General features: G+C 69.3%; 109 protein-coding genes, 2 tRNA genes and 1 other RNA gene (2 of these 112 cut by a window edge). 47 read left to right on the top strand and 65 right to left on the bottom strand.

What is annotated here, in order from left to right; translation table 11 throughout:
- Positions 1-230, bottom strand: partial view of an ArnT family glycosyltransferase gene (locus ISP17_RS11085; protein WP_404633086.1) — the 5' end (the start) only. The gene continues 1396 nt to the left of window position 1, outside the view; 230 of the gene's 1626 nt are visible here — the first part of the coding sequence; its start codon is at positions 228-230; its stop codon lies beyond the left edge, outside the window.
- Between the two features lie 41 nt (positions 231-271).
- Here ISP17_RS11085 and ISP17_RS11080 point away from each other — a divergent pair, with 41 nt between their 5' ends.
- From ISP17_RS11080 to ISP17_RS11065, 4 genes are read left to right on the top strand one after another with little or no spacing between them, the layout of a single operon-like run.
- Positions 272-1210, top strand: coding sequence for an AAA family ATPase (locus ISP17_RS11080; RefSeq protein WP_404633084.1), 939 nt, complete (start codon positions 272-274; stop codon positions 1208-1210).
- Entirely contained in the window at positions 1210-2163 is a 954-nt protein-coding gene (locus ISP17_RS11075) for a DUF58 domain-containing protein (RefSeq protein WP_404633082.1), read from the top strand. Before ISP17_RS11080 ends, ISP17_RS11075 begins: the two co-directional genes overlap by 1 nt.
- The gene (locus tag ISP17_RS11070; protein WP_404633080.1) at positions 2160-4142 is read left to right on the top strand and encodes a transglutaminase TgpA family protein; all 1983 of its coding nucleotides are present in this window, start codon (positions 2160-2162) and stop codon (positions 4140-4142) included. The genes ISP17_RS11075 and ISP17_RS11070 overlap by 4 nt, the downstream gene beginning before the upstream one ends.
- Positions 4143-4186: 44 nt before the next feature.
- On the top strand, positions 4187-4780 hold the full coding sequence (locus tag ISP17_RS11065) for a Slp family lipoprotein (RefSeq protein WP_404633078.1): 594 nt from the start codon (positions 4187-4189) through the stop codon (positions 4778-4780).
- 65 nt (positions 4781-4845) lie between these two features.
- Here ISP17_RS11065 and ISP17_RS11060 read toward each other — a convergent pair whose 3' ends face one another.
- The 9 genes from ISP17_RS11060 to ISP17_RS11020 all read right to left on the bottom strand — a co-directional run bounded on the left by ISP17_RS11060 (position 4846) and on the right by ISP17_RS11020 (position 10535).
- On the bottom strand, positions 4846-5190 hold the full coding sequence (locus ISP17_RS11060; protein WP_404633076.1) for a histidine triad nucleotide-binding protein: 345 nt from the start codon (positions 5188-5190) through the stop codon (positions 4846-4848).
- Between the two features lie 18 nt (positions 5191-5208).
- Entirely contained in the window at positions 5209-5619 is a 411-nt protein-coding gene (locus ISP17_RS11055) for a GNAT family N-acetyltransferase (protein ID WP_404633074.1), read from the bottom strand.
- Between the two features lie 4 nt (positions 5620-5623).
- Complete coding sequence (gene recR, locus ISP17_RS11050) at positions 5624-6226, bottom strand: recombination mediator RecR (protein WP_404633072.1); 603 nt, start codon at positions 6224-6226, stop codon at positions 5624-5626.
- A 105-nt stretch (positions 6227-6331) separates the two neighbouring features.
- Positions 6332-6655 (bottom strand): YbaB/EbfC family nucleoid-associated protein, encoded by a 324-nt coding sequence (locus ISP17_RS11045; RefSeq protein ID WP_404633070.1) that lies wholly within the window; start codon positions 6653-6655, stop codon positions 6332-6334.
- Between the two features lie 20 nt (positions 6656-6675).
- Complete coding sequence (gene dnaX, locus ISP17_RS11040; RefSeq protein WP_404633068.1) at positions 6676-8388, bottom strand: DNA polymerase III subunit gamma/tau; 1713 nt, start codon at positions 8386-8388, stop codon at positions 6676-6678.
- A 241-nt stretch (positions 8389-8629) separates the two neighbouring features.
- An RNA gene (gene ffs / locus ISP17_RS11035) (signal recognition particle sRNA small type) lies at positions 8630-8726 on the bottom strand.
- A 57-nt stretch (positions 8727-8783) separates the two neighbouring features.
- Positions 8784-8876 (bottom strand) — tRNA-Ser (locus ISP17_RS11030).
- 139 nt (positions 8877-9015) lie between these two features.
- Positions 9016-9774, bottom strand: a complete 759-nt coding sequence (locus tag ISP17_RS11025; protein ID WP_404633066.1) for an MBL fold metallo-hydrolase — start codon at positions 9772-9774, stop codon at positions 9016-9018.
- Positions 9771-10535: a 3-deoxy-D-manno-octulosonic acid kinase gene (locus ISP17_RS11020; RefSeq protein WP_404633064.1), complete on the bottom strand. Its 765-nt coding sequence runs from the start codon at positions 10533-10535 to the stop codon at positions 9771-9773. The genes ISP17_RS11025 and ISP17_RS11020 overlap by 4 nt, the downstream gene beginning before the upstream one ends.
- 26 nt (positions 10536-10561) lie before the next feature.
- Between ISP17_RS11020 and ISP17_RS11015 the strand changes: the two genes are divergently transcribed.
- Positions 10562-11605 (top strand): glycosyltransferase family 9 protein, encoded by a 1044-nt coding sequence (locus ISP17_RS11015; protein ID WP_404634294.1) that lies wholly within the window; start codon positions 10562-10564, stop codon positions 11603-11605.
- Positions 11606-11703: 98 nt separating this feature from the next.
- On the opposite strand, the gene ISP17_RS11010 is transcribed toward ISP17_RS11015, so the two are convergent.
- The 3 genes from ISP17_RS11010 to hisS all read right to left on the bottom strand — a co-directional run bounded on the left by ISP17_RS11010 (position 11704) and on the right by hisS (position 15650).
- On the bottom strand, positions 11704-12102 hold the full coding sequence (locus ISP17_RS11010) for a DUF6165 family protein (protein ID WP_404633062.1): 399 nt from the start codon (positions 12100-12102) through the stop codon (positions 11704-11706).
- 76 nt (positions 12103-12178) lie between these two features.
- Complete coding sequence (locus ISP17_RS11005; protein ID WP_404633060.1) at positions 12179-14083, bottom strand: HAL/PAL/TAL family ammonia-lyase; 1905 nt, start codon at positions 14081-14083, stop codon at positions 12179-12181.
- 181 nt (positions 14084-14264) lie between these two features.
- Positions 14265-15650 carry a histidine--tRNA ligase gene (gene hisS / locus ISP17_RS11000; RefSeq protein WP_404633058.1) on the bottom strand — a complete coding sequence of 462 codons (1386 nt, stop codon included), beginning with the start codon at positions 15648-15650 and terminating at the stop codon, positions 14265-14267.
- A 152-nt stretch (positions 15651-15802) separates the two neighbouring features.
- On the opposite strand from hisS, the gene ISP17_RS10995 reads away from it, so the two are divergent.
- Positions 15803-15879 (top strand) — tRNA-Pro (locus ISP17_RS10995).
- Positions 15880-16000: 121 nt separating this feature from the next.
- Here ISP17_RS10995 and ISP17_RS10990 read toward each other — a convergent pair.
- The gene (locus tag ISP17_RS10990) at positions 16001-16825 is read right to left on the bottom strand and encodes an alpha/beta fold hydrolase (RefSeq protein ID WP_404633056.1); all 825 of its coding nucleotides are present in this window, start codon (positions 16823-16825) and stop codon (positions 16001-16003) included.
- Between the two features lie 45 nt (positions 16826-16870).
- On the opposite strand from ISP17_RS10990, the gene ISP17_RS10985 reads away from it, so the two are divergent.
- Positions 16871-17146, top strand: a complete 276-nt coding sequence (locus ISP17_RS10985) for a hypothetical protein (RefSeq protein ID WP_404633054.1) — start codon at positions 16871-16873, stop codon at positions 17144-17146.
- Positions 17147-17189: 43 nt separating this feature from the next.
- Here ISP17_RS10985 and ISP17_RS10980 read toward each other — a convergent pair whose 3' ends face one another.
- The gene (locus ISP17_RS10980; RefSeq protein WP_404633052.1) at positions 17190-17822 is read right to left on the bottom strand and encodes a response regulator transcription factor; all 633 of its coding nucleotides are present in this window, start codon (positions 17820-17822) and stop codon (positions 17190-17192) included.
- Complete coding sequence (locus ISP17_RS10975) at positions 17819-20851, bottom strand: sensor histidine kinase (protein WP_404633050.1); 3033 nt, start codon at positions 20849-20851, stop codon at positions 17819-17821. Before ISP17_RS10975 ends, ISP17_RS10980 begins: the two co-directional genes overlap by 4 nt.
- Before the next feature lie 215 nt (positions 20852-21066).
- Between ISP17_RS10975 and ISP17_RS10970 the strand changes: the two genes are divergently transcribed.
- The 9 genes from ISP17_RS10970 (at position 21067) to ISP17_RS10930 (ending at position 28906) form a co-directional block, all read left to right on the top strand.
- Complete coding sequence (locus ISP17_RS10970; RefSeq protein ID WP_404633048.1) at positions 21067-21426, top strand: hypothetical protein; 360 nt, start codon at positions 21067-21069, stop codon at positions 21424-21426.
- A 249-nt stretch (positions 21427-21675) separates the two neighbouring features.
- Complete coding sequence (locus ISP17_RS10965) at positions 21676-22155, top strand: helix-turn-helix domain-containing protein (RefSeq protein WP_404633046.1); 480 nt, start codon at positions 21676-21678, stop codon at positions 22153-22155.
- A gap of 85 nt (positions 22156-22240) precedes the next feature.
- The gene (locus ISP17_RS10960; protein WP_404633044.1) at positions 22241-24100 is read left to right on the top strand and encodes an amidohydrolase; all 1860 of its coding nucleotides are present in this window, start codon (positions 22241-22243) and stop codon (positions 24098-24100) included.
- 8 nt (positions 24101-24108) lie between these two features.
- Entirely contained in the window at positions 24109-25554 is a 1446-nt protein-coding gene (locus ISP17_RS10955) for an alginate export family protein (RefSeq protein ID WP_404633042.1), read from the top strand.
- Between the two features lie 44 nt (positions 25555-25598).
- A complete protein-coding gene (locus tag ISP17_RS10950; RefSeq protein WP_404633040.1) occupies positions 25599-26342 on the top strand; it encodes a YoaK family protein in 744 nt (247 codons plus the stop codon).
- A gap of 144 nt (positions 26343-26486) precedes the next feature.
- Positions 26487-27188, top strand: a complete 702-nt coding sequence (locus tag ISP17_RS10945) for a hydrolase (protein ID WP_404633038.1) — start codon at positions 26487-26489, stop codon at positions 27186-27188.
- Between the two features lie 72 nt (positions 27189-27260).
- Positions 27261-27560 carry a DUF1427 family protein gene (locus ISP17_RS10940; RefSeq protein ID WP_404633036.1) on the top strand — a complete coding sequence of 100 codons (300 nt, stop codon included), beginning with the start codon at positions 27261-27263 and terminating at the stop codon, positions 27558-27560.
- Positions 27557-27958, top strand: a complete 402-nt coding sequence (locus ISP17_RS10935; RefSeq protein WP_404633034.1) for a DoxX family protein — start codon at positions 27557-27559, stop codon at positions 27956-27958. Before ISP17_RS10940 ends, ISP17_RS10935 begins: the two co-directional genes overlap by 4 nt.
- Positions 27959-27982: 24 nt before the next feature.
- Entirely contained in the window at positions 27983-28906 is a 924-nt protein-coding gene (locus tag ISP17_RS10930; protein ID WP_404633032.1) for a glyoxalase, read from the top strand.
- Between the two features lie 48 nt (positions 28907-28954).
- Here the strand turns inward: ISP17_RS10930 and ISP17_RS10925 are convergent, their stop codons facing one another.
- The 3 genes from ISP17_RS10925 to ISP17_RS10915 all read right to left on the bottom strand — a co-directional run bounded on the left by ISP17_RS10925 (position 28955) and on the right by ISP17_RS10915 (position 30632).
- The gene (locus ISP17_RS10925; protein ID WP_404633030.1) at positions 28955-29227 is read right to left on the bottom strand and encodes a DUF4242 domain-containing protein; all 273 of its coding nucleotides are present in this window, start codon (positions 29225-29227) and stop codon (positions 28955-28957) included.
- Between the two features lie 41 nt (positions 29228-29268).
- Entirely contained in the window at positions 29269-29691 is a 423-nt protein-coding gene (locus ISP17_RS10920; protein ID WP_404633028.1) for an SRPBCC family protein, read from the bottom strand.
- A gap of 131 nt (positions 29692-29822) precedes the next feature.
- Positions 29823-30632 (bottom strand): ferritin-like domain-containing protein, encoded by an 810-nt coding sequence (locus tag ISP17_RS10915; protein WP_404634292.1) that lies wholly within the window; start codon positions 30630-30632, stop codon positions 29823-29825.
- A gap of 90 nt (positions 30633-30722) precedes the next feature.
- Here ISP17_RS10915 and ISP17_RS10910 point away from each other — a divergent pair, with 90 nt between their 5' ends.
- Positions 30723-31112, top strand: a complete 390-nt coding sequence (locus tag ISP17_RS10910) for a VOC family protein (protein ID WP_404633026.1) — start codon at positions 30723-30725, stop codon at positions 31110-31112.
- A gap of 18 nt (positions 31113-31130) precedes the next feature.
- On the opposite strand, the gene purF is transcribed toward ISP17_RS10910, so the two are convergent.
- From purF to nfi, 15 genes are all read right to left on the bottom strand, one after another.
- A complete protein-coding gene (gene purF, locus ISP17_RS10905) occupies positions 31131-32606 on the bottom strand; it encodes an amidophosphoribosyltransferase (RefSeq protein WP_404633024.1) in 1476 nt (491 codons plus the stop codon).
- A gap of 29 nt (positions 32607-32635) precedes the next feature.
- Positions 32636-33352, bottom strand: a complete 717-nt coding sequence (locus ISP17_RS10900) for a CvpA family protein (protein ID WP_404633022.1) — start codon at positions 33350-33352, stop codon at positions 32636-32638.
- Positions 33353-33383: 31 nt separating this feature from the next.
- Positions 33384-34415 carry an SPOR domain-containing protein gene (locus tag ISP17_RS10895; RefSeq protein ID WP_404633020.1) on the bottom strand — a complete coding sequence of 344 codons (1032 nt, stop codon included), beginning with the start codon at positions 34413-34415 and terminating at the stop codon, positions 33384-33386.
- A gap of 89 nt (positions 34416-34504) precedes the next feature.
- Positions 34505-35791 carry a bifunctional tetrahydrofolate synthase/dihydrofolate synthase gene (folC, locus tag ISP17_RS10890; protein ID WP_404633018.1) on the bottom strand — a complete coding sequence of 429 codons (1287 nt, stop codon included), beginning with the start codon at positions 35789-35791 and terminating at the stop codon, positions 34505-34507.
- Positions 35792-35815: 24 nt separating this feature from the next.
- Positions 35816-36412, bottom strand: a complete 597-nt coding sequence (locus tag ISP17_RS10885) for a GNAT family N-acetyltransferase (protein ID WP_404633016.1) — start codon at positions 36410-36412, stop codon at positions 35816-35818.
- Between the two features lie 4 nt (positions 36413-36416).
- A complete protein-coding gene (locus tag ISP17_RS10880; protein ID WP_404633014.1) occupies positions 36417-36824 on the bottom strand; it encodes a ketosteroid isomerase-related protein in 408 nt (135 codons plus the stop codon).
- Between the two features lie 681 nt (positions 36825-37505).
- On the bottom strand, positions 37506-40304 hold the full coding sequence (locus ISP17_RS10875; protein ID WP_404633012.1) for a heavy metal translocating P-type ATPase: 2799 nt from the start codon (positions 40302-40304) through the stop codon (positions 37506-37508).
- Entirely contained in the window at positions 40304-40723 is a 420-nt protein-coding gene (locus ISP17_RS10870) for a heavy metal-responsive transcriptional regulator (RefSeq protein ID WP_404633010.1), read from the bottom strand. Before ISP17_RS10870 ends, ISP17_RS10875 begins: the two co-directional genes overlap by 1 nt.
- 214 nt (positions 40724-40937) lie before the next feature.
- Complete coding sequence (locus ISP17_RS10865) at positions 40938-41450, bottom strand: DUF6496 domain-containing protein (RefSeq protein WP_404633008.1); 513 nt, start codon at positions 41448-41450, stop codon at positions 40938-40940.
- A gap of 288 nt (positions 41451-41738) precedes the next feature.
- Positions 41739-42581 carry a hypothetical protein gene (locus ISP17_RS10860; RefSeq protein WP_404633006.1) on the bottom strand — a complete coding sequence of 281 codons (843 nt, stop codon included), beginning with the start codon at positions 42579-42581 and terminating at the stop codon, positions 41739-41741.
- Positions 42562-43044 carry a hypothetical protein gene (locus tag ISP17_RS10855; protein ID WP_404633004.1) on the bottom strand — a complete coding sequence of 161 codons (483 nt, stop codon included), beginning with the start codon at positions 43042-43044 and terminating at the stop codon, positions 42562-42564. Before ISP17_RS10855 ends, ISP17_RS10860 begins: the two co-directional genes overlap by 20 nt.
- 76 nt (positions 43045-43120) lie before the next feature.
- Positions 43121-43585, bottom strand: a complete 465-nt coding sequence (locus tag ISP17_RS10850; protein ID WP_404633002.1) for a GNAT family N-acetyltransferase — start codon at positions 43583-43585, stop codon at positions 43121-43123.
- A 58-nt stretch (positions 43586-43643) separates the two neighbouring features.
- Positions 43644-43859 (bottom strand): hypothetical protein, encoded by a 216-nt coding sequence (locus ISP17_RS10845; protein ID WP_404633000.1) that lies wholly within the window; start codon positions 43857-43859, stop codon positions 43644-43646.
- Positions 43860-44108: 249 nt separating this feature from the next.
- Positions 44109-45953 (bottom strand): ABC transporter ATP-binding protein, encoded by a 1845-nt coding sequence (locus tag ISP17_RS10840; RefSeq protein WP_404632998.1) that lies wholly within the window; start codon positions 45951-45953, stop codon positions 44109-44111.
- 157 nt (positions 45954-46110) lie between these two features.
- Positions 46111-46806 carry a deoxyribonuclease V gene (gene nfi / locus ISP17_RS10835; protein WP_404632996.1) on the bottom strand — a complete coding sequence of 232 codons (696 nt, stop codon included), beginning with the start codon at positions 46804-46806 and terminating at the stop codon, positions 46111-46113.
- A gap of 88 nt (positions 46807-46894) precedes the next feature.
- Between nfi and ISP17_RS10830 the strand changes: the two genes are divergently transcribed.
- From ISP17_RS10830 to ISP17_RS10820, 3 genes are all read left to right on the top strand, one after another.
- Complete coding sequence (locus ISP17_RS10830; protein WP_404632994.1) at positions 46895-49300, top strand: DUF3772 domain-containing protein; 2406 nt, start codon at positions 46895-46897, stop codon at positions 49298-49300.
- 7 nt (positions 49301-49307) lie between these two features.
- Positions 49308-50123 (top strand): DUF6597 domain-containing transcriptional factor, encoded by an 816-nt coding sequence (locus ISP17_RS10825; protein ID WP_404632992.1) that lies wholly within the window; start codon positions 49308-49310, stop codon positions 50121-50123.
- Between the two features lie 74 nt (positions 50124-50197).
- Positions 50198-50617, top strand: a complete 420-nt coding sequence (locus ISP17_RS10820) for a VOC family protein (protein ID WP_404632990.1) — start codon at positions 50198-50200, stop codon at positions 50615-50617.
- A gap of 149 nt (positions 50618-50766) precedes the next feature.
- Here ISP17_RS10820 and ISP17_RS10815 read toward each other — a convergent pair whose 3' ends face one another.
- A complete protein-coding gene (locus tag ISP17_RS10815) occupies positions 50767-52392 on the bottom strand; it encodes an alpha/beta hydrolase (RefSeq protein WP_404632988.1) in 1626 nt (541 codons plus the stop codon).
- Positions 52393-52447: 55 nt separating this feature from the next.
- A complete protein-coding gene (locus tag ISP17_RS10810) occupies positions 52448-54124 on the bottom strand; it encodes a serine hydrolase (protein WP_404632986.1) in 1677 nt (558 codons plus the stop codon).
- A gap of 133 nt (positions 54125-54257) precedes the next feature.
- Between ISP17_RS10810 and ISP17_RS10805 the strand changes: the two genes are divergently transcribed.
- From ISP17_RS10805 to ISP17_RS10790, 4 genes are all read left to right on the top strand, one after another.
- A complete protein-coding gene (locus ISP17_RS10805; protein WP_404632984.1) occupies positions 54258-55112 on the top strand; it encodes a DUF72 domain-containing protein in 855 nt (284 codons plus the stop codon).
- Positions 55113-55230: 118 nt separating this feature from the next.
- A complete protein-coding gene (locus ISP17_RS10800) occupies positions 55231-55644 on the top strand; it encodes a ribonuclease domain-containing protein (protein ID WP_404632982.1) in 414 nt (137 codons plus the stop codon).
- A complete protein-coding gene (locus ISP17_RS10795) occupies positions 55641-56063 on the top strand; it encodes a barstar family protein (protein ID WP_404632980.1) in 423 nt (140 codons plus the stop codon). Before ISP17_RS10800 ends, ISP17_RS10795 begins: the two co-directional genes overlap by 4 nt.
- A 15-nt stretch (positions 56064-56078) precedes the next feature.
- Positions 56079-56309: an RNA-binding S4 domain-containing protein gene (locus ISP17_RS10790; protein WP_404632978.1), complete on the top strand. Its 231-nt coding sequence runs from the start codon at positions 56079-56081 to the stop codon at positions 56307-56309.
- A gap of 13 nt (positions 56310-56322) precedes the next feature.
- Here the strand turns inward: ISP17_RS10790 and ISP17_RS10785 are convergent, their stop codons facing one another.
- Positions 56323-57138: an arylamine N-acetyltransferase family protein gene (locus tag ISP17_RS10785; protein ID WP_404632976.1), complete on the bottom strand. Its 816-nt coding sequence runs from the start codon at positions 57136-57138 to the stop codon at positions 56323-56325.
- A 188-nt stretch (positions 57139-57326) separates the two neighbouring features.
- On the opposite strand from ISP17_RS10785, the gene msrA (ISP17_RS10780) reads away from it, so the two are divergent.
- On the top strand, positions 57327-58037 hold the full coding sequence (gene msrA / locus ISP17_RS10780; RefSeq protein ID WP_404634290.1) for a peptide-methionine (S)-S-oxide reductase MsrA: 711 nt from the start codon (positions 57327-57329) through the stop codon (positions 58035-58037).
- Positions 58038-58121: 84 nt separating this feature from the next.
- Here msrA (ISP17_RS10780) and ISP17_RS10775 read toward each other — a convergent pair whose 3' ends face one another.
- The 3 genes from ISP17_RS10775 to ISP17_RS10765 all read right to left on the bottom strand — a co-directional run bounded on the left by ISP17_RS10775 (position 58122) and on the right by ISP17_RS10765 (position 63028).
- Positions 58122-60860, bottom strand: a complete 2739-nt coding sequence (locus ISP17_RS10775; RefSeq protein WP_404632974.1) for a putative bifunctional diguanylate cyclase/phosphodiesterase — start codon at positions 60858-60860, stop codon at positions 58122-58124.
- Between the two features lie 123 nt (positions 60861-60983).
- On the bottom strand, positions 60984-61760 hold the full coding sequence (locus tag ISP17_RS10770; RefSeq protein WP_404632972.1) for a TenA family transcriptional regulator: 777 nt from the start codon (positions 61758-61760) through the stop codon (positions 60984-60986).
- Positions 61761-62089: 329 nt separating this feature from the next.
- Positions 62090-63028, bottom strand: coding sequence for a LysR family transcriptional regulator (locus tag ISP17_RS10765; protein WP_404632970.1), 939 nt, complete (start codon positions 63026-63028; stop codon positions 62090-62092).
- A gap of 125 nt (positions 63029-63153) precedes the next feature.
- On the opposite strand from ISP17_RS10765, the gene ISP17_RS10760 reads away from it, so the two are divergent.
- Both ISP17_RS10760 and ISP17_RS10755 read left to right on the top strand, forming a co-directional pair.
- Positions 63154-63570: a DoxX family protein gene (locus ISP17_RS10760; protein ID WP_404632968.1), complete on the top strand. Its 417-nt coding sequence runs from the start codon at positions 63154-63156 to the stop codon at positions 63568-63570.
- Positions 63571-63579: 9 nt separating this feature from the next.
- The gene (locus ISP17_RS10755; RefSeq protein ID WP_404632966.1) at positions 63580-63894 is read left to right on the top strand and encodes an SDR family oxidoreductase; all 315 of its coding nucleotides are present in this window, start codon (positions 63580-63582) and stop codon (positions 63892-63894) included.
- A gap of 51 nt (positions 63895-63945) precedes the next feature.
- On the opposite strand, the gene ISP17_RS10750 is transcribed toward ISP17_RS10755, so the two are convergent.
- On the bottom strand, positions 63946-64335 hold the full coding sequence (locus ISP17_RS10750; protein WP_404632964.1) for an MAPEG family protein: 390 nt from the start codon (positions 64333-64335) through the stop codon (positions 63946-63948).
- Between the two features lie 169 nt (positions 64336-64504).
- Here ISP17_RS10750 and yjjG point away from each other — a divergent pair, with 169 nt between their 5' ends.
- The 7 genes from yjjG to ISP17_RS10715 all read left to right on the top strand — a co-directional run bounded on the left by yjjG (position 64505) and on the right by ISP17_RS10715 (position 73398).
- A complete protein-coding gene (gene yjjG, locus ISP17_RS10745; protein ID WP_404632962.1) occupies positions 64505-65182 on the top strand; it encodes a pyrimidine 5'-nucleotidase in 678 nt (225 codons plus the stop codon).
- Between the two features lie 82 nt (positions 65183-65264).
- The gene (locus tag ISP17_RS10740; protein WP_404632960.1) at positions 65265-66935 is read left to right on the top strand and encodes an FAD-dependent oxidoreductase; all 1671 of its coding nucleotides are present in this window, start codon (positions 65265-65267) and stop codon (positions 66933-66935) included.
- The gene (locus tag ISP17_RS10735) at positions 66932-67237 is read left to right on the top strand and encodes a hypothetical protein (protein WP_404632958.1); all 306 of its coding nucleotides are present in this window, start codon (positions 66932-66934) and stop codon (positions 67235-67237) included. Before ISP17_RS10740 ends, ISP17_RS10735 begins: the two co-directional genes overlap by 4 nt.
- Positions 67238-67324: 87 nt before the next feature.
- On the top strand, positions 67325-68458 hold the full coding sequence (locus tag ISP17_RS10730; RefSeq protein WP_404632956.1) for a carboxylate-amine ligase: 1134 nt from the start codon (positions 67325-67327) through the stop codon (positions 68456-68458).
- Positions 68455-69669, top strand: coding sequence for a hypothetical protein (locus ISP17_RS10725; RefSeq protein ID WP_404632954.1), 1215 nt, complete (start codon positions 68455-68457; stop codon positions 69667-69669). The genes ISP17_RS10730 and ISP17_RS10725 overlap by 4 nt, the downstream gene beginning before the upstream one ends.
- A gap of 116 nt (positions 69670-69785) precedes the next feature.
- Positions 69786-70757, top strand: a complete 972-nt coding sequence (locus ISP17_RS10720) for an NAD-dependent epimerase/dehydratase family protein (protein WP_404632952.1) — start codon at positions 69786-69788, stop codon at positions 70755-70757.
- Positions 70758-70887: 130 nt separating this feature from the next.
- Entirely contained in the window at positions 70888-73398 is a 2511-nt protein-coding gene (locus ISP17_RS10715; RefSeq protein WP_404632950.1) for a membrane-bound PQQ-dependent dehydrogenase, glucose/quinate/shikimate family, read from the top strand.
- Here ISP17_RS10715 and ISP17_RS10710 read toward each other — a convergent pair.
- The 4 genes from ISP17_RS10710 to ISP17_RS10695 form a co-directional block, all read right to left on the bottom strand.
- A complete protein-coding gene (locus tag ISP17_RS10710; RefSeq protein WP_404632948.1) occupies positions 73380-74069 on the bottom strand; it encodes an NAD(P)H-binding protein in 690 nt (229 codons plus the stop codon). The genes ISP17_RS10715 and ISP17_RS10710 overlap by 19 nt on opposite strands.
- 40 nt (positions 74070-74109) lie before the next feature.
- Positions 74110-75147: a hypothetical protein gene (locus tag ISP17_RS10705; RefSeq protein ID WP_404632946.1), complete on the bottom strand. Its 1038-nt coding sequence runs from the start codon at positions 75145-75147 to the stop codon at positions 74110-74112.
- A gap of 98 nt (positions 75148-75245) precedes the next feature.
- Positions 75246-77537 (bottom strand): FdhF/YdeP family oxidoreductase, encoded by a 2292-nt coding sequence (locus ISP17_RS10700; protein WP_404632944.1) that lies wholly within the window; start codon positions 77535-77537, stop codon positions 75246-75248.
- 131 nt (positions 77538-77668) lie between these two features.
- Positions 77669-78088: a nuclear transport factor 2 family protein gene (locus tag ISP17_RS10695; protein ID WP_404632942.1), complete on the bottom strand. Its 420-nt coding sequence runs from the start codon at positions 78086-78088 to the stop codon at positions 77669-77671.
- 70 nt (positions 78089-78158) lie between these two features.
- Between ISP17_RS10695 and ISP17_RS10690 the strand changes: the two genes are divergently transcribed.
- On the top strand, positions 78159-78626 hold the full coding sequence (locus ISP17_RS10690; RefSeq protein WP_404632940.1) for a MarR family winged helix-turn-helix transcriptional regulator: 468 nt from the start codon (positions 78159-78161) through the stop codon (positions 78624-78626).
- Between the two features lie 27 nt (positions 78627-78653).
- On the opposite strand, the gene ISP17_RS10685 is transcribed toward ISP17_RS10690, so the two are convergent.
- Positions 78654-79610 (bottom strand): hypothetical protein, encoded by a 957-nt coding sequence (locus ISP17_RS10685; RefSeq protein ID WP_404632938.1) that lies wholly within the window; start codon positions 79608-79610, stop codon positions 78654-78656.
- A gap of 149 nt (positions 79611-79759) precedes the next feature.
- Between ISP17_RS10685 and ISP17_RS10680 the strand changes: the two genes are divergently transcribed.
- Positions 79760-81982: a penicillin acylase family protein gene (locus tag ISP17_RS10680; protein ID WP_404632936.1), complete on the top strand. Its 2223-nt coding sequence runs from the start codon at positions 79760-79762 to the stop codon at positions 81980-81982.
- Between the two features lie 54 nt (positions 81983-82036).
- Here ISP17_RS10680 and ISP17_RS10675 read toward each other — a convergent pair whose 3' ends face one another.
- The gene (locus ISP17_RS10675) at positions 82037-82858 is read right to left on the bottom strand and encodes a hypothetical protein (protein WP_404632934.1); all 822 of its coding nucleotides are present in this window, start codon (positions 82856-82858) and stop codon (positions 82037-82039) included.
- A 111-nt stretch (positions 82859-82969) separates the two neighbouring features.
- On the opposite strand from ISP17_RS10675, the gene ISP17_RS10670 reads away from it, so the two are divergent.
- Positions 82970-84478, top strand: a complete 1509-nt coding sequence (locus ISP17_RS10670) for an acetyl-CoA hydrolase/transferase family protein (protein WP_404632932.1) — start codon at positions 82970-82972, stop codon at positions 84476-84478.
- 7 nt (positions 84479-84485) lie between these two features.
- Here the strand turns inward: ISP17_RS10670 and ISP17_RS10665 are convergent, their stop codons facing one another.
- From ISP17_RS10665 to ISP17_RS10645, 5 genes are all read right to left on the bottom strand, one after another.
- Positions 84486-85583, bottom strand: a complete 1098-nt coding sequence (locus ISP17_RS10665) for an acyltransferase family protein (RefSeq protein WP_404632930.1) — start codon at positions 85581-85583, stop codon at positions 84486-84488.
- Positions 85584-85879: 296 nt separating this feature from the next.
- Positions 85880-86341, bottom strand: a complete 462-nt coding sequence (locus ISP17_RS10660; protein ID WP_404632928.1) for a c-type cytochrome — start codon at positions 86339-86341, stop codon at positions 85880-85882.
- A 386-nt stretch (positions 86342-86727) separates the two neighbouring features.
- Positions 86728-88200: an amidohydrolase family protein gene (locus ISP17_RS10655; protein ID WP_404632926.1), complete on the bottom strand. Its 1473-nt coding sequence runs from the start codon at positions 88198-88200 to the stop codon at positions 86728-86730.
- A 93-nt stretch (positions 88201-88293) separates the two neighbouring features.
- Complete coding sequence (locus tag ISP17_RS10650; protein ID WP_404632924.1) at positions 88294-89265, bottom strand: AraC family transcriptional regulator; 972 nt, start codon at positions 89263-89265, stop codon at positions 88294-88296.
- Positions 89265-89792: an OsmC family protein gene (locus ISP17_RS10645; protein WP_404632922.1), complete on the bottom strand. Its 528-nt coding sequence runs from the start codon at positions 89790-89792 to the stop codon at positions 89265-89267. Before ISP17_RS10645 ends, ISP17_RS10650 begins: the two co-directional genes overlap by 1 nt.
- 233 nt (positions 89793-90025) lie before the next feature.
- Between ISP17_RS10645 and ISP17_RS10640 the strand changes: the two genes are divergently transcribed.
- Positions 90026-90259, top strand: coding sequence for a tautomerase family protein (locus ISP17_RS10640; protein ID WP_404632920.1), 234 nt, complete (start codon positions 90026-90028; stop codon positions 90257-90259).
- Positions 90260-90286: 27 nt separating this feature from the next.
- On the opposite strand, the gene ISP17_RS10635 is transcribed toward ISP17_RS10640, so the two are convergent.
- From ISP17_RS10635 to ISP17_RS10620, 4 genes are all read right to left on the bottom strand, one after another.
- Positions 90287-90991 carry a glutathione S-transferase N-terminal domain-containing protein gene (locus ISP17_RS10635; protein ID WP_404632918.1) on the bottom strand — a complete coding sequence of 235 codons (705 nt, stop codon included), beginning with the start codon at positions 90989-90991 and terminating at the stop codon, positions 90287-90289.
- A gap of 74 nt (positions 90992-91065) precedes the next feature.
- Positions 91066-91728: a hypothetical protein gene (locus tag ISP17_RS10630; protein WP_404632916.1), complete on the bottom strand. Its 663-nt coding sequence runs from the start codon at positions 91726-91728 to the stop codon at positions 91066-91068.
- 261 nt (positions 91729-91989) lie between these two features.
- Complete coding sequence (locus ISP17_RS10625) at positions 91990-94482, bottom strand: excinuclease ABC subunit UvrA (RefSeq protein WP_404634288.1); 2493 nt, start codon at positions 94480-94482, stop codon at positions 91990-91992.
- Between the two features lie 185 nt (positions 94483-94667).
- Positions 94668-95330, bottom strand: coding sequence for a hypothetical protein (locus ISP17_RS10620; protein ID WP_404632914.1), 663 nt, complete (start codon positions 95328-95330; stop codon positions 94668-94670).
- A gap of 331 nt (positions 95331-95661) precedes the next feature.
- Between ISP17_RS10620 and ISP17_RS10615 the strand changes: the two genes are divergently transcribed.
- From ISP17_RS10615 to ISP17_RS10605, 3 genes are read left to right on the top strand one after another with little or no spacing between them, the layout of a single operon-like run.
- Positions 95662-96795: a Cache 3/Cache 2 fusion domain-containing protein gene (locus ISP17_RS10615; protein ID WP_404632912.1), complete on the top strand. Its 1134-nt coding sequence runs from the start codon at positions 95662-95664 to the stop codon at positions 96793-96795.
- A gap of 46 nt (positions 96796-96841) precedes the next feature.
- On the top strand, positions 96842-97417 hold the full coding sequence (locus ISP17_RS10610) for a hypothetical protein (RefSeq protein ID WP_404632910.1): 576 nt from the start codon (positions 96842-96844) through the stop codon (positions 97415-97417).
- 55 nt (positions 97418-97472) lie between these two features.
- A complete protein-coding gene (locus ISP17_RS10605; protein ID WP_404632908.1) occupies positions 97473-98564 on the top strand; it encodes an NAD(P)H-dependent flavin oxidoreductase in 1092 nt (363 codons plus the stop codon).
- Here ISP17_RS10605 and ISP17_RS10600 read toward each other — a convergent pair.
- Together ISP17_RS10600 and ISP17_RS10595 are read right to left on the bottom strand one after the other, a co-directional pair.
- Entirely contained in the window at positions 98561-98914 is a 354-nt protein-coding gene (locus ISP17_RS10600; protein WP_404632906.1) for a TfoX/Sxy family protein, read from the bottom strand. The genes ISP17_RS10605 and ISP17_RS10600 overlap by 4 nt on opposite strands.
- Positions 98915-98944: 30 nt before the next feature.
- The gene (locus tag ISP17_RS10595; protein ID WP_404632904.1) at positions 98945-99454 is read right to left on the bottom strand and encodes a DUF4440 domain-containing protein; all 510 of its coding nucleotides are present in this window, start codon (positions 99452-99454) and stop codon (positions 98945-98947) included.
- Positions 99455-99625: 171 nt separating this feature from the next.
- On the opposite strand from ISP17_RS10595, the gene ISP17_RS10590 reads away from it, so the two are divergent.
- The 4 genes from ISP17_RS10590 (at position 99626) to ISP17_RS10575 (ending at position 102677) form a co-directional block, all read left to right on the top strand.
- A complete protein-coding gene (locus tag ISP17_RS10590; protein ID WP_404632902.1) occupies positions 99626-100762 on the top strand; it encodes an MBL fold metallo-hydrolase in 1137 nt (378 codons plus the stop codon).
- Positions 100763-101010: 248 nt separating this feature from the next.
- Positions 101011-101394 (top strand): carboxypeptidase-like regulatory domain-containing protein, encoded by a 384-nt coding sequence (locus ISP17_RS10585; protein WP_404632900.1) that lies wholly within the window; start codon positions 101011-101013, stop codon positions 101392-101394.
- Positions 101395-101593: 199 nt separating this feature from the next.
- Positions 101594-102106 carry a peptide-methionine (S)-S-oxide reductase MsrA gene (gene msrA / locus ISP17_RS10580; RefSeq protein WP_404632899.1) on the top strand — a complete coding sequence of 171 codons (513 nt, stop codon included), beginning with the start codon at positions 101594-101596 and terminating at the stop codon, positions 102104-102106.
- Between the two features lie 118 nt (positions 102107-102224).
- Positions 102225-102677 carry a hypothetical protein gene (locus tag ISP17_RS10575; RefSeq protein ID WP_404632898.1) on the top strand — a complete coding sequence of 151 codons (453 nt, stop codon included), beginning with the start codon at positions 102225-102227 and terminating at the stop codon, positions 102675-102677.
- Between the two features lie 20 nt (positions 102678-102697).
- Here ISP17_RS10575 and ISP17_RS10570 read toward each other — a convergent pair whose 3' ends face one another.
- Together ISP17_RS10570 and ISP17_RS10565 are read right to left on the bottom strand one after the other, a co-directional pair.
- Positions 102698-103165: a YybH family protein gene (locus ISP17_RS10570; RefSeq protein WP_404632896.1), complete on the bottom strand. Its 468-nt coding sequence runs from the start codon at positions 103163-103165 to the stop codon at positions 102698-102700.
- Positions 103166-103504: 339 nt separating this feature from the next.
- A complete protein-coding gene (locus tag ISP17_RS10565; RefSeq protein WP_404632894.1) occupies positions 103505-104398 on the bottom strand; it encodes an aldo/keto reductase family oxidoreductase in 894 nt (297 codons plus the stop codon).
- A 111-nt stretch (positions 104399-104509) separates the two neighbouring features.
- On the opposite strand from ISP17_RS10565, the gene ISP17_RS10560 reads away from it, so the two are divergent.
- The gene (locus ISP17_RS10560) at positions 104510-105415 is read left to right on the top strand and encodes a LysR family transcriptional regulator (protein WP_404632892.1); all 906 of its coding nucleotides are present in this window, start codon (positions 104510-104512) and stop codon (positions 105413-105415) included.
- A 9-nt stretch (positions 105416-105424) separates the two neighbouring features.
- On the opposite strand, the gene ISP17_RS10555 is transcribed toward ISP17_RS10560, so the two are convergent.
- Together ISP17_RS10555 and ISP17_RS10550 are read right to left on the bottom strand one after the other, a co-directional pair.
- Positions 105425-106387 (bottom strand): glycoside hydrolase family 16 protein, encoded by a 963-nt coding sequence (locus ISP17_RS10555; RefSeq protein ID WP_404632890.1) that lies wholly within the window; start codon positions 106385-106387, stop codon positions 105425-105427.
- A 29-nt stretch (positions 106388-106416) separates the two neighbouring features.
- Positions 106417-106761, bottom strand: a complete 345-nt coding sequence (locus ISP17_RS10550) for a hypothetical protein (RefSeq protein ID WP_404632888.1) — start codon at positions 106759-106761, stop codon at positions 106417-106419.
- Positions 106762-106898: 137 nt separating this feature from the next.
- Between ISP17_RS10550 and ISP17_RS10545 the strand changes: the two genes are divergently transcribed.
- Positions 106899-108224, top strand: a complete 1326-nt coding sequence (locus ISP17_RS10545) for an MFS transporter (RefSeq protein ID WP_404632886.1) — start codon at positions 106899-106901, stop codon at positions 108222-108224.
- Positions 108225-108362: 138 nt separating this feature from the next.
- Here ISP17_RS10545 and ISP17_RS10540 read toward each other — a convergent pair whose 3' ends face one another.
- The 3 genes from ISP17_RS10540 to ISP17_RS10530 all read right to left on the bottom strand — a co-directional run.
- A complete protein-coding gene (locus ISP17_RS10540) occupies positions 108363-110315 on the bottom strand; it encodes a M61 family metallopeptidase (protein ID WP_449757871.1) in 1953 nt (650 codons plus the stop codon).
- 315 nt (positions 110316-110630) lie between these two features.
- Positions 110631-111110: an iron chaperone gene (locus ISP17_RS10535; protein ID WP_404632884.1), complete on the bottom strand. Its 480-nt coding sequence runs from the start codon at positions 111108-111110 to the stop codon at positions 110631-110633.
- A 32-nt stretch (positions 111111-111142) separates the two neighbouring features.
- Positions 111143-111345, bottom strand: the 3' portion of a protein-coding gene (locus tag ISP17_RS10530) for a VOC family protein (RefSeq protein WP_404632882.1). 241 nt of this gene lie beyond the right edge of the window; only the last 203 of its 444 coding nucleotides appear in the window; its start codon lies beyond the right edge, outside the window — the gene reads right to left on this strand; the stop codon is at positions 111143-111145.

Here is a 111345-nt window from a genome sequence, read left to right as displayed (position 1 = left end):
CCGTGCCCCGCCACGGTTTCGCCGAGGCGGATCAGCCACGCGGTCAGCGGCGGCAGGTCGCTGTAGCCCCAGGCGAGGTGCCGGCTCTCCTGCCAGTAGAACGCCTCGTCGCTGAAAGGCGCGAGCGTCGCGGCGAGCGCGATCTTGACCAGCAGCAGTGCGACAAACGCCCCCAGGAATGCGGCTCGCCAGCGCGCGACGGGCGCGACTACACTGGATCGATCACGCATGCATCACGCTCCGGTGCGCCGCCAGGGAACTGCCTAACCACATGTCCGCCACTCCATTACGCGATGATCCCCTGCTGCGCCGGCTGGATGCGGCGCTGGCGCAGGTCAACCAGGTGCTGCTGGGCAAGCCGCGCCAGGTGAAGCTGGCGTTCGCCTGCCTGATCGCCGGCGGCCACCTGCTGCTGGAAGACGTGCCCGGCGTGGGCAAGACGACGCTGGCGCATGCGCTGGCCGCCACCTTCTCGCTCGACTTCCAGCGCGTGCAGTTCACCAGCGACCTGCTGCCGTCGGACATTATCGGGGTGAGCGTGTACGAGCGCGAGACGGCGCAGTTCCGCTTCCACCCCGGCCCGATCTTCGCCGGCCTGCTGCTCGCCGACGAGATCAACCGCGCCACGCCCAAGACGCAGAGCGCGTTGCTCGAAGCGATGGCCGAAGGCCAGGTGACCGTGGACGGCCAGACCCACGCGTTGCCGGTGCCGTTCTACGTGGTGGCCACGCAGAATCCGCTCGATCTAAACGGCACCTTCGCCCTGCCCGACTCGCAGCTGGACCGCTTCATGCTGCGCATCTCGTTGGGTTACCCCGATGCCGGCGCCGAGCGCGCCCTGCTCACCGGCAGCGATCGCCGCGGCTTGCTGGCCCAGCTGCAGCCGCAACTCGACGGCACCAGCCTGCTTGAACTGCAGCGGCGCGCGCAGGCGATCACCACCAGCCAGGCGCTGCTCGACTACCTGCAGGCGCTGCTCGCGGCCAGCCGCCGGCACACCGAGATCCGCGTGGGGCTGTCGCCGCGGGCCGGCCTCTCGCTGCTCGCCGCTGCGCGCAGCTGGGCGCTGCTCAGCGGTCGCAATCACGTGCTGCCGGAAGACCTGCAGGCCTTGTTCGTGCCGCTGGCCGGCCACCGGCTCGTGCCCAGCCGCGGCAGCAGCGGCGAGGCGCTCGCGCGCGAGCTGCTCGCCGAGGTGGCGGTGGACTGATGCCCGCTCCGCTGCAAGCCCTGCAGCGCTGGGCCGAACGGCGCCTGCCCGCGCTGACCCGTTATCGCCGCCCCGAGCCGCTGCCGATCGAACTGCACCGCCGGCGCATCTACATCGTGCCGACCGGCTTCGGCCTGGGCTTCGGCATGCTGCTGCTGGTGATGCTGGTGGGCTCGCTCAACTACACCAACAACGCCGCCCTGCTGCTCACCTGCCTGCTCGGCGCAGCGAGCATGAGCTCGATGCTGCTGGCCTTTCGCGTGCTCGACGGCGTGACGCTCGTGCACATCCGCGCCGGCCATGCCGTTGCCGGCCAGCCGATCGACCTGCACCTCGGCTTCCGTGCCGCGCGGGCGCGCGAATCGGTGCGGGTGGATCTGGATGACGGCACCCAGGCCTTCGCCATCGGCGCCACCGGCGAGACCGAGGTGGCGTTCTCCATCGCCACCGAATTCCGCGGCTGGCAGCCGCTGCCGCGGCTGCGCGTGTGGAGCACCTGGCCGCTGGGCATGTTCCGCGCGTGGAGCTGGTTGTATCCGGAGCAGTCGGTGCTGGTGTGGCCGCGCCCGGAAGCGCGCGGCCCCGCCCCGCAGGCGCCGGACGAGGATCCCGCCCGCCGCCGCCTGCACCGCGGCGACGACCTCGCCGCCCTGCGCGACTATCGCGTGGGCGATCCGCAGCGGCACGTGGCGTGGAAGGCCAGCGCCCGCCACGAGGGCCTGCTGGTGAAGGACTTCGAGCAACCGCAGTCGCACGAGGAGTGGCGGCTGGACTGGCGCGAGCTCGGCCACCTAGACAGCGAATCGCGCATCGCGCGCCTCGCCCGCTGGGTCGGCGAGGCGCACGCCCAGCGCCGTCGCTACAGCCTGTGGCTGCCCACCCAGGAGATCGCCGCGGGCAGCGGCGCCGACCACTACGCGCGCTGCATGAGCGCATTGGCCCTGCTGCCGTGAGCTGGCTGGCGCGACTGCTGCGACGCCCGCTGGCGCCTGCACCGCTCGACCGGCGCAGCTTCGACTTCCTGGTGCTCACCATGCTCGGCGTGCTGGCGCTGCACGCGCCCCACCTGCCGTGGTGGCTCAGCGGTGGTCTCGGCGGCGTGCTGGCGCTGCGCTGGTGGCAACGTCGGAGGCAACCGGGCAAGGCGCCGGCGTGGCTGAAGCTGCCGCTGATCGCCCTGCTCACGCTGGCGATCTTGACCACCTACGGCACGGTGTTCGGGCGCGCGCCCGGCTCGGCGCTGGCGGTTGGCCTGCTGGTGCTCAAGCTGCTGGAAAGCGAGACGCCACGCGACGCGCGGGTCGGCATCGCCTTCGCCTGCTTCGCGCTGATGGCTGCGCTGCTGTTCGACCAGAGCCTGCTCATCACCATCGGCGTGGCGATCGGCCTGCTACCGGCGTTTGCCGCCCTGCGCGCACTGGAGCCCGCACAGGCATCGACCAGCCTGCCGCGTCAGCTGGTTCCGGGCCTGGTGCTGCTGGTGGCCTCGCTGCCACTGACGCTGTTCACCTTCGCATTGGTGCCGCGGCTGAGCTCGCCCCTGTGGGGTGCACCTCAGCGGGACGAGGCGCGCACCGGCCTGAGCAGCGAGATGTCGCCCGGTGCGATGACCGAACTGCTGATCGACGACAGCCCGGCCATGCGCGTCGCCTTCGATGGCTCTCTGCCGCCACCACGCGCATCGCTGTATTTTCGCGCCTACGTGATGTGGGACTACGACGGCAGCAGCTGGCACGCCGTGGACATCGCCAACCGTCCGGCCGATCCGGTGGAGCCTGCCGACTCGGTCGGCTACACCGTGACCCTGCTGCCGACCGGCCAGCGCGTGCTGCCCGCGCTCGACGTGCCGCTGCAGACCGTCGACGGCGCCGAGCTGCGGCGCGAGCGGATGCTGATGCGCGCGCAGCCGGTCAACGACACGCTCACTTACCATCTCACCTCGGCCCTGCACTATCGGCTGCAGCCCACGCTGGATCGCGGGCGACAGGCGGCGCTGCAGCTGCCGCAGGGCTTCAATCCCCGCACGCTGGAACTGGGCCGCCAATGGCATGCGCGCTACGGCAACGACACTGCCGCGATCGTGCGTGCCGCGCTGGACCTGTTCCACGACGGCGGTTTTAGCTACACGCTGGCGCCTGCACCGCTCGGTCGCGACGCCATGGACGACTTCCTGTTCTCCACGCACGAAGGCTTCTGCGAGTACTACGCCTCGGCCTTCACCGTGCTGATGCGCGCGGCAGGCGTGCCGGCGCGCGTGGTCACCGGTTACCAGGGTGGCTTCTGGAACAAGTTCGGCAACTACCTGCTGGTGCGCCAGTCCGACGCCCATGCCTGGAGCGAGGTGTGGGTGGCCGGGCGCGGCTGGGTGCGCGTCGATCCCACCGCGGCCGTGCGGCCCGAGCGGGTCAACCTCGGCGCCGCGGCGGCGGCCGGCGGGAGCGATCGTCCCTGGTACCAGGACGCCTGGCTGCAGGGGTTGCGCAACCGCTGGGACATCGTCAACCGCTGGTGGGACAAGGGCGTTATCGGCTTCGATGCGCTGCGCCAGCGCGGCCTGCTCACACCGTTCGGCGTGCAGGAGACCGATACGCAGATGCTGACCTTGCTGCTGGTGCTGGGCAGCGTGCTGTTCGCCTCGATCGGCCTGGCCTGGGCACTGGCGCGGCGGGCGCGCATCGACCCGGCACTGGCCGGCCTGCGACGACTGGAACGCCAGCTCGGCAAGGCGGGGGTCGTGCGTCGGCGCGGCGAGGGGCCGCAGCACTACCTGCGGCGTGCAGCACGCGCCCTGCCCGGGCAACGCGACACGCTGCTGCAGCTGATGGAGCAGTACCTGCAGCTGCGATACGGTGAAACCGAACCGGCCCGTGAATCGCTGCGGGCCTTTCAACGCGCGGCGCGGGATTTTCACGTGCCGCGCGTGGTCCAATGATGTCGACGCGATGGCGCGGCCATCGTCCTGAGCTGGAGAAACCCATGTCCGTCTACCGATCGATCACGCTGGCTTCGGCCGTCGCCCTGCTCGCCGCCTGCGCCACGGTACCCAAGCCACTGGAAGGCACCTATACCGACATCTCCACCACCAGCGCCCAGCAGGGTGGTGCCGGCGGCACCCGCGTGCGCTGGGGCGGCGAGATCATCAAGACCGAGCCGGGCGCGCAGGAGACCTGCTTCTACCTGCTGTCGCGCCCGCTCGACTCGCAGGCCCGCCCGCGCTCGGCCCGTAGCGACGACGACAAGGCGCAGGGCCGCTTCGTGGCGTGCCGCGCCGGCTTCTACGATCCGGAAGTATTCACCCGCGGGCGCGAGGTGACGGTCACCGGCACGCTGCACGGCATCGTGTCGCAGAAGGTGGGCGACTTCGACTACGCCTATCCGCGCGTGGAAGCGGACGTGGTGTACCTGTGGCCGCGCCGCCCGGCGGTGGTCAACTATCCGCCGGGCTTCTACGACCCGTTCTGGGGCCCGGGCTTCGGTCCCTGGGGACCGGGCTACTGGGGCAATCCCTACTGGTACCAGCCGCGCGTCATCGTGGTGCCGGCGCCGCCTCCGCCCCCGCCCAAGAAGTAAGCCCTGCAGACAGCAAAACGCCGGCGTCATGCCGGCGTTTTTTCATGCCCTGCCGAGAGTACTGATCAGCCGGGCGGCCAGGTCAGCTTGCGGCCCGCCAGCAGGTGCACGTGCAGGTGGTAAACAGTCTGCCCGCCGTGGGTATTGCAGTTGACGACCGTGCGGTAGCCATCCTCGGCAAAACCCTCCTGTTTGGCGTAGTTCGCGGCGGCCAGCAGCACCTTGCCGAGCAGGACCGCGTCCTCGGGCGTGGCGTCGTTGAGCGTGGCGATCGGCTTTTTCGGGATGAACAGCACGTGCACCGGCGCCTGCGGATTGAGGTCGCGGAAGGCGAGCACCTCATCGTCCTCGTAGACGATGTCGGCGGGAATCTCGCGCCGGATGATCTTGCCGAAAATGGTGTCGCCCATGGTGTGACTCCCGTTCGTTCAAAGCCGCAGCAACATGCCGTGCGCCCCGGGCGCCACCAGCCCGAAGCCGAATTTCTCGTAAAGCCGGTGAGCCGTGCCGTCGGCGATCAGGCCGACCATCGCGCGCGCCGGCGCACGTGCATGCACCTCGTCCATCAGCGCTTGCATGATGCGCCGCCCCAGCCCCTGGCCCTGCCACGCCGGCGCCACCGCGATGTCGACCACGAACAGGAACAGGAACAGGCCGCCGTCGCCCACCACGCGCCCCATGCCGACCAGCTCGCCCGCATGGCGCAGGCAGACCGAGCACCAGCTGGCCGGCAGGCCCAGCCGCGCACCCGCGGACGTCATCGCACTGAGCCCGGCGGCGCTGCGCAAGGCGAGGTATTCGTCCTCGCTGGGAATCGCCAGCGAAAGCTCGGGCGTCATCGGCTCACTCCAGCGTCTGCCGGCTGCCGAAGGCGTGCGCCAGCGTGCCGCGGTCGACGTACTCCAGCTCGCCGCCCAGCGGCACGCCGTGCGCCAGCCGGGTGGCGCGCACGCCGCCGGCGCGGGCGAGCTGGGCGAGATAGTGCGAGGTGGCCTCGCCCTCCACCGTCGGGCTGGTGGCGATGATCAGCTCCTCCACCTCACCCTCGGCCAACCGTTCGGTGAGCAGGTGCAGGCCCAGCTCGCGCGGGCCCAGTCCGTCCAGCGGCGACAACCGACCGAGCAGTACGAAGTACTGCCCGCGATAGCCGGTGGCCTGCTCGACCGCCGCAAGATCCGTGGGCGATTCCACCACGCACAGCACGTGGCGATCGCGGCTGGCGCTGGCACACAGCGGGCACACCGCATCCTCGCTGAAATTGCGGCAGCGGCTGCAGTTGCCGATGCGCTGCATCGCCTGCTCCAGCGCGCCGGCCAGCTTCAGGCCACGCTCGCGTTCGCGCTCGAGCAGGTGAAAGGCCATGCGCTGCGCACTCTTCGCACCCACGCCGGGCAGGCAGCGCAGCGCGTCGATCAACTCGGCAAGCAGGGGGGATGCGGATGACATGGGAGATTCGAGGAGTGAGTGGAGGGGAGTGAGAAGTGAGAGAAAAGCGGAGGATCGCCGATGACCGGACTTTCACTCCTCATTCCTCTTGACTCACTCCAGCCTTCAGAACGGCATCTTGAAGCCAGGCGGCAGGTTCATCCCGGCGGTGACGCCGCCGAGGCGATCCTTGCTGGCCGCCGCGACCTTGTTCACCGCGTCGTTCATCGCCGCGGCCACCAGGTCTTCGGCCATCTCCGGATCGTCGGCGAACAGCTGGCGGTCGATCTGCACGCGGCGCACTTCGTGCGCACCGGTCATCACCACGCTGACCAGGCCGCCGCCGGCGCTGCCGGTGACTTCCATCCGCGCCAGTTCTTCCTGCGCGCGCTTCATGTCTTCCTGCATGCGCTGGGCCTGCTGCATGAGCTGGCCGATCTGTCCTCTCATGGGTCTACTCCGGTGTGTGTTCAGCCCGACACGGGCTTGATGGATTGCGGTACGACGCGGGCGCCGAAGTCGCGCTTCAACGCCTGCACCAGGGGATCTTCCTCGATGGACCGCTCCGCGCGCGCCTGCGCGGCGTCGCGCGCCTCGGCCGCCCGCGCCGCCGGCGTATGGCTGGCCGCGCTGGCGTCGCTGACGAAGCGCAGCCGGATGCGCTCGCCCAGCGCCCGGCCGACCTGCTCTTCCATCTGGCTCACCATCGGCTCCACCGCCAGGTGCATGTGCGATTCCTGCAGCACCAGAGTCAGCGTCTGGCCATCGCGTTCGCGCAGGGCGGCATTCTGTGCCAGCTGGCCGAGCGGTCCGCGCAGGCCGGCCTGGTCGATCAGCGCGGCCCAGTCCGGCAGGCCGCGCGCGTCGAGCGGCACCGCGGCACGCGGCGGCGCTGCTGCTGGCGCGGGTACCGGTGCGATGACCGGGCGTTCGACCGGCGCGACCGGCGCTGCCGGGGACGCCGCCACCATCGCCGGCGGCGCGGCGGGCGGGCGTTCCATCGGCGGCCGCACCGTGCTGGACACCGAAGCCGCGGCCGGCGCCACGCGGGCCGGCACCGAACGCGCTGACGGTGCAGCGCCATCGGACGCGTCGCCGGGTCGGAACGCCAGCATGCGCAGCACGGCCATCTCGAAGCCGGTGCGCGCATCCGGGGCGAGCACGAGGTCGCGCCGGCCGGTGGTGGCGATCTGGTAGTACAGCTGCACGTCTTCCGGCGCGAACTGGGTCGCGAGTGCGGCCAGTTCCTCCGCGGCGCTGTCGTCGCCGGTTTCGGGCTGATAGCCCGGCACCAGTTGCATCAGCTGGATGCGGTGAAGCACGGCGGCGACGTCGTCGAGCACACCGCCGAAGTCGGGCGAGTAGGAGGCGATGCGCGCGCATTCGAGCATCAGCGCCTCGCCCTGCCCTGCCGCCAGCGCCTGCAGCAGGCCCAGCACCTGGCCGCGCGCCACGCTGCCGAGCATGGCGCGCACGTCGTCGGCCTTCAGTGCGCCGCCGCCGTAGGCGATCGCCTGATCGAGCAGCGACAGGCCGTCACGCAGCGAGCCGTCGGCGCCACGCGCGAGCTCGACGATGGCGGCGTCCTCGTAGGCGATGTTCTCGGCAGCGAGGATGTGCCGCATCTGCCCGGAGATCTGCTCCGGCAGCAGGCGTTTGAGATTGAACTTCAGGCAGCGCGACAACACCGTCACCGGCAGCTTCTGAGGGTCGGTGGTGGCGAGCAGGAACTTCACATGCGGCGGCGGTTCTTCCAGCGTCTTCAGCAGCGCGTTGAACGCCGGCTTGGACAGCATGTGCACCTCGTCCACCAGGTACACCTTGAAGCGGCCGCGCGACGGAGCGTACTGCGCGTTCTCGATCACCTCGCGCACGTCGTCCACGCCGGTGTTGCTGGCCGCGTCGATTTCCAGCAGGTCGACGAAGCGCCCCGCATCGACCGCCGTGCATACCGAGCACTCGCCGCACGGATCGGCCGACTCGCCGCGCTCGCAGTTGAGCGACTTGGCGAAGATGCGCGCGATCGTGGTCTTGCCCACGCCGCGCGTGCCGGTGAACAGGTAGGCGTGGTGCATGCGGCCGCTGTCCAGCGCGTTGGTCAGCGCGCGCACCACGTGCTCCTGCCCCACCAGCTCGGCGAACTTGCGGGGGCGCCACTTGCGCGCGAGGACCTGATAGGACATGCGTTAAAGCCTGCTCGTGACGTTCATGCGCCGGCCGCGGATGCGGGCCGCCGCCCGCTGCGGTGTCGATACCCGCTGCCGGCCACGACGGAGAACCGGCGCGACGAGCGATGGGTCGACTGATCTTGGGGCGAGTCCCGATTGTGCCAAGTCGACGCCGGCAAGTCAGCCGCCGTCATGGTCGCGGGATCGAAACCTGAGGAGCGCGCGGGCGCAGCGCGTGGCGCCGAAAAGGCGGCAGCCCCGCCAGCCACACCCCGGCACCCGAATCATCCACTACCGTTGCTTCCTTCCGGACCTGGCGGGGTTTGCGGACTATCGTCGCGGGGGGACCGACGGGGCCACCATAGACGTTCAGCACGATGGCCATGCGGCCAACGCAGACTTTCAAAAACTGGCGGAGAGAGAGGGATTCGAACCCTCGATACGGGGATAAGCCGTATACACACTTTCCAGGCGTGCTCCTTCAACCACTCGGACATCTCTCCGCAAAACACTTCCGACGCGCATCCTGCAGCGTCGTAACGCAGTCCGGACCGATGGCCCATTGTGCGCACCGGTCGGGTCGACCCGGCAAAGAGGCGGAAGGATAGCGGCAGGCCCTGAACGAGACAAGCGCGGCGACGTTCAGCCCGCGTCGGCGCGCACGGGCGGCGGGGTCGCCAGTGCGAGGCGCTCGCCGGCACGTGCCACGGCGTAGCCACGCGCGGCCAGCGCGTCGCCATCGGCGGCGCTGCCATAGTGGTAAAGCACCAGCCGGGCGCGCAGCGCGGCGTCGTATTCACGCTCGATGTCGTCGATGCCGGTGTGCGAGGGATTGCCAAGCACGCCGCAGTCGTGCGCCACGCGCGCGTCGCCGACGGCATGCAGCGCGAGTATCTCCGGGATCGGCCGGGTGTCACCGGTGTAGACGAAGCTGCCGCGCAGGGCCAGGCCGAACGAGGTGCCCGGCCGGTGGTGGCGCGTGCCGAACACGTCGAACCAGCAACCGTCCAGCCAGAAGCCGCGGGTGCACGGCACCAGCTGGAACGCCTCCCAGAAGTTCGCCCCACCCTCGGCCAGCGCGCCGGGATAGTCCGCCACACGCATCTGCAGCCACGGCAGCAGTTCGGCGTGCAGGAACACCCGCACGCGTCCGCGGCGTGCCGGATCGAACCACAGCTTGAAGAACAGTCGCTCCAGCCCCGCCACGTGGTCCATGTGCGTGTGCGTGATGTACAGCGCGGACGGGACCGCACCGTAGGCGGCGTGATAGCGGTCGAGCGTGTCGGGACCGCAGTCGATCAGCAGCAGCGGCTCGCCGTCGCGCTCCACTACCGCCGAGGACGAGCCCAGCTCCACCGCATGCGCCGCCCCCGTGCCGAGGAAATGCAGAGCCCAGCTCATGCGCCAAATGTCCGCTCGTAACCGCGCAGCACCGAGGCCCACACGCCGCTGTCGAACGCCTCCTCGCGACCTTCTGCAGCACCCAGCTTGATCAGCGAGCGGCGCAGGCGCTGCAGGTTGGCCAATCGCCAGCCGTCCGCCGGGGTGCGAAAGCGGCCGCGGTCGAAGTCGATCAGGTACAGGCCGGCCGGGGCAATCAGGATGTTGTGCGCATTGAGATCGGCGTGCCAGACACCTTCACGATGAAAGCGCGCGACCAGAGCGCCCACCTCCTCGGCCAGTTCGGCGCCGATGCCGGCCACGGTCATCCGCTCGGCCAGCGTTTCGGCGCGCGCGATCCGACGGGTGATCAGGTCCGCGCTGTACCACAGGCCGCGCCGGCGATAGCGCACCGCCACCGGCTCGGGTGCCGGCAGCCCGAGCCGGCACAGCGCCTGCAGCAGGCGGAACTCGGCGAAGCAGCGCGTGCGCGAGGCACCGGTCCACAGGTAGCGATCGCCCATCAGCACGGCCACCGCGCCACCGCGCCGGTAGTGACGCAGCACGCATTCGCCGGCGGGCGTGTCGATCACCGCCACGCCGCCGCGGCCACCGGGCTGCGCCTGCAGCACGCCGTGGCGGCGCCAGTGATCGGGGTCGAACCAGTCGTGGTCGACTTGTGGCGACACCCCGGGGTCGAACAGAATCACGCCTTCCGCGTTCCGGCGGAGCTGTTCCCGCACGATCGTGCCCGGCATGTCTGGCGCGCTGTCTGCATTCATGGCCCCGCTGATTCTATCCCATGCCGATGTCCGCTCCCGCCTCGATCTGCCTGTTGCGCACCTCCGCCATTGGCGACGTGACCCACGTCGTGCCGCTGGTGCGCACCCTGCAGCAGGCGCTGCCGGAAACCGCACTCACCTGGATCGTCGGCAAGCTGGAACGCCGCCTGGTGGGGGACCTGCCGGGCGTGCGCTTCGTCACCTTCGACAAGGGCGCAGGCCGCGCCGGCATCCGCGCGGTGCACACCGAGCTCAAGGGCGAGCGCTTCGACGCCCTGCTGCAGATGCAGGTAGCGCTGCGTTCCAACCTGCTCAGCCTCGGCATCCGTGCCGAGCGGCGCATCGGCTACGACCGCGCGCGCTCGAAGGACCTGCACAGCCTGGTGGTCAACGAACGCATCCCCGCACGCACCGGCGAGCACGTGCTCGATGCCATCGGCAGCTTCTGCGAGCCGCTGGGCCTGAAGCAGACCCAGGTGCGCTGGGACATTCCCATCCCCGATGCGGACCGCGAGTGGGCGCAGCAACAGCTGCCCGGCGAACGCCCCACGCTGCTGGTGAGCCCCACCTCCAGCCACGTGCTGCGCAACTGGCGTGCCGAACGTTACGCGGCGGTGATCGACCATGCGATGGCCAGAGGCTGGCGGGTGGCGCTGGTCGGCGGACCGTCCCACCAGGAACGCGCGATGGCCGACGCCGTGCTCGCGGCCGGCACGCATGCACCACTCGACCTCACCGGCAAGGACACGCTCAAGCGGGCGCTCGCGCTGTTCGCTCGCGCGCAGCTGCTGCTGACGCCGGACTCCGGCCCGATGCACATGGCCAATGCGGTGGGAACCAAGGTGCTTGGCCTGCATGCGGCCAGCAACCCGGATCGCTCCGGCCCCTACTCCGACCGCCGCTGGTGCGTGAACCGCTACGACGAGGCCGCGCGCACCTTCCGTGGCAAACCCGCCAGCGAGCTGCCCTGGGGCGCGAAGATCGAGAAACCAGGCGTGATGGACCTGATCACGGTGGACGACGTGATCGAACGCTTCGAGGCGGCCGCCAGCCATCTCGGCCTGTCCTGACCCATGCAGGAGTCCGCTCGCGGCGATGCCTTTCGCTTTGATATGGCATCAGAGCCAGAGCATCGCCCGCGAGCGGGCCCCCGCGTGATTCGAATCGATCAGACGGCGCGGTAATCCTGGTAGGACTTCTCTTCCACCAATTGCGAGCCGAGCTTGAGGTTGATCTCGCGCTTCACCGCGGCGCGCTCGTCGTTGCGGAAGTAGACCGCGCGGGCCAGCTCGATGAACTCGGCGTCGAACGCCTGCGCCTTTTCCTTCAGGCGGATGTAGTCCTCGATGTCCCACAGCGCCTGGTTCACCGCCAGCAGGCGGGCGCGTTCGTCGGCGATGTCGGTGTGCGAGGCCGGATGACCGGCCCAGGTGGCGTTGAGCAGGTCCAGCTCGGTGCGCACGTTGGCGAGCTTGGCCGGGTCGCGGATCTGCTGCGACTTGATCTCCAGGATGGTGATCTTGTCGATCAGCTCGCCGAAGGAAACGGGGGTCTGGATCAGGCTCATCGGAAACTCCGCAATCGTGCGGTGCGCCGGGCGGCGCACCGGGGAAATCAGCGCAACAGGATAGCCGGGCGCCGCGTCAGGCCGCGCCGTCCAGCACCGCGCCGCGGGCAACCAGCTCGCACACCGTGCGCACGTCGCCGTCCATCGCGCGGTCGCGGTGCATGAAGCCGATGTGCTGGCGCAGGCGTTCGTGCGCGCGGCGCACGGCGGCGCCGGCGTGGTAGTCGCCCACCTCGGCCAGCGCGGCGGTGAGCGCCTTCACCTCGTCGACGAACTGGGCGTGGTGCGGGCTGTCCTCGCGCGGCGCATTGGTGATCTTGGCGGCCAGCGCGCGCCAGTCGCCGCGGGCGGCCAAGCGGCGTGCGGCGTTGAGCATTTCCTGGCGGTAGTCCAGCGCCTGCGCCGCGGTGTACAGCTCCAGCGCCAGCACGTGGCCGAGGTCCTCGCACATGTCCAGCACGTGGCGCGCCTCGTTGGCACCCATCGACACGTGATCCTCGGCGTTGGCGCTGGTCGGCACCGAATACACGCTGGCCGGATGGGCGCGCGTGGCCAGGTCGTTCACCAGCGCCGCGGCGGTGTACTGCACGATCATGAAGCCCGAATCGGTGGCGTCCTCGTTGCCGGTGAGGAAGGCCGGCAGACCGTCGTTGGTGGCCGGGTCCACCAGCTTGTTGAGCCGGCGCTCGGAGATCGAGGCCAGTACCGGGATCGCCGCCTTCACGTAGCTCATCGCCAGCGCCAGCGGCATGCCGTGGAAGTGGCCGGCGGAGATCACCTGCTCCTCGATGAACTGCGCGGCGTCGTTGTCGGGGAAGATCAACGGGTTGTCGGTGACCGCGTTCAACTCGATGTCGAACACGCGGCAGGCCTGGGCCCAGGCGTCGCGCACCGCGCCGTGGACCTGTGGCATGCAGCGCAGGCTGTAGGCGTCCTGCGGCTGGTGCTTCTTGCCGCCCTTGAACGGCAGGAAGCGGTTGTAGAACGCCTCGCGGCCGTGGCGCTGGTTGGCCGGCACCCATTCCCAGCCGATGTCGAAGCTGAGCGCCTGGTCCTCCGGCGTGCTCCATGCATCGGAGGCCCACTGCCGGAAGCGCGGCACGAGGTGGTACGGGATGTCGACCAGGGTCGAGCCTTCCAGCAGATCCCGGACACGCGCAGCGGTCTCCACCTGCCCCGGATGCGGGCGCAGCGCGTGCACCTCTTCGCGCAGTGCGCCGCTGCGGCCGGCGAAGGCGTCCAGCGTCATCGCCGCGGCGAGGTCGGCGGTGTCGAGCAGGCGCTCCAGCGTGTCCAGCGCCAGCGCGCCAGTGGCCAGCATCTGCGCAGTGCCGTTGTTCAGCGCCAGGCCTTCCTTGAACGACAGCCGGATCGGCTCCAGCCCCGCGCGCTTGAGCGCCTCGGCGCCCGGCATGCGCTCGCCCTGGTAGAACGCCTCGCCGCCACCGAGCAACACGATCGCCAGGTGCGACAGCGGCGCCAGATCGCCGCTGGCGCCGACCGAGCCCTTCTCCGGCACCACCGGCACAATGCCTGCGTTGAGCATGGCGGTCAGCGCTTGAAGCGTGGAGACGCGGATGCCGGAATGACCGCGCATCAGCGTATTGATGCGGATCACCAGCATCGCCCGCACCACGTCCTCGGCGAACGGCCTGCCCACGCACACCGCGTGGGTGATGATCAGGTTGTGCTGCAGCTCGTCCAGCAGCGTGCCTTCCGGCTGGTGCGGATGGCCGCCCGGCAGCTCGTCGCGCAGGCGATGCGCGCCCAGCAGCTTGTCGGCGTTGGAGCCGAAGCCGGTGGTGACGCCGTAGGTCGGTTCGCCGCAGCTCACCTTTTCGGCGAGGAAATCCGCCGCGCGCTGTACGCGCGCAAGCTGGTTCGGATCCAGCTGCACGGACGCGCCGCCGCGGGCGACTGCGACCAGCTGCTTGCGGGTGAGGCTGTTGCCGTCCAGGGTGATGAAGTCGTGCGAAGTCACTCGATTCTCCGTGCAGGTGACCCGCGCTCGTGTCGCGAGGCCACTGGATATGGGGTGCGGTCGCGACCGGCACCGGACGTGAAAAGCCGCCGCGCGAACCACCTCGGGTGGTCGCAGCGACGGCGCATGCTCGGGGTTGCGATGATGGCGGGCAAGCTGCGCCGCGCCATCGCAAGCTGGTTCAGCCCATCACCGCCGCCTGCTCCAGCTCCACCCGCAGCGTCTTGATCAGCTCGCCGCGCGCCACCTCGAACTGATCCTCGCGGCGCAGATCCTTCACCGTGACCACGCCCTTGGCCAGTTCGTCCTCGCCCAGCACCAGCACGAAGCGGATGCCGGCGCGGTCGGCGTACTTGAACTGCTTGCCGAGCTTGCCGGCCTCCAGCACCACCTCGGTGGCGATGCCGGCGCTGCGCAGCTCGTTGGCCAGCGCCAGGTAGGCGGGCAGCTGGGCTTCGTCCATCTGCGTCACCAGCACGTCCACCGTGCTCTGCGCGGTGTTGACCAGGCCGGCGTCGCGCAGCTGCCAGTACAGCCGGGTCAGGCCGATCGAAATGCCCACGCCGGGCAGCTTCGACTTGGTGTACTGGCTGGCCAGGTTCTCGTAGCGTCCGCCGGAGCAGACCGAGCCGATCTGCGGGTGGTCGTTGAGCGTGGTCTCGTAGACAGTGCCGGTGTAGTAATCGAGGCCACGGGCGATCGAGAGGTTGAGCGCGTAATGCGTCTCCGGCACGCCGAAGGCGTGGATCAGGCCCAGCACTTCCTTCAGTTCGGCGCGGCCCTGCTCCATCGCCTCCGGGCCTTCGCCCAGCGCAGCAAGCTTGTCGAAGGCGTCCTGCAGCGAGGTGGAGCGCACCTGCACGAAGGCGAGAATCTGGTTGGCCACCCCGGAGCTGAGGCCAAACGCCTCGCCGGTAAGCGTATCGCGCACGTAGTCGGCGCCACGCTTGTCCAGCTTGTCCACCTCGCGCAGCACCAGCATCTGCTGCTCGGCGTCGGCGATGCCCAGCTTCTCGAAATAGCCGCGCATAAGCTTGCGGTTGTTCATCTGGATGGTGAACGCGCCCACGTTGAGCTCGCGGAACACGCTGTAGATCACCGCCGGCACCTCGGCGTCGTAGCGCACCGACAGGCTGTCCTTGCCGATCACGTCGATGTCGCACTGATAGAACTCGCGGAAGCGGCCGCGCTGGGCGCGCTCGCCGCGGTACACGCGCTGCATCTGGTAGCGGCGGAACGGGAAGCTGAGGTCGCGCTCGTGCTCGGCCACGTAGCGGGCCAGCGGCACGGTGAGGTCGAAGCGCAGCGCCAGTTCCGGCACGCCGTCGGCGTCCTTCTCGGCGTTCAATGCACCGGTAGACTGCACGAAATACACTTGGCGCTCGGTCTCGCCGCCGGTCTTGGTCAGCAAGACGTCGGAGTATTCGATCACCGGCGTTTCGATCGGCAGGAAGCCGAAGCGCTCGTAGTTGCGGCGGATCACGTCGAGCATGCGCTGGAACGCGATCTGGTCGAGCGGCAGCAGCTCGAGCACGCCGGGCATGGTGCGGGCCGGGGTAAGCGCCATGGAATCCTCTGCTTTGCGGTGACGGGTGGCCGTGAAACGGCAGCCCTCAAGATTAGCAGATGGCCACCTCGCCTCCCCGCCCCGCGGGCGCTTGCGACACCCCGCCCCCTGTTGCCAAGACCGAGGGTCATCGCTAGAATGCGCGGCTCCCACGGGGTGTAGCTCAGCCTGGTAGAGCGCTACGTTCGGGACGTAGAAGTCGCAGGTTCGAATCCTGTCTCCCCGACCAAAAATTCGACAAAAAGGCCACCCTCGCGGGTGGCCTTTTTGTTTTTCCTTCCATGGTCACGGACGCCTCGGCGGCGTGCCGGGAACCGTTCTCGCCGCGAGCGGCGAGAACGGCCATGCGCTCAGCTCTTGAAGAACGCCAGCAGGTCAGGGTTGATCACCTCCGGCTGGGTGGTGCACATGCCGTGCGGGAAGCCCTTGTAGGTCTTCAGGGTGCCGTGCTTGAGCAGCTTGACCGACAACATCGCCGAGTCGGCGATCGGCACGATCTGATCGTCCTCGCCGTGCATCACCAGCACCGGCACGTCGATGGCCTTCAAATCCTCGGTGAAATCGGTTTCCGAGAATGCCTTGATGCAGTCGTAATGCGCCTTGATGCCACCGGACATGCCCTGACGCCACCAGTTGCGGATCGTGCCCTCGGAGATCTTGGCGCCGGGACGGTTGAAGCCGTAGAACGGGCCGGTCGGCACGTCCAGGTAGAACTGCGCGCGGTTGGCCACCAGGGCGCTGCGGAAGCCGTCGAACACTTCCATCGGCAGGCCACCGGGGTTGGCCGGGGTCTTGAGCATGATCGGCGGCACTGCGCCGATCAGCACCGCCTTGGCCACGCGTCCCTTGCCGTGGCGCGCCACGTAGCGGGCCACCTCGCCACCGCCGGTGGAGTGCCCGACGTGGATCGCATCCTTCAGGTCCAGATGCGCGGCCAGCGCGGCGACGTCGGCGGCATAGGTGTCCATGTCGTTGCCGGTGTCGGTCTGGGTGGAGCGCCCGTGGCCGCGGCGATCGTGGGCGATCACGCGGTAACCGTGCAGCAGGAAGTACATGATCTGCGCGTCCCAGTCATCGGAAGACAGCGGCCACCCGTGGTGGAACACGATCGGCTGGCCGTGGCCCAGGTCCTTGTAGAAGATCTCGGTTCCGTCCTTCGTCTTGATGCTTGGCATGGGTGATTCTCCTTGGGTGGATGCGATGGGGGAATGCGTTGAACGATGCGTCGCGAAGCCGCCGGCCGACGCGGCGGCCGGCAGCACGATCCCTGCGGCGGCGGCGGTAGCGCCGGCGATCATCAACTTGCGGCGATTCATGTCGACATCGTCTGCGTCAGGGCGCTCGGCCATGGCTTGACTCCTCAGCTGGAAAAAGACCGGCCCCGGATGGGCGGCACGCGCGACGGCGATACCGTCTCCCTGCCCTGGCCGTCGGCGCGGCGCGCCAGCGGCATGGCCCCCTTGATGAGGCCAGGCATCGGGTGTTTCGAACGGTAGGAGGCGCGCGGGCTGGCGGCTTGGACGCGATTGCGGTGTTCGGTCAGGAATTGAGGATGCCGCGACGCAACGCGATGGTGACCGCATGCGTGCGGTCGTTGGCACCCAGCTTGGCGAGGATGCTCTTCATGTGCGCCTTCACCGTCTCCTCGGAGATGCTCATCAGCGTGGCGACGGCCTTGTTGGAATTGCCCGAGGCAACGCACGAGAGCACGGCCACCTCGCGCGAGGTGAGCGCATCGTCCACCGCGTGACCGGCGATCTCCGCGGCGATTTCCGGGGGAATGCTGCGGTGGCCGGCGTGCAGCTGGCGGATCGTCTCCAGCAGCTCCTTGCGCAGGGCGCTCTTGAGCATGTAACCCTGGGCACCGGCCTTCAGCGCTCGCAGTGCGCGGGCATCGCCCTTGTAGGTGGTCAGCACCAGGATCGTTGCGGCCGGAAACTCGCGGCGGATCGCCACGATCGCCTCGACGCCGGCCATGCGCGGCATCTGCAGGTCCATCAGCACCACATCGGGGCGGTGCGCGCGGAATTGCTGCAGGGCCTCGTAGCCGTCGCTGGCCTCGGCCACCAGCACCATGTCCGGCTGCCCTTCGATCACCGCCGCGATGCCCTCGCGCAGCATCGGATGATCGTCCACCGTCAGGATGCGTATCGGCTTGTCCGAACTCGTCACGTCTCTCTGCCTCCGCTCACCAGACGCCGCATCCAGCTCGTCCACGATGCCTTGGCGCGACCATGCGCCACCGTGGCCGGCACCCGCACCTCCACCTCGGTACCGGACTCGGGGCGGCTCCACACGTTCATCCGCGCGCCCATGGCACTCGCCCGTTCGTGCATGCCCACCATTCCCCAATGACCCGAGCGTCCCCCTGCCGCCACGATCGCCGGATCGATACCGATGCCATTGTCGCGGATGCGCAGGCACAGCTCGTCCATTCCGTAGTCGATCTCCACCTCGATCTCGCTGGCGCGGGCGTGCTGGAACGCGTTGACCAGGGCCTCGCGGCTGATGCCGTGGAGCTCGTCGCGCACCAGCGGATCGATGGCTCGCACAGAACCGTACACCACCACCCGGAACGCTGTGTTACAGGCTCCGGCAAGCTCTTCGCCGAGCTCCAGCAGGGCATGCGGAAGGTCCCGTCCTGCCTCGTCGCTGCTGCGCAGGTCGCGCACCCGGTCGCGGCCCTCCACCAGCACCTCGTCGGCGCGGTCCAGCGCCCGCTCCAGCAGCGCGCGCGTGGTGGAATCGGTCGGTACGCGCTCGGCGGCCGCCTGAAAACACAACACCACCCCCTGCACGCCCTGCAGCAGCGTGTCATGCAGCTCGCGGGCGATCCGCTCGCGCTCGGCGTGCCGCTCTTCCAGTCGTCCGCGCACGCGTCTGGCCACCTGCCGCGAGCGCAGCACGAAGAGCGCGGCCACCAGCAGGACCCCGAGCAGCACGCCGAGCGCGGCAAACCAGCGCGTCTGGTAGAACATCGGCCGGATCGTGAAGTCGAGCCTGGCGCCCGCGTCGCTCCACACGCCGTCGTCGTTGGCGGCCATCACGCGAAACACGTAGCGCCCGGGTCCCAGGTTGGCGTAGTAGGCCTCGCGCCGCCCGCCGGCGTCCTGCCAGCGGTCGTCCACGCCATCGAGGCGGTAGCGGAAGCGCACGCGGTCGGGCATCGACAGGCTGGTGGCGGTGTAGTCCAGCCGCACGTTGGCGACGCGAGGCGGTAGCTCCAGCGCCGCCGCAGCCACTGTATAGACCCGACCGTTCGCCGTGAGCGAACGCAGCAGCACCGGCGGCGGCAGGCGGTTGCGGTACAGGTGCCCCGGATCGAGCCAGGCCACGCCCTGGTTGGTGGCGAACCACACGCGTCCCTGCGCGTCGGCCACGGCGCTGGGCACCGCGATCGCCTGCAGGGCGATGCCCGGCAAGCCGTCGCGATCGTCGAAAACGGTGACCTCGGCGTGCCGCGAGGCCTGCGCGAACCCGCGGTCCAGCGAACTGGCGTCGATGCGCACCACGCCGCGACTGGCGTTCACCCAAATATCACCGTTATTCGCGCGCGCGATGCCGGAGATGCCGGTGAGCACGTCGATGCCCGCCATCGACAACGACTGGAACCCTCCGGCGGTGGATCGCGCCAGCCCCGACTCACCGCCCACCCACACCGCGTCGCCGGCGGCGGTGAGCGTGGTGACGTTGCCCACGCGCAGTCCGTCCACCGACGAAAAGCGCCTTACCGTGTCACCGTCCAGCCGCGCCAGCAGACTGCCTGGATAGCCGAACCAGATCCGGCCGGCGGCGTCCATAGCCATCGCGGTGGGCGTCAGCGTGGCAAGTACCGGATCGCCATCCCAGTGCCGCCAGCGCTCACCGTTCCAGTGGAATGCGCCGCGGTTGAGCACGGCGATCCACAGGCCGTCGGTGGCATCGGCGGTCAGCGCCTGGATGTTGCCGCGCGCCGCGTCGTCGGGCAGCGGAATCGCGCGCAGCACGCCGCGTTCCAGCTTCCACAAGCCGCTCTTGCTGTTGAGCCACAGCGCGTCGTCGGGCGCGGCATGGATATCGAGCGCATCAGGGAAGGCGCCGGGGACGCGCGCGGCGCCGCGACGGTCGATGCGGAACAGCGCGCCGTTGTTCGCCACCCACACCGCGCCGCGGCGGTCGACCGACACCCCGTAGTGCGACGACGGGCTCAGCACGATGTCCGGCAGCACCTTCACGTTGTTGATGCGGAAGCTGTCCAGGCCGAGGTTGGTGCCGACCCACACGTCGCCCTCGACGTCCTGCACCATCGGCACGGCCACATCGGAAGTCAGCCCGTTGCGCCGCTTGAACACCCAGCGCAGGTCCGTTGCACCGAGCGAGCGGCCGTCGCTGATCTCGCGCAGCGAACGCGTGCGGTACACACCGCCGTCGTTGGCGTCGGTACCCCACAGATGACCCGCGCGATCGAACAACAGGCGCTTGACCCGCGCGAAAGCACCGGGCGTGGGCTGGCGCGCCGACGCGGCCACATGCGGGTGGTCGGCCGACAGACCCGGCAGCGCACGCGTGCCGTGCAGCCCGTCAGACAGCCACAGCGTGCCGTCCGGCGCGTAGCCCAGCACGGCCTGGCGATCCACTTTTTCGCCGGTCGACTCGAACCGGCGCGCGCCCCTGCGCAGGAACACCAGCTCCTCGCCCGTCACCACCCACAACGTACCTGCGCGGTCGAACACGAGCCAGTCCGCCCGCGCGGCCGGATAGCCCCAGGCCGCGTCGATATGCTGCCAGCGCCCCTCGGCAAAGCGCATCAGTCCGCCGCCGGTGGCAGCCCACAGATGGCCGTCCGGATCGCGGGCGAAAGTCTGCACCATGCCGCCGGGAAATCCCTCGCGCGGGCCGTAATGCACGAAGTGGCCGCCCTTCAGCACGCTGGCACCGCCGTTGTAGTAACCGATCCACACACTGCCGTCGGGCAGCATCGTCAAGGCGGTGATGTTGCTGGACGGCAGCGACGCGCCAGCGGGCAGCGCCGCACGCTCGAAGCGCACGCCATCAAATTGATACAGCCCGTTGCCGGTGCCCAGCCAGAGGAAGCCGCGTGGTCCCTGCGCCATGGCCCAGATGTCGGCGGGCGCGCCGTCCTTCACGGCCCACGCGGCGTGATGCCACTGCGGCGCGAGCAGCGCATCCGCTGCGGCCGGTGCGGCGGCATTCGCGGCCATCGATGCCAGCCACAGCACGCACGACAGCAGCCCATATCGCCAGGGAAAGGTCCGTATCCACCGCACGTTGTTCGCACCACGCCACGCAAACCCACTAGATAGGTCGATTGCCGCGACAGGGCCTCCCCCAAATGGGGGAGCGGCGGCCTACCCCTTGCGGATTTACCGCTCGCCGCACGCTGGCTAGCCTCGTCAACGTGCAACGCCTCTACACCATGTTTCCTGACGGACGGCCCGGCATCGGCCTGGCCCTGGTGCGCGTGGCGCTGGCGGTCGCCACGCTGGTCGAAGCTGACGCGGCGGGCCGCGCGCTGGCCCTGCCGTGGCTGCTGCCGGCGGTCGCCGCGGTGGCCATCGCGCTGGGATTGGGGCTGCTGGCACCGATCGCCAGCGTACTGGCCTTGCTCGCCAGCGGCGCCGCCTTGCGCCGTGCCGATGGCCTGGACGCGTGGATCTGCGCGCTGGCGATGCTCAACGCACTTGCACTGTTCCTGCTTGGTCCCGGCGCCTACTCGCTCGACGCGCGCATCTACGGGCGCCGGCTCGTGGTCATGCAGGACGACGACGAGCCCTGAGCTCGGCATCAGAGCGGGCTGCGCCGCGGCGCACGCCGACGCATGCACGGCGGGTGCCGGCGCCATGCCACCACGCCGCCCGCCGCCGCTGCCATCACCCGATCGAGTGAGTGCATCGCTACGCGAATAGGGCTGCCGCGTCGGCGCCATGCCGACCAATCTGTGCGTCGGGAACACGGAGTCGGGAGCACGGACGTTCCCGCTCCCGCCTCCGGCGCAACGCGCCGACCACGCCCAGGGGTACGCACCATGGACTACGCATCGTTCCGCAGCAGCCCGTTCGATGAAGACGGCCACGCGACCGACAGTCCCGCCGCATGGAACACGGCGCCTGCGCCTCAGCTCGACGGGGCGCGTGGCGGCGAGGAAACCGCGACACGCGGGCTCAACAGCGCAGCGATGCAGCGCGTGCAGACCTTCCTGCAGCACAACCTGGCCGAACGCTTCACCCTCAGCGACCTGGCCAACGCGGCATGCATGAGCCGCTTCCACTTCGCCCGCATGTTCCGCCTGAGCTTCGGCGTCAGCCCGATGGAATACGTGATGCGCGAACGCGTGGAATACGCCAAGACGCTGCTCGCGCGGCGCGAGCAGTCGGTGGCCAGCATCGCGGCCACGCTGGGTTTCTGCGACCAGAGCCACTTCACCCGCTCGTTCCGGCGCATCACCGGCTGGCCGCCGTGCCGCTTCGTCGCGCACCGCGAAAAGGCTCAACGACGCGCCGGCTGACCGCAACACGGTGCAAGCCCCGCCATGCACTGGCGTGACATCGTGGAAGACGACCCACGCGATGCACTCGCCCACGGAGTTCCCCATGTCCGATCTGATCGTCCGCAACGCGCGCATCACCACGCTCGATCCCGGCCTGCCCGATGCCACCGCCCTGGCGGTGAGCGACGGCGTGATCGTCGCCATCGGTGACGAGTCGACGGTGATGGCGCAACTGTCGGCGCATACGCAGGTGATCGACGCGCAGGGCCGCCGGCTGATTCCCGGCCTCAACGACAGCCACACCCACCTGATCCGCGGCGGCCTCAACTACAACCTTGAGCTGCGCTGGGATGGGGTGAACACGCTGGCCGACGCGATGGCGATGCTGCGCGCCCAGGTCGCCCGCACGCCGGCGCCGCAGTGGGTGCGCGTGGTGGGCGGCTTCAGCGCCACGCAGTTCGTCGAGAAGCGCCTGCCCACGCTGGACGAGATCAACGCCGCCGCCCCGGACACCCCGGTGTTCATCCTGCACCTGTACGACCGCGCCCTGCTCAACCGTGCCGCGCTGCGCGCCTGCGGCTATACCAAGGACACTCCGGACCCGCCCGGCGGACGGATCGAGCGCGACAAGAACGGCAACCCCACCGGCCTGCTGCTGGCCAAGCCCAACGCGATGATCCTCTACGCGACGCTGGCGATGGGGCCGAAGCTGCCGCCGGAGTACCAGCTCAACTCCACCCGGCACTTCATGCGCGAGCTCAACCGGCTCGGCATCACCTCGGTGATCGACGCCGGCGGCGGCTTCCAGAACTATCCCGACGACTACGCCATCGTGCAGAAGCTGCACGCCGACGGCGAACTCACCGTGCGCATCGCCTACAACCTGTTCACCCAGAAGAAGGGCGGCGAGCTGGAGGACTTCGACCGCTGGACCAAGCTGCTCGTGCCGCGCCAGGGTGACGACATGCTGCGCCACAACGGTGCCGGCGAGATGCTGGTGTTTTCCGCCGCCGACTTCGAGGATTTCGTGGAGCCGCGGCCCGAGCTGCCCCAGGGCATGGAAGGCGAGCTGGACGACGTGGTTCGGCTGCTGGTGCGCAACCGCTGGCCGTTCCGCATCCACGCCACCTACGACGAGAGCATCAGCCGCGTGCTCGACGTCTACGAGCAGGTCAACCGCGAGATCCCGTTCGACGGCCTGCACTGGATCATCGACCACGCCGAGACCATCACCGACCGCAATATCGACCGCGTGCGCGCGCTGGGCGGCGGCATCGCCACGCAGCACCGCATGGCCTACCAGGGCGAGGCGTTCGTGGAGCGCTACGGTGTGGCGGCGGCGCGGCGCACGCCGCCGATCCGCCGCATGCTGGAAGCGGGCGTGCCGGTGGGCGGCGGCACCGACGCCACCCGCGTGGCCAGCTACAACCCGTGGGTGGCACTGCACTGGATGGTCACCGGCCGCACGGTCGGCGGCCTGGCCCTTTACGACGAAAGCAACCTGCTCGACCGCGAGCAGGCGCTGCGCCTGTGGACCCACGGCAGCGCCTGGTTCTCGCATGACCATGACCACAAGGGCCGGCTGATCGTCGGCCAGCTGGCGGACTTCTGCCTGCTGTCGGCCGACTATTTCAGCGTGCCGGACGCAGCCATCCCCGACATCGCCAGCGTGCTCACCGTGGTGGGCGGCAAGGTGGTGCACGGCGACGGCGAGTTCGGTGGCTTTGCGCCCACCCTGCCGCGGCCGATGCCGGACTGGTCGCCGGTGCGCGCGTTTGGCGGCTACCAGGGCGGCACGCTGGCGCAGGCGCGCGCCGCGTTTGCCGGCGCCCATCGCCACGCGCACGACAGCGCGTCGGGGTGCCACGTGCATTGCGGCGGGCACGCGGCCCGGCACCAGGCGCCGAGCGCAGATCTGCGCGGCTTCTGGGGCTCGCTCGGCTGCGCCTGCTTCGCGTTCTGATGCGGTGGTTGTCCGCCCGTCGTCGTGTCCGTCCGGCGTCGGCGTGCCGCGCACTCGCGTGCGGGCTGGCCTGCGCGGCCGGGCTCACCGTCGCCGAGGCCACGTTCGCCGACGCGCTCTCCGCATCGCAGACCGCTGCCCCGGCACGCCCGGCGATCGCCTTCCACCGCTGGCAGGAAGACTGGTCGGTGCTGGCCGATCCGGCGCTGCGCACGCAACCGCTGGACCGCCTGAAGTACCTGCCGCTGGGTGGCTCACCCGACCGCTATCTTTCGCTCGGCGCCAACCTGCGCGAGCGTTTCGAATCCAACGACGCGGCCGGCTTCGGCACCGCGCACCGCTCCGCCGACAGCCGCCTGCTGCAGCGCGCACAGCTGCACGCCGACCTGCGCTGGGGACCGCACGTGCAGGTCTTCACCCAGCTGGAGGATGCCCGCACCGCCGGCGCTGCCCGGGTCGGCCCGGCCGATGCCAACCGGCTCGATCTTCGCCAGGCCTTCGTCGCGCTCAACGGACCGGCGGGCGGCGGCACCTGGAAGCTGCGCGCGGGCCGGCAGGAAATGGGCTTCGACCTGCAGCGCTTCGTCGCCGTGCGCGACGGCCCCAACGTGCGCCAGGCGTTCGACGCGCTGTGGCTGAACTGGGAGCGCGGACCGTGGCGAGTCATCAGCTTCGCCAGCCAGCCGGTGCAGTACCGCAGCGCGCGCACCTTCGACGACTACTCCAACGGCCACCTGCGCTTCGGCGGATTTCGCGTCGAACGCCAGCGGGTCGGGCCGGGCGATCTGGCCGCCTACGTGGCGCACTACCGCCGCGACGACGCGCACTTCCCCGGCGTGTCCGGCGACGAGCGGCGCGACATCCTCGACCTGCGCTACGCCGGCCAGCGCGGCGGCCTGGACTGGGACCTCGAGGCCATGCGCCAGACCGGGCGCGTCGGCACCAAAGCCGTGCGCGCCTGGGCCACCGGCGCGCGGCTGGGCTACACGTGGGACCAACCCGCCTGGACACCGCGCCTGGGCCTGCAGCTGGACAGCGCCTCCGGCGACCGGCACGCCGGCGACGGTCGCCTCGGCAGCTTCAATCCGCTGTTTCCCAACGGCTACTACTTCACCCTCGGCGGCTACACCGGCTACGCCAACCTGCTGCACGTGAAGCCCTCGATCACCGTGCATCCCACCGCTCGCCTGGACGTACTGGCCGCGGTCGGCTGGCAGTGGCGGCAGACCACCGCCGATGCGGTGTATCTGCAACCGGACGTACCGGTTCCGGGCACCGCCGGGCACGGTGGCCGGCGCACCGGCAGCTACACCCAGCTGCGACTGGACTACCGCGTCAGCCACCAGCTCCACACCGACCTGGAATGGGTGCATTACCGCGTCGCCCCAGCGATCCGCCAGGCCGGTGGACACGATGCCGACTATCTGGAACTGGAACTCAGCTTCGGATGGTGAGCGCCCACGGTCCTTTCCGTCCTATCCACCCGAGGTTATCCCCCATGCGCCATGCCCTGACCATCGAACAATTCGGCCTGAGCTTCGTCGCCGGCTACGCCGACACGCTGAGCTTCATCGCCATGAGCGGGCTGTTCACCGCCCACGTCACCGGCAACATGGTGCTGGCCGCGGCCCATCTCAGCGGACAGGGCGACAACCTCGCCGTGGCGAACCTGGTGATGATTCCGGTGTTCATGGCGATGGTGGGGCTGGTGGCGCTGCTGGCGCGCAGCCGCCTGTTCGCCGGGCATCCGTCGACGCGCATGATCGGCGCCTTCATGGCGCTTCAATTCGTGCTGCTGGTGGCGTTCTGGGTGGCCGGCGTCGCCATGACGGCCCACGCCGGTTTTCCGCTTGCCACCACCTCGACGGTGATCCCGGTCGCCGTGCTGGGCGTGGCCGCGCTGGCGGTGCAGAACGCGCTGCCGCGCCTGACCGGCCTGCAGCGCCTGCCGACCACGGTGATGACCGGCAACCTCACGCAGTCGTCGATCGATCTGGTTGGCTGGACCGTCGCATGCCTGCGCGGCCAGCCGGGCGCACGCGCCGAAACCAGTGCGCGCATGCGACTGATGGCGCCGGGCGTGGCCGGCTTCTTCGTCGGTGCCGCGGTGGCCGCGCCGATGACCGCATGGCTGCATTTCCACGCGCTGGCGGTGGCCTGTGCGGCACTGCTCGCCACGACGCCGGCCGTGCTCGCCGGCGCGCGCGCCGCATCGGCAGCCAGGGCAACGACGCACGAATGATGACGGCGGCGATCCACGTGCGTGACAAATCGGCACGCTCGTCCAATCCGTCCCACGCCGGCACCGACACCATGTGAGCCATCGCGCGCAGCACTGCGCAGCAACCCCATCTGCCTCCATCCACGGCGCACGGAGAACCTGCCCATGTCCTCGACCACCCACCGTCCCAAGCTCAGCGAAAAGGGCCTGCTCACGCCCGACAACTGCGTCGTCACGCTGATCGACCTGCAACCGCAGATGCTGTTCGGCGTGTCCAGCCATGACCGCCAGGCGATCATCAACAACAACCTGATCCTGGCCAAGGCGGCCAAGGTGTTCGGCGTGCCGGTGGTGCTCACCACAGTGGAGACCAAGGCATTCAGCGGCAACATGTGGCCGCAGATCTACTCGGTGTATCCGAACGATCCGGTGATCGAGCGCTCCAGCATGAACTCGTGGGACGACGCCGGTTTCGTCGCCGCCGTCGAGAAGACCGGCCGCAAGAAGGTGGTGATGTCCGGCCTGTGGACGGAAACCTGCGTGGCGCTGCCGACCGTGCAGATGATCCACGACGGCTACGACATCCACGTCGCGGAGGACTGCTGCGGGGACATCAGCGCGCTGTCGCACGACAACGCGATGAAGCGGGTGATCCAGGCCGGCGCCAAGCCGGTCACCGCGCTGTCGGTGATGCTGGAGTGGCAGCGCGACTGGGCGCATCGCGGCACCTACGACGCGGTGATGGACATCGTGAAGACGCACTGCGGCGCCTACGGCATCGGCGTGGAATACGCCTACACCATGGTGCACGGCGCGCCGGCGACGAAGCATCCGGACTACGTGATCCCGGGCGCCGCGCACGCGTGATCACCGCCCGCCGACCGGCGCGCCGCACGCGTCGGTCGGCGGCCACCCTTGCGCCACAGGATTTGCCAAACCATGAAACCCTATCTCGTCTCGCTCGCCCTCGGCCTGCTGGTGGGCGTGATCTACGCGCTGTTCAAGGTGCGCTCGCCGGCGCCGCCGATGATCGCGTTGGTCGGCCTGCTGGGCATCCTGCTGGGCGAGCAGATCGTGCCGATCGCCAAGCGGCTGTTGTCCCGTGAGCCGCTCACCGTGTCCAAGGTCGCCGCCGAATGCCGCGAGCATGTGTTCGGCACGCTGCCGCAGAACGCGGCGCTCGATGCCATCAAGCCCGGCCGCGTCGCCGCGGCGGCGCGCGAGGACGCACGCTCGTGAGATCGACACTCGACTTTCTCGCCCGCGTCGGGCTGTGCCTTGCGTATGCGTACAGCGGGGTCAGCAAGCTCGTGGATTTCTCCGGCGCCACCGCCGAGCAGGCGCACTTCGGGCTGCAGCCGCCCGCGCTTTTCGCCATCGCCACGATCGCCGTCCAGCTGGCCGGCTCCGCGCTGGTGCTGTTCGCTTCCGGCCGCTGGCGGATCGCCGGCGCCGCTGCGCTGGCCGGGTTCACCGCCGCTGCCACGCTGATCGGTCACCCGTTCTGGCGCGAGAGCGGCATGGATCGCTTCCGCGACCTCAACAGTTTTCTCGAGCACGCCGGGCTGATCGGTGGTTTCGTGCTGGTGGCCCTGGGTGCCACGGCGCGATCGGCCGCGGCCCGCGCTCGTCCCTGATTCGTGCAGCCACGGAGCCACGCCATGAACTTCCTCGTCCCCTTTTATCGATTTCGCGGCCGCGTCGCCGCACTGGCCATGCTGCTCGCGCTCGGCGCCGGTCCGGCGATTGCGCAGGAGGCCGGCGTCGCGGTCGCCCCCCAGTACGACACCACGCACGTCTACGTCGCCCCGGCGGATTTCGACCGCTTCGTCGACAGCTTCACCGCCACCTTCGGCGGCAAGCCGTCCCCGCGCATCGTGACCAACGTGCTGCCGGTACCCAGCCGCAGCGCGTTGCAGTACGTGTGGACCCCGGCCGGCACGCTGTCGACGTTCGCGTTCCAGACGCCGATCCCGTATCCGTTCGGCCAGGAGCGCACCGGCTACCTCGTCACCGACATGGACCAGGCGATCCGCGAGGCGCGCGCGGCCGGCGCGGAGGTGGTGGTAGCACCGTTTAAGGACCCCATCGGCATCGATGCGGTGATCCAGTGGCCGGGTGGCGTGAAGATGCAGCTGTACTGGCATTTCACCGCCCCGCACTACGCGCCGCTGGACAGCGTGCCGGAGAACCGGGTCTACGTGTCGCCGGACCGCGCCGACGCTTTCGTGCAGGCCTTCGTGCGCTTCGCCCACGGCGAGGTAGTGGACGACAACCGGCGGGCCGATGCCGGCGAAATCGGCCGGCCCGGCGAGCGCTACCGGCGCATCCGCATCCGCTCGGCGTTTGGTCGCATGCAGGTGCTGGTGACCGACGGCCACCTGCCCTATCCGTTCGGCCATGAAGTCACCGGTTACGAAGTGAAGAGCCTCGGCGAAACGCTGGCCAAGGCGCGCGGCAAAGATGCGCGCGTGCTGTACGGACCATACGAGGCAGCCGACCGCCACGGCGCCATCGTGCAGTTCCCCGGGGGCTACGTGGCGGAAATCCACGACCTGCGTTCGCGCGTCCGCCCGGTGCGCTGACACCACCGCACCGCGGCTCGACGCGCCACGTCCGCGTCGCCGCGCAACCTACTCCGCCGTGGTCGGGTCGATCACGCTGTGGATCGGGGTGACTTTGTTGGCGGGGAAGCCGCCCTGCTTCGCGTGCTCGCGCACGGTCGCTTCGTCCGGAGCGATGTAGATGCAGTAGACCTTGTCGTCGGTGACGTAGCTCTGCACCCACTGGATGCGCGGACCCATGGCGTTGAGCACGCCGCAGGAAGTCTGCGAGATGCCCTTGAGCTGCTCGGCGGTGAGCTGGCCGGCACCGGGGATCTCGCGCTCGATGAGGAATTTCGGCATGGCGGCATATCTCCTGGGTTGAGGAGCGGGTGGTCGCGCGATCAGGCGACCGCGTACAGCTGGCGCAGGCCATCGAAGCCCATGCGGTAGATACCGGCAATCGCCTCGCGCGCCGCCTCGTCGCTGCTGCCGTGCGACTCGAAGGTGGCGGACCAGGTGACCCGGCAACGGCGGTCGTCCAGCGGATCGACCCGCACGGTGCTCACGTAGTCGGCCACCGGCAGCGGCGACTCGACGATGGTGTAGCGCAGCGAGCGATCCTCATCGCAGGACAACACCAGCCGCTCGCGCACGCTGCCACCACCCTTCAGATGCAGCACCCGCTCGGTGCTGCCGCCGTGATGGGCCAGTTCGCAACGCTCCACCACCGCCAGATAACGCTGCGCCCCGCCGAAATCGCCGAGCGTCTTCCAGACGGCATTGGCGGGCGCAGGCAGTTCAACCGACTCGGACACACTGAGCATGGGAGATCCTCCATGGAGTGACGTCGTCCGTCGGCAACGGGCCGTGTGGCCCACGGGCAGGACGGCGACTTCCCGAACCTACTCGGCCCTATCCGGAGACGAAAGCTGCAGCGCAACGGGCCGCGCCACATTCAGCCAGTGAGGGCGAGTGCCGTCAGCGCGTCCATCTCGGCCTCGTCGAAGCCCGCCTGCAATCGCGCCGCGCGGTTGAACGGGCCGCGCAGGCTGGCGCCCATGTAGGTGCGCAGCATGTCGATGAAGGTGGCGCGCGGCTCGATGCCGTCGCGTGCGCAGCACCAGTGGAACCAGCGCGTGCCCGCGGCGACGTGGGCCACTTCCTCGCGCAGGATCAGCTGCAGGATCTCCACCGTCCGATGATCCCCCGCACCGGTGAGGCGCTCGATCATGCCCGGCGTCACGTCCAGCCCGCGCGCCTCCAGCACGCGCGGCACCAGCGCCATGCGCGCGGTGTCGCGATGGGCGGTCTTCTCGGCCATTTCCCACAGGCCGTTGTGCGCATCGAAGTCGCCGTAGGCGTGGCCGAGCTCGGCCAGCCGCTCGCTCAGCAGGGTGAAGTGGCGCGCCTCGTCGTGCGCGCAGCTGGCCCAGTCGTGGTAGTAGTCCGCCGGCATGCCGCGGAAGCGGTAGACCGCATCCCAGGCCAGGTTGATCGCGTTGAACTCGATGTGCGCCACGGCGTGGACCAGTGCCGCGCGCCCTTCCGGCGTGCCGAGCCCGCGCTGCGGCACCTGCCGCGCGGAGACCAGCACGGGCCGCGCCGGGCGACCGGGTGCACCGATCGGCAGCGGCGCCGGCGCGGCTGCATCGGGCGCCAGCTCGCCGGCCTCCAGCGCCTGCCAGGTGGCGTGGGTCAGGCGCAGCTTTTCCGCCGGATCGGCGGCATCGAGGCAGCGCTTGGCGGCGGCGTGCATATCATTTATCACGGCAAGTCTGGAAGGGCGTCTGGGTCAATGGCCGAGGTAAGGCGAAAGCGGCATAGTCATCGCTCGTCATTCTCTTGGAGCCTACGCATGGATCGCCTCGCCACCATCGAAATCAAGGCCTTTGTCCCGGCGCGCGACTATGCGCTGTCGCGGCGCTTTTACGCCGACATCGGCTTCGAGGAGAAATCCGAGGGCGATGGCGTCGCCTATTTCGCAGCCGGCGAGTGCAGTTTCCTGCTGCAGGACTTTTACCGCCCTGGCCACGCCGACAACTTTGTCATGCATCTGCTGGTGGCCGACGTCGATGCCTGGCACCAACACCTGCGCAACGAGCGCATCGTCGAGCGCTACGACATCCGCCTTGACGAACCGGAGGACCGGCCGTGGCGCATGCGCGACTTCTGCATGACCGACCCCTCCGGCGTGCTCTGGCGCATTGCCCAGAACCTGGGCGGCCGCCCGCTTGCCGATGGTTGATGCCGACAAGCAGCGCTCTCACGCCGTACGGCGGGCGGCCTTGGCGTCGTCCGAACGCATCAGCTCGATCTGCTGCAGATACTCCTTCTCCAGGCCGGTGACGTACTCGCCGGAGAAGCACGAGGTATCGAAGTGCTTGAGGTCCTCGTTGCCGTCCTGCACGGCCCAGATCAGGTCTTCCAGGTCCTGGTAGATCAGCCAGTCGGCGCCGAGCTGCGCTTCCACTTCCTTTTCGGTCTGGCCGGCGGCGATCAGCTCGGTGGCCGACGGCATGTCGATGCCGTAGACGTTGGGGTAGCGCACCGGCGGCGCAGCCGAGGCGAAGTAGACGTTCTTGGCGCCGGCGTCGCGGGCCATCTGGATGATCTGCTTGGAGGTGGTGCCGCGCACGATCGAGTCGTCCACCAGCAGCACGTTCTTCTTGCGGAACTCCAGGTCCACCGCGTTGAGCTTGCGGCGTACCGATTTCACGCGGTCGCCCTGCCCCGGCATGATGAAGGTGCGGCCCACGTAGCGGTTCTTCACCAGGCCCTCGCGGAACGGCACGCCGAGCGCGCCGGCCAGCGCGCTGGCGGCGGTGCGGGCGGTGTCGGGGATCGGGATCACCGCATCGATGCCGTGATCGGGGCGCAGGCGCATGATCTTCTGCGCCAGCTTCTCGCCCATGCGCAGGCGCGCCTTGTACACCGAGACGTCCTCGATCATCGAATCGGGGCGGGCCAGGTACACGTACTCGAAGATGCACGGCGCATGCACCGCGCTCTCGGCGCAGTGGCGGCTGAACAGCTGGCCGTCGTCGGTGATGATCACCGCCTCGCCCGGCGCGATGTCGCGCACGCGCTTGAAACCGAGCACGTCCAGCGCCACCGACTCGGACGCCACCGCGTACTCGCGCCCTTCGCCGGTGACGCGCTCGCCCAGCACCAGCGGACGGATGCCGTTGGGATCGCGGAAGGCGATCAGGCCGTAGCCCAGCACCAGGCCGATGCAGGCGTAGCCGCCGCGGGCGCGGGCATGCACGCCGGCAACGGCCTTGAAGATGTGGTCCGGGGTGAGCGCCATGCGCTCCTGGATCTGCAGCTCGTGCGCCAGCACGTTCAGCAGCACCTCGGAGTCGGACTCGGTGTTGATGTGGCGGCGGTCCTCGTGAAACATCTCGCGCCGCAGCGACTCGGTGTTGATCAGGTTGCCGTTGTGCGCGAACGCGATGCCGTAGGGCGAGTTCACGTACAGCGGCTGCGCCTCGTCGGCGCCTTCGGAGCCGGCGGTCGGGTAGCGGCAGTGGCCGATGCCGATGCGGCCGCGCAGGCGGGCCATCGAGGTCTGGTTGAACACGTCGCGCACCAGGCCGTTGCCCTTGTGCAGGCGCAGGCGGGATCCATCCACGGTGGCGATGCCCGCGGCGTCCTGGCCGCGGTGCTGCAATACGGTGAGGCCGTCATAGAGCGCCGAGGCGACCTCGGTGATGCCGACAATGCCGATGATTCCGCACATGATGGTTTACGCCTGCGTGGGTGTTGCGATTACGGATGCGAGGACACGTCCGCCGGGTCCGCCTTGGCGGGGACCGCCGGCGAGGCCGCGGAAGACGGTGATGTGGGTGCGCCGGACGGCCCGCGCAAGGCGGCCTTCAGGTCGCCCAGCGAAGGCGTGGAGCCAGCGCCGCGCGCGTCGAGCATGTCGCGCACGCCCTTGAGGTTGGCCGCGCCGGACATCTCCGGCAGCTTCGGCAGGCCGTCCAGCACCTCGGGCGACGGGTGCAGGTAGCGCGCCGTGCTCGCCGGCAGGTGGTGCCCGACCGCGATCGCCACCGACTGGAACTGCGGCAGCAGTAGCGACTGGCGCCACCACGGCTCGCGGGTGACCGCGGTGAAGCCGAGCAGGAACACCATCAGCGCCACCAGTAGCACGCCGCGGGCGAAACCGAACAGCATGCCCAACGCGCGATCCGGACCGGACAACCCGGCGCCGGCCACCAGCCGGCGGAAGATCGCGTTGACCAGCGCGCCGACGATCAGCACCGCGACCACGCAGATGCCGTAGCCGGTGACCAGCCGCAGCTCGGGCGTGTGGATGCTGTGCTCGAAGTACGCGGCCACGCTCGGACCGAACGCCCAGGCGACCCAGATCGAACCGATCCAGATCGCCAGCGACAGCACCTCGGCCACCAGCCCGCGCCACAGGCCGATCAGCACGGACACGGCCAGCACGCCTGCGATGAAGTAATCGGTCCAGTTCATCCTGCGGCGGGTCCGGGGCGGCGGGCGTGGATCAGGGGACGCTGACGACGTTGCCGGCCAGACCAAGCTTGGACTTGATCTGGTCGCGCACGCGCTCGGCGTCACCACGCTGGGTCTGCGGCCCGGCGCGCACGCGCCAGAGCTTCTTGCCGCCGGCGGTCACCGAGTCGACGAAACCGTCGAAGCCGTTCGCACGCAGCTTGTCGCGCAGGGCATTGGCGTCGGACTGGCTGCTCATCGCGGCCACCTGCACCGCCCAGCCGCCGGCGCGCGCAGCCGCCTTGGGCGCCGTGCTGGCCGGCTCGTCGCCGGCCGGCGTGCTCGCACCGCTTTCCAGGCGCACCGGCACACCGGCGATGCTCTGGGTGATCTTCAGTCGCGCGCTCTCCGCGGCGGTGCGCGTGGCGAACGGACCCGCCTCCACCGCGGTGAGCGATTTGCCACCCTGCTGGATCACCCGGCTGCTCACCGGATAGCCCAGTTTCTGCACGCGCTGCATCAGGCTGCGCGCTCCGGCGCTGGACGCGTAGGCGCTGAGGCTCAGGCTGTAGTTGCCGCGTGCCGCGGTGGCCGGCGGCAACGCCGGCGCAGTCGCCTTGGGCGGCTCGGCCGCCGGCGCCCGCGACTTGATCACCGGCTCACTGGCGGTCGGCTTGACCGGCGCCGGCGCGGCGGCCGGCGGCTGGCTGGCCGGAGCATTCGCCGGAGCGGCGACCGCGGGCTCGGACGGCGCATTCGCCGGAGCGGCGGAAGTCGCCCCGTCGCCGGTCTCCACATCGGTGGGGCGGCGCGAGCGGATGTCGACCGTGGCCAGCTGGTCGCTGCTGCCATTGCCCGCCGCTGGGATGACCACGGCACCGGCACTGGCCGCCGCGGCCGGCGCGGCGGCATTCGGGTCCAGGCTCATGGTCTTGGTCTGCAGGTCGCGGTCCGGCGCCGGCGGAATGGCCAGGCTCACCGTCTGGTCGCCGGGAGCCGTGGGCGGGCTGCTCGGGAAGAACATCGGCACGAACAGCACAAGCAGCGCGATGAGAACAAAGGCTCCCAGCAGGCGAGTTTTCAAGACGGGCTCCAGGATGGGCGGGCGCGGCGCAAAGCGGCGGAATTATACCCGGCCTCGCCAGCTCTTCCGAAAATCGGTCCGTGCGTCGTTCAGGCGGCGCCGGATGCGAGCACCGCCGAGGCCACGAAGAACGAGCCGAAGGCGAGGATGCAGTCGCCCGGCTGCGCCGCCGCCCGCGCGGCCGCCAGTGCCGCCGCCACGCCTGCGTGAGCGTCGTGCGGCGCGCCCGGCAGCGCGGCCTGCAGGGTATCGACCAGCGACTGCACCGGCAGCCCGCGCGGCGTGTCGTGATTCAGTCCGGCCAGGTGCCAGTGGCTGATGCGCGGTCCCAGCGCGGCGAGCACGCCGGCCACGTCCTTGTCCGACAGCGCGCCGAACACGGCATGCACTCGGCCGTGCGGCGTGGCATCCAGCCATTGCGCCAGCGCACGCGCCGCCTGCGGGTTGTGGCCCACGTCGACGTACAGCGGCGGATCGCCACCCATGCATTGCAGCCGCGCGGCCACGCTCACGCGTCCCAGCGCCGAGGCCACCGTCCGCTCCGGCGAGTCACCGAGTACGCCGGCATCTAGCGCGTGCAGCACGGCGATCGCGGCGGCGGCATTGGCGTACTGCACCGGTGCGGCCAGCGCGGGATCAGGCAGCTCCATCACCGTGCCGTCGCGATGACACCAGCGCCAGCCGCGATCCAGCCGCTCGACGTGGAAGTCCACGCCCGCACGCTCCACCCGCGCGCCGATCGTGGCCAGCGCCGCGAGCAGTCCGATCGGCGGCTCCAGCTCGCCGACGATCGCCGGCCGCCCGGCGCGCGCAATGCCCGCCTTCTCGCGGCCGATGCTGTCGCGATCCGGCCCCAGCCAGTCCACGTGGTCGAGGTCGACCGTGGTGATCACCGCCACGTCGGCGTCGATGATGTTCACCGCATCGAGCCGGCCGCCCAGCCCCACTTCCAGCACGGCCACATCCACCCCGCCGCGGGCGAACAGATCCAGCGCGGCCAGCGTGCCGAACTCGAAATAGGTCAGCGGGATCGGCGCGTCCGGCCCCTGCATGCGCGCTGTCTCGATGCGCTCGAAAGCCGCCACCAGCGCGGCATCGTCCACGTCGTGACCGTCGATCCGCACGCGCTCGTTGTAGGCCAGCAGGTGCGGCGAGGTGAACGCGCCGGTGCGCCGGCCGGCGGCGTGCAGCATCGCTTCCAGCAGCGCCACGGTGGAGCCCTTGCCGTTGGTGCCGCCCACGGTGATGACGTGCCGCGCGATCCGCGGCGCGCCCATGCGCTGCCACACGGCGCGCACCCGATCGAGGCCCAGCTCGATGCTGCGCGGGTTCACGCCTTCCTGGTAGGCGAGCCATTCGGCGAGGGTGCGGGTCATCGGAGATCCGGTGGAGATAAGTCGTCAGGCGTCCAGCGGACGCAGCCAGAAGCGCAGGCGATGCGCGCACTCGGCCGCCGCGCCGATCTCGGTCCACGGCAGCGTGCAGAACAGGTCGTCCTGGCGCCGGTAGCCGCGCTTGGTCCAGAACGCGTCGTTGGGACGATGGCCGGGCGGGCAGCGCGGATCGTCCGCATCGCGTTCGACCGCGCAAAACGCCGTCCACGCGAATCCACCGAGGCGCCGCGCGTGCGCCTCGCGCTCGTCGAAGAAGCGATGGCCGACGCCCTGCCCGCGATAGTCGCGCAGCAGCACCGACTCGCCGAAATAGAACACCTCGTCCACCGCCATGCCACGCGCGCGAAACGGCGCCTGGAATGCCTCGCCGTCGTCGGCCAGCGGAATGCCGCTGGAGGCGCCGACCACCGTGTCGCCATCCAGCGCCAGCACGAACACGCTGCGCGGCGAGTTCGCATAGGCGGCCAGGTAGCGGCGCTCGTAATCGAGGTCGCCCTCGTACAGGTACGGCCAGTCGCGGAACACTGCGATACGCAGCCGCGCGAGGTCGTCCAGGTGCGGCGTTACCGCCGGGCCGACGCAGGTGATCACGCGCACGCTCATCGACTCAGCCGCCGGAAACCTGGGCGATCCAGTCGTTGAGGTTGTAGTAGTTGCTGACGCGGCTGATGCGCCCGTCGCGGATGTCGAAGAACGCGCCGCCCGGCAGCACGTAGCGCTGGCCGTGCGCGGGCGGCAGGCCCTCGTCGTCGGCGAGATAGCTGCCGTGCACCTCGTACTCGGCGGCGGCGCGCAGGCCGTCGGCGGAGGCCATCACCACGATCTTCTGCAGCTGTTCGCGGTAGCTCGCCTGCATGCGCGCAAGGAATGCGCGGAACGCCTCGCGCCCGTGCTCGCGGCCGCCCTGGTTCAGATCGTGCGCCACGTCGTCGGTGAGGCACGCCAGCATCGCCTCCCAGTCACCGCGGTTGAACGCCTCGTAGTAACGCTGGATCAGGGCGATGGTGTCGGACATGGCAGGCGCTTCCGGGTCGGGGGCAAGGCGCGAAGTCTAAGCCATCGCATCCACCCGCACGGCACCGGGCGCGTCGCTCCTGTCAGAGAAAATTCCGGATGAGCGCGCGGGTTCGGGCGGATTGCGGGAGCTTCGGAAAAAAGCAAAAGCGCCCCCTCACCCAACCCTCTCCCCCGAGCAGGCTCGGGGGAGAGGGCTCAAAGCCCGAGCCGCGCCATATCAGCTACTCCCTCACCGCCCGCGCTTCACTCCCTCCCCCCTGAACAGCTGCACCGTTCGGGGGAGAGAGTCGGGGTGAGGGGGCAAGCTCTTTCGCTCCTGGCTCGCAGACAGGCTCGCGACTGAAACCGCTCGCAGCACCGCATGCCCGCGCTCTGCTCCCTCTCCCCTGAACAGCTCCACCGTTCGGGGGAGAGGGTCGGGGTGAGGGGGAGGCTCTCGCTCCTGGCTTGCAGACAGACGCGGGACGGAAACCGCTCGCAGCACCACATGCCCGCGCTCTGCTCCCTCTCCCCTGAACAGCTCCACCGTTCGGGGGAGAGGGTCGGGGTGAGGGGGAGGTTTTCGCTCTTGAGCTGTAGAAAGGCTTGCGACGGAAACCGCTCGCAGCACCGCATGCCCGAGCCTTGCTCCCTCATCCACCCGACCGATGGACTCCGCAAGCACCTCCACCAGCATCCACTACAGCTTCACCTGCCGCAGCCGCAGCGCGTTGCTCACCACCGACACCGAGCTGAAGCTCATCGCCAGCGCGGCGATCATCGGCGACAGCATCCAGCCCAGCCACGGATACAGCGCGCCGGCCGCCAGCGGTACGCCGACCGCGTTGTAGATGAAGGCGAAGAACAGGTTCTGGTGGATGTTGCGCACGGTGGCGCGCGACAGCGCCCGCGCCCGCGCGATGGCGCCCAGATCGCCCTTCACCAGCGTCACGTGCGCGGTTTCCATCGCCACGTCGGTGCCGCTGCCCATGGCAATACCCACGTCCGCCGCGGCCAGCGCGGGGGCATCGTTGATGCCGTCGCCGGCCATCGCCACGCGATGCCTGCCCTGCTTCAGCTGCTTGATCACCTCGGCCTTGTCGGCCGGCGAGACGTCCGCGCGCACCTCGTCGATGCCCAGCTCGCGGGCCACCGCCTGCGCGGTGGTGGCGTTGTCGCCGGTGAGCATGACGATGCGCAGGCCGTCGGCATGCAGCGCCTCGATCACCTCGCGGGTGCCGTCCTTGATCCGGTCGGCCACGGCGATGAGGCCGGCCAGGGCGCCGTCGATGGCGAGATACATCGCCGTGGCGCCATCGGCGCGCAGTGCGTCCGCCTGCCGCATGGCGCTTTCCGCGGCCGTGATCTTGAGCTCTTCGAGCAAGCGCAGGTTGCCCAGCGCGACGAGCGTGCCGTCCACCCTGCCCTGCACGCCGCGGCCGGTGAGGGTGCGGAAGTCCGCCACCTGCGGCAGCGCCGCGCCCTGGGCGGCGCGCACGATGGCCCGCGCCAGCGGATGTTCGCTCGGGCCTTCCAACGCCGCGGCCAGCGCCAGCAGGCGTTCGCGCGGCACGTCGCCCAGCACCACGATCTCCTTCAGCGCCGGCTTGCCCTCGGTGAGCGTGCCGGTCTTGTCGACCACCAGCGTGTCGATGTCGCGCATCGCCTCGATCGCGCTGGCGTCCTTGAACAGCACGCCGTGCTGCGCGCCGCGGCCGCTGGCCACCATGATCGAGATCGGCGTGGCCAGCCCCAGCGCACACGGGCAGGCGATGATCAGCACCGACACCGCGGCGATCAGCGCGTGCGCCAGCTTCGGGTCCGGCCCCAGCCACGTCCACAGCGCGAACGCCAGCGCGGCGGAAGCGACCACTGCGGGCACGAACCATGCCGCCACCTTGTCCGCCACACGCTGCAGCGGCGCGCGGCTGCGCTGGGCCGCGGCCACCATCGCCACGATCTGCGCCAGCAGGGTGTCGCTGCCCACGCGCTGCGCCCGCATGGTGAGGGCGCCGTCCTGATTCACCGTGCCGCCGGTCAGCGGCTCGCCCTCGCGCTTGGCCACCGGCATCGGCTCGCCGGTGAGCATCGACTCGTCGACGTGGCTCTCCCCCGACACCACCGCACCGTCCACCGGCACCTTCTCGCCGGGGCGCACGCGCAGCGTGTCGCCGATCTGCACCTCCTCCAGCGGCACATCGTGCTCGCTGCCGTCCGCGGCCAGCCGATGCGCGGTCTTCGGTGCCAGCCCGAGCAATGCCTTCAGCGCCGCACCGGTGCGGCGGCGCGCGCGCAGTTCGAGGAAATCGCCCAGCGTGACCAGGGTGACGATCACCGCGGCCGACTCGAAATACACCGCCACCTGCCCGTGCATGTCGCGGAAGCTCGGCGGGAACACGCCCGGCGCAATGAACGCCACCGCGCTGTAAACCCACGCCACGCCGGTGCCCAGCGCGATCAGCGTGTACATGTTCGGCGACCACGGTTTCAGCGAACGCCAGCCGCGCGCGAAGAACGGCGCGCCGCCCCACAGCACCACCACGCTCGACAGAACCGCCTCGATCCATCCCGCCACGCGATCCCACGGCGACGGCAGGTGCCAGCCGAACAGATGCGGCCCCATCGCCACCAGCAGCACCGGCGCGGTGAGCGCCACCAGCAGCCAGAGCCGGCGGGTCATGGACGCCAGCTCGCCACCGTCGTCCTCGTCCGCCGTCGGCATCATCGGCTCCAGCGCCATGCCGCACTTGGGGCAATCGCCGGGGCCGACCTGCTGCACCTCCGGGTGCATCGGGCAGGTGTAGTTCGCGCCGGCAGGCGCCGCCGGCGTGGCCTTGCGCTCGCCCAGCCAGGCCGCCGGATCGGCGACGAATTTCTCGCGGCAGCGCGCGGCGCAGAAGTAGTAGGTGTGCCCGCCGTGCTCGGCGCGGTGCTTCGCCGTGTGCGGGTCCACGCGCATGCCGCACACCGGGTCTTTCACCGTGTGGGCGACGGCGTGATCGTGATCGGCATGCGCCGTGTCGGCCGCCTTCGCCTTGCCGCCACAGCAGCTGTCGCCGGAAGCCGGCTTAGCCGCAAGGTACTTCGCCGGCTCCGCCTCGAACTTCGTCCGACAGCGGTCGCTGCAGAAATGGAAGGTTTCACCGAGGTGCATGACGCTGGGCTTCCCGACGGCGGGGTTCACCTCCATGCCGCACACCGGATCCTTCACCGCGGCGGCAGCTGGCGCGTGGTCGTGCGCATCGCGCTGAGGCGCCGCAGCGGCGGGCACCGCCTTGGCGCCGCAGCAACCCTGTTCGGAGGTAGACGGGGCGAGGTACTTGGCCGGGTCCGCTTCGAACTTCGCCTTGCAGCCGTTGCAGCAGAAATGGAACGTGGTGCCGGCATGTACGGTGCTCGGCTTGCCGGCGGTGGTGTCCACCGACATGCCGCATACCGGGTCGGTCGCCTTGGGCGGCGCGTCGTTGCCGCCACCACAGCAAGATGCCTGGGTATTCATCAGACGTTCTCCTCGTCGTTGAGCGCGCGCAGGATCGGGCACTGCTCAGGCGCGCCGTGGCCGGGACACGAAGCCACCAGTTCCACCAGTCCATCGCGCACCCGCTGCAGCTCGGCGATGCGCGTCTCGATCGCCGCCAGCCGCTCCTCGGCGCGTTGCTTCACGGCCTTCACCCCGCGCTGGCGATCGGCGGAGAGGGCGAGCAGGTCGCGAATTTCTTCCAGCGTGAAACCCAGCGCCTTGGCCCGACGGATGAAGCGCAGCTGCGCCACCGTGCCCTCGCCGTAGCTGCGATAGCCCGACGCGCGGCGCAGCGGCTCGGGCAGCAGGCCCTCGCGCTCGTAGTAGCGGATGGTGTCGATGGGAACGCCGGCGCGCTTGGCGACGGTACCGATGGTGAGGGAGCTTCGCGTGTTCATGACGCCACTCTAGACCCTGGAGTGGACTCCAGAGTCAAGCGTCTGTGCACGGCGCGTTCATGGCGGCCGCATCGCCCTCTCTCCCGCGCGGGCATTCAGCGCGCCAGCGCGAGCGGGCGCTCCGGACCCGTCATGGCACCACGGTCGGCATTGGGCGCGGGCGTCATGCCCGCGGTGCATGCGATCCGCCGGCGCGCCTCTCCGCCGGCGCGCCTCAATGACCGGCACGCTGGGCGCGCGTTCGAGCCGCCTTCTTCGCGGCGGCCGAACGGCCCGCAGCACCCTTGGTCCGCGCCGCCTTCCTGGCCGCGGCGCTGCGGTCGGCCGCGGTGCGTTGGGAGGCCGCCTCGTGGCCCTGGCGCGACAGCGCGCGCTTGGACGCCGCGGCGCTGCCTTCCTTCTTCAGCGCCTTGGTGGCGGCGCGGCTGCGGGTGGCCTTCGTCTCCGACGACTGGCGTGCCGCGGACTGCTTCGCCGTTGCCTTCTTGGCCGTGGACCTTTTGGCGGTGGATTTTTTCGCGGCCTTGCCCTTGGCCGGAACATCCACGCCCGCCCTGCGGGCCTCGGACAGGCCGATCGCGATCGCCTGCTTGGTCGACCGCGCTCCGTGCTTGCCCTCGCGCACGTGCTCGATCTCCTCGCGAACAAACTCCCCCGCCTGAGTGCTGGGCGACTTGCCCTCACGCTTGTCCCGACGGGCCCGCTGGATGGCGCTCTTGCTCGGCATGGCTTGATCCTCCGCGTGGGTGGAGCATCGGAGCGTGCAGCGGGTGGTGTGAATCGCCGGGCAAGGTTGTGAGAAGAACCGATGTCTCTTAGGCAGCCTTCATCCGCTGGGTCCCAGGCCGTAACCGCCCTTCAAATCAGCAAGCCGTCCGAGCCGAGCCATTGAAAGTCAAACCTGACCCCTGATCCTCGAGTGATCCTCGAGTAGCTGCATGCGCCGAGTCTCTTGTTTGCTTAGCTCCGTGTATACAAACATGCGTAGATCTTCCCTGCAGGTCTAACGTTTGAGCTAAGCGGCGGCCCGTTTTCGGGACGCCCGCTTGAGCGAATGGTTAGCCACCGCCCGCACCGGCGTTCGCAGGATTTCCTCCTCAACGCACTTGATGCCGATTGGAGAAATGATCACGGTATCGCTTTCTCTGTCGTACTCGACGAAATTGCCGGTATCAAGTTGGCCGAGAACACTCTTTCGATAGACGGCGAAATTGCTGTACTTTGACCACGAGTACAGATCCTCGGCGAGCACGGCGCTTTCTACCGACGCGTACAGCAACAATAGAGTCTTCTGCTTGAAGTCCAGGTCATTCCGAAGGACTCGTTTCTTGCCACCAACCTCCCAGATATCCGGAATGTCGCGCGAAGACAGAGACGACACCAGTGCGTCGGCTTCTTCGAGCGACATCGTATGGAAGATTCTGATGAGCTCGCAGACGATCCAGTCGGCAACTCTTGTTATGGTGGCACCATCGATCGCATTTGCATCGACATCACCACCTGCATGACCGATACCGCGCTTGTTCCTCAACGTGTACAGATAGTTGAGCGCACGCGGGATGACAATTCGGAGTGATTCGTTACCCATGGCCTTTGGCACTTGGGAAAAGCTCTCGCACTCCCCTGCGAAGTTCGATATCTGTTGACCGAAGGGCGTAACTGTCTTCTTCAGTTCATGCTGCAACAGGCGAACAACGGTTTCGCAAAGTTTCCCTGCGCTAACCCCCGCGGCGTCGTGTTTGGCTTCTGCTTGGCGTGCTTTCAATTCGAGATAGGACTTGATGATCCTGTTTCGATAGTCGGTCGGCACATTAGCCAAGGCGTCCTGAAGGGGCGACTTAGGCTTGGGTGTATTCATACTGCCCGTCCTTGTTCTTTTCGCGCTTCAGCTTGCCGTCTCGGAGTAGTCGAAGGAGTGCCGGCGAGCATTCGTTGGCTTTGTAGTGGTGACCCTTCGAGGTTCTGCAGTGGGCAACGATGGCACCAATAGTTCTTGGGGCCTTGAAGAATCTATCGCCAAGGAGTTGGCTGATCATTGCGAACGCGCCGGGCGAAGCTGAGCTTCTCGCGGTCGCTCGTGACGCCTTCTGAGGCACGGGCTTCTCGGCACCGCCGGCTGGCGCCTCGGTCTTGGTAGATGTCTTTCGGCGTTTGGAGCGCCTTGGTGGCTTGGGCTCAATATTGCCGGTTGGAGCCGCCGGTACTCGAAGATGGCTAAGAAGTACCTCCACCACGCGAAGTTGGACGGCCTCACTCTTGAAGGCATTGACCACTTCGGCAATCGCCTTGAGCCGCTTCTGCATGTCGTCGAGTTCGTTCATGCGTACCTTCCGTGTGGATTGTGGTGGCTAACGCTTAAGTTGAGCGGCGGCGCAGCCGTACGCCTCGAACGAACTGTTAGCTTGATCTGGCAGCATGCTTGATGAAGCGACGCTCGTCTAGCGAATACCCAGTTGCTTGGTAGAACGCATGCGCTGCCGGACGGTGATCGCCGCTTGTAACTTCTATGCGCCGAGCACCCGCGGCCCACGCCCACTCCTCCGCTGCTGTAACAAGTGCTTTGCCTACACCTTTGCCGCGAGCTTCGTCGCAGACCGCAAGTGAGGTGATGCGGCCTAGTAGGCCAGGTGCATGAAAGAGAGGAAGCAGATGCACGCTAACGACGCCAATCAAGGATGCATGGCCGGAAATCGAAGCGACGAACACGGCGTCCGTCGGGCTCTTGGTAAATGAGGTGAGTCGCTCGGTAACGAGGCTGGCCAAGGTGCCATAACCGAGAGCGGAAAGACACGCGGCGATTTCAGCAGCGTCGGCGACCGCAGCTTGACGGACATTAGGATTGCACATGGTGACGTCAGTCATGCTCGAAAACTAACGCTGTAATTCAGCGGTGGCGTAGCCGTCCGCCTTGAATGAAATGTTAGACGCCACCAGTACCATTTTCGCCGCCGTCGTTGCCAGATTTAGCTGCGCGCTTTTTGCCTAATGCAATACCAAACACGATGCCGATTGCAATGCCTGGCCCGATACCTAGAGCGAGGTTGCCAAAGATTATTCCAAGACCACACCCGATGGCGACGCCGATGCCGATACCAAAGCTTAGGTAGCGCTGCTGCTCAGTCTGTTGTTTTGACATACCTCGAATCCTGTGGCGTCTAACGCTTAGTAGACCCCACATCGGGGCATATGTGCCGATAGTCCGCTGCAGCGGCGACACGGTCAAGCCTACGTTTTTTGTTGCGGCATCAGGCACCTGCAACAGCGATGGCAGTGAGCCCGTCGATTCGCTGTCGTTGCATATCGCACTTTTCGCCGCGATATCCGATATCGCCACGGATTCGAGCGAATAAACCGTTTGCTCGCCCGGTGCGCTCGAAACAGACCCTCACCCCACCACATCCTCCACCCCCACAAACCCACCCGTCTGCCGCGCCCACAGCCGCGCATACAACCCCTCGCGCGCGATCAGCTCGGCATGCGTGCCGGTTTCGACGATGCGGCCCTTGTCGAGCACCACCAGGCGATCCATCCGGGCGATGGTGGAGAGGCGGTGGGCGATGGCGATCACCGTCTTGCCTTCCATGAGGATGTCGAGGCTGTCCTGGATGGCGGCTTCGGCTTCGGAGTCGAGCGCGCTGGTGGCTTCGTCCAGCACGAGGATGGGGGCGTCCTTGAGCAGCACGCGGGCGATGGCGATGCGCTGGCGCTGGCCGCCGGAGAGCTTCACGCCGCGCTCGCCGACGTGGGCGTCGAAGCCGGTGCGGCCTTCACCATCGATCAGGTTCGGGATGAACTCGTCGGCGCGCGCCTTGCGCACGGCCTCGGCGATCTGCGCGTCGGTGGCGTCGGGGCGGCCGTAGAGCAGGTTGTCGCGGATCGAGCGATGCAGCAGCGAGGTGTCCTGGGTGACCACGCCGATCTGCGAGCGCAGGCTCTCCTGCGTGACGTGGGAAATATCCTGCCCGTCGATGAGGATGCGGCCCTGCTCCAGGTCGTACAGGCGCAGCAGCACGTTGACCAGGGTGGACTTGCCCGCACCGGACGGCCCGACCAGGCCAATCTTCTCGCCCGGGCGCACCGCCAGCGCCAGCCCGGCGATCACGCCGCCCTGCTTGCCGTAGTGGAAGTGGATGTCGTCGAAGCGCACGCCGCCCTCGCGCACCACCAGCGGTACGGCGTCGGGGCGATCCTGCACGGCGCGCGGCTGGGCGATGGTGGTGAGGCCGTCCTGCACGGTGCCGATGTCTTCGAAGATGCCGTTGACCACCCACATGATCCAGCCGGACATGTTGTTGATGCGGATCACCAGCCCGGTGGACAGCGCGATGGCGCCCACGGTCACCCTGCCCTGGCTCCACAGCCATACCGCGAGGCCGGAGGTGCCCACGATCAGCAGGCCGTTGAGCGAGGTGATGGTGGCGTCCATCGCGGTGGTCAGGCGCGTCATGCGGCGCAGCTTCTCGGTCTGCTCGCGCATGGCCTCGGCCACGTAGGCCTCCTCGCGATGCGTGTGCGCGAACAGCTTGAGCGTGAGCACGTTGCTGTAGCCGTCGACGATGCGCCCCATCAGCTTGGAGCGCGCCTCGGACGACTGCCACGAGCGCTGCCGCGTGCGCGGCACGAACCACGACAGCGTGCCGACGTATGCCAGCAGCCACACCGCCAGCGGCACGGCCAGCCACACGTCGGCATGGGCAAACATCGCCAGCGCGCTGCCGGTGTAGATCAGCACGTACCAGATCGCATCGACGATCTGCACCGCCGACTGCCGCAGGCTCGCGCCAGTCTGCATGATGCGGTTGGCGATGCGCCCGGCGTAGTCGTTCTGGAAGAAGCCCAGGCTCTGGCGCATCACGTAGCGGTGGTTCTGCCAGCGGATGCGGTTGGTGAGGCTGGGCACGATGGCCTGGTTCACCAGCAGATCGTGCGTGGCGTTGAGAAGAGGCCGCGCGAGCAGCGCCACCGCCGCCATCCACATCAGGGTGCGGCCGTGCAGGGTGAAGAAGGTCGAGGCGTCAGCCTGCTTGGCCATGTCCACGATGGAGCCGACGAAGCCGAACAGCGACACCTCCACCAACGCCACGCCCAACCCCACCAGCAGCGCGGCGAGAAACACCGGCCACACCTGGCGCAGGTAGAACAGATAGAAGCGCCCCACCTGCGGTGGCGGCATGGCGTCCGACGGTTCCTTGAACGCGTCGATGAGGTTTTCGAACCAGCGGAAAAGCATGGGGGTGGGTGTCCGACGGGCGCCAGCGGGCGCTTAGAAGATCAGCATGTGGCCGGCAGGGCGACGGCACAACCTGCGCGGTGTCGCATCCGGCGGCGGCGCTGGTCGACGGGATTGCGCGGCGCGTCGACAGGCCGGTCGCGCGCAGGGCGCGCTCCTACAAGGGGCGGCGATCGCGGCGAGAAGCCAGCCGGTCGGCCAGCCGCGTGGGCTCGGGCAGCTTGTAGCCGCGGCCACAGGCGAGCACGCGCTCCACCGCCGTGGCGTGGCTCACGCGGTGGCCGGGGGAGACGATCAGCGGCAGGATGCCGTCCTTGCTGCGCAGCGCGGTGCCGATCATCCGGCCGCGGTGCATCAGCGGCGCGCGCTCGCCGCGCGAGGGTCCGATGGCGTCGTGGGTGCCGACGAGGATCTTCTTCGCCACGCCGATGGTGGGCAGGCCGGTGATCACGCCCAGGTGGGCGGCGATGCCGAGCCCGCGCGGATGCGCCACGCCGTGGCCGTCGACGAGGATCAGGTCCGGCACGTGCGGCAGCTGTGCCAGCGCCGCCAGCACGGCGGGCAGCTCGCGGAACGACAGCAGGCCCGGGATGTACGGCATGCGCGTGGGCAACCGGGCCACCACCTCGGCCAGCGGCTGCATGGTGGCCGCATCGAGCAGTACGGCGGCGGCTCGGGTGATGGCGCCGCCTTCCTCGAAGCCCACGTCGACGCCGGCGACGCGGTGCGGCTCCGGGCCATCGTCGTCGTGCAGCCGCACGCGGGCGGCCAGCTCGCTCTGCAGGCGGCGGGCGCGGGGCACGTCGCCGTCCCAGGCGAGCAGTTCGGGCGATACGTCGAAGGGCGAGGTCATCGATGCAGCCTGAACGCGCGCCACTGAACACCTCGTCAAGCCCCCCGCTGCGATTGACCGCCCACGGAGCGGCTCCGATCATGCCCGGATGCCTCGCCTCGCCCGCCTCCTGCTGCTCCTCCTGCTCGCCTTCGGCAGCACGGCCGCCCTCGCCCGCCAGGACGCCGCGCCCGATGCGCCGCCGCCCACGCCGGCCGCGCAACTGGACCTGCTGCGCAGCCAGCTGGATGACATCAAGAAGGCGCTCGCCGCCCAGCCGACCGCGGCGCAACTGGGTGATCTGCGCACGCAGGCGCTGGCCGTGCAGGACCAGGCCGGCGAGGTGGCGGGCAGCCTCGCGCCACAGGTGCAGAGCGTGCAGGCGCAGCTGGCCGTACTCGGGCCGGCGCCGGCCAAGGGCGCGCCCGCCGAAGCGACCGAAGTGAGCGCGCAGCGGCGCAAGCTGGACAAGACGCAGGCCGACGTCGACGCCCAGGTGAAGCAGGCGCAGCTGATGGGCCAGGAGGCGGCACAGCTCGCCGCGCAGCTGTCCGACCAGCGCCGCAACGAATTCCAGGCGCGCTTGGCCGAACGCACGGCCACGCCGTTCAGTACCGCGTTCTGGTCCGACCCGATGCGCAGCCTGCCCTCCGACCTGCGTCGCCTGCGCGCGCTTGGTGGCGACCTGAGCACGGCGATCCACGACGCCTGGCAACCGCCCAACCGCACGCCCTTCGTGACCTGCCTGATTGCCGCCGCGCTGCTGCTGGGCGTGGGCCGCTGGCTGCTGGAGCGGCAGCTGCTGCGCCTCACCCAGAACCGCATGGCCGCCGGCCGTCTGCGTCGCAGCGCACTGGCGCTGGCGATCGCCGTGCTCACCGCGCTCAACACCGGCCTGGCCGCCCAGCTGGTGTACTGGTCGGTGAACTGGAACGGCCTGCTCGACGACGATCTCGCCACGCTCGCCCACCAGATGGTGCAGCTGGTGCTGCTCAGTGCCTACGTCGCCGGGCTCGGGCGCGCCCTGCTCTCGGCGGTGCGCCCGAGCTGGCGCCTGCCCGAGCTTGCCGATGCCGAGGCGCAGGCACTGCGTCCCTTCCCATGGCTGCTGGCGATGGCGATCGCCCTGCTCGGTACGGTGGAGTTGGTGAACCACGCGATCAGCGCCAGCCTGCCGGCCAGCGTGGCCACGCGCGGATTGATTGCGCTGGTGACCGCCGCATTGATCGGTACAGCGCTGCTGCGCCAGGCGCGCGCGCGGCGTGCGCTGGCGGCCGCGGGCGATCCGCCGCCGAGCCGCTCACTGTGGATCGGCGTGTGCCTGGGCGCGCTGGCGCTGGCCTCGATGACCTGCGTGCTGGCGGTGGCGACGGGCTACATCGCGCTGGCGTTTTTCGTGGCGATCAACGCGGTATGGATCAGCGTGGTGATCGCCTCGCTGTACCTGTTCATGCATGCGCTCAACGACACCTGGGCGCTGCTGCTGTCGCCCAAGGGACGCACCGGACAGCGGCTGCAGGCAGCCTTCGAGCTGGAGCCCGGGCCGCTGGAGCAGGCACGCGCCGTGCTCTCCGGCATCACCCGCGCACTGGCGGTGCTGCTGGGCATCGGTGCGGTGATCTCGCGCCTGGGCGCCAGCCCGGAAGACCTCACCTCCAGCGTCGGCAGCCTGCTGGGCGGGCTCACCTTCGGCGAGATGACGCTGGCGCCGCGCGACGTGCTCAAGGCCATGCTGGTGCTGGTGGTGGGCCTGCTGGTGGTGCGCACCATCAAGCGCTGGCTCGACGAGGAACTGCTGCCCAACACGCGGCTCGATGCCGGCATGCGCATGTCGATGCTGACCCTGCTCGGCTACGTGGGCGGCGTGCTGGTGTTCGTGATGGCGCTGGCCACGCTGAAGGTGAGCCTGCAGAACATCGCGTGGATCGCCAGCGCGCTGTCGGTGGGCATCGGCTTCGGCCTGCAGGCGATCGTGTCGAACTTCATCTCCGGCCTGATCCTGCTCGCCGAACGGCCGGTGAAGGTGGGCGACTGGGTGAGCCTCAACGGGGTGGAGGGCGACATCCGCCGGATCAACGTGCGCGCCACCGAGATCCAGCTGTGGGACCGCTCCACGGTGATCGTGCCGAACTCGCAGCTGATCACCCAGAACGTGCGCAACGTGACGCTGGCCGACGCGATCGGCCGGGTGAAGTTCAGCGTGCCAATGCCGCTCGACACCGACGCGGCGCGTGCGCGCGACCTCATTCTGGAGGCACTGCGAGCGCATCCGGTCACGCTGGACACGCCGGCGCCGTTCGTGCAGCTGGACAGCATCGACGCGGGCAACATGGTGTTCAGCGCCTACGCCTACACGCGCAGCCCGCGCGACGCCTCCACCGTGAAGAGCGACCTGCTGTTCGCGGTGCTGGCCAAGCTGCGCGAGCAGAACCTGCCGCTGATCCGTGCGCAGGACATGGTGGTGCGCACCGTGCGCCCACCGCGCGATACTGGGGTTGTCCCTCCCGATTCCTGAGCCGTCCATGGGATTCATGCAGCGTCGCCCGGCCGCACCGCTGGATGCCCTGATCGAGAAGATCTGGGACTGGGACATGCCCGCCGCCGCGCACCATTTCGAGCGCGTGCTGCCGCAACCCGGCGCGCAACTGATCATCAACCTGTGCGAGGACGAGACCCGCGTCTACACCGACGAGCCGCAGCGCCATTGCCTGCGCTCGTCCGGCAGCGTGCTCGGCGGTCCTCGCCTGACCAGCCAGATCATCGACACCGCCGAGCAGGTGCGCGTGATGGGCGTGATGTTCCGGCCCGGTGGCGCCCATGCGCTGACCGCCGAGAACCAGCAGGCGCTGCTGGCGCGGGACATCAACCTGGAGGACCTGTTCGGCGCCGCTGCGCGCCAGCTGCGACAGCGGCTGCTGGACACGGCCGCCCCCGGCATGCGCCTGCAGATCCTCGAGCAATGGCTGCTGGCCCAGCGGCGCGGGCCAGCCACCGATCCCGCGGTGGCGCATGTCGCAGCAGCCCTGGATCGCGCTCCCCAATGGGCCTGCATCGCGAAAGTTGTGCAGCAGACCGGGCTGTCCGACGACAGCCTGCGGATGCGCTTTCATCGCCAGATCGGCATGGGTCCGAAGCGCTATGCGCGCCTGCAACGTTTTCGCGCGGTGCTGGTGCAGGTACATCTGGCGGGCAGCGTGGACTGGTGCCGGGTGGCTGCCGACGGCGGCTTCACCGACCAGGCCCACCTGGTGCGCGAGTTCCGCGCTTTTTCCGGCCTCACGCCCGGTGCGTTCATGGCCCGGCGCGGCCCGCATCTCAATCACCTGGTGATCGACTAGGGCTTCGGAAAATCGCCAAGACCGGGCAACGGTGCACGGTTAGCCTTGTTCCACCCATTCTCGAGGAGCAAGCGATGTCAGCGACCCACGGCAGCACGATCATTCCCTGTCTGCGCTACCGCGAAGCGCATGCGGCCATCGACTGGCTCTGCCGCGCGTTCGGCTTTGCGGCCCAGGCGGTGCACGAGGACGACCAGGGCGGCGTCGCCCACGCCCAGCTCACCTACGGCAGCGGCATGGTGATGCTGGGCTCGGTGCGCGAGGACGGCTTCGGCCAGCACATGTTGACACCCGCCGAGACCGGCGGACGCGAGACCCAGGTGGCTTGCGTGATCGTGAGGGATTGCCACGCGCACTACACCCAGGCGAAGAGCGCCGGAGCGCAGATCGTGGACGACTACGCCGAGAAGGACTACGGCGGCGCCGGCTACAGCTGCCGCGACCCGGAAGGCCACCTGTGGTGGTTCGGCAGCTACGACCCGTGGGCGGAATGAGCGGCGGGTACCAGTGAGTGCGCGCCCGGCCTCACTGTAGGAGCGGCTTCAGCCGCGATGCCTTTTGCCTTGATGCGGAATGCGAGCAAGAGCATCGCGACGACTGAAGTCGCTCCTACCGAGGGCTGCCGTGTTTGTGCGGGGACCGGTCAGGGCGCGGCTTTCTTTGGTTGCTGCGCCCCGGGGCGCGCCACCGCGTACATCTCCCACGCGATCTGCTTCATCAGGCCCTGGCGGTCCTCGCCGATGACGTAGAGGTCGAAGTGGGTGCGGTCGGGGATGAAGTGGAACGAGGACTTCGCGCCCAGCCCGTCGAGCACAGCCTTGAGCCGATGCGCGGCGCCGTCGAGGTAGAACGTGTCGGCGGTGCCCACGTAGAGGTGGATCTTTCCGTCCAGGTCGGTCTTGAGCGCCGGCCAGTTGGTCTTGAGGCGATGGGCGATGTCGTAGTGGTCGCGCCAGTAGGCGACCACCGCCGGATCGACGTCGCCGGTGTCGCGGTCGAACATCGGCATCGGCCGGCCGTCCTTGCCGCGCGGCGAGAACACCCAGTCGAACGAGGCCATCTGGCCGCCATAGGGGCCGATCACGCGCTCCATCTTCGCGAACTGCTCGAAGCTGGCGAACACCTTGCCCTTGTCGCGCACCAGCGGATAGGCCGTGCCGTCTGCACGACGGTAGACGTTGGCGTGCGGCGCATACAGGTCCGGCCCGGTGAAATCGTGGAAATCGCTCGGGTCGGGCGAGGTGGACCAGGTGCCGCCGAACACTTTCGGGTAGCGCGTCTGCAGCCACAGCGTGGCCCAGCCGCCGGAGGAATGGCCGTTGAGGAAGCGGCCGCTGGCCTTGCCATCCATGCGGTACTGCTTTTCCAGCGACGGGATCAGCTCGGTGGTGAGTGCCTCGCCCCACGGGCCGTTGTTCACCGAGTCGGCGAACTCGTGCGTGCCGGTGGCCGAGGATTCGTCCAGCAGCACCCAGATCATCGGCGGCAGGGTCTTCTCGGCCATCTGGCCGTACACCGCCAGGCCGGTGGCCGCTTCGCTGCGGTCGCTGCCGCCGTAGCCGTGCGTGTGATAGACCACCGGATAGGTGGTCTTGCCCGAGGCGTCATAGCCCGGCGGCAGCAGCACCCAGCCCTTCATGTGGATCGGACGTCCCCAGAACGCGCTGAGCGCCGGGCTGACGAAGTCGATCGGCTGCAGGTGCGCCTTTGCCTCGGCCATGTGCTGCTCGGTGGTCGGACTGAGCGCGCCCTTGGGGAAATCCCACAGCCCCCGCTCGGGCAGCACATTGTCCAGCACCAGGCGAGGCATGACGCCGGGCAGGTGCGCCTCGACCACCGGGCTGACCACGTCGCCGGCGTCGCGGCCGTGATAGTTGTAGTCGTGGTTGGTGTCGAGCACGGCCTGCAGCAGGTAGTCGCCGGGCGGCAGCTGCGAGAACGCCTTGGGAAAAGCCATCGCATCGGCATCCATCGTGATGCCCTGGCCCGGTGCCAGATGCGTCACCTCGCGCGCGGCGATCGCGGTCTGGGCGGGCTTGAACGGATTGGTGTCGACCTCTTCCACCTTGCCGTCCTTCGCGGCGGCGCGGGCGGTCTTCGCATCCACCGCGAACAACAGCAGGCGGCCGGAGGCCGGCTGGCTGGACCCACTGGCGAGCTCGACGCGAAACAGCGCCGGCGCCGACGTGACGGCGTCGCGCGCCGGCGATGAACTGGCAACCGCCAGGCCGCACAGCCCGGCGATGACGAATGATGCATAACGGCGCATACGCTTCTCCCCTTTCAATGGACCGGCGCCACCGAAGCCGGCGGCGCCGGGTGGCTCACTCGTCGGACGCCTTGTCCTTGCCCAGCGGCTTCAGCCGCAGGTCCTGGAAATCGAAGCTGAAATCGGTCAGCGGCGAGATCGGCTGCATGCGCAGTTCGGTGATCTTGCCGTCGGCGTCCAGCGTGTAGGTGGCGAAGGCGTCGGCGTTGAGCGTGCGGTCGTCCCACTTCACCACGAACGTGCTGTGCTGCCACGGCGTCATGGTGCCAATGAGCTGCCTGGTGTGGGCGAAGCGCATGCGCAATTTGCCGCCCTCGTTCGTCACGATTACCTCGCCGTACCACGGGTCTTTGAAGGTGCCCGCGTAGCTGGCCTGCGGCAGATCGAGTTTCGGGTTCTTTTCGCGCGCCTTCTGGTGCTTGGCCCAGCTGTCGTCGGCGTTCGCCTCGCCCTTCTTCACCAGCTTGTCGTACACCGCCACCCAGTCGGTCTTCTCGCCCGGGTGCAGGTAGGCATCGAGCACGCGATAGGTGACGGCGTTGAAGGCCGCGCCGGACTCGGCGTTGGTGAGCACCACCACGCCCAGGTGCTCTTCCGGCACCAGCGTCACGCGCGAGACGAAGCCCGGCCAGCCGCCGGTGTGCCACGCGAGGCGACGGCCGCGGTAGTCGGACAGGAACCAGCTCTCACCGTAGCCGTAGAAGTTCGGCATGATCGGCGCCAGCTCGGGGATCGGCGGCTTGCCCACCTTGATCGGCGTCAGCATGGTCCACATCTGGCGCTGGCTGTCTTCGGAGAAGATCCGCTTCGGCTTGCCGTCCGCGCCCTTCTGCGGCAACGCGCCGCCGGCCAGCTGCACGTTCATCCACTTGGCCAGGTCGTGCACGCTGGCGTAGATGCCGCCGGCGCCCGGATCGTTGCTCCACGCCATCGGCGGCACCGGCTTGAGGTTCTTGAAGTTCTCCTTGGCGTAGCCGGTGGCCACGTCCATGCCGGGCTTGATGTCGTTCTTGTCGATCAGCGACTCGTCCATGCCCACCGGCTGGAACAGGTGCGTGCGGATGTAGTCGGCGTAGCTCTGGCCCGAAGCCTGCTCGATCACCAGCGTGGCGACGGCGAACAGGATGTTGTCGTAGGCGTAGCCGCTGCGGAAGCCGTTCTTGATCGGCACGTTCTTCAGGCGCTCGACCACTTCCTTGGTGGAGTACGAGGTCGGCGGCCAGTACAGCAGGTCGCCCGCACCGAGCGACAAGCCGCTGCGATGCGCGAGCAGGTCGCGGATGCGCATCTCGTGGGTGACGTACGGATCGGACATGCGGAACCACGGCAGGTGGTCGATCACCCGGTCGTCCATCTTCAGCTTGCCCGCCTCGGCCAGCTGCTGCAGCGCGGCGGCGGTGAACGCCTTGGTGTTGGAGGCGATCGCGAACAGCGTGTGCGCGTCCACCGGCTGCTTCGGATCAAGCGACTTGTCGCCGAAGCCTTGCTCCATCACCACCTTGCCGTCCTTGACGATGGCCACGGCGATGCCGGGCACGCCGAAGGCCTTGCGGGCGCTGTCCACGTAGGCGGCGAAGTCGGACAGGTCCGGCGGCAGCGCGGGGCGCACGCTGTCGTTGATGCCGATGGGCGGTGGCGTGCCTTTCGCCGGCTCGCTCTGCGCCGACGCTCCGCAGGCCACTACCAGCAGCGCGGCGGCGATGGCCGCGCGCAAGGACATACGACTGGACATGCTCAACCCCTTGGCGATCGAAAATGGATCGCAGCACTATCGCGGCAAAGCACCTGACCTGCCTAGTCCGAAGGTCATGCCCGCACGACTTGTCGCATGCCAAGATGCGGCCCTGCCCGCCGCAGTGACCGTCATGCCCGCCCCCATGGACCTCTTCGCCGCCTCCGCCCCCACCTCCACGCCATCGGCCGCACCCGGCATCCGCTGCGGTATCGGCGGCTGGGTGTTCCCGGAGTGGCGCGACAACTTCTATCCGGCCGGTCTGGTGCAGCGGCGCGAGCTGGAGTACGCCAGCCGCCAGCTGCGCAGCATCGAGATCAACGGCACCTATTACCGCGCACCGGCCGCGGCCACGCTGGCCGGCTGGGCGAAGCAGGTGCCGGACGGCTTCGTGTTCTCGCTCAAGGCGCCCAAGGCGATCGTGCTGCAGCGCTCGCTCGCGGGCGCGTCGCGGATGGCCGCGGCGTTCGTCGACACCCTGCAGGCACTCGGTGACCGCCTCGGCCCGGTGGTGTGGCAGTTCACACCGGCACGGCGCTTCGACGTTGACGACCTGACGGCCTTCCTCGACCGCCTGCCGCGCACGCTCGACGGCCAGCCGCTGCGGCATGCACTGGAAGTGCGCCACGCAAGCTTCCGCTGCCCCGAATACGTGGCGCTGGCGCGCACGCACGGCGTGGCCACCGTGTTCACCGATTCGCCCGAGCACCCGTCGCTGGCTGACCTTACCGGCCCGTTCGCCTACGCCCGGCTGATGCGCAGCCAGGCCGACGAGCCGCACGGCTATCCCACCGCCGCGCTCGATGCGTGGGCGGAACGTGCCACGCAGTGGCGTGCGGGCGGCGACCCGCCGGAGCTGCCGCACGTGGAGGCGCCGCGCCCGAGCCAGGCCGCGCGCGACGTGTTCGTCTACTTCATCAGCGCCGCGAAGGCGCGCAACCCTGCCGCAGCGATGGCATTGCAGGCGCGGGTGGATCGCGCCGGCTAGCCGGCGATCACCACGCGATCGCGGCTGCCGGACGCACCGCCCGGGCCCGCGACGATGTGGGGAAAACCCGCCGCGCGCCGCTACACTGCGCGGCCTCATCTGCCGCCCGCGTGCCGCCATGCGCAAATTGCTCGGAATCGTGCTCCTGCTCGCCATCGCCGTGGCGGCATGGCACCAGCACGACGCGGCCCCGGCAACCGGCCCGACGAGCGGGATCGGCGCGCCTTCGGCCACGCCGCACCGCGCCGGAACGCGCGCTCCGCAAGGGCTGCCCGCCGAGGCGGCCGACACGCTGGCGCGCATCGCTGCGGGCGGGCCGTTCGAGCATGCGCAGGACGGCACCGTGTTCGGCAACTACGAAGGCCTGCTGCCGCGCCAGCCACGCGGCTACTACCACGAGTACACGGTGGAGACGCCCGGCGCGCGCACCCGCGGCGCCCGGCGCATCATCACCGGCGGCACGCCACCGCAGGTGTACTACTACACCGACGACCACTACCGCAGCTTCCGCCGCATCGAGGGCCGCCGATGAGCGCGCACGACGCCCGCCTCGACCTCACCCGCCCGCTGCTCGGCGGCGTCTACGACGTGGACGCCCGCGAGTTCGACGCGATCGTGCGGCAGGCGCGGCAGGCCGAGCTGGCGCTGTGCCGGGTCGACCTGGCCGGCTGCACCGACAAGGCGGGGCTGCTGCGCCGGCTCGCCTTCGCGCTGCGGCTGCCGCCGGATTTCGGCGACAACTGGGACGCGCTGGCCGACTGCCTGCGCGACCCGGCCTGGCGCCCGGCATGGGGCCACGTGTTCGTGTTCGAAAACCCCGAGGCGCTGCCGGCACACGATGCGGCGATCCTGCGCGGCGTGCTGGACGACGCGGCCACCTTCGCGATCGAGCACGAGCGCCCTTTCTTCGCCTTCTTTCCCCTGCCCGCCGCGCCCGGCGCGGACGCCTGACCTGTCGGAGCGCCCATGGAACACCTCGATTTCGAACTCGAACCGCCGCACGAGTACGTGGAGCTGAACCAGTTGCTCAAGCTGGTGGGCATCTGCGACAGCGGCGGCGCCGGCAAGGCGATCGTGGCCAGTGGGGCGGTGACGGTGGACGGCGTGCTGGAAACGCGCAAGACCTGCAAGATCCGCCCGGGCCAGCGCGTGGTGGTAGACGAGGAGATCGAGATCCGCGTGCACGCCGCCGGCTGAACGCGGCGCGGCGTCAGGCGGATAGCGCGGCGAGGCGGCGATCGAGTGCCGGATGCGCCGGCAGCACCAGCATGAAATGCCGCTCCAGCACGCTGCGGATCTCGCGCGCGCTGCCCAGCGTGTAGTGCTCGCTGCGGCCATCGCGGTGATGCATGGTGAACTCGCGGTTGCGCAGCGCGAGACGCTGCTCGGGCACGGTGCGCGCCACCATCAGCTCGCGGGTGAAGGGCGAATCCGGGTGGGTGGAGACGTAGTGGTTGGCCACCACGAAATCCACGTCCTCGCACGGCTGCAGGGTGAAGCGATACAGCGGCCGCCACTGCCCGGCCACCTTGGCCTGCAGCCGCCACTGGCCATCGCCCTGCAACAGGCGATATGGCTCGTGCGGCGTGAGCTGCTCCATGCCGGCCTGGAAGCGCAGCGCACTGCTGAGGGTGAGGCCACCGAAGCCCACGTCGACCAGCCATCGCTCGTCGTCGATGGTGGCCAGCAACGCCATGTGGGTCTGCGCCGTGGGCACATCCTCAGGACGGTTCCACAGCACGCGCGCGATCACCGGCGTCACCGTCAGGCCGATCGCCCTGAGCACCTCGGCCATCAGCCGGTTGTGCTCGAAGCAGTAGCCGCCGCGACCGCGGTGCACCAGCTTGTCCTCGATCGCCAGTGGATCGAGGTCCACCGGCTTGCCCATCAGCGGATCGAGGTTCTCGAAGGCGATCGCCGCCACATGCGCGCGCACGATTGCCTGCACGGTCGCCAGATCCGGGTGCAGGGGTTGCAGGTGGCCGATGCGCGTGGCGTAGGCCGACAGGTCGATCTCCGGTCGCATGCGCGCTTCCGCGGGTGATGTGACAGCCGTAAACGATAGCACCGCCGTGTCCACGTAACCGCTTGCGCCGCGGCGACGAATCACTCCACGAGCGCGGGGCCGATGCATCTGCTGTCGATGCGAACCCGTATTCACACAGGTGATGGGCCCTTCTGCTTCCGGCTTCCCCACGGAGACACGTCATGCACATGCTTTCCCGCTCGTCTTCCTTCCCGCTGCGCCTGGGCGCGGCCTTGCTCGCCCTTGCCGTGGGCGCCTGCACCGCCTCGCCGGCCACCCGCGATGGCGCCATGATCCCGGCGCCGGTCAGCGACCCGGCCGTCACCGCACCGGGCGACCAGGTCGCCGTGCTGGCCGGCGGCTGCTTCTGGGGCCTGCAGGCGGTGTTCGAGCACGTCAAGGGCGTCAAGCAGGTGTGGGCCGGCTACGCCGGGGGCAGCGCCGACACCGCCAGCTACTTCCGCGTTTCCGACGGCGACACCGGCCACGCCGAGTCGGTGAAGATCGTCTACGACCCGCGCCAGGTCAGCTACGGCACGCTGCTGAAGGTGTTCTTCGCGGTGGCGCACGATCCGACCCAGCTCAACCGCCAGGGCCCTGACCACGGCACCCAGTACCGCTCGGAGATCTTCACCACCAGCGACGCCCAGCGCGCCGTGGCGCAGGCCTACATCCGCCAGCTGGATGCGGCCAAGGTGTACGAGTCGCCCATCGTCACCAGGGTGGAGCCGCTGCCGGCCTTCTACATGGCCGAGGGCTACCACCAGGACTACTACCGCACGCACTCGAACGACCCGTACATCGTCTACAACGACGCCCCCAAGGTCGCCGCCCTGCGCAAGCTGATGCCCGAGCTGTACCAGACCGAGACGAGCCTGGCGCAAGCGCAGCAGCGCTGAGCCATATGCTTGATGCGATGAACAAGGCCGCCCATGAGGCGGCCTTGTTCTTTCGGCTGTCAGGCGATCGGTTCGGCGAACTGCTCAGCCCGCCCGTGGCGGCGGCACCAGGCGCAGCCGGGTCGGCGGGTTGCCGCCGCCGGACTTGAGCATGCGCAGCAGGTCGGGCACTTCCAGCGGGCGGGCGTACAGATAGCCCTGCCCTTCCTCGCAGCCGGCGCGCAGCAGGAACTCGTGCTGCGCCTCGTCCTCGATGCCCTCGGCGATGGCGTACAGCTTGAGGCTGCGCGACATCGCCAGGATCGCCTCGACGATCGCCACGTCGTCGGGGCTGCGCGGGATGCCGGTGATGAAGGTGCGATCGATCTTCAGGCACACCACCGCTGGCAGCTTGAGGTAGGCGAGCGAGGAGTAGCCGGTGCCGAAATCGTCGATCGCCACGCCCACGCCCATGGTGTGCAGCGCATACATGGTGCGATGCGTGCCCTCGCCCAGGCGCAGGATCGCGCTCTCGGTGATCTCCAGCAGCAGGCGCTTGGGGTCCACCTGGTAATCGCGCAGCGCCGTGTGCAGCCCCTCGATGAAGGCGGGGTGGCCGAACCAGCTGGCCGACACGTTCACCGCCACGCGGATCGGCGCGATGTGCTCGCGGTCCCACTGGCGAATCCACGCGCAGGCCGCGCGCAGCACCCATTCGTCGATGCGGCGGATCAGGCCCAGGCTCTCGGCCATCGGAATGAAGCTGTCCGGCATCACCAGCCCGCGCTTGGGATGCTGCCAGCGCAGCAGCGCCTCCACCGCCACGATGCGGCCGGTGCGCAGCTCCAGACTGGGCTGGAAGACCAGGCGGAACTCGTCGTTGGCCAGCGCCTGGCGCAACTCCGAGGCCAGCTGCAGGCGCTTGCGCGCATCCGCCTGCATGATTGGCGAGTAGAAGCGGAACGCGTTGCGCTCCTCGCTTTTTGCCGCGTACATCGCCGCATCGGCGTTGGTGATCAGGGCCGCCGGATTCTCGCCATCCAGCGGATAGCTGGCGATGCCGATGCTGGCGCTGAGCACGATCTCGTAGTCGTCCACCGAGATCGGCGCGGCCAGCGCGGTGAGCAGGCGGCTGGCGATGTCGGCGGCGCCGTCGCGGGTGTCGATGGCGGTCGCCAGCACGGTGAACTCGTCGCCGCCGATGCGGCCGGCCACGTCGCCTTCGGCCAGCTCCGCGTTGATGCGCTCGGCCACCTTTGCCAGCAGGCGGTCGCCGATGGCATGGCTGTAGCTGTCGTTGACGATCTTGAACGCGTCCAGGTCGATGAACACCACCGCCACGCAGCGTCTCGCACGTGATGCGGCTTCGAGCGCCTGCGTGCAGCGACGCTCGAACTCGGCGCGGTTGGCCAGCCCGGTGAGCGGATCGTGCGTGGCCAGATGTTCCAGCCGGCGCTGGTCGGCCTTGGTGGTGGTGATGTTGGTGAACACGGCCACGTAGTGCAGTACCTGGCCGGCGTCATCGCGGATGGCGCTGATGCTGAGCAGTTCCGGATAGGTGCTGCCGTCGCGGCGACGGCTCTTCACCTCGCCGCGCCAGTTGCCGCCCAGCTCGATCGAACGCCATACGCTGTCCGGCAGCGGTTTGTCGTCGGGCAGGCTGCGGGTGTCGTCGAAGCGCAGCCCCTGCAGTGCCTGCACCGTGAAGCCGGTGATTTCCACGTGCGCGGCGTTGACGGTAACCACGCGGCGATCGGCGTCGGCGATGATCACGCCCTCGGCGATGCTGCCCAGCGCCTTGGCGGCCACGCGGCGCTCGCGCTCCATGGCCACGCGCTCGGAGATGTCGCGCACGATCGCCTGGCTTATTTCGGTGTCGCCCCAGCGCGCGATGGAGCTGCGCGTTTCCACCGGACGCACCTGGCCATCGCCGCCGAGCAGCGCAGTGAGCGCGATGTCGCCCCGGTGATGGGCGGGCAGCGGCAGCGTGCTGTCCACGTCCAGCGGATCGTGCGCGAACAGCGAGGAAAAATCCCTGCCGACCAGCTCGCGCTCGCTACGGCCGGTCCAGGCCGCGGCGGTGCGGTTGGCGTCGAGAATGCGGCCGCTGCCGCGATCGACCATCACGATGGCGTCGCCGGCGCTGTCGAACAGCAGCCGATAGCGCTCCTCGCTGCCGCGGATGCTCTCGACGATGCGCCGGGCCATCCACATCCACAGCCCGGCGGCCAGCAGGAAGGCGCCGACCACGCACCAGAACAGCATCTGCCCGACCCACACCGCGCCCTTGACCATTTCTACCGAGAACAGCTCGGTGCGCGGCTGCATGTATTCGTTGAGTGCGTTGATGCGCGCACGAACCTGCGCCGCCGCCTCCGGTGACACGGCGCCGGCGGCGAAGTCGCTTTCGAGCCGGTCGGCGATGCGGCCGAGCTCGGCAATGGAGGCGTCGGTGGAGCGCCAGGCGTCCAGCGAAGCCTGCAGGTGCGGTGCGCCGGTGAAGTGGCGCAGCATGAAAATCATCCCGGATTGCGCCGCGGGCATGATGTTGCCGCGCAGGAACACCTCGTCGAGATCTTCCTCGCGGTAATGCCCCGAGGCGATGGCGTCGCGGCCCCAGCGGTCGCCTTCGAGCAGCTCGTAGTTGCGCCGAAAGCTGGCCAGGTCACCCGGCGAGCCGCTCAGGGCGTAGCTCTCCAGGTCGATCACGGCCTGCTTCTGCGCTTTCGACCAGATGCTCTCGCTGTTGAGGAAACCAGCGAGAGTCACCTGGACCTGCAGCACGCCCCAGGTCATGGCCATGATCAGCACCACCGCCGACGCAAGCGCGTAGGCCAGCGGCATCAGGCGCCGTGACAGGGACCGCTGCACATTCAAACTGTTACCGACGAAACGCATTGCATGCCTGTTTGCTGAAGGACACCAACCCGTGTCCGCCGTTCCAGTTTCCCCTTCTGCGGCAATCCTTTACGCCGCAGCTTCGCTCAGCACCAGTCGGTCCGGGCAGTTCTGGATGCATCGATCGCCCAGCAGGATCATGCTGGTATAGCTGCGCTTGATGCATTCGGCCAGATGCGCCACGTCATCGGCCGACGGCTCCAGTCCCATCAGCGTGCAAACGATTTCCAGCGCTTCCCACGGGTGAGTGTCGTCATAAGCGGCATGCAGGTGCAACCACTTTAGCGCCGACGTGCGTACTGACGGATCAAAGCTTTCCCGGTACTTCGTGCTGTCATAGATCATCTGCGACCACTCGCCGGTCACTCCCTCGATGGCGTAGTTGGTGGCGACCATGCCGGCGGCCAGGGTGCCCCGGTTGCAGATGTCCTCGCACCAGCGCGACAGCCCATCGGTGCCGTGGGGCGCCAGTTCGCCCAGCAGTCGCTCGCGCGGCACGCCCGCGCCCTCGGCCCAGTTGAGCCAGTACTCGGCGTGGTTCTGCTCCACCCGGATGTTGCGTACCAGCCAGCGCCGGGCCAGGTTGTCGCCCGGACTGCGGCCGTAGCGGGTCTTGAGCAGGCTCAGCGCCATGAAGCTCGGGAATCGCTCGATGAAGGGCCACAGGCCCATCATGAAGTTGGCGGTGGACTCCTGATCCATCCGCACGTCCATCATCAGCTTCCAGATCTCGTGGTCGAGCACGCGCTGCTTGGTGCTTTCGCAGTCGGCCACCATGTCCTGGGCCCACTGGGGATAGCTGGACAGCTCGGTGAGCGGGCCGGTGCGTTCGAAGTGCTTGTTCATGTGTTGCTCCTGTCCTTAGACGGTTCGGTGGCTGCCTGGCAGCCGGTCGTGCGCATGCACGCCGGACGAGTGCCGCCGACCGGACAGCCGCAGTCGCCGGCAAACCTGGTATCCCGACGGGCGCCCGCGGCGCCGCCGGCCCTTCCCTGCGCTGATGGATACACGAGTCCCGGAAGAGCCGCGCGAGCGCGTACCGCAAAACGGAAACCGTCCGGTCGGCCTTCGATCCGCCCATGGATGAAGGCATGCGGACGCATGCAACGAATGAGCGAGCAGAGATCCGTGCCCCGGCACGCGCACCCCCGCGCCGCGGCCTAGCCGCCCGATTCTTACCGCAAATGCGGGCCGCGTCGCGCGCCTCGCGCGGACGGCTGCGGCGCGAGGTGCGGCGGCAGCGCCAGTTCGCGGGCCAGAAAATCCACGAACGTGTGGATCAGCAGCGACGACTGGCGGTGCTGCGGATACACCGCGTGCACCGCCGTCGCCGCAGGCCGGTAGTCGTCCAGCAGGGTCACCAGCGTGCCGGCAGCCAGCGCCTCGCCCACGATGAAGGTCGGCAGCCGCGCGATGCCCAGCCCGCGGATCGCCGCGTCGCGCATCAGCTCGCCGTTGTTCGCGCGAAAGCGCCCGCGCACGGTGACTGCCGGTGCCGCCGCGCCGCCGAACTTCCACTCCACGTGGGGGCCGTGGCCGTACAGCAGGCACTCGTGCGTGGCCAGGTCCGCCGGGGTGGCCGGTGCCGGATGCCGCGCCAGGTAGTCGGGACTGCAGCACACCACCGTTTCCACCGGCGCGATGCTGCGGGCGATCAGCGAGGAGTCGGCCAGCACGCCGATGCGAATGGCCAGGTCGTAGCCTTCGCCGAGCAGGTCGACCATCCGGTCCCCGAGATCCAGCTCGATGCCCACCTGCGGATAGTCGGCCAGGAAGCGCGCGAGCAGCGGGCTCAGGTGCATCGTGCCGAAGGACATCGGCGCGGTGAGCCGCAGCCTTCCCCGCGGAGCCTGGCCGGCGCCGCTGATCGCCTGGTCCAGTTCCTCCACCTGCTGCAGGATGCGTCGCGCCTGCTCGGCGTAGGTGCGGCCCAGGTCGGTGGCGCGCAGGTGGCGCGTGGTGCGCACCAGCAGGCGTACGCCCAGCTGCGCTTCCAGCGCCATCACCCGGCGGCTGATGAACTGCTTGGACAAGCCCAGCCGATCGGCCGCCGCGGTGAAGCTGCCGGTATCGAGCGTGGTCACGAACAGGCGCATGTCGTCGAGCTGGCTCATTGTCAATTCCAAACGGACGATGAAACGCATCCTAGGCGATTTATCGCCTCGTCGGGCGACATTAGAGTGCCGGCCACGTCACCGGCCATCCGGTCGGTGCTTTCCTTCCGCTTCGAGGTACCGCCATGAACACGCAGAACGCTTCCACTTCCCTGCTCGCCCGCGCGCTGCTGTCGAGCCTGTTTCTGATCAGCGGCTTCGGCAAGCTCGCCGCGCCCGCCGCCACCAAGGCCTACATCGTCTACGCCGGCCTGCCGCTGCCGGATCTCGCCTACCTGGTCGCGGTGGTCGTGGAGGTCGGCTTCGGCCTGGCCCTGCTGGCCGGCTATCGCACCCGCGTCGTGGCGGTGCTGATGGCGCTGTTCACCGTCGCGACCGCACTGGCCTTCCACGACCACTTCGACGACCAGAACCAGTTCATCCACTTCCTGAAGAACATCGCGATCGCCGGCGGCCTGCTGCAGGTGGCCGCGACCGGGGCCGGCGCCTACAGCCTGGACGCGCTGCGCCAGCGTCGCCACGGTGCGCGCGCGTTGAACTGATCGCAGCGCTTGAAGAGGCCGGGCCGCGCGCAGCGGTCCGGCCTCACTGCGTCCGGACCCGCCGGGCAGGCGATGCAGTGCACGCGGCGTTCGCCGCGGCGGCGCTTGTGCTGGGGCGGCGAGACCGGACTGTCCTGCGAGATCAGCGCGCCGGGCAGCGAGGGCGAACTGCGCTATTCGCCGCTGGTGCTGATGAGCCGCTTCGGCAAGCCCGACGAGATCGCCGCGGCGATCGCCTTCCTGGGGTCCGACGACGCGGCCTGCATCACCGGACAGACGGTGTTCGTGGACGGCGGCGCGTCGATCGGCAAGGCGCCGGTGTAATGCCGGTTCGCGCTGGCCGACGGACGGTCCGCGGCCAGCGCGAGGAAGCACTCAGAACAGCCCTTCAATCACCTGCAGCATGCCCCAGAAACCCACCGCCCAGACCGCCGTGCGCAGGTAGGGAACGCCGATGACATACACCGGCAGGTAGGCCACCCGCGCCCACAGGTAGATCTGCGCGCCCAGCGCAGTGCTGGCGCTGGTTTTCTGTGCGGCCACCACGGCGAGCACCGCGGCGGCGAAGAACGCGAACGTCTCCAGGAAGTTGCTGCTCGCCCGCGTCGCACGCGCGGCGAAACCGGAGAGCGGCCGCGCGTCGCCGTCTCGGTTGCTGGCGTTCCACTTCAGGCCGCGCTGGGCGGTGGCCAGCGCGGCGGCAAGCAGCACGTGCACCAGCCCGAGCACCAGCGCCCACGCCAGCATCTTCAGTTCCATCGTCATCGGTCGTTCTCCGCGGATAACGCCCGGCATCGGTGTGGAACTGGCGGCCGCCGGGCAGGCACCCCATCATGCCCGATCGTCGCACCGGCATTTCGTGGCTCCGGCCGCGGCGGACACGGAGCGGCGGCGCGGGTTATCGTGCCGCTCTTCCCCGTCTGCCGGCCCGCCCGTGAACTACCGCTGGATCCTCTTCGACGCCGACGACACGCTGTTCCACTTCGACGCCTACCAGGGCCTGCGGCGGATGTTCGAGCGCCACGCGGTGGACTTCACGCCGGCGCACTACGCGCAGTACCAGGAGATCAACAAGCCGCTGTGGGTGGATTACCAGAACGGCACGATCACCGCGGCGGAGCTGCAGACCACCCGCTTCGAGGGCTGGGCGCGCCGGCTCGGCGTGGCCGCGGCCGACCTCAACGAAGCCTTCCTGCTGGCGATGGCCGAGATCTGCACCCTGCTGCCCGGCGCCCAGGCCCTGATTGACGCCCTCGACCGCGCGGGCGTGCGCATGGGCCTGATCACCAACGGCTTCACCGCGCTGCAGCTGGCGCGGCTGGAACGCACCGGTCTGCGCGAGCACTTCGATCCGCTGGTGATTTCCGAGCAGCTCGGCGTGGCCAAACCGGACGTGCGCATCTTCGAGCACGCACTCGATCGCATGGGGCAGCCCCCGCGCGAACAGGTGCTGATGGTGGGCGACAACCCGCACTCGGACATCCTGGGCGGCCTCAACGCCGGCCTGCGTACCTGCTGGTTCAATCCGCACGGGCACGAAGCGCCCGAGAGCATCGCGCCGCATCACGAAGTGCGCTCGCTGCACGAACTGCAGGCGCTGCTGCTGGGCTGACGACTCCCCCATTCGAGGTAGCGACGCCGGCCCGCGCGGTGCGACGATGGCCGGCACGCGATCGACGTCAGGGAGAGTCACCATGGGCACCTCCACCACCGCCCAGCGCCGGGCCGACCAGATGTTTCCGGTGCTGCCGGCCGAGGACATCGCGCGCATCCGCCGCTTCGGTGAGCCGCGCGACTACGCCGCCGGCGAGGCGGTGTTCCGCACCGGCCAACGCGGCATCGGGCTGATCCTGGTCCTCGCGGGGCGGGTGGACATCAGCCAGCACGACGGCGCCGGTCAGGTGGTGGAGATCGCCCATCACGGCCCCGGCGAATTCATGGGCGAGGTCAGCGGACTCACCGGCAAGCCGGCGCTGGTGGACGGCGTGGCCGCCGAGCCGGTGCAGGCGCTGTGGCTGAGCCCCGAGCAGTTGCGGCGATTGATCGTGGCCGAGGCGGACCTGGGCGAACGGCTGATGCGCGCGCTGATCCTGCGTCGTACCAGCCTGATCGAATCGTGCGCGGCGGGGCCGCTGGTGATCGCCGAGGGGGACGATTCGGGCCGCGCCCGCATCGGCAACTTCCTGCGTCGCAACGGTTTCCCGTTCCGCGCCGTCACGCCCGACGAAGATCCCGCACTGGCCGACCTGCTGGCGCCGTATCGCGATCATCCGGACAGCTGGCCGCTGGTGCTGCTGGCCGACGGTCGCCTGCTGCGCAACCCTGCCGAGCAGGCGCTGGCCGAGGCGCTGGACATGGTCGGCAGCGATGCCGCCGATCGGATCTACGACGTGGCGGTGGTGGGTGCCGGTCCGGCCGGCCTGTCCACCGCGGTCTACGCCGCCTCCGAAGGATTGTCGGTCGTGGTGCTGGATGCCAAGGGCTTTGGCGGCCAGGCCGGCGCCAGCGCGCGCATCGAGAACTACTTCGGCTTTCCCACCGGCATCACCGGCCAGGCGCTCACCGCGCGCGGCTTCGTGCAGGCGCAGAAGTTCGGCGCGGAGATCGCCATCCCCGCCTGCGTGGCGTCACTGGACTGCGAAGCGTCAGACGGCATCCACCGCCTGCGCACCGACGCCGGCCGCACCTGGTGCGCGCGCACCGTGGTGATCGCCAGCGGCGCGCGCTATCGCCGCCCGCCGCTGGAGCATCTGGCCGACTTCGAGGGGCGCGGCATCTGGTACTGGGCTTCGCCGATGGAGGTGCAGCTGTGCGCCGGGCAGGAAGTGGTACTGGTGGGCGGCGGCAATTCCGCCGGCCAGGCGGCGGTCTACCTGGCCGCGCACGCGCTGAAGGTGCGCATGATGGTGCGCGGCGACGGCCTGGCCGCCACCATGTCGCGCTACCTGATCGACCGTATCGAGGCGAACCCGGCGATCGAGCTGATGTCCCGCACCGAGATCGTGGCGCTGGATGGCGACGCGCGCGGCCTGCAGACGGTGCGCTGGCGCGATCGCGCCAGCGGCGCGGAAACCGAGGCGCCGATCCGCCACGTGTTCCTGTTCATCGGCGCGGAGCCGGCCACCGAATGGCTGGCCAGCTGCAAGCTCGCCACCGATCGCCACGGCTTCGTGCAGTGTGGTGGCGATCCTGGCTACCCGCTGGCCACCAGCCGCCCCGGTGTGTTCGCCATCGGTGACGTGCGCGCCGGCTCGGTGAAACGCGTGGGCGGCGCCATCGGCGAGGGCGCCACCGTGGTGGCGCAGATCCACGCCTGGCTGGCCGAACGCGCCCAGGACGCGGCAACCGCCGAGGTTTCCGCATGATCACCTTGCGCAATCCGCTGGGGCAGTCGCTGCTGCAGTTGCATGACGACACGGTGAGCAATGGCCGCGGCGACGCATTGGCCCGCGTGGATGGCCAAACGCTGCGAAACCGCGATGGCGCCCGGCTGGCGCATGTCGAGGGCGACCGCATCTTCCTCTCGCCCGAGCAGCCTTCGCTGCAGCTGGCCGGCGATCGCCTGCTGACCCACGCGGGCGTCGCCGTAGCCACGGTCGACGGCGGCACGCCCGCCGAAAAGGCGCTGCTGGGCGCGGCCTTCCTGCTGTTCTGCAGCGACGGCTGATCGCGCCGTTCATTCCCCGCGACACGTCACGCGACGGCGCCTCCGGCGAAGGTGTCTGATGCGCTTTTCCCCAAGAGGAGGCGCGTCATGATCACGCTGGGCATGGAAGAGGAAGTACAGGTAGTGGATGCGGGCGGCGAGCTGGTGCCGCACGACTTCACCGAGGGGCTGGACGAGTTTGCCAGCCGCGAAGGAGCGATGGATCGGGAGATCCATCGCTGCGTCATCGAGCTGAAGACACGCATCTGCCACGGTGTACCCGACCTGGTCGCCGCGCTGAGCACGCTGCGCACCCAGGCCCGGCGCAAGGCGGCGGCGCAGGGCCAGCAGATCCTGATCGCCGGCGTGCATCCCACCGCGCGCTGGCAGCAGCAGGCGATGCACGGCGGCGCGGCCTTTCCGCACTACGCGGCCCTGGTCGACGAATACCAGGACGTGGCGCGCAGCGCCTTCAGCTTCGGCATGCACCTGCACCTGGGCTTTGCGCCCGGGGCGCCGCGCATGGCGATCATGAACCGGCTGCGCCATGTGCTGCCCGAGGCGCTGGCGCTGTCGGCCAGCTCGCCGTTCTTCGAGGGCCGCGACACCGGGCTGCACTCGTGGCGGCACAGTCTGCTCGACCGCTACCCGCGCATGGGCACGCCCGACGTGTGGGCCGGCGAAGACGACTACACCGAGCACGTGCAGCGTCTGCGCCGCACCGGCTGCATCGGCCCCGAGCAGGGCCTGTGGCAGGACCTGCGTCTGCACCACCGCTACGGCACGCTCGAGGTGCGCATCATGGACACGCACCCGGACCTGGCGCGCATCGGCCTGATCGCCACGCTGCTGAAGTGGGAGGCCGAGACGCTCGAACTGGAGCTGGCACAGGGCCGCGCCGGGCCACCATGGCCGCGCGCCTGCATCGACGAGAACAAGTGGCGCGCGCGTCGCCACGCCATGCAGGCGCGCTGGATCGACTGGGACCGCGACGAGGAAGTCGCCACGGCGCAGCGCTTCGAGCGCTGGTGGTCGCGCATCGCGCCGCGTGCACTGCACGCGGCCGAGCGCCGCTTCTGGGAGCGCGAACTGGCCCACGCGCTGGACGAAGGCAGCTTCGCCGATCGCCTGCGCCAACGCGTGCACGCCGATGGCGGCGACTGGCGCAGCACGCTGCGCTGGATGGTGGCGCAGACCAGCGAGGACGGCTGCTCCGGGGCGCACGCGGAGGGTTGGTCATGAGCGCGCTGCCGCAGATCACCCTGCGCCGCCTCGGTGCCGATGCACTGGGCCAGGCACTGACCGACGTGCGCGCACCGCACCTGCCGCAGAGCCAGATGTCCGACCACTACGCGCTGGGCAACGCGGCCCTGCATCGCGCGCTGCAGGCGAAGATCGCCCACCTGGTGCAGGCGCTGGCGCCGCAGCTGCGCTCCTCCCGCTTGCCGTGGCCGGGCGCGCAGGCGGACGTGCTGGCGCTGGATCTCGCCTTTGTCGAACATCCGCGGCAGCCGTTCGAGCTGGCGTGGGTGGAGATCCAGGCGTTCACCTCGATGCTGCCCACCTTCCACACCCTGCACTGTGCGCAACGGGCGCTGCACCGGCTGCCGTCGGCGTGGCTGCCGCACGACCCGCTGCCGCCACACGCGGGCTGGGTGAACTGCCTGCGGCCGTGGGTGGCACCGCATGCGGCCACCGTGCTGATCGAGGATCGCCCGCGCGCGCGCTTCACCTGGCCCGATCTCGACGCGGCGCGCCACTGGTGGGGCGTGGCCGTGCACGACTGGCGCGAGCTGGTGCCCACGTCTGGACGGCTGTTCCATCCCGGCACGGCGCGCGAGTACGGCCACGTGTGGAACCGGCTGATCTTCTCCGACCTGGAGGCGATCGAGCGACGCCAGGCCGAGGCGGTACTGATGGCGGCGAACCGGCTGAGCTGGCACAGCCACCCGGCATGGTACGAGGGCATCCACAAGGGCAGCCTCGCCGACGTGGCGCTGCCCGCACACGAGGCCTGCCACTGGGTGGAGGAGCGCACGCGGCACGATGCCGACAGCGATCCCGCGCGCTGGGTGGCCAAGGCAGTGGGCGGGCATTCCGGCAGCGGCCTGCTGCTGGCCCCGACCGCCGAGCAACTGCGCGCCCTGCCCACGCCGCGGCAGTGGATCGTGCAGAACCGCTTCCGCCAGGTGCCGATCGGTCAGCACCCGGAGACGGGGGCGCCGCTGTTCGGCGAGGTGCGCTGCATGCTCGGCCTGCGCCCGGGGCGGCCGCCGTGGGTGATGGCGTGGATCCTGCGCCTGTCCACCAACGGCATCGCCACGCTGAGCGGGCGCCACACCGTGCCCGGCGAGGGCATGACCCTGCTGTACTTCGACCACGGCGCCACGTCACCTTTGCAAGTGGATGCCACCTTCGGGGTGCACGAAGCAGCGCAGGCGATGTGTGCATGACGCCATCGCCCTGCCCGCCGCGCACTGGCAGACTGCCGCATTGCGCGCGGCACCCTGCGCACTCCCCTCATCCACAAGCCACCCATCCCTGAGCAAACACGCATGAGCGAACACCCATGAGCGATGTCTTTCTCACCGGCGCCGGCGGCTTTCTCGGCGGGCACCTGCTGCGCGAGCTCGTCGCCGCCGGGCACGGCGTGCGCGCACTGTCGCGCCGACCGGAAACCGACGCGGCGATCACCGCGCTGGGCGGCACACCGGTACGCGGGAACCTGGCCGACACCGATGCCCTGCAACGCGCGCTGGACGGCTGCGAGGCGGTGTTCCACGCCGCCGCCGACACCAGCATGTGGCGGCCGCACGCCGCGGCGCAGATCGCCACCAACGTCACCGGCACCGAGCGCCTGCTGCGCGCGACCGAGCGTGCTGGGGTGAGCGCCTTCATGCATACCTCGTCCGTATCGGCGTATTCGCACCTGATCCACGGCACCATGACCGAGGCCACGCCGCAGCGCGGTGGCGAGAGTTGGGTCAGCTACGAGCGCAGCAAATACCTCGGCGAGCAGGCGGTACGCACCAGCGCACTGCCGTGGATCGTGTTCAACCCCTCGCACATCCTCGGCCCCGGCGACCGCCACAACTGGGCGCGACTGATCCGCCTGATCGACGCGCAGAAGCTGCCGGGCATCCCGCCGGGCATCGGCGCCTTCGCCGACGTGCGCGAGATTGCCCGAGCCCAGGTTCGCGCCTGGCAGCGCGGCCGCTTCGGCGAGGCGTACCTGCTCGGTGGTGAGCCGGCAAGCTTCGTCGACTTCGTGCATCGGGTCGGTGCTGTGCTGGGCCGGCGCACGCCGCGTGGCGCCACGCCGGCCTGGGCGCTGATGGCCTACGCCCGCGTGCTCGATGGCGTTTCGCGCCTGACCCGCCGCGAGCCGGACGTGACACCGGAAGGCGCCGCGCTCACCTCGCACCGCCTGCACGTGGATTCATCCAAGGCCAGGCGCGAGCTGGACTACGTCGAGACGCCGCTTGATGCGCTGCTCGCCGACACGCTGGCGTGGATGCGCGCCGAGGGCATGCTGCGCTAACCGCGGGGCCGTCTTCGGTGGCGCAGTGACCACCATGGCGCGCGTCCTTTCGCGCCGCGCGCACCCATACTTCACGCCGCCTTTTGGTACGCGCGCTCTAGCTTGGGGAAGGTTTCCCACGGAGCACGAGATGACGATCGAGCGCGACGGACGAACGACAGGCCGCACCTGGGCCATGGCCGTGGGCGCGGTAATCGGCCTGCTGGCGCTGGCGATGACCGGCGGCGGCGCGTGGCTGATCGGCCTGGGTGGCTCGTGGTATTACGCGCTCGCCGGGCTCGCATTGCTCGTCGCCGCCGTGCAGTTGCTGCGCGGGCGCCGCTCCGGCGCCTGGTGGTACTTCGGCGTACTCGCTGCGACGGTGCTGTGGACGCTGTGGGAGATCGGCCTGGATTATTGGGGATGGATCCCGCGCGACGGCCTGCTGGTGCTGCTGGGCATCGCGGTGGCGCTGTGCCTGCCCCGGCTGGAGCCGCGCACGCGGCGTCCGGCGTCGTTAGGCCTGGCCGCCGGGTTGGTGTTGATCTTCGTGGGCGCATTCGCGCTGGTGTTCGCGCCGCACAACGTCTATCACTCGGGGCAACCGTTGCCCGCTTCCGGTCCGGTGGCTTCCACCGCGGCAGTCGGCAGCACGGCGGCTCAACCAGCCAATGCACCGGCTGACAACGACTGGGGCGCCTACGGCCGCGACAACGCCGCCACCCGCTACTCGCCGCTGCGGCAGATCACACCGCAGAACGTGACCCACCTGAAGCAGGCTTGGGTATTCCACACCGGCGATCTGCCGAAGAAGCGCTACGGCGCCGAGACCACCCCACTGAAGATAGGCGACCGCCTGTATCTGTGTACCGCGCGCAACGTGCTCATCGCGCTGGATGCTCGCGATGGCCACCAGTTGTGGCGCTACGACCCCAAGGTTCGGACGCCTTCGATTCCCTACACCGCGGCCTGCCGCGGGGTGGCCTATTACGCGACGCCTGCCGCCGCCGCGGTGCCGCCGCCGGCCGCTGCCGCCAAGCCCACCGACTCCGCCGCACCGCCGCCCGCCGAGCCCAGCCACATCGCCGCCGCAGCGGGCGCACCGGGCGCATGCACCCAGCGCATCATCGAAGGCACGCTCGACGGCCGACTGATCGCCGTCGATGCCGACACCGGCAGGCCCTGCGCGGAGTTCGGCGATCACGGCCAGGTCGACATCACCCGCGGCATGGGCGAAACCCCGCCGGGCTACGTGGCGATCACCTCGGCGCCCACGATCGTGCGCGGCGTGGTGGTCACCGGCCACCAGGTGCTGGATGGCCAGCGCCGCTGGGCTCCGTCGGGGGTGATCCTGGGCTACGACGCGGTGACCGGCCAGCTGCGCTGGGCGTGGGACATGGTGCACCCCGAGCGCAACGGCCTGCCGCCGCCGGGCGAGACGTTCGCCCGCGGCACGCCGGACATGTGGACCACCGCCACCGGCGACGAACAGCTTGGCCTGGTGTATATCCCGCTCGGCGCGCCGGCGGGGCAATACCTGTCCAGCTCGCGGCGGCCCGCCGAGAATGCGTATTCCGATTCGCTGGTGGCGCTCGACGTCGCCACCGGCAAACCGGCCTGGCACTTCCAGTCGCAGCAGCGCGGCGTGTGGGACTACGACCTGGGATCGCAGGCGAGTCTGGTCGACTTTCCCGCCGCCAACGGCACCGTACCGGCACTGGTACTGCCAACCAAGCAGGGCGACATGTACGTGCTGGACCGCCGCACCGGGCAGCCGCTCACAGGCATCGAGCGCCGCCCCGTGCCCGGCGGCGGCGTGGAGCCCGGGCAGCGCGCGGCGACGCAGCCGTTCTCGAGTTTTCATACCGTGCGCAAGAGCGACCTCACCGCGCGCAGCATGTGGGGCCTCACCCCGGTCGATCAGCTCGCCTGCCGCATCCAGTTTCGCCAGGCGAACTACCGGGGTGTGTACACCCCACCGTCGGCGCGCCGCCCGTGGATCGAGTACCCCGGCTACAACGGCGGCTCGGACTGGGGCGGCGTGGCGATCGATCCGCACCGCGGCGTGATCGTGGCCAACTACAACGACATCCCCAACTACGACCGCATGGTGCCGCGCGCCCAAGCGCAGAAGGCCGGCTGGAAGCCGCGCGATGAGGATGATTCGGACAACAAGGCCGGGCCGGAAACCACCGGCTTCGCGCAGCTGGATACGCCCTACGGCTACACCATCAACGCCGGCTGGCGCATGGCCGTCACCGGGATGCCGTGCAAGGAACCGCCGTACGGCGGCATCCAGGCGGTGGACCTGAAAACCGGCCGCACGCTGTGGTATCGCCCACTGGGCACGGCATTGCGCAACGGTCCGTTCGGCCTCAGCTCGCACCTGCCCTTCACCATCGGCACGCCGAACAACGGCGGCTCGGTGGTGACCGCCAGCGGACTGATCTTCGTCGCCGCGGCCACCGATGATCTGATCCGCGCGATCGACCTGGCCAGCGGAAAGACGCTCTGGACGGCCAAGCTGCCCGCCGGCGGCCAGGCCACGCCGATCGTCTACCGCGTCGACGGGCGCGAGTACCTGGTGATCATGGCCGCCGGCCATCACTTCATGGAGACCCCGGAGGGCGACGCGCTGGTGGCCTATGCGCTGCCGCGCTGAGTGTCAGCGCGCGCGGCGGCGGCTATGTCGCGCGCCTCCAGCACCGGCATGGGCCAGCCGCTGCGCGCCAGCGTGAGCAGCGCGCAGCCGATCACGTCGGTGCTCAATACCGTGTTCGGCATCCAGCGGTGCAGCAGCGGAAGCAGCGGCGCGGCAAGTCGGTAGAACCAGCGGTAGCTGCCGGTCTTGGAGACGATGCCGTGCAGCGGCTGGATCACGCCGGGGCGAATGGCGTATGCGGCCTTGAACGGCAGCCGCCGCAGCGCGTTCTCGGTGCGCCCGCGCACTCGCGCCCACATCACCCGCCCGCGCTCGCTGCTGTCCGCACCCGCGCCGGAAACGTACACGAAGGTCATGCCGGGGTTCAGCGGTGCCAGCATCTGCGCCACCGCCAGCGTCATGTCATGAGTGAAGTGCGCGTACTGAGCTTCGTCCATGCCGGCCGAAGTCTTGCCGATGCAGAAGAAGCAGGCGTCGAAGCCTTCGAGCCGATCGACCAACGGCTGCGGATGCCAGAGATCATCGTGCTGCAGTTCGCGCAGCTTGGGATGGTGCTGCCCACTCGGCGTGCGCACGACCGCCACCACCTCGCCCGCGTCCTCCGCCTGCAGGCAGGCCCGCAGTGCGGCCTGCCCCACCATGCCGGTGGCTCCGAACAGCAGCACTTTCATCGAGGGAACTCCCGCAGTCGATCCAGGCCGCGATGCTGCCCTAATCGCTGATCGCCAGCACGCATTCGTCGGCGCCCCACGCGCGGCAGCACACATTGAACACGCTCACCTCGTGCGCAGCCACGTGAGGGGCCAGCGCGCCTTCCAGCAGTCCGGTGAAGAACGCGCAGCCGGAGTGGCCGGCTTCCGCGCACAGCGGACTGTGCCGGATGTGCAGCTGGCTGCCCTGCGCATCCGTCTGCGCCAGGGTGCGCAGCGCGGGCAGGCCCACCCGCTCGATCGCCTCGGTCAACGCCATCGGCGCAGCAGGCACGTCGCGTCGGGCCAGGGCCGCGCCCAGGCGCTGGCCCGCGCGCTGCAGCGTCGGCTCGCGTGCGCCCGGCGCCACCGCGCTGTCCAGTTGCAGCAGCACGGCGATGAGCTCGCCCGACAGCTCGGAACGATCACCCAGCAGGCGCTCGATCGCCACCTCGTCCGCCGGCAACGGCACGATCTCCACGAAGGGATCGGCCGGCGGCGGTGCCGGCGCGGGCGGCCGTGGCGGCTGGGGCGCCAGCCGCTCGACGGGCTGTTCCGGTGGCTCGTCCGTCGCGCGCACCGGCACCACTGCCGCCGGCGCGACGATCGCTTCCAGCGGCAGCAGGAATTCCTCCGGATCGAACGCCGGCAGCGGCACCACCGACGCCGGCGATGGCGTGGATGCAGGCGACGGCGCGCCCTCGGCACCGGCAGCCGGCGCAACGGCGGGTGACTGCGCGGGTGCGGTCGCCACCGGCGCGGCCGGAACATAGCCCGAGGTATCTACCGGACGCGAGGCGGCAAAGTGCTCGCGCATCTCGCCGCCTTCGAAGGGAGCGATCGCGTGGCTGATCACGCGCTCGTGTTCGCCCAGCGCGCCATCGAGGGTGCGCTGCTTGCGCGGCGCGCCGGCGACGATCAGCGTGAGCAGCGCGCCATGGCGATCGGTGACCAGCCGCTGGCGCTGCAGGGTGAATCCGTTGGCCGAAATCAACCGGCCCATTTCCATGAGCAGACCCTCGCGCGTGTGCGCGAGAATCTGCACTTCCAGCTCGATCATCAGGCCCCCCTGTCTTCGATGCCGGTGATGCGTTTTGTTGTCCGTCTACCTTGCCACGAAACGCGCCGCGCGAAACGTGACGCGTCGCGAAGCGCATGTCATCCGGCGGCGCGCACGATGCGCACCGGCACACCCTTGGAGGCGGGCGTTTTGGAGGCCTCGTCGTGGTACCACAGGGGAATCAGCGGGTTCATCTCCGGGTAGTAGCCGCCGAGGCAGCCGTCGGGGAGGTTGAACGGGGTGACGGTGAGGTCGTGCACCTCGCGCTTCACGCCGTCGCCCGCGTCGCCGACCAGGCTCACCACGTCGCCCTCCTGCAATCCTGCCCGCGCCATCTCGTCGGGATTGATCAGCAGGATCTCGCGCGAGCCCTCCAGTCCGCGCAGGCGGTCGCTGTGGCCGTAGATGGTGGTGTTGAACTGGTCGTTGGAGCGCATGGTGATCAGGTGGTAGCGGCCCGGTGCGTCGCCGATGCCCAGCGCCGACATCACCGTGGGATTGGTGAACTCGGCCTTGCCGCTGTCGGTCTTCCAGATGCGCTCGTGCGCCGGGTTGCCGCGATAAAAGCCGCCGGGCTGGAACATGCGCGCATTGAAGTCGTGGAACTCGTCCGGATAGGTTTTCTCGATGAGCTCGCGCACGAGGCTGTAGTCGGCGGTCCACTCGTCCCAGCGCCATTTGGGATGCGTCGGCAGCGTGGCCTTGGCGATGCCCGCCACGATCGCCAGCTCCGAGAGCAGATGCTCGTCGGCCGGCTTGCGCTTGCCGAACGAGCCGTAGATGTGGCTGAAGCTGTCCTCGATCGATACCGACTGCGGGCCGCTGGCCTGCACGTCTTCCTCGGCGCGCACCAGGCACGGCAGCAGATACGACGACCGCCCGTGCACCAGGTGGCTGCGGTTGAGCTTGGTGGCGATGTACACCGTGAGCGCCTGCTTGCGCCAGGCCGGCTCCATCACGTCGCGATCGGGAATGGCTCGAACGAAGTTGCCGCCCAGGCTCACGAAGCCCTGCACCGAGCCGTCGCGAATGCCCTCGCAGGCGTCCACCGTGGTGAGGCCCTTGTCGCGCGGCGGGGTGAAATCGAACATCGCGGCGAGCTTGTCCAGCGGCACCAGCTCGGGCTTCTCGGAAATGCCCACGGTGCGCTGGCCCTGCACGTTGGAATGCCCGCGCACCGGCGACACGCCCGCACCCTGGCGCCCCAGGTTGCCGCGCATCAGCATCAGGTTCACCAGCATGCCGATGCTCTGGGACCCGTGCACGTGCTGGGTCAGGCCCATGCCGTAGACGCTGATGACGTTCTCCGCCGCCGCGTAGACGTCGGCGGCTGCCTCCAGATCCGAGCGTGCAAGCCCGCTGACACGCACGATCTCGCCCCAGTCGGCCGCGCGCGCCGCGACCAGGAAATCCTCGAAGCCGTGGGTGTGCTGATCGATGAAGTCGCGGTCGAGCACGCTAGGCTTTCCGGCCGCGCGGGCCGCGTCGTCCAGCGCCAGCACGTGCTTGCACAGGCCCATCAGCGCCGCGATGTCGCCGCCGGGCTTCACCTGCAGGTACATGTGCGCCAGCTCGGTGGCATGGCCGCTGAGCATCTGCAACGGGTTCTGCGGATTGACGAAGCGCACCAGCCCCTGCTCGCGCACCGGGTTGAACACGATGATCTTGCAGCCGCGCTTCACCGCCTCCTGCAGCGGATGCAGGAAACGCGGACTGTTGGTGCCAGGGTTCTGGCCGAAATAGAAGATCGCATCGCAATGCTCGAAGTCTTCCATCAGGCAGGTGCCCACCGGCGATCCGGTGACTTTCTTCAGCCCCACCGACGTGGTTTCGTGGCACATGTTGGAGCTGTCGGGCAGGTTGTTGTTGCCGTACATGCGCGCAAACAGCGCGTAGAGGTAGGACGTTTCCAGCGACGCCTTGCCCGAGGCGTAGAACACCACCGACTTCGGGTCCAGCGCGTTCAATTCGCGTGCAATGCCCTCGAACGCCTCATCCCAGCTGCACGCCACATAGGTATCGCTGGCCGAGTCGTAGCACATCGGCTCGGTGAGTCGGCCCTGCATCTCCAGGTCGTAGTCGGACCAGCTGCGCAGCTCGGTCACTGTGTGGTCGCCGAAGAACGCCGGCGTGCAGCGGTCGCGGGTGAGATCCCAGATCGTCGCCTTGGCGCCGTTCTCGCAGAACTCGAACAGATGCGGCTCTTTCGGCTTGCCCCACGCGCAGGAGCTGCACATGTAGCCGCCGGCCTTGTTCTGCCGCATCAAGGTCTCGAGCACGGCCGGCGTCGACAGCTCGCGCGCAAACACCTGGCTCATGCCCTTGAGCGAGCCCCAGCCGCCCGCGGCCCCCTCGTACTGGATGGATTCGTCGCGTGGATCGCTGCTCATCGTGTCCTCCGTGTGCTGCCGTGTCGGTGACCAGACACCGAGGCTAGGCAGCCGGGCGGGGACATCGCGTGAAAGACCCGCGCGAGGAATCGCAGGATGATGCGATTCCTCGCGCGGCCGGCAGGGTCAACCTACAGCTGGCGCCAGCCTTCGAACACTTCCTCACGCGCGATGCGCCCGTCCCGCATGTGGAACACGTGCAGCAGGCGCAGCTCGGCGCGCGAGCCGATCGGCACGGGCGCGTTGGTCACACCGTCACCGGTGATGCGCAGGCGCACCAGGCATTCGTCCACCACGCGCTCGGCGGTGGCGAAGCGATCCATCGGCACGACCTCGATTTCGGCCATCGAGGCAAACATGCGCAGGTAGTTGTCGCGGATCGCCGACAGCGTGTCGAAACGCAGGCCGCGGCCGGGAATCTCCAGTACCGCATCGTCGGTATACAGCGCCATCACGCTGTCCGGGTCGCGCGCCTCGTCGCGCATGTGGCGGTCGACCGCCTCGAGGTTGCGGGCCACCGCGTCGGTGGCGGGCTGCAGTAGGGCGTTCATTGAACTCTCCATTTAGTCAGTCTTGCTGACTATATTGGACAGACAAACTGACTATGCGTCAACATGACCTATGGCCAAGACCAGCTACCCCGACCAGCAACGCACCCTCGGCAGCCTGCTGCGCCTGCCCTACCAGGAGCTGCAGGACGCCGTTTACGGCGCTCTCGCCAGCCATGGCTTCGCCGATCTGCGCACGGCGCACAGCGCGGTGTTCCGGCATCTTGATCCTGACGGCACCCGCCTGACCACGTTGGCCGAGCGCGCCGGCATGACCAAGCAGAGCATGGCCTACCTGGTGGATGCGCTCACCGAATCGGGCTATCTGACGACCGCCCCCGATCCGCACGACGGCCGCGCCAAGCGGGTACTGCTGACCCGCCGGGGCGACAAGGCCATGGCTGCGCTGATTGCTTTGAGCGCGCAGTTCGAGCAACGCCTGGCCGAGCGACTGGGCACAACCAAGATGACGCGCCTGCGCGCCCTGCTGGAAGAAGTGGCGCAGGTGCTGGAGTCGGAGTCGCCTCGCGAGGAGGCCTGACGCCGGCCTGCAAATCGTGAATGCGCCTCAGGGCGAGGAGGCGTTCTTGCAGCCGCGGGCACAATCGAACCAGGCGGCGGCGTGCGGGTAATCGAGCGTCATGCGGAAGTGGCGGAACACGTTGCCGCCGATCGCGCCTTCCGGCGGCCTGTCCATCATCTGCGCCATGTATTGATGGAAGGCGCGGTCCGGCCGTTCGGTGAACCACACCGGGCCGACGCGCCAGCCGGCGATCACCAGCGCGGGCACCTCGATCAGCCGGGTCGCGTGCGCCGGTCCGCCCAGGTCGTCGCCCTTGGCCACCACCCGCCAGTCGGGGTGCGCCGCGTGCCAGCGCTCGAGCTGGCCGGTGGTGATGTAGCTGGTGACGCCCTCGCCGTGCACCGTGTCGGTGCCGGACGCCTGCTTGCCCGCGGCGGTGGGGTGCGCGGTGGCGCCGGTGTCGAGCAGGAAATCGAGCGGTCGGCCATCGACGCTCGCGACGATGCGCGGGAAGTACAGATCGATGCCCGGCCCGGCGTTTTTCCGGAACCCCAGGGGGGCGGCGTGGGCCCTGCCGGACGGCTTCCAGCCGGTGCCTTCCGCCACGAGGCGGTGGGCCGGGTAGTCGAACGTCCAGGTTCCCCTGCCCAGGTAGGCCGCACCCAGCTGTCCGTCGAGATCGAAGGGCAGCTGGTTGACCATCACCGAGCGGCCGCACGGACCGTTCGGCGACGGCAACCCCTGGCCCGGCGCGAACGTCGGCGCGGGCGCCACCTGGATCGATGCATCGGCCTTGCACGGCGACGGGCTCAGATGCAGGCGCTCGGCCGCCTTCGCCGTGATCCAGTACATGCCGGCAGCGCCGCCTCCGCCGGTATCCACCAGCAGGCGCAGCGGCTGGCCGCCGGCAGTGCGTGGCGTGGCATAGAAATGCCCCGCCTGGTAGTCGGTCGGCACGACCTGGGTAGTGGCCGCCGCGGCGGCAAGCAGGAATGCGAACATGGTGGCGCCCTCCGTGGGATCTGCGCGGCGATCATGCGCGCCGTGCCGCCGTGCGGCATGGGCCGAAAGTGCCGGCGGACGTGGCGGCCGTCGCCAAGCGCGACCGGGTGCGCTACAACACGGGGCTTGCCGACCGAAGGGGAAACTCCATGCCGATCCGTTCCGCGTTCCGCGCGCCGCGACGCCCTGCCCGCATCGCCACGCTGGCGCTTGGGCTGTCCCTGGGCCTGCTGGCCGTCGCACCGGCCTACGCAGCCGACGGCGCGCCAGCGCGCATGCAACGCGAGGCGCAGGCGGTGACGATCACCCGCGACGACTGGGGCATCGCCCACGTGCACGGCCGGACCGATGCCGACGCGGTGTTCGGCATGGCCTACAGCCAAGCCGAGGACGACTTCCCCCGAGTGGAAACCAACTACCTGCTCTCGCTCGGGCGCATGGCCGAGGCGAAGGGCGAGTCGGCGATCTGGCTGGACCTGCGCCAGCAGCTGTTCATCGATCCGGTGGCGCTGAAGAAGCTCTACGGCCAGAGCCCCACCTGGCTGCGCAAGCTGATGGACGCCTGGGCCGACGGCCTGAACTACTACCTCGCCACCCATCCCGACGTGCACCCGCAGGTCATCACGCATTTCGAGCCGTGGATGGCGCTCTCCTTCACCGAGGGCAGCATCGGTGGCGACATCGAGCGGGTGGATCTCAAGCAGTTGAAGGACTTCTACGGCCAGAGCGCCGACGCGCCACTGGCGCAGGTGGAGACGAAACCCAGCTGGGTCGAACCGACCGGCTCCAACGGCATCGTCATCGCGCCGAAGCTCGCCGCCGACGGCCACGCGCTGCTGCTGATCAACCCGCACACCTCGTTCTTCTTCCGTTCCGAGCTGCAGATGTCCAGCGACGAAGGGCTCGACGCCTACGGCGCGGTGACCTGGGGCCAGTTCTTCATCTACCAGGGTTTCAACAAGCACGTCGGCTGGATGCACACCTCGACCGGCGTCGATGCGGTGGACGAATTCGCCGAGACCATCGTGCGCAAGGACGGCAAGCCGTTCTATCGCTACGGCAAGGAGCTGCGCCCAGTCACCACGCGCGACATCACAGTGTCCTACCGCACCACGGACGGCACGCTGGCCAGGCGCACCTTCACCGCGTACTTCACCCATCACGGTCCGATCGTGCGCAAGGGCGGCGAAAAGTGGATCGCCGAGGCGCTGATGAACACGCCGATCCCCGCGCTGGAACAGAGCTGGCTGCGCACCAGGACGCACGACCTGGCCAGCTACATGAAGGTGGCCGAGCTGAAGGCCAACTCGTCCAACAACACGCTGTTCGCCGACGACAAGGGCGAGACGGCCTTCCTGATGCCGCAGTTCGTGCCCAAGCGCGACAACCGCTTCGACTACACGAAGCCCGTCGACGGCAGCGATCCTGCCACCGACTGGCACGGCCTCACCCCGCTCGACCAGCTGCCGCAGGTGGTGAACCCGTCCAACGGCTGGGCCTTCAACACCAACGACTGGCCCTACTCCGCCGCCGGCCCCAACAGCCCGAAGCAGGCCGACTTTCCGCGCTACATGGACACCTTCGGCGAGAACCCGCGCGGCCTGCACGCCACGCGCCTGCTCACTGGCGCGAAGGACGTGACGCGCTCGTCGCTGATCACCATGGCGTTCGACTCATATCTCCCCGCGTTCGCGCGCCAGCTGCCGGTGCTGATCCGCGACTACGACGCGCTGCCGGCGAGCGATCCGCTGAAGATGAAACTGCGCGGCCCGATCGCCCTGCTGCGGACATGGGACTACCGCTGGGGCATCGCCTCGATGCCGACCACGCTGGCGGTGTTCTGGGGCGACACGCTGTGGGACGAGGTGAGCAAGGCGGACACCGCCGAAGGCCTGTCGATCTACGACGTGATGGCCGAGAAGGCCGGCCCGCAGCAACGCCTGCATGCGCTCGCCGAAGCGGTGGACCGCCTCGAGCACGACTTCGGCCAGTGGGGCGTGCCGTGGGGCGAGGTGAACCGCTTCCAGCGCCTCACCGGCGACATCCAGCAGCCGTTCGACGACGCCAAGCCGAGCATCCCGGTGCCGTTCACCTCCTCGCGCTGGGGCTCGCTGGCCTCGTTCGGCGCGCATCGCTGGCCGGGCACCAAGCGCTACTACGGCACCAGCGGCAACAGCTTCGTGGCGGTGGTGGAGTTCGGACCGAAGGTGAGCGCCCGCGCGATCACCGCCGGCGGCGAAAGCGGCCACCCGGACTCGAAGCACTTCAACGACGAGGCCGAGCGCTACACCACCGGCAACCTGCGCGAGGTGTACTTCTGGCCTGAGCAGCTCAAGGGCCACACCGAGCGCAGCTACCACCCGGGCGAGTGAAGTCGCGCGAGCAAAGCCGGCGCCTCCCGCGGCAGCCGCGGGAGGCGCCCGGCGTCAGCTCTCGCGGCGGAACACTCGGCGAAACAGCGCCATCACCGCGATGCTCGCGGCGCTTAAGCCGCCAAACATCAGGATCTCGAACGGCCACAGGTTGTGCGAGGTGGCATCTCGTGCCACGCCGACGACGATGTTCAGCACCGTCCACGCCATCAGCGCGGCGGGGATCGCCGCCAGCACGCGCCACCCGCCGCGCCAGCGCCACAGCGCCCACGCCGGCGCGACCAGGCCAACCAGGCCGATGGCGAACATCGCCAGCATGAATACGCTGAAGAAGGCGACCGTCCCCGCGCTGATCGGCTCGCTCGCTGCGGCCTGGCGGGGGACCTGCTGCTGCGCCTTGTCGCGCGCACGCAGCTGCTGCACCCAGTCGGGCAGCGTCTCGTCGGCCACCGGATCGAAGCCGCCGGTGAGGTGCACCGGATAGGTCGCCACCACCGGCGTATGATCCACGCGGCCGTCGCCGGCGGTGATGCGGATCTCGTCCACCTCGTCGCCCGGCTGCATGAAGAAGAACCAGCCCAGCGCCTCGCCCTCGCCGCGGTAGCGCGCCGACGGGTTGCTGCCGGCTTTCGCCGGCTCGCCGTGGAAATACGGGCGGATCCAGATACCCACCGGCGTGTCGCTGCGGTAGGCCAGGTGCAGGTAGAAGTTCTGGTTGCGGCCGAGCGTGAGGTCATCGCCCTGCGGCCAGGTGTCGGTGACGGTCACCGTGGGCGTCGGTGTGGCGTCCTGGGCGCGGGCGCCGCGCGAAGGCCACAGCAGCGTGAGCGCCAACAGCAAGGCGAGCGTTGCGGCGATCGGAACAAGTCTGCGCATGTGTGCCTTCCCCATTGTGCGGGCGCAGTCTAGTCAATGCTGGCGCATCCTTGTCATCGCGCCGGGCGGGGTGCGCCCTATGATGGCCGCGACGCGTTTCCGGGAATCGCCATGACCTCGCGCATCACCTGCCCCACGCTCGCCGCCCGCGTCACCGACGCCGAGCAGGCCGCCACGCACATCCGGCCCGGCATGACCGTCGGCATGAGCGGCTTCACCGGCGCGGGCTACCCCAAGCAGGTGCCCCAGGCGCTGGCGACGCAGATCGCCGCGGCACACGAGCGCGGCGAGCGCTTCGGCATCCGCATGCTCACCGGCGCCTCCACCGCGCCGGAGCTGGACGGCGTGCTGGCGCGGACCGGCGGCATCGATTTCCGCCTGCCCTACCAGTCCGACCCCGAGCTGCGCGAGCGCATCAACCGCGGCGAGATCGACTACATGGACATCCACCTCGGCCACGTGGCGCAGTTCGCGCGCTCGGGCTTCTTCGGCCCCATCGACGTGGCGCTGATCGAGGTGGCCGCGATCCGGCCCGACGGCGCGCTCGTGCCGTCCACCTCGGTGGGCAACAACGCCACCTGGCTGGAACTGGCCGACACGGTGATCCTCGAGGTCAACGCCGATCAGCCGGCCGGGCTCGAAGGCATGCACGACATCGCCAGCTGCCCGGCGCCGCCGCACCGCCCACCGATCCCGCTCACCACGCCCGGCCAGCGCATCGGTGAACCCTACCTGCGCGTGGACCCTTCGAAAGTGGTGGCGGTGGTGGAAACGCATGGGCCGGACCGGCTCACCCCGTTCGCGGCACCCGACGACGCCAGTCGACGCATCGCCGGGCACCTGGTCGAGTTCTTCCGCCACGAGGTGGCGCGCGGTCGCCTGCCGGCGAATCTGCTGCCGCTGCAGTCGGGCGTGGGCAACATCGCCAACGCGGTGCTGGAGGGTCTGCGCGAAGGCGGCTTCGAGCAGCTCACCGCCTATACCGAGGTGATCCAGGACGCGATGCTGGGGATGATCCGCGACGGCCTGATCACCACCGCCTCGGCCACCGCGCTGTCCTTGAGCCCCGCCGGCGTGGCGGATTTCGTGGCACGCATCGACCACTACCGCCAGCGCATCGTGCTGCGCCCGCAGGAGATCTCCAACCACGCCGAGCTGATCCGCCGACTCGGCTGCCTTGCGCTCAACGGCATGGTGGAGGCGGACATCTACGGCAACGTCAATTCCACCCACGTGGCCGGCACGCGCATCATCAACGGCATCGGCGGCTCCGGCGACTTCGCGCGCAACAGCTTCATCGCCTGCTTCATGACGCCGAGCACGGCCAAGGGCGGCGCGGTGTCGACCATCGTGCCGATGGTCAGCCACGTGGACCACACCGAGCACGACGTGTCGGTGGTGGTCACCGAACAGGGCCTGGCCGACCTGCGCGGGCTGTCACCGCGGCAGCGCGCGCACGCCATCATCAAGCACTGCGCGCATCCGGATTTCCGCCCGCAGCTGCAGGACTACGTGGACCGCGCCTACCTGCACAGCCGCGGGCTGCACACGCCGCATCTGCTGCCCGAGGCGCTGTCGTGGCACCAGCGGTTCCTGGACACCGGCAGCATGCGGGTCTGATGGGTTCTCAGGCGGCGACCGGCAGCGCCCGCCGCATCGCGCGGCGTTCGCGCAGGCGCAGGAACGGCCGCTCCACCCACATATGCAGCGCGCTGCCCAGCGCCAGCGCAGCGAGGGCATACACCGCGAAGATCGCCACCCCGTGCAGGCGATCGCCCAACGCGACCTGCACCAGATGGAAGGCGATCTTGTGGCTGAGATACAGGCTGTAGGAGATGCCGGCGATCCATGCCGCACCCGGCACGCGCACGCGCCCGAGCGCGCTGACCGGCCCCGCCGCCGCCAACACCAGCAGGCCGATGCCCGCCGACAGCAGCGGCCAGCCGATCGCGTTGGGCAGCAGCGCCACGCGATCGCGGAACAACACGAATGCTAAGGCGATCACCGCCAGCCCAGCCCACATAGTCACCGTGGCGTGCGCCTGCGCGCGCGTCCACAGCATCGGGCGGAACGCCTTGAGCGCGGCCAGCAGCACGCCGGCCAGCAAACCATCCAGCCGCGCCCAGGTGGGAAAGTACAGATCCTCGATGTACCAGTTGCGCGGCGGGTCCAGCGCCGTGTCGTGCAGCCACAGCGCCGTGCGCAGCGCGATGCCGCCCAGTACCAGCAGCAGAGCTACGCCCGCCAGCGCCTTACCGGAGCGCTGCCGCGCCAGCGCCATCGCCAGCAGCGGGAACAGCAGGTAGAAGTGTTCCTCCACGCACAGCGACCAGGCGTGCGAGAACGCCGGCTGCGCCCTGTAGTCGATCAGCAGGTTCAGCGTGAACGTGGCGAACTGCCACCACGGCGCCAGGCCATCGAATTCGCGCAAGGCCGGCACGAACACATACAGCGCCAGCGCCACCGCGAACGCGGGCAGGATGCGATACGCGCGCCGCCGGTAGAAATCGATCAGGTCCAGCCGCTCGCCGCGCGCCAGCGGCGCCAGCACCTGGCTGCCGATCAGGAAGCCGCTGAGCACGAAGAAGATGTCCACGCCCACCCAGCCGTAGCGCGACAGCCAGTCGAAATGCGGCCCCAGCCCACCGACCACCCAGGAGTGGAACAGCATCACCCAGACGATGGCGGCGGCGCGCAGGGTGTCGAGGCCGGGGAGTCGTTGCATGGGGTCCGTTCCGTCGAAGGCAAAGGCGGCAGCATGCGGGGAAAGCGGCGGGCGAAGCCATGGTGGGGTTGTGGCGGGATGCGGGCGGATTTTGGATGGCGAGGACGTGGGCAGCCCTTCGACTCCGGCGCTGCGCGCCGAAGTCGAAGGGGGCGGACGCAGCGTGCAGTGTGCCTGCGCATGAAACACACACCCATCAGCGCACTTCCGCCGTCTCGTTCGCCGCCTACCCAGGTTTCGCCGGATCGCAGCCAACGCAGCCCTTGAGCACGGGCACCGCTTTCACATCGCGCGGGCTACTGCAGCCGAAAACGCCGTGGATCGGGTGGCACCTCCGGCGGCAGCGCGAGAATCCATTGCGCCAACTCGCGCGCCTGCGCCGGGGGCACCGCGAGGTTCGGCATCACGCCGCCCCATGGCCCCACTCCGCCGCGCGTGATGAATGACGCCACCGTGTCCTGGGCACCGTGCTGTCCGCGATAGCGCCATGCGACCCAGACAAACGCCGGACCCACACCACCCGCATGCAGTGCGTGGCACGAGCTGCACCCGTACTGATCGAGCGCCGCGGGCGCATCGACCGGAGCTTCCTCGCGCGGTCGCCCCATCATGCCGTGCATGCCTCGGTGCATGCCCTGGTGCATGCCCATGGACTGTCCGGCGTGCGCTCCGTGCCACCACCCGGTTCCCGCACCGGTCACGCCGGCCCACGCGGCCAGCACGACAAGAATCAACACGAACAAGGCGAGGTATTTCATGGGTCGGCCTGCTGACGGTGGGCGCCCGACATCTGCCCCCCGCTTCTACGCCAAGCCATTCACGGCAACAAGCACCACAACCGTGACCGCCGCGGATCGGATACCACGCGCCCCAGGGCGTCACCCGGCCTTAACGCACCTTCTCGCCGAGGCACCGGCGTGCGAGACGGTGAACGCGTCGCGCCTTGGTATTCCGTCGCGCCGCACGGGCGGGATCCACGCGCCGTGCCGGTCGCGACCTCGCCACGCGATGGCCGGCATCGACGTCGAGGGAGCCTGGCCGCGGTCTGCCACCGCAGGGCGGTCCGGCGGCAGCTCGCTCCGCGAGTCGCACGACCGCCGCGCGAGCGGATGTCGCCGGCCCCGCCGCCGGGATCGGCGGATTCCTAGCGCACCCCCACCGTCCCGTTCGCCGCCTGCACCAGCTTTGCCGGGTCGTAGCCCACGCCGTCCTTGAACACGGTCACCACCTTCTCGATGTCCTTGATGTTCGCCGCCGGGTTGCCGTCGATCAGCACGAGGTCGGCGGCCTTGCCCGGCTCGATCGAGCCGATGCTCTTGTCCTCGCCCATGAAGCGCGCGCCGTTGAGCGTGGCGATGCGGATCGCCTCTAGCGGAGTGAACCCCGCTTCCACCAGCAGTTCCACCTCGCGCTGGTCGCCGTAGCCGGCGATCACGCCGCCAAAGCCGGTGGGATCGAGCCCGGCCAGCAGCGTGCCGCCGGCCTGCACGAAGGCGCGCTCGAAATCCATCTCCAGCTTGAACAGCGCAGGCCACGACGAGTTCTTCTGCGCGGCGATGCGCTCGCGCGTGGCGAGGTATTCGGTGCGCGTCTGCGGCAGCATGGCGTCGAGCACGCGCTGATCGACCGGCGCGCGCCCGGGCACGAAGGTTTCGAACACCGGCAGCGTCGAGGTTACGGCCACGTGCTTGTCCACCAGGTGCCGGATGAGCTTGCGGATCTCGGGACTTTCCACCGTGAGCGTGGCCAGGTGCGCGGCAGCCTCCTTGGTATCCGGACAAACGTCGGGCTGCTTGCCGTCGGTGAATTCGGTATCCACCACGAGGCCGTGTTCGAGATCGTCGATGCCCAGGTCCGCTGCTTCGGTGAAGCCGATCGAGCACAGGTGGCCGGTGACGGTGATGCCGCGCGCATGCGCCGCCGCGATCGCCGCCGACAGCTCGGCGCGGGCGATGTGCATATAGGCCTTGAACGAGGTGGCGCCCTCGTCCATCCAGTACTCGACCGTGGCGCGCGCGTCATCGGCGCCGGTCAGCTCGTGCATCTGCGGGGCGAAGCTGCCCTTGCCCTCCAGGTACGGACCGGTGGTGTGCATCTTCGGGCCGGGAATCCGGCCGGCGTCGATCGCCTTCTTCAATTCAAGATCGGTGTACGGCTCGGTGCTGCCCGTGGTGCGGATGGTGGTGACGCCGCCGGCCAGGTAGAGCTTGGGAAAGCTCGACGCCTGCTCCGGGTACATCGCTTCCTTCGCCGCCGGGTTCACCTTGGGCGCCGGATAGAACATGTGGTCATGCATGCCGACGAGGCCGGGGATCAGGCTCTTGCCGCTGCCGTCGATCACCGTCGCCGCTTTCGGCAGCGGCACGTGCCGGCCCAGCGCGGCGATGCTTCCGTCCTTCAGCAGCACGGTCTGGTTGTCGCGCGGCGCCGCGCCGGTGCCGTCGATCACCCGCACATGAGTGATCGCGATCAGCGGCTGCGCCTGGCTGACGAAGCTCCGAGTCTGCGGCGACAGCGTGACCGATGCTGCAGCGCCGGATACCGCCAGCAGCGTGCAGCCGAGCAGGGGCGCGCAGGCCAGAGCGGCGCCACGATACGCCGCGATACGACGGTTCATGATGATTCCCCCGATGGACCAGCCGCGATTGAGGCACGGAACCGGCACCACGGGATAGGGCCAGCGCAGCAATGTCGCTGCAGAATGTGGACGTCAGCGGGCGTGCAGCGACGTCTCCTGGCTGCGCCGCCAGGTGGCCGGCGGCGCGCCGTACTCACGGCGGAACGCGCGGCTGAAGGCGGTATCGGTGCGATAACCCACGTCCTCGGCGATCCGTGCCAGCGGCACGTTGCTGCGACAAAGCAGGTTGGCCGCCAGCAGCATGCGCCACTGCATCAGGTACTGCATCGGCGAGCTGCCCATCAGCTGGGTAAAACGTTCGGCCAGCACCGAGCGCGAGGTGCCCGCGGCGCGGGCCAGTTCTTCCAGCGTCCAGGCGTGCGCGGGCCGCTGGTGCAGGGCATTCAGCGCACCGCCGACGATGCGGTCGCCCGCCGCCGCCAGCCAGCCGGTGCGGCCGGCACCCTGCTCGTGCATGGTCAGCCGCAGCACCTCGATGAACAGCAGTTCGGCCAGCTTGGCCAGCACGCCCGCGCCGCCCGGGCGCGGCGAGCGCGCCTCGGCAATCGCATAGCGCAGCGAGGCCTCCAGCCACGCGCCGGCATTGCCGCCGCGCACGTTCACCCGCACCACCGGCGGCAGGCCACTGAGCAGCATGCGCGCCAGCCGCGCATCGCAGGCGAGGTAGCCGCACACCAGTCCGGTGGGCTGGCCGCCGCCGCCGTGCAGCAGCTTCAGCGGACGGCGCGCCAGCACCTCCTGCAGTCGCGCACCGCGCGGCGGCGCGAGGCCGGGCTCGGAAGCCATGCGGTGCGCGTGACCCTGCGGGAACATCACCACGTCGCCGGCGGCCAGACGCAGCGGCGCCTGCCCGGCCAGCTCCACCACGCACTCGCCGTCGGTGACCAGGTGGAAGATCACCACGCGCTCGGCGTGCGGTTCCAGCAGCGGCGCGGCGGCATCGGCGTGCGGCGACTGGTAGCACCACGGCGCGGTGAAGCGCGCGTTGATGAAGATGGCGCCGACCAGGCGCACCGCGCGCAGGGTTTCGGAGAGCGCGTCCATCACGCGGCGTCGATCTGCCAGTCCAGCGGCAGCGCGTGCTCAACGGCGGCCGGCACCGGCGAGCAGTTGCGGCTGCGCTGCACCAGCGCCTGCAGGGTTTCGGCCGGCACGCCGGTGGCGCGCAGGTGCACGCGCATCTGTACCGCGCACGGCGCCGACGGCACCGGCGAACCGTCGGGCGCGTGCATGCCCAGCAGGCCGCGGGTATCCGAGCGGCTGTCGGCACGCACTTCCAGCTCGGTCAGCTCGATGCCGCAGGCAGCCGCCTCCATCGCGATGCGTGTGGCCGCGCAGGCCGCGAGCCCGGCGCGAAACAACCAGCCCGGCGTCACCTGGTCGCCGGTGCCGCCCAGCTCAACCGGCATGTCGGTGAGCAACTGCGTGCCATTGACGTGGTGGCAGGCAATGCGCGCATCGCCTTGCCAACGCGCGACGGCGCCGGCGTCGTCGTGCAGGCCATGCCCCGGGCGGCGTTGCAGCACGTCACGCATGCGCTGCATGGCTGCGGCCATCTGCTGTGTCGTCATGCGTCGACCCTCCGGCGTGCCGGCCGATTGTGGGCGCTTGTCCCGGCAGCGCCAAGTGGCGGCCGGCACGGGGCAGATCGCGCGGACGCGCAGGCAGGAACCGCGGACGCCGGGGCAATCACCACACGGCGCCGGACGCGCGGGCAGCCCGGCGGGACGGGCGGACAGGACGCCCCCTCGTTGCGACGCGCATCGTCCGCAACAGGGCATTCCGCCCCCGAAGGAGAGACATCATGCCGTTGATCAACGTGAAGCTCATCGAAGGCGTGTTTTCGCCCCAGCAGAAGGCGCAGATCATTCGCAAGCTCACCGACGCGATGGTCGAGGTGGAGGGCGAGGCGATGCGCGCCGTCACCTGGACGGTGATCGAGGAGGTCCGCAGCGGCGACTGGGCCATCGGCGGCAAGCCTTTATCCACCGGCGACGTCAAGGCACTGGCCGCCATGCCCGTCACGCAGCCAGCCTGACCCGGGTGCGGCGCCCGCCGGGCGTTCTCAGGCGCTGGCGGGGATCGCCAGGCCGCGCTGCACGGCCGGCCGGGCCAACACCCGGTCCAGCCAGGCCGCCACGTGCGCATAACGGTGGAACTGCACCAGCTCGCGCGCCTCGTAGAAGCCGATCAGGTTGCGCACCCAGCCGACGGTGGCGATGTCGGCAATGGTGTACTCGTCGCCCATCAGCCAGGTGCGGTCGTCCAGCCGCGTGTCGAGCACGCCGAGCAGGCGCTGCGATTCGGCCACGTAGCGCTCCAGCGGCCGCTTGTCCTCGATCTCGCGGCCGGCGAATTTGTGGAAGTAGCCGACCTGGCCGAACATCGGCCCGATCGCTGCCATCTGGAAGAACAGCCACTGGATGGTTTCCCAGCGCTGCGCCGGATCGGCGGGAATGAACTTGCCGGTCTTGTCCGCCAGGTACATCAGGATGGCGCCCGATTCGAACAGGCCCAGCGGTTCGCCGCCGGGGCCGTCGGGATCGATGATGGCCGGGATCTTGCCGTTCGGGTTGAGCGCGAGGAACTCCGGCAGCTGGCTCTCGTTCGCCATGATGTCGATGCGGTGCACTTCGTAGGGCAGTCCGGTCTCCTCCAGCATGATCGACACCTTGACCCCGTTCGGCGTGGCCAGCGAGTAAAGCTGGAGACGCTCCGGATGCTGCGCCGGCCAGCGCTGCGCGATCGGGAAGTCGGAGAGTCGGGACATGGAAGGCTCCTGGGGAAAAGCCGACAGCCTGCCAGAACTGCTGCAGCCGCGGCGTGACCCATCGCGCGGCGCCGCTACGGCTGCAAGGCCCTGACCAGCATCGGGCCGACCTCGTGGGCACGGGCGACGCGACGGACATCCCCGGCCGGGTCGAGCGGTGGCGGCAGGCGCATGTCGCGCACCAGACGCATCCGCTGCAGTCCGCGCTGGTAGTGCAGGCCGACGCGCCCGACCATGTAGCCGGGGTGGCCAAAGTCGTCCGGACCGAAATCGTCCGGACGCGTGGTGACCGGGCCGGAAGGCAGTCGACCGAGAAAGAGCTGGTCCACGGCATTCGCGCGGTAGTGCTGGCGCTGCGGGTGGCTGTGGATGTCCACGCCCGTGGCAAGCATGCCCACCGGACAGGCATTGGTCACCGGACTGGCGACGTGCGCGCCGATGGTCAGCAGCATCGTTCCCCACTGCGTGCCTTCGGGCGTGCGGCAGAGGTTGCCGATCGCCTCCACGCCATGCTCCTGCGTCCACGCGCGCAGCACGTAGGCGACGCGCACCGCGAAGCCGTCCATGCCGGCGGGCGTGTCCGGTGCACGCAGTTCGCCGATCCGATACACCGGCACCTCGTGCCCCCGCACCGTGGCATGGGCCACGACTGTCCTGTCGTCCGCGTGCGCACGCCATGACAGCAGCGCAGCCAGCACCACGACGCCCACCTGCATGATCCGACGCATGTCCCGCATGGCGTGTTCCTCCTGAAGTGCCACCCAGCGGCCGCGCGGCGCGCAGCCGCCCGTCACGCCCGCTCGGACGGGCATGCATGGATGACGTGATGGATCGACCGGACGCGCCCTGGCGACCCGGTCCCGTGTCAGCCCGGCAGTGCCGCTGCATGACATGGCACCCATCCTGGACACGCCACCCGCCGGCGGCGAGCGCTACGCGACGGATGCGCGGAATCGGCGACGAAGCCCGCCGCCTGCGGGACGAATACGCGGCGCCGGTCAGCCCCGCAGGTGCCGAGCAGTGATGCCCGCGCCAGCAGCAGCGACTCCGGCAGGTGTGCCCTGCGCCACGATGCACCCGCCCTCGTCGCCCGCACCGGGGCCGAGGTCGATCATCCAGTCGCAGGCGCGGATCACGCGGCGATCGTGCTCGACCAGGATCACGCTGTGCCCGGCCGCGACCAGCCCGTGCAGTTGCGCCATCAGCCGGTCGACGTCGGCCGGGTGCAGGCCGGTGGTGGGCTCGTCGAGCACGTACAGCGTGTGGCCGCGCGCCTGTCGCTGCAGCTCGGTGGCCAGCTTGATGCGCTGCGCCTCGCCGCCGGAGAGCTCCGTCGCCGGCTGGCCGAGCCGCAGGTAGCCCAGGCCGACATCGCGCAACGTGGCGAGCGAGCGCGCCAGCGCCGGCACCTCGTCGCCGAAGAACCCCGCCGCGTCGTCCGCGGTCAGCGCGAGCACCTCGGCGATGTGGCGTCCGTTCCAGGTCACCGCCAGCGTGTCGTCGTTGTAGCGACTGCCGCGGCAGGCCGGGCACGGCGCGTACACCGACGGCAGGAACAGCAGGCCGACCGAGACGAAGCCCTCGCCCTCGCAGGTGACGCAGCGGCCCTTGGCCACGTTGAAGGAAAAGCGGCCGGCATCGAACTTGCGCCGGCGCGCTTCCGGCGTGGCGGCGAACAGCTTGCGCACGTGATCGAACAGGCCGGTGTAGGTGGCCAGGTTGGAGCGCGGCGTGCGGCCGATCGGCCGCTGGTCGACGGTGACCAGCCGGGTCAGCTTGTCCATGCCCTCGACGATGCGGCCGCCGGCCGGCGCCACCGTCTCGCCAGGCAGTTCGTCGCCCTCTTCTTCCGCCGCCGGCGCTGCGCCCAGTGCGCGACCGACCAGTTCCACCAGCGCCTGGCTCACCAGGCTGGACTTGCCGGCGCCGGAGACGCCGGTGACCGCGGTCATCACGCCCAGCGGAAACGCCACGTCCAGCCCGTCGACGTTGTTGCGCGTGATCGCTTCGAAGCGCAGCCAGCCGGAAGGTTCGCGCGGCGTGCGCGCCGCCGGCTTCGCTTCATCGAATACGTAACGACGCGTCTCGGATGCCGCGCAATCGGCGAGCCCGGCCAGCGGCCCGGCGTACAGCACCTCGCCGCCCTGCGTGCCGGCGCCGGGGCCGATGTCGACCAGCCAGTCCGCCGCGCGGATCACCTCCAGCTCGTGCTCCACCACGAACACCGAATTGCCGCCGGCCTTCAGGCGCGCCAGCGCGCGCAGCAGGGCCTCGGTATCGGCCGGGTGCAGGCCGGCGGACGGCTCGTCCAGCACGTAGACCACGCCGAACAGCTGCGCCTGCAGCTGCGTGGCCAGCCGCAGCCGCTGCAGCTCGCCCGGCGACAGCGTGGGCGTGCTGCGTTCCAGGGACAGGTACCCGAGGCCGAGCTCGACCAGGGTGTCGATGCGCGCACCGACGTCGGCGACGATGCGCGCGGCGACCAGCGCCTTTTCCGGATGCCCGTCGTCGCGCGTGGACATGCCATCCAGCGTGGCGCGCAACTGCCGCGCCAGCTCGCGCAGCGGCAGGCCGGACGCATGGGCGATGTCGTGTCCGCCGAAGGTGACCGACAGCGCCTCGGGCCGCAGCCGCCGGCCACCGCAGGCCGGGCAAGGGCGCGCCACCATGTAGCGCGCCACGCGCTGCTTGATCGCCGCACTCTCGCTCTGCGCGAAGCTGTGCATCACGTAGGCGCGCGCGCTGACGTAGGTGCCCTTGTAGTTGCACGGCTCGCCGCGCGCGTAGGCCGCCTGCGCAACGTCGGGCGCCACGTCGCGGTAGACCGGCACCACCGGCTGCTCGTCGGTGAACAGGATCCAGTCGCGCTGCTCCTGCGGCAGCTCGCGCCACGGCCGGTCCACGTCGTAGCCCAGCGTGGTGAGGATGTCGCGGTAGTTCTTGCCCTGCCAGCCCTGCGGCCAGCAGGCGACGGCGCGCTCGCGGATGCTCAGCGACGGGTCCGGCACCATCGAGGCCTCGGTGGCGTCGAACACCTTGCCCAGGCCGTGGCAGTCCGGGCAGGCACCGGCCGGCGTGTTCGGCGAGAACGCGTCCGACTCCAGCAGCGCCTGTCCCGGCGGGTAGTCGCCGGCGCGCGAGTACAACATGCGCAGCGCGTTGGAGAGCGTGCTCAGGCTGCCGACGGTGGAACGCGTGCCGCCGCCACCGCGGCTCTGCTGCAGGGCGACGGCCGGCGGCAGGCCGTCGATGCGGTCCACCGCCGGCACGCCGGCCTGCTCGATCAGCCGCCGCGCGTACGGCGCCACGGACTCGAAATAGCGCCGCTGCGCCTCGGCGTAGATCGTGCCGAAGGCCAGCGAGGACTTGCCCGACCCGGACACCCCGGTGAACACCACCAGCGCATCGCGCGGGATGTCCACGCTGACGTTCTTCAGGTTGTGCTCGCGCGCACCGCGCACGCGCACGCAGCCGTTGTCCGCCTCGTCCATGCCGGCGGCCGTCACGCGACAGGGCTCCGCGAACGGTCGATGGAGCGACAAGGGAAAGCGGACATCGGCAACATGCGCGGCACTCGTGGCAAACGGAATGCACCGCCTCGATCTGGAGCGGACCGACGCGGTGGATCGCCAAGTGTACGCAGGCACTCCCGCCGACGGGTCTCCCCCGTGGCCGGTCAACCCGCCGCGTGCATGCGGCGGATGCGCACCGTGGCGCCGCCTTCGAAGCGCACGACGAAGGTGGAGCCTTCGTGCGTCTGCTGCACTACCGGTACGGCCTGCGGCGGCTTCGCCTCGAGCAGCGTGCGATTGGCCGCGGCCTCCTGTCCGCTCGGGTACAGCGTCATCGGCGGACTGAACGCTTCGAACGACTGGAACCACAGGGCACAGGCGTCGCATGCCCGCACGATCTCGGGCATGCGCTGCAGCCAGATGAAGTACTTGTTCTCGTGCTTGATCCAGATCCGGTTCGGCGCGTGCTGGATCGGCCCGTTGCCGTCGGCCATGCCCACCGCGCCATCGACGTTCCACACCCGCACGAGGTGGGCCATCCGGCAGTCCGCCGTGGCGCACTCCTGCACCACCAGGTATTCGTTGTCCGCCAGCCGCAGCGGCTGCACGCTGAGGATGTCGTCCTTGACCATGGCCTCGGCGGGGAACACCACCTGCGGCATGCGTGGATCGACCCTGAAATCCCCGGAAATCACATAGCCGCCGTAGCTCTTGGTGTACGGGGCGGTGACGGTGACCCCCGGGAGGGTCGGCCCGGTTTGCGCGTGGGCGATTGCAAGAACGCCCCACACCAGTGCGGCAAGGGCAACGCGGGTTCCGCTGGGCATGGCGACTCCTGTCTGCGTCCGTCGACGGTCTGACGCTCCGCGCACGTTACGCCAAGGTGCATGCACGGGCCAGTGGATGCCCGGCGGCAACCGCCGCCGGCGTGCCAGGCCGGCAAGCGTGAACTGCCGCACAGTTCGACGCGCAACAGGTCGCCAGACGGCCATGGAAAAGATGTATGGACGTCCATCCGTCACGTTCATGCGCTAGCTTGCTCTCCACTACCCAACCGACATGCCGCAGCCGCCATCGCCGCCGGTGCCCATCCTGCCCCGGCGTGACCCGGCAGTCGGACAATCTGCCGTTGCAAGCCACACATTCAGGGGGAATGTCATGCTTCGTCACTCGTTGCGGGTTCGCCTGCTGCTGCCCGTGCTCGCTCTGGTGCTCGCCGTGGTCGTCGCGGCCACACTGGTCCTCGCCACTACCGAAGCCAGTCGCGTGAGGGCAGAAGCCGCCACCGCCATCGACCGGCAGACCAGCGCCCTGCAGAGCCTGTTCTCGGTGACTCGTTCGATCATGCTCGAACGCGTGCATAACGCCATGCGGCTGCTGCGCAGGGAGGGTGATGCGATCGGCCAGGCCAGCGTGGGCGGCCAAATCACCGTGCCCGGCCACGATGGCCCGGTGAACGACCTGGTGCTCGGCAAGACGCCGCAGGGCAACCGGTTCGAGCTGGTGGACAGCGTCACCGCCACCATGGACGGCACGGCCACGCTGTTCTCCCGCACTGGCGACCAGTTCGTACGCGTATCCACCAACGTCAAGAAGGACGACGGCAGCCGCGCGATCGGCACCATCCTCGACCCCAACGGCCCGGTGATCGCGCAGATCCGCAAGGACGAAAGCTTCTACGGCGTGGTCGACATCCTGGGCAATCCCTACGTGACCGGCTACGAGCCGATGTATCCGGCCGGTGGCTCCAGCGCCATCGGCATCTGGTACGTGGGCTACAAGACCGACCTGGAATCGCTCGATCGCGTGATCAGCCAGAGCCGCGTGCTCGATTCGGGCTTCATCGCGCTGTTCGACTCCAAGAGCAAGCTGCGCTTCCATTCCAAGACGGGCGCCACCACCGATCCGGCGATCATGGCGAAGATCGTCGCCACTGCCCCGGCCGATTGGGTGATCACCCGCCAGGAAGTGCCGGACTGGGGGTTCACGCTGGTGTCGGCGTACCCCAAGAGCGACGTCAACCACGTGATCTTGCGACAGTCGCTGTGGATCGGCGCGATCGGCCTGCTGGTGTGCCTGCTGCTGCTGGGCCTGCAGTCGGCGCTGATCTGGAGCCGCGTGCTCAAGCCGGTGCAGCACCTCACCGCGGTGGCCGAGGAGCTGAGCCTGGGCAAGTGGAACCACACGATCGACGAGGTCAACCTCAAGGACGAGATCGGCACGCTGGCGCGGGCGATCGCCCGTCTCTCCAACAGCGTGCGACTGGCGATGGATCGACTGAGCAAGCGTTGAGGCACACTGCCCCCACGCACGCTCGAACTCACAGAGGCACACCGGCATGGCCAACGAGTTCCGCCCGCTGATCGAGATCCTGCGCGACCTCAAGGCGCTCGCGCTGCAGAAGGCATCGGGCTTTTTCTTTGTCGTCACCGAGGACAACCACTCGTGCACGATCCGGCTGCGCAGCGGCCAGATCGAGGATGTGGTGTTCAGCCGCCACCGCAGCGACGAGGCGGTGCAGCTGCTGGCCAAGGTACCGGCCGGCCGCGCGCGCTTCCAGGCCGACCCGGCCGCGGCGGGCACCGCCCGCGTGTCACTGGGCGAGGCGTCGCTCAGCTGGCTGATGGGCGGCTTCGAAAAGAGTCCGGCGGTGGCCGCGGCCACACCGGCGGCGCCCCGCGCGGGCACCGTCAACGTCAACGTGCAGGGGCTCTCCGAGGAGCAGCGCGCCACCATCGAGCGCATCGCCCTCAACTATCTCGGCCCGATCGCCGCCCTGCTCTGCGACGAAGCACTCGGCGTACCCGGCAGCATCGACCGCGCGCTGGTGCAGATCGCCTCCAACCTGCCCGCGCGCGACCAGGAAGACCAGTTCCTGGCCGAGGCACGGGCCGCGCTGGGCCTGCACGCCTGATCGACCGGCGTGCCCGCGGGCGCGACAATGGCGGCCCGTCCCGACGGCACGTGCCATGACCTCCTGGACCGATACCCGGCTCACCCGACTGCTCGGCATCGAGCATCCCGTGCTGCTCGCCCCGATGGCCGGCGCGGCGGACGAGACGCTGGCGATCGCCGTGGCACGTGCCGGCGCGCTGGCCGCACTGCCCTGCGCCATGCTCGATGCACCGACGGTGGCCGCCCAGGTCGGCCGCTTTCGCGCGGCGGTGGATGCACCGCTGCAGCTGAATTTTTTCTGCCACGAGTCGCCGCCGGACGATCCCGCGCGCGATGTGCGCTGGCGACAGCGGCTGGCGCCCTACTACGCCGAACTCGACCTGCCCCCTGATGCCACCCTCTCGACCGTGCAGCGCAGGCCGTTCGATGCCGCCGCCTGCGCCGTCGTCGAGCAGTTGCGGCCGACTGCGGTGAGCTTCCATTTCGGCCTGCCCGCGCCCGACCTGCTCGAACGCGTGCGCGCTGCTGGCGTCTGCGTGATCGGCTGCGCCACCACGGTGCGCGAGGCACGCTGGCTGCAAGCGCGCGGCTGCGATGCGATCGTCGCGCAGGGGTTCGAAGCGGGCGGCCATCGCGGGATGTTTCTGGACGAATCGCTGGACAGCCAATGTGGTCTGTTCGTGCTGCTGCCGCAGGTGGTCGATGCCGTGTCCGTGCCGGTGATCGCCGCCGGCGGCATCGGCGATGGCCGCAGCATGGTGGCGGCACTCGCGCTGGGTGCAGCGGGCGTGCAGCTGGGCACGGCCTACCTGCTCAGCGACGAGGCACGCATCAAGCCGGCGCACCGCGCGGCGCTGCAGTCCGAACGGGCGGCCGACACGGCGGTCACCAATCTGTTTTCCGGACGTCCGGCACGCGGCATCGTCAATCGCCTGATGCGCGAACTCGGCCCGCTGTGTGCCGACGCCCCCGCCTTTCCCCGCGCGGGCGAGGCGCTGGCGCCGCTGCGGGCGCGCACCGAACCGGCCGGGCGCGACGACTTCATGAACCTGTGGGCCAGCCAGGGTGCGCCCCAGGCGCGCACCGGGTCGGCCGAGGCGATCACCCGCGCGCTGGTGGCCGACGCGCTGCAGCGGCTGCCTCGCAGCAGCTCGCGCGCGGACTAGCGCTTGCCCGTGCGCTTGCCTGCGCCCTTGCCGGATGCACGCTGTTTCGGCAGCGGCAGGGCGGCGGCCGTGGCGCGCAACAGCTGGCGCAGCCGATCGCCGTCATCAAGCACGGCGTCCATGCGCCAGTACATCTTCGCCCCCGGGTACGGCGGCGCCTCGTCGACCTCGTCGAGCAGGGCGCGGCCGGCGGCGGTGGGTTTGACGAACAGCATGTTGTCGCACACGAAAGCCACCACGCGCTCATCCAGGTACAGCGCGTACTCGCCGAACATCCGGCGATACGACAATGCGGCGCCGAGGCCGGCCTGCTCGCACACGTAGTCGACGAAATCCTGGTCCGATGCCATCGCGGTTCCTTCAGCGGAGCTGCCCGGAGATCACCTGGTGGCGGCGTCGAGCGGGCTGGGCGCGCAGCCTTGCGTCTGCACGCTGTAGCTGATGCCGGCGATGCGCCAGCCGGAAGCGTCGCGGGTCATCGCGAAGCTGTCGATGCCGCAGTGGGAAAGCTTGCCGTCCAGATGGAAGTCGTACGGTGCCCACACCTGGGCGAGATTCCCCTGCACCAGCACCTGCGGCGACCAGATCCGCTCGCGCCAGTCGCCCTTCTGCGTGCCCAGGGTCTTGAGGAACTCGCTGTCGCGCTCCATCAGCACGCGTCCGTCCGGGCGAAGCACCACGAAGCTCGCGCCCGGCACCAGCAGCTTGCGGGCGGCGGCCACGTCGTGCGCGGCCATGGCGTCGAACAGCGCGTCCACCGAAGCCAGCACCTCGCGCTGCGCCTGCTCGTGCTGCGACGGCGCGGCAGGGACGGCCGCCTGCGCAAGCGAGCCGAAGGTCGTGAGTGCAAGCAGGCCGATCGCACGCAAGGAAATGGGGGAGAAAGTCATGCTCGACACTCCGTAGGCAAGTTCCGCCAGCATGGCGCGAACTCGGGACGATCGCATGTGAGGCTCGTCATGGCCCACCGGCCGGATACCGGCCAAGCGCGTGACGGCGCCTTGAGGTCGGCTCCCCGCGTACCCATGCCAGTGAGGCTCCCTCTTCCGCCAGGACCTCCCATGCGAACCTTCGGCAAAGCCGCCCAGGGCGAACGACTTGAACGACTGCGTTCGCTGCCGCTGTGGGACGGCGAACGACTGCGCAACGTGCACCCGATTTTGCCGGGACTTCGCGACGCCGGCGCGGCCAGGCCGTCCGCGCGCGATCTCCTGCGTGGCGATCCCAGCCGCATCCCGCCGGCACCACTGGCGTCAGTGGATCCGCGCGCCGGTTGGAGCAAGCCACCAGCCAGCGGCCTGCGCGCCACCTGGCTGGGCCACTCCACCGTGCTGCTCGAGATCGACGGCTGGCGCGTGCTCACCGATCCGGTGTGGGGCCAGCGCGCCTCGCCGTTCACCCTGCTCGGCCCGAAACGTTTCCAACCGGTGCCGATCGAGCTGCGCCAACTGCCGCCGGTGGACGCCGTGGTGATCTCGCACGACCACTACGACCACCTCGACTACCCCACCATCCGCGCACTGGCGAAATCGCGCGTGCCCTTCATCACCTCGCTCGGCGTGGGAGCGCATCTGGAAGCCTGGGGCATCCCGCCGGAGCGCATCACCGAGCTGGCGTGGTGGGAGAGCCACCGCGTGCCGGGCACCGGGCTCACCGTGACCGCCGCACCCTCGCAGCACTTTTCCGGGCGCGGCCTGACCAGCCGCAACTCCACCCTGTGGTCGTCGCTGGTGCTGGCCGGCGAGCGCCACCGCGTGTTCTTCAGCGGCGACACCGGGCTAACCACCGAGTACGAGAGCATCCGCGACCGGCTCGGCCCGTTCGACCTGGTGATGCTGGAAGTCGGTGCCTTCCACCCGGCCTGGGGCGACATCCATCTGGGCCCGGCCAACGCGCTGCAGGCGCACGGCCTGCTCGGCGGCGGCGTGCTGATGCCGGTGCACTGGGGCACCTTCTCGCTCTCCACCCACGCCTGGGACGAACCGGTGGAAACCCTGCTTTCGCTGGCTGATCCGGCCCAGGCGCACCTGCTGCTGCCGCGACTGGGCGAACCGCTGGAACCCGCCGAACGACGGCCGGCCCGGCCGTGGTGGCGCAACCGCAGCGACCTGGAAGCGAAGCGCACCCCGCCACGGGAAACCCGATCCGAAGATCCCGTCGATCCAAAGGAAGAACAACTGCCTTGGCCGCTTGATTGACAGATCGCCAGGATGGCCCGAGCCGCTGACGCGGTGGAGCCGACCCGCAAGCGGCAACGCCCGCGCAAGGCGAACAGGAGACTGATGGGGGCTCCGGCAAAGGAGTGCTCCATGGCGGCCAGCCACGCTCACCCATGTACGTTGGTTAGTAGTTCTGTTCTGCCCGCAGAGCCGCCTATACTCGGCGACGAACACTGTCGTCGCAGTGTTCGTCATGACGTCTATCGCAATCAGACATGGAGCGTTTCATGGATATCCGCATCACGGCAGTCCCCAGCCGTAACCCCGCACGCTGCCCATGGCGTGTACCTCTCAGCCTCATCCTGCTCGCCGCGGGGGCAACCCTCGGCAACGCGGTCTTCGCACAAGCCACCAGCACGCACATCTTCGGATGGGGCCCGGCCGGGCAGCGCGTGGTCGTCAAGAGCGCCACCGGCCTCAAGCGCACGACCGCCGTGAACGATCACGGCCGCTACGCCTTTCGTTCGCTTCCCATGGGGGTCTACACGGTGTCGCTGATGAAGGGCGACACGGTGGTCGACACGAGGCCGAACATCCCATTGACCATAGGTCGCGGCGCCGAGGTGGATTTCGCCTGCGACAAGGACCAGTGCGCCGCCTCCGCCAACTGAGTCGGGCAACCTGGCCCGATTTCATCGCGCAACGCCCATCGATTGAGACAACGCCGAGCGCACAGGAAGGGGATTCAGCCACATCACGCTGAATCCCCCTTCGCACGCGGCTGTTCGGGCACCGCATATCTATGACGGGATTGCGTTCGATCCGCGGCGCCCCATCTCTGCGCGTATTACCCATTTCAGGAGCGGATCCATGACCGTCCAGACCGAACGCGCCGTCCTTGCCGGCGGCTGTTTCTGGGGCATGCAGGAGCTGGTGCGCCACCAGCCCGGCGTGCTGTCCACCCGCGTGGGCTACTCCGGCGGTGACGTGCCGAACGCCACCTACCGCAACCACGGCACGCACGCCGAAGCGATCGAGATCATCTTCGATCCGGCCGTCACCAGCTATCGCGCGCTGCTGGAGTTCTTCTTCCAGATCCACGACCCCACCACGCGCAACCGCCAGGGCAACGACGTGGGGCTCAGCTATCGCTCGGCGATCTACTACACCAGCCCCGAGCAGAAGGCGGTGGCCGAGGACACCATCGCCGACGTCGAGGCCTCCGGCCTGTGGCCGGGCAAGGTGGTGACCGAAGTGGCACCAGTGGGCGATTTCTGGGAAGCCGAACCGGAGCACCAGGACTACCTGCAGCACTACCCCAGCGGCTACACCTGCCACTTCGTCCGCCCGGGCTGGAAGCTGCCGCGGCGCGAGCGCGCCTGAGGCGGGCGGGAGCGGATCGGCGTTTCGCTCTCCGCCGCCGCGCCGTTGGCCGTGACAAAATCGGCGCCCGCTGCGTGCGCCGATTCGGCGGCGTCACGACAGGCAAGGGACGAACGCCATGGAACTCGTATTCACCAAGGGAACCGGCAAGCACGACCGGATGGACGTGATCCGTCACGGTGCGCCTGTCGAGAGCATCGACTGCCCCAAGCAGGGGATCATCCCGCACGACATGGTGCATTACGCGGTGGAGAGCACCCTGCATCGGCGGGGTTTCATCGGCCGCGTGCTCGAAGGCGAGGCGGCATCCTTCCAGATGCAGGGCGACGCCCAGAGTGACGGCGTGGAACGGCTGGTGGAGGTGTTCCAGGCCGACGGCTGGTCCGGCTGGAACAGCTCGCCGGCGGACATGCTGGATCTCTACCTCGTCACCTGCCGGGCACGCGAGTGCGCGCCGTTGTCGGTGCGAGCCGAGGATATCGAAGCGGTCCGCGGCAGGCTGCTCGAACTGACGGAACGGTGGCAATCGCTCGCCGCGGGCGCATCGCTGACGCTGGCGTTCGAACCGTAATCGCCCGCGCGCCGCAGTGCTCAGCTGGAATGGTCGAGGATGATCTTCCAGCCCGCGTCGGTCTTCTCCCACAGCAGCGAGTACACGCCGTCATCCTGGGCCACGCTGCCGTGCGCGGTGCGGTCGAGATGGAAGCGGCCGGTGACGGCGGCGTAGCGCACCGCGCCGTCGGCACCCGGCAGCAGGCGCACGTCGATGCCGGAAAAGGTGAGCCGGCCCATCTGTTCCTTGGTCGCGTAGTGCGCGCGGTAACTGGCGAGGATGTCGCGATAGCCCTTGCGTACCGAACTGCCCACGAAAGTGGTGTCCGGCGCGTCCTTGTAGCCGTGCATGAAGGTCTCGACGTCGCCGCGATTCCACGCCGCCTGCTGCTCGGCCATCACCTGGCGGATCGCGGCGGCATCGTCCAGAGGCGCTGCCGCCTGGGCAAGGCCCGCAAGGCTGAGCCACATCACGGCCGTCAGCAGCAGGTGGAACGAACGAGACATGGCAGGCTCCGGCGATGGCGTGGTCGGACATCTTACAGATGGCGATAGTCACCGACACCCAAGGTACCCCTCACCCAGCCCTCTCCCCCGAGCAGGCTCGGGGGAGAGGGCTAAGGCAGACGGCGCGACACGACCTCGAAGCCCGCGCTTTGCTCCCTCTCCCCTGAACAGCTCCATCGTTCGGGGGAGAGGGTTGGGGTGAGGGGGAGGCTTTTCGCTTTGCGGCCACAACCGTCACGCGGGAGAGCCACCGTCATCCAAAGCCCCTCACCCACCCCTCTCGTCCGAGTAGGCTCGGGGGAGGGGGCCAGAGCGGACGGAGCGATGCAGCCTTGAAGCTCACTCCTCGCTGCCTTTGCCCCGAGCGGCTCCGCCGATCGCGTCCAGTGCTGCCATCGCCGTGGCATCCAGACGAATCTCCGCCGCCACGAGGTTTTCGCGTAGGTGCGCGCGCGACGACGTGCCCGGGATCAGCAACACGTTCGACGCGCGGGCGAGCAGCCAGGCCAGCGCCACCTGCATCGGCGTGGCACCCAGATGTTTCGCCACGTTCGACAGCGTGTCGGACTGCAGCGGAGTGAAGCCGCCAAGCGGGAAGAACGGCACGTAGGCGATGCCGAGGCGGCCGAGCTCGTCGATCAGCGCGTCATCCGCGCGGTGCACCAGGTTGTAGTGGTTCTGCACGCAGACCACCTTGGCGATGCCGCGTGCCTCGTGGACCTGGCTTGCGGTGACGTTGCTCAGGCCCAGATGGCGGATCAGCCCGCGCTGCTGCAGTTCCGCCAGCGCGGTGAACTGCGGCTCGATCGAACCTTCGGCAGGCGCATGCACGTCGCCCATGATGCGCAGGTTCACCACGTCGAGCGTGTCGACACCGAGGTTGCGCAGGTTGTCGTGCACGGCGGCGACCAGTTCGGCCGGTTGCTGGGCAGGATTCCATGAGGCATCGGCGCCGCGCACCGCGCCGACCTTGGTCACGATCACCAGCTCGTCGGCATACGGATGCAGCGCCTCGCGGATCAGCTCATTGGTGATGTGCGGACCATAGAAATCGCTGGTGTCGATGTGGTCCACCCCGCTGGCCACCGCTTCGCGCAACACGGCCAGCGCCTCGGTGCGATCCCTCGGCGGACCGAACACGCCGGGGCCGGCCAGCTGCATGGCGCCGTAGCCCAGGCGATGGACGGCACGACTGCCGAGGGCGAAGCGGCCCGCCTGCTTCAACTGGATCATGGTGTTCTCCGATGGCAGCGGCCGGAAGGCCGCGATGGAGGGCACTGTACGCGCCGGCCCGCTGAACGATAATCCGGTGCAATCGGCACGGGTCGTACGGATTTCAGGACAATGGACAGCGAACTGCGGGACCTCTTCGCCTTTCTCGCCGTGCTGCACGCGGGCGGCTTTCGCGAGGGTGCGCGCGCCAGCGGCCTGTCCGCCTCGCGCCTGAGCGAGAGCGTGCGCCGGCTGGAAACACGCCTGGGCGTGCGCCTGCTCCACCGCACCACGCGCAGTGTGGCGCCCACCGAAGCCGGCGCGCGGCTGGCCGAGCGGCTGGTGCCCGCGCTGGGCGAGGTGGAAGCGGCGCTCGACGTGGTCAACCACTACCGCGACCGCCCGGCCGGCACGCTCAAGCTCAACGTGCCCGCCACGGTGGCGCGACTGGTGCTGCCGCCGATCGTGGCGCCCTTCCTCAAGGCCTATCCCGACATCCGGCTGGAGGTGGTGGTGGAGGACAGCTTCGTCGACCTGCTCGCCGCGGGCTGCGATGCCGGCATCCGCTACGACGAGCGGCTGGAAAAGGACATGATCGCCATCCCGATCGGCCCGCGCGTACAGCGTATGGCTACCGCGGCCGCGCCCACCTACATCGCCGAGCACGGCCGGCCGCGCCACCCGCGCGACCTGCTGCGCCACGCCTGCGTTCGCGGCCAGTTCGCCAGCGGGGTGATTCCCACGTGGGAGTTCGAGCGCCGGGGCGAGATCGTGCGGGTGGATCCCGACGGCCCGCTGCTGGTGCGGCTCGGCGCCGCGGTGGATCTGGCGGTGGCCGCCGCGGTGGAGGGCGTCGGCGTCATCCACCTGTTCGAAGCGTGGCTGCAGCCGCACTTCGACAGCGGCGCACTGGTACCGCTGCTCAAGCCCTGGTGGCAACCCTTCAGCGGACCGTGGCTGTATTACCCCGGCCGCCGCCACCTGCCCGCGCCGCTGCGGGCGTTCGTGGATTTCGTCAAGGCGCGGCCGGCGCGGTGACGCGCCGAATCAGCGCCTGCGCGTCCACACCGCCACATAATCCACCAGCATCGAATGGCCCGGTTCGGTGGCCGCGATCGGCGTGCGCACCGGCGCGCTGATCTTGTCCGGGAATTCGCCGCCGATCGCCACGTTGAGGATCAGGAACATCCCCTCGCGCGTGCTCATGCGCTGCCACGTCGCGGCCGGCACGTCGGTCTCGCGCAGCGTGTGGTAGAGCCGGCCGTCGACGTACCAGCGCAGCACTTCGGGGCTGGTGCGGCGGTCCCACTCGGCGGTGTAGGTGTGGAAAGCCGCCTGGCAGGACGTCTGCGGACACGGTGCGTTGGCCGACAGGCCGGTCTTCTCGTTGCACGGGCCGCCGGGCGACACGCCGCAATGCAGGGTGCCCCACACGCGATCGAGGCCGTTGACGTTCTCCATCACGTCCACCTCGCCGGTGGCCGGCCAGTCCAACTGCGTGCGGAAGCTGCGGCCCAGCGCCCAGAACGCAGGCCAGTAGCCGACGGCGGCGGGACCGTGCACGTCGGGCAAACGGATGCGCGCTTCCAGCCGCAGCACGCCGCCGGGCGGGGCGTGGAAATCGTCGCGACGGGTCTCGATGCGCGCCGAGGTCCAGTTGTCGGCGGCATCGCGCCGCGGCGTGATGCGCAGGTGCCCGTCGCCGTCCAGGCTCACGTTTTTAGGATCCGCGGTATTGGCCTCCACCTCCTGCGTGCCCCAGTTCGCCGCCGCGCCCGGATAACCGTGGCCGAGATCGAACTGCCAGTGCGCCGAAGCGGGCAACTGCCCGGCCGGACCGCTGAAATCATCGGCGAACTGCAGCGTCCAACCAGCGCGCTGCGGCACCTCGGCGCGGATCGCACCGGCAGACAAAGCCGCCAGCAGGCCCAGGGCCGCACCAGCCAGCACGCGCCCGTGCCGTCGGTCGCGACGGCCACGCCACCCCATCGAGCCCCTCGACATCTGCATCGCCTGCCCCCTTGGCTGATCCACCGACGTTATTGGCAGGTGGCGAAAACCTGCCCGCCCTCGTCGCGCAGCAGCGGCTGATGACCGCTGTTGCCGCACTCGCGCACGAAGGAGGTCAGCGCAGGCACGGCCTGCGACGGCGCAAGCGCGACCTCGCCAGGCGCCACGGGTGGCGAGGGCAAACCCTGCGCCTGTCGCCACGCGCGGATGCGCTCAGCTGCCGCCGGATCGATGCGCACCGTAAAGCGCGTCTGCCCCTGCGATCCGCCCCATGCCGGATGGGCAAACCACACGATCTTCACCAGCACGATCACGATCACCAGCAAGGTGGCGATGACGACATGCGACAGCCGCAACGATTTCCACCTGGACACGTGATGCTCCCTATCGACGACCAGTGCCGGAGCGGCATCCTTGCATGACTGCTGGATGCGTGGAAGCCGACCCCGGCTTTGCGCTCCGATCCACACAGGTACCATCGGGTGATGTCCGCATCCGGCACCGTCATCGCATGAGCGCATCCCGCACGCCCTACCCGGCCGAAATCTCGCGCGCCTCGATGGTGGTGGCGGCGCTCTCGACCGTGGTGGAGTGGTACGACTTCACGCTGTACCTGTATTTCGCCACGGTGCTGTCGCGGGTGTTCTTCGGCGGTGACCGCCACTCGCTGCTGGCCACGCTGGCCGGCTTTGCCGTGTCGTATGCCATGCGGCCGCTGGGGGCGATGGTGTTCGGCCACATCGGCGACCGGCTGGGGCGCCAGCGCACGCTGCTGCTGTCGATGATGCTGATGACGGTGGCGATGCTCGCCACGGCGCTGCTGCCGGACTACGCAGCGATCGGGCCCGCCGCCGGCGGGCTGCTGCTGGTGCTGCGCTGCTTCATGGCGTTCTCGGTGGGCGGCGAATACACCGGCGTGGTGGCGTATCTGCTGGAAGGCGCGCGGGCGGAGCGGCGCGGCCTGATCACCTCGCTCGCCTCGGCCGCCAGCGAGGTCGGCGCGCTGCTGGCGGTGGCGGTGGCTGCACTCACCGTGGGCATGATGAGCGAGGCGCACCTCGCCGCGTGGGGCTGGCGCATTCCGTTCTTGGTCGGCGCGGCGCTGGCGGGCAGCGTGTGGATCGCGCGCTCCACCATGCAGGAATCGCCGGAGTTCCTGCGCCAGCTCGAACACCGCACGGTGCCGGACTCGCCGCTGCGCCACACGCTGGCCAACCATCGGCCGGCGCTGTTGCGCACCTTCGCGATATCCGCGCTGGGTTCGATCACCTACTACGTGGGCATCACCTACGTGCCGGCGTTCTTGAGCTCCTCGGGCATCCTCGCCGAGGGCCGCTCGTTGGGCCTGTCGACGCTGGCCGCCGTGGCGGTGATCGTGGTGACGCCGTTCGCCGGCGCGCTGTCGGACCGGGTCGGACGCAAGCCGGTGCTGGTCGCGCTGGGTGTGGCGGCGATGCTGCTGCCGCTGTCGATGTTCGGCCTCATGGCGAACGGCGGCGGCGAGTGGTCGATCGCCGGCGGGGCGATCGTGCTGGCGTGCCTTGCCGGAGGGGTCAGCGCGGTGGGCGCACCGGCCACGGCGGAGCAGTTTCCGGGCGAAGGGCGCCTGAGCGGACTGGCGCTCGGCGTCACCGTGGCCACCGCGCTGTTCGGCGGCCTCACGCCCTTCCTCGCCGAACTGCTGGTGCAACGCACCGGCTGGACCGCCCTGCCCGGCGCCATGATCGCCGCCGTCGCGCTGGCCGTGCTGCCGGTGTTGCTGACGATGCCGGAGACGTGCCCGGCCGTGGCCCGGCGTCGCTTTCGCCGGGCGTTGCCGCAACGCGATAACGGTTGATCGGCGCTCGGTTGATCGCGTGCCGGGCTGATGAAAGGATCGGAAGTTTGAGGCATCGTGGACGCCTGCAAACCCCGCCTCACTGCACAGGCTGACGAGCGGGCGAGCGCCCGCTCGTCATCAACGCACCCCTGGCACTCACTTGCGCGCGGCGATGATCTCGCTCAGGTAATCGGGCGTGCCCGGCACGCGCACCAGGTGCGGGTACTGCAGGCCGCCGTGGTAATCCACCTGCACCGTGCGATAGCCGCCCTGGAACTTCAGCAGCAGGCGGATCGGCGCCTTGTCCGACTTCGCGGCGACGATCGCGTTCTTCAGCACGTCGTCACTGTAATCCTGGCCGTTCACCGCCACCACGGTGGCGCCGGTGCTCACGCCCGCCTTGAACGCCGGGCCGTCCCAGCGCACGTCGTTGACCTGGCCCTTGTCCGCCATGGTCAGGCCGATCGACCAGGTGAAGTTGTACAGGTGGCGCGGGGATTCGGGGCGGCTGTTGTACTGCTTCTCGAAGTCGCTTTCCTGGTCGGTGTAGACCAGCTTCCAGCCACTGCCGGCGAGGCCGTCGAGCAGCGGCGGATCGATCGCATCGACGCGCGCGTGCAGGTAGCCGGCCCAGTCGTACTTCGCCACGCCGTCCAGGGCCGCCACCACGTCGTCGAAGGTGTAGGTCTTCGTCACGTAGCTGCCGTTGTCGACGCCGAAGAACGCGCGGGCGAAGTCGTCCAGCGACTTGCGGCCGTGGGTGAGCGCGCGGATCTTGGCGTCCACCGCCAGCCACATCATCTGGCCGGCGCTGTAGTACTCCTCGCTCATCTGCCAGCTGCGGTACGGCAGGCCGGAGCGGCGCGCAGCGGTGGGATCGTTGGTGGTGTCGGTGACGGTGCGCCAGGCGAACCCTTCGCGGTTGCGATCGTAGTTGGCCGCCGTCATCGCCAGCGCGTCGCGGTACTGCTGGGCCGACCACATGCCGGCGCGCGCGGTGAGCACGTAGCCCCAGTACTGCGTCTGCCCCTCGTAGACCCACAGCAGCGAGTCACCCATCGGCACGTTGAAGTTGGGCGTCCACAGATCGGCCGGGCGGCGGAACTTGCCGTTCCACGAATGGGTGTACTCGTGCGCCAGCAGGTCGCGATCAGGTGCTGCGTCTTTCCACGCGGTGAAGTAGTCGGCGCCCAGGCCGTTCTCGCTGGACTGGTGATGCTCGGTGCCGTTGCCACCGAGCTGGTCGGACAGCGAGAACAGGAAATCGTAGTGATCGTAGTGATGCGAGCCGAACAGCGTGGTCGCCTGCGCGGCGAGGTTGCGATGCGCCTGCAGCTGCTCCGGGGTGATCTCAAGGTACTTCGGCGCATCGGCCACGATGTCCATGTGCACCGGCGCGCCGCCCTTCGGCGTGAGGTCCACGCGCTTGAAGTACTGGCCGGCGTACACCGGCGAGTCGACCAGGTTGTTGAAGGTCACGGGCTTGAAGGTGGTGGTGTCGCCTGCGGTCGACGCCGGCTCCAGCGCCGTGCCGAACTGCCAGCCGTGCGGCAGCGTGAGGCTGGGCACGAAGGTGATGCCTCGCGTGTAGTGGCCGGCCGGATAAAGCGCCAGCTTGCTCCACTCCATGTCCATCATGCGGTCGGTGATCTCGTAGCCACCGTCGCGCGGCGAGAGGTACTGGAACTGCGCCTCGATGCTCGCCACGCCCTCGGGCACGTCGACGTGGAAGGCGTAGACGTTGTACTTGTCGCGCGTCCACTTCAGCGGCTGGCCGTTGGAGCTAAGCCGGAGCCCGGCGAGCATGGCGATCGGCCCGGTCGGCGAGTGGTCGCCGGGAATCCACTGCGGGTACAGCAGCGTCAGCGCACCGGCCTGCACCGGGATCGACTCGCGCACACGGAAGATGCCCTGAGCGGTATCGCTGGCATCCACCTGCAGCGTCACCGTACCCGGGTAAGGCGTGTCCTGCGGTGCGGGCACGCTGTCCGTCCAGGCCGGCTGCGCGCTGACCGTGGCGGCGGCGAGCGCCATCGAGACGGCAAGGGCGAGGCGTGAAAACCTGCGGCGGGTCACTGCCGATGAAACAGTGGAAATGGCACGGGACATGGGCGACTCCAGCGAACGGAAAAGAGGCGCCGACGTTATCACCACCGGCGCCGGTGCGATCGCCTTCCGTCGAACGCATCGCTGTTGCAGGGGAGCAACCTGTCCGTTGCTCACCTATCCGTCTATGGCACGGGGCGCAGGCTTGCGACCGCGCAGCTTTGGACCGGGTGCATGACGCAGCAGCCGGGACAGCCCCCTTTGGCCGGCGTCTGATTTTGCTCGTCATCCCAGCGCAAGCTGGAGATGCTCTTCAACGGCGCTGGTTTCCTGCTTGCGCAGCAATGACGGGCGAAAAGCCGGCTGTTCGGACCTTCGCTAGCCCGCCGCCCTTGCGACCAGCGCCGCGATGCGCGCCTCGGCGGCGACATCCAGCGCCTTCAGCGCAAAGGCACTCGGCCACATGCTGCCCTCGTCGAGCTTGGCCTTGTCGCTGAAGCCCAGCGTGGCGTAGCGCGTCTTGAACTTCGCCGTGCCCTGGAAGAAGCACACCACCTGGCCTGCCGCGTTGGCATAGGCCGGCATGCCGTACCAGGTTTTCGGCGCCAGTGCCGGCGCGTTCGCCCGGACGATGGCGTGGATGCGCGTGGCCATCGTGCGGTCCGGCTCGGGCATGGCGGCGATCTTCGCCAGCACCTCGCCCTCGCCGTCGTCGGCCTTGGTGCTACGCCGCGAAGCCGCCTTCAGCTCCTGCGCGCGTTCGCGCATCGCAGCCTGCTCCTCGATCGTGAAGCTCGTACCGGACCTGGCGGCCGCGCGTCCGGCCGCCGGCTTCGCCTTGCTCTTCTTTTCAGCCATGGGTTGCTCCCTCAATGCATGCCGATCGCGGCTCAACGCTGTTCCTGCACCCGCAGCAGGTTGCCCGCGGGATCGCGCACGGCGCAGTCGCGCACGCCGTAGGGCTGCATGGTCGGTTCTTCGACAATCTCCGCGCCGCTGGCCTGGATGCGCTCGAAGGCGGCGTCGAGATCGCGCGTGGCCAGCAGCAGGATGGCGTAGGTGCCCTTGGCCATCATCTCGGCAATGGTGCGCT

It is taken from the genome of Dyella ginsengisoli, assembly GCF_044904665.1.
Taxonomy (GTDB): domain Bacteria; phylum Pseudomonadota; class Gammaproteobacteria; order Xanthomonadales; family Rhodanobacteraceae; genus Dyella_A; species Dyella_A ginsengisoli.
This window is presented reverse-complemented; position numbering and strand designations above follow the sequence as displayed.

Coding starts and splice junctions, on each gene's coding strand:
- ISP17_RS10655 (WP_404632926.1), bottom strand. CDS start 88,200: ATGAACCGTCGTATCGCGGCGTATCGTGGCGCCGCTCTGGCCTGCGCG.
- ISP17_RS10635 (WP_404632918.1), bottom strand. CDS start 90,991: ATGTCCCGACTCTCCGACTTCCCGATCGCGCAGCGCTGGCCGGCGCAG.
- ISP17_RS11015 (WP_404634294.1), top strand. CDS start 10,562: ATGTCCGCTCCCGCCTCGATCTGCCTGTTGCGCACCTCCGCCATTGGC.
- ISP17_RS10700 (WP_404632944.1), bottom strand. CDS start 77,537: ATGAGCAGCGATCCACGCGACGAATCCATCCAGTACGAGGGGGCCGCG.
- ISP17_RS11010 (WP_404633062.1), bottom strand. CDS start 12,102: ATGAGCCTGATCCAGACCCCCGTTTCCTTCGGCGAGCTGATCGACAAG.
- ISP17_RS10670 (WP_404632932.1), top strand. CDS start 82,970: ATGACCTCGCGCATCACCTGCCCCACGCTCGCCGCCCGCGTCACCGAC.
- ISP17_RS10665 (WP_404632930.1), bottom strand. CDS start 85,583: ATGCAACGACTCCCCGGCCTCGACACCCTGCGCGCCGCCGCCATCGTC.
- ISP17_RS10595 (WP_404632904.1), bottom strand. CDS start 99,454: ATGACTTTCTCCCCCATTTCCTTGCGTGCGATCGGCCTGCTTGCACTC.
- ISP17_RS10760 (WP_404632968.1), top strand. CDS start 63,154: ATGAACACGCAGAACGCTTCCACTTCCCTGCTCGCCCGCGCGCTGCTG.
- ISP17_RS10615 (WP_404632912.1), top strand. CDS start 95,662: ATGCTTCGTCACTCGTTGCGGGTTCGCCTGCTGCTGCCCGTGCTCGCT.
- ISP17_RS10910 (WP_404633026.1), top strand. CDS start 30,723: ATGGATCGCCTCGCCACCATCGAAATCAAGGCCTTTGTCCCGGCGCGC.
- ISP17_RS11055 (WP_404633074.1), bottom strand. CDS start 5,619: ATGACGCCCGAGCTTTCGCTGGCGATTCCCAGCGAGGACGAATACCTC.
- purF (WP_404633024.1), bottom strand. CDS start 32,606: ATGTGCGGAATCATCGGCATTGTCGGCATCACCGAGGTCGCCTCGGCG.
- ISP17_RS10545 (WP_404632886.1), top strand. CDS start 106,899: ATGAGCGCATCCCGCACGCCCTACCCGGCCGAAATCTCGCGCGCCTCG.
- ISP17_RS10585 (WP_404632900.1), top strand. CDS start 101,011: ATGGATATCCGCATCACGGCAGTCCCCAGCCGTAACCCCGCACGCTGC.
- ISP17_RS10900 (WP_404633022.1), bottom strand. CDS start 33,352: ATGAACTGGACCGATTACTTCATCGCAGGCGTGCTGGCCGTGTCCGTG.
- ISP17_RS10875 (WP_404633012.1), bottom strand. CDS start 40,304: ATGAATACCCAGGCATCTTGCTGTGGTGGCGGCAACGACGCGCCGCCC.
- ISP17_RS10820 (WP_404632990.1), top strand. CDS start 50,198: ATGTCAGCGACCCACGGCAGCACGATCATTCCCTGTCTGCGCTACCGC.
- msrA (WP_404632899.1), top strand. CDS start 101,594: ATGACCGTCCAGACCGAACGCGCCGTCCTTGCCGGCGGCTGTTTCTGG.
- ISP17_RS10990 (WP_404633056.1), bottom strand. CDS start 16,825: ATGCCAAGCATCAAGACGAAGGACGGAACCGAGATCTTCTACAAGGAC.
- nfi (WP_404632996.1), bottom strand. CDS start 46,806: ATGACCTCGCCCTTCGACGTATCGCCCGAACTGCTCGCCTGGGACGGC.
- ISP17_RS10830 (WP_404632994.1), top strand. CDS start 46,895: ATGCCTCGCCTCGCCCGCCTCCTGCTGCTCCTCCTGCTCGCCTTCGGC.
- ISP17_RS11060 (WP_404633076.1), bottom strand. CDS start 5,190: ATGGGCGACACCATTTTCGGCAAGATCATCCGGCGCGAGATTCCCGCC.
- ISP17_RS10575 (WP_404632898.1), top strand. CDS start 102,225: ATGGAACTCGTATTCACCAAGGGAACCGGCAAGCACGACCGGATGGAC.
- ISP17_RS10750 (WP_404632964.1), bottom strand. CDS start 64,335: ATGACGATGGAACTGAAGATGCTGGCGTGGGCGCTGGTGCTCGGGCTG.
- ISP17_RS10730 (WP_404632956.1), top strand. CDS start 67,325: ATGATCACGCTGGGCATGGAAGAGGAAGTACAGGTAGTGGATGCGGGC.
- ISP17_RS10695 (WP_404632942.1), bottom strand. CDS start 78,088: ATGAACGCCCTACTGCAGCCCGCCACCGACGCGGTGGCCCGCAACCTC.
- ISP17_RS10865 (WP_404633008.1), bottom strand. CDS start 41,450: ATGCCGAGCAAGAGCGCCATCCAGCGGGCCCGTCGGGACAAGCGTGAG.
- ISP17_RS10940 (WP_404633036.1), top strand. CDS start 27,261: ATGAAACCCTATCTCGTCTCGCTCGCCCTCGGCCTGCTGGTGGGCGTG.
- ISP17_RS10640 (WP_404632920.1), top strand. CDS start 90,026: ATGCCGTTGATCAACGTGAAGCTCATCGAAGGCGTGTTTTCGCCCCAG.
- ISP17_RS10860 (WP_404633006.1), bottom strand. CDS start 42,581: ATGAATACACCCAAGCCTAAGTCGCCCCTTCAGGACGCCTTGGCTAAT.
- ISP17_RS10680 (WP_404632936.1), top strand. CDS start 79,760: ATGCCGATCCGTTCCGCGTTCCGCGCGCCGCGACGCCCTGCCCGCATC.
- ISP17_RS10970 (WP_404633048.1), top strand. CDS start 21,067: ATGTTTCCTGACGGACGGCCCGGCATCGGCCTGGCCCTGGTGCGCGTG.
- ISP17_RS10675 (WP_404632934.1), bottom strand. CDS start 82,858: ATGCGCAGACTTGTTCCGATCGCCGCAACGCTCGCCTTGCTGTTGGCG.
- ISP17_RS10720 (WP_404632952.1), top strand. CDS start 69,786: ATGAGCGATGTCTTTCTCACCGGCGCCGGCGGCTTTCTCGGCGGGCAC.
- ISP17_RS10645 (WP_404632922.1), bottom strand. CDS start 89,792: ATGACGACACAGCAGATGGCCGCAGCCATGCAGCGCATGCGTGACGTG.
- ISP17_RS10800 (WP_404632982.1), top strand. CDS start 55,231: ATGCGCAAATTGCTCGGAATCGTGCTCCTGCTCGCCATCGCCGTGGCG.
- ISP17_RS10570 (WP_404632896.1), bottom strand. CDS start 103,165: ATGTCTCGTTCGTTCCACCTGCTGCTGACGGCCGTGATGTGGCTCAGC.
- ISP17_RS11020 (WP_404633064.1), bottom strand. CDS start 10,535: ATGAATGCAGACAGCGCGCCAGACATGCCGGGCACGATCGTGCGGGAA.
- ISP17_RS10965 (WP_404633046.1), top strand. CDS start 21,676: ATGGACTACGCATCGTTCCGCAGCAGCCCGTTCGATGAAGACGGCCAC.
- ISP17_RS10950 (WP_404633040.1), top strand. CDS start 25,599: ATGCGCCATGCCCTGACCATCGAACAATTCGGCCTGAGCTTCGTCGCC.
- ISP17_RS10535 (WP_404632884.1), bottom strand. CDS start 111,110: ATGGCTGAAAAGAAGAGCAAGGCGAAGCCGGCGGCCGGACGCGCGGCC.
- ISP17_RS11080 (WP_404633084.1), top strand. CDS start 272: ATGTCCGCCACTCCATTACGCGATGATCCCCTGCTGCGCCGGCTGGAT.
- msrA (WP_404634290.1), top strand. CDS start 57,327: ATGCTTTCCCGCTCGTCTTCCTTCCCGCTGCGCCTGGGCGCGGCCTTG.
- ISP17_RS10795 (WP_404632980.1), top strand. CDS start 55,641: ATGAGCGCGCACGACGCCCGCCTCGACCTCACCCGCCCGCTGCTCGGC.
- hisS (WP_404633058.1), bottom strand. CDS start 15,650: ATGGCGCTTACCCCGGCCCGCACCATGCCCGGCGTGCTCGAGCTGCTG.
- ISP17_RS10815 (WP_404632988.1), bottom strand. CDS start 52,392: ATGCGCCGTTATGCATCATTCGTCATCGCCGGGCTGTGCGGCCTGGCG.
- ISP17_RS10735 (WP_404632958.1), top strand. CDS start 66,932: ATGATCACCTTGCGCAATCCGCTGGGGCAGTCGCTGCTGCAGTTGCAT.
- ISP17_RS10850 (WP_404633002.1), bottom strand. CDS start 43,585: ATGACTGACGTCACCATGTGCAATCCTAATGTCCGTCAAGCTGCGGTC.
- ISP17_RS10930 (WP_404633032.1), top strand. CDS start 27,983: ATGAACTTCCTCGTCCCCTTTTATCGATTTCGCGGCCGCGTCGCCGCA.
- ISP17_RS10560 (WP_404632892.1), top strand. CDS start 104,510: ATGGACAGCGAACTGCGGGACCTCTTCGCCTTTCTCGCCGTGCTGCAC.
- ISP17_RS10855 (WP_404633004.1), bottom strand. CDS start 43,044: ATGAACGAACTCGACGACATGCAGAAGCGGCTCAAGGCGATTGCCGAA.
- ISP17_RS10845 (WP_404633000.1), bottom strand. CDS start 43,859: ATGTCAAAACAACAGACTGAGCAGCAGCGCTACCTAAGCTTTGGTATC.
- ISP17_RS10805 (WP_404632984.1), top strand. CDS start 54,258: ATGCCCGCCCCCATGGACCTCTTCGCCGCCTCCGCCCCCACCTCCACG.
- ISP17_RS10975 (WP_404633050.1), bottom strand. CDS start 20,851: ATGGCCGCGAATGCCGCCGCACCGGCCGCAGCGGATGCGCTGCTCGCG.
- ISP17_RS11025 (WP_404633066.1), bottom strand. CDS start 9,774: ATGAGCTGGGCTCTGCATTTCCTCGGCACGGGGGCGGCGCATGCGGTG.
- ISP17_RS10740 (WP_404632960.1), top strand. CDS start 65,265: ATGGGCACCTCCACCACCGCCCAGCGCCGGGCCGACCAGATGTTTCCG.
- ISP17_RS10715 (WP_404632950.1), top strand. CDS start 70,888: ATGACGATCGAGCGCGACGGACGAACGACAGGCCGCACCTGGGCCATG.
- ISP17_RS10840 (WP_404632998.1), bottom strand. CDS start 45,953: ATGCTTTTCCGCTGGTTCGAAAACCTCATCGACGCGTTCAAGGAACCG.
- ISP17_RS10555 (WP_404632890.1), bottom strand. CDS start 106,387: ATGCAGATGTCGAGGGGCTCGATGGGGTGGCGTGGCCGTCGCGACCGA.
- ISP17_RS10810 (WP_404632986.1), bottom strand. CDS start 54,124: ATGTCCAGTCGTATGTCCTTGCGCGCGGCCATCGCCGCCGCGCTGCTG.
- ISP17_RS10705 (WP_404632946.1), bottom strand. CDS start 75,147: ATGATCGAGCTGGAAGTGCAGATTCTCGCGCACACGCGCGAGGGTCTG.
- ISP17_RS10870 (WP_404633010.1), bottom strand. CDS start 40,723: ATGAACACGCGAAGCTCCCTCACCATCGGTACCGTCGCCAAGCGCGCC.
- ISP17_RS10540 (WP_449757871.1), bottom strand. CDS start 110,315: ATGTCCCGTGCCATTTCCACTGTTTCATCGGCAGTGACCCGCCGCAGG.
- recR (WP_404633072.1), bottom strand. CDS start 6,226: ATGTCATCCGCATCCCCCCTGCTTGCCGAGTTGATCGACGCGCTGCGC.
- ISP17_RS10985 (WP_404633054.1), top strand. CDS start 16,871: ATGCGTCGCGAAGCCGCCGGCCGACGCGGCGGCCGGCAGCACGATCCC.
- ISP17_RS10785 (WP_404632976.1), bottom strand. CDS start 57,138: ATGCGACCGGAGATCGACCTGTCGGCCTACGCCACGCGCATCGGCCAC.
- ISP17_RS10650 (WP_404632924.1), bottom strand. CDS start 89,265: ATGGACGCGCTCTCCGAAACCCTGCGCGCGGTGCGCCTGGTCGGCGCC.
- ISP17_RS10565 (WP_404632894.1), bottom strand. CDS start 104,398: ATGATCCAGTTGAAGCAGGCGGGCCGCTTCGCCCTCGGCAGTCGTGCC.
- ISP17_RS10590 (WP_404632902.1), top strand. CDS start 99,626: ATGCGAACCTTCGGCAAAGCCGCCCAGGGCGAACGACTTGAACGACTG.
- ISP17_RS11045 (WP_404633070.1), bottom strand. CDS start 6,655: ATGAGAGGACAGATCGGCCAGCTCATGCAGCAGGCCCAGCGCATGCAG.
- ISP17_RS10660 (WP_404632928.1), bottom strand. CDS start 86,341: ATGAAATACCTCGCCTTGTTCGTGTTGATTCTTGTCGTGCTGGCCGCG.
- ISP17_RS10600 (WP_404632906.1), bottom strand. CDS start 98,914: ATGGCATCGGACCAGGATTTCGTCGACTACGTGTGCGAGCAGGCCGGC.
- ISP17_RS10885 (WP_404633016.1), bottom strand. CDS start 36,412: ATGAGCGTGCGCGTGATCACCTGCGTCGGCCCGGCGGTAACGCCGCAC.
- ISP17_RS10690 (WP_404632940.1), top strand. CDS start 78,159: ATGGCCAAGACCAGCTACCCCGACCAGCAACGCACCCTCGGCAGCCTG.
- folC (WP_404633018.1), bottom strand. CDS start 35,791: ATGACCCGCACCCTCGCCGAATGGCTCGCCTACCAGGAAGGCGTGAAC.
- dnaX (WP_404633068.1), bottom strand. CDS start 8,388: ATGTCCTATCAGGTCCTCGCGCGCAAGTGGCGCCCCCGCAAGTTCGCC.
- ISP17_RS10920 (WP_404633028.1), bottom strand. CDS start 29,691: ATGCTCAGTGTGTCCGAGTCGGTTGAACTGCCTGCGCCCGCCAATGCC.
- ISP17_RS10685 (WP_404632938.1), bottom strand. CDS start 79,610: ATGTTCGCATTCCTGCTTGCCGCCGCGGCGGCCACTACCCAGGTCGTG.
- ISP17_RS11075 (WP_404633082.1), top strand. CDS start 1,210: ATGCCCGCTCCGCTGCAAGCCCTGCAGCGCTGGGCCGAACGGCGCCTG.
- ISP17_RS10790 (WP_404632978.1), top strand. CDS start 56,079: ATGGAACACCTCGATTTCGAACTCGAACCGCCGCACGAGTACGTGGAG.
- ISP17_RS10725 (WP_404632954.1), top strand. CDS start 68,455: ATGAGCGCGCTGCCGCAGATCACCCTGCGCCGCCTCGGTGCCGATGCA.
- ISP17_RS10630 (WP_404632916.1), bottom strand. CDS start 91,728: ATGCGGGACATGCGTCGGATCATGCAGGTGGGCGTCGTGGTGCTGGCT.
- ISP17_RS10605 (WP_404632908.1), top strand. CDS start 97,473: ATGACCTCCTGGACCGATACCCGGCTCACCCGACTGCTCGGCATCGAG.
- ISP17_RS10770 (WP_404632972.1), bottom strand. CDS start 61,760: ATGAACAAGCACTTCGAACGCACCGGCCCGCTCACCGAGCTGTCCAGC.
- ISP17_RS10620 (WP_404632914.1), bottom strand. CDS start 95,330: ATGCCCAGCGGAACCCGCGTTGCCCTTGCCGCACTGGTGTGGGGCGTT.
- ISP17_RS11065 (WP_404633078.1), top strand. CDS start 4,187: ATGTCCGTCTACCGATCGATCACGCTGGCTTCGGCCGTCGCCCTGCTC.
- ISP17_RS10610 (WP_404632910.1), top strand. CDS start 96,842: ATGGCCAACGAGTTCCGCCCGCTGATCGAGATCCTGCGCGACCTCAAG.
- ISP17_RS10710 (WP_404632948.1), bottom strand. CDS start 74,069: ATGAAAGTGCTGCTGTTCGGAGCCACCGGCATGGTGGGGCAGGCCGCA.
- ISP17_RS10945 (WP_404633038.1), top strand. CDS start 26,487: ATGTCCTCGACCACCCACCGTCCCAAGCTCAGCGAAAAGGGCCTGCTC.
- ISP17_RS10960 (WP_404633044.1), top strand. CDS start 22,241: ATGTCCGATCTGATCGTCCGCAACGCGCGCATCACCACGCTCGATCCC.
- ISP17_RS10880 (WP_404633014.1), bottom strand. CDS start 36,824: ATGTCCGACACCATCGCCCTGATCCAGCGTTACTACGAGGCGTTCAAC.
- ISP17_RS10625 (WP_404634288.1), bottom strand. CDS start 94,482: ATGGACGAGGCGGACAACGGCTGCGTGCGCGTGCGCGGTGCGCGCGAG.
- ISP17_RS10925 (WP_404633030.1), bottom strand. CDS start 29,227: ATGCCGAAATTCCTCATCGAGCGCGAGATCCCCGGTGCCGGCCAGCTC.
- ISP17_RS10775 (WP_404632974.1), bottom strand. CDS start 60,860: ATGCCGCTGGCCTACGCGCTTGCGTCGGCGGTGGTGCTGATCATGGCC.
- ISP17_RS10825 (WP_404632992.1), top strand. CDS start 49,308: ATGGGATTCATGCAGCGTCGCCCGGCCGCACCGCTGGATGCCCTGATC.
- ISP17_RS10765 (WP_404632970.1), bottom strand. CDS start 63,028: ATGAGCCAGCTCGACGACATGCGCCTGTTCGTGACCACGCTCGATACC.